Here is a 114268-nt window from a genome sequence, read left to right on the forward strand (position 1 = left end):
CCGGCGCCGCCGTACTCCTCCGGCACGTGCACGGCGTGCAGGTCGTTCGCCTGGAGCGCGTCCAGCGCCTCCTGCGGGAACCGGCCCTGCTCGTCGACCTCGGCCGCGTAGGGGGCGATCTTCGCCTCGGCGAGGGAGCGCACCGCCTCGCGCAGCATGTCGTGCTCCTCCGAGAGCCGGAAGAGATCGAAGTCCGAGGTGCCCGCCATCTGCTCGCCCCTTATGTCTGTCCCGCCGGACTCTGAATAACTACCGGCTAGTTAATTACCGTTAAGTAGATCCTAATTCTAGGGTTCCCCCCTGCCTACCCCGTACGTGACATGCGCGACACCGTTCCGAGCCTCCGAAACCGAGGACTACCATCGGTCACTGCACATACGACGGACTGAGGGGCAGCACGTGACTCTGCGCATCACCGTGATCGGCACCGGCTACCTCGGCGCGACGCACGCCGCCTGCATGGCGGAGCTCGGGCACGAGGTGCTCGGCCTCGACATCGACCCGGAGAAGATCGCCACCCTGGCGGCCGGCCGGGTGCCGATGTACGAGCCCGGGCTGGCCGAGCTGCTGGTGCGGCACGCCGCCGGGCACGAGGGCTCGACCGGGCGGCTGCGCTTCACCACCTCCTACCAGGAGGCCGCCGAGTTCGGCGACGTGCACTTCATCTGCACCAACACCCCGCAGAAGAAGGGTGAGTTCGCGGCCGACATGTCCTACGTGGACACCGCCCTGGACTCGCTCGCCCCGCACCTGACCCGGCCGACCCTGGTGGTCGGCAAGTCCACCGTGCCGGTGGGCAGCGCGAGCCGGCTGGCCGAGCGGCTGGCCACCCTGGCCCCGGCCGGGGCCGCCGCCGAGCTGGCCTGGAACCCGGAGTTCCTGCGCGAGGGCTACGCCGTCGGCGACACCCTGCACCCGGACCGGATCGTGGTCGGCGTGCGCGAGGGCCGGGCCGAGGAGCTGCTCCGCGAGGTGTACGCGACCCCGATCGAGGAGGGCGTGCCCTTCGTGGTCACCGACTACCCGACCTCCGAGCTGGTCAAGGCCGCCGCCAACTCCTTCCTCGCCACCAAGATCTCCTTCATCAACGCGATGGCCGAGGTCTGCGAGAACGCGGGCGCCGACGTGGTGCAGCTGAGCCAGGCGCTGGCCCACGACCCCCGGATCGGCGGCAAGTTCCTCCAGGCCGGCCTCGGCTTCGGCGGCGGCTGCCTGCCCAAGGACATCCGCGCCTTCATGGCCCGCGCGGGCGAGCTGGGCGCCGACCAGGCGCTCACCTTCCTGCGCGAGGTGGACTCGATCAACATGCGGCGCCGCTCCCGGATGGTGGAGCTGGCCCGCGAGCAGTGCGGCGGCGGCTTCCTGGGCCGCCGGGTGGCCGTGTTCGGCGCCGCCTTCAAGCCCAACTCGGACGACATCCGCGACTCCCCCGCGCTCAACGTCGCCGCCCAGATCCAGCTCCAGGGCGCCCAGGTCACCGTCTACGACCCCAAGGCGATGGACAACGCCCGCAAGATGTTCCCCTCGCTGGCCTACGCGGACTCGCCGTTCGAAGCCGCCGAGGGTGCGCACGTGGTGCTGCACCTGACCGAGTGGCAGGAGTTCCGCGAGCTCGACCCGGCCACTCTGGGCACCTTCGTCGCCGAGCGCCGGGTGCTGGACGGGCGCAACGTGCTGGACGCCGACCGCTGGCGCGCGGCCGGCTGGTCCTACCGCGCGATGGGCCGCCCGACGGTCGAGTAGGCCCAGGAATAGCCGTGCCGGGCGCGGCCGTTGACCCGGGCATGAGCTACGGAGACGAAGCGACCGTCCGGCGCATCCTCAAGGAGACCGGCGACACCTGGGCCGTGGTCGGCCTGTCCACCAACACCAAGCGTGCCGCGTACGGCGTGGCCCGGGTGCTGCAGAAGGCGGGCAAGCGGGTGGTGCCCGTGCACCCCGCCGCCGAGACGGTGCTCGGCGAGCAGGGGTACGCGAGCCTCGCGGACATCCCGTTCGAGGTCGACGTGGTCGACGTCTTCGTCAATTCCTCGCTGGCCGGCGAGGTCGCCGACCAGGCGGTGGCGAAGGGCGCCAAGGCGGTCTGGTTCCAGCTGGACGTGGTGGACGAGGCCGCCTACGCGCGCACCCGCGCGGCCGGCCTCGACATGGTCATGGACAAGTGCCCGGCCATCGAGCTGCCCCTGCTCTGACCACCTCTAGGGCTCACTTCGAGGCCACGGCCTCGGCGTCGCGCAGCACGCGCACCGCGTTGTGCCAGGTGAGCTTCGCCAGGTCGCCGGTCGACCACCTCCGCCGCAGCAGCTCGGCGATCAGGTTCGGGTAGCCGGCCACGTCGTCCAGGCCGTCCGGGACGAAGGCGGTGCCGTCGAAGTCGCCGCCGATGCCGAGGTGGTCGATGCCGGCCAGCTCGCGCATGTGGTCGAGGTGGTCGGCCACCGTCGAGACGGTGGCCCGCGGGCGCGGGCGGGTGGCCTCGAAGGCGCGGTGGCAGGCCATCGCCTCCGGCGTGGTGTCCAGGTGGTGGAAGCCGTGCGCCCGCATGTTCTCGTCCGCCGCCGCCGTCCACTCGACGGCGGCGGGCAGGATGAACTTCGGCACGAAGGTGGCCATCGCGACCCCGCCGTTGGCCGGCAGGGCGGCCAGCACGTCGTCCGGGATGTTGCGCGGGTGGTCGCAGACCCCGCGGGCCGAGGAGTGCGAGAAGATCACCGGCGCCGAGGTGACCCGCATCGCGTGCCGCATGGTGTCGGCCGAGACGTGCGAGAGGTCGACCAGCATGCCGAGCCGGTTCATCTCCCGGACGACCTCCTCGCCGAACTCGTTCAGCCCGCCGAGCACCCGCACGTCGGTGGCCGAGTCGGCCCAGGGCAGGTTGTCGTTGTGGGTGAGCGTCATGTACCGCACGCCCAGGCGGTACAGGGCCCGCAGCACGGCCAGCGAGGAGTCGATGCTGTGGCCGCCCTCGGCGCCCATCAGCGAGGCGATCCGGCCCTCGGCGCGGGCCGTCTCCAGGTCGTCGGCGCTCAGCGCCAGCCGCAGCTGGTCCGGATAGCGCTCGGTCAGCGCCCGGACGAAGTCGATCTGCTCCAGGGTCGCGGTGACGGCCTTGTCCCCGGCGTAGTCGCTGCGCACGAACACCGACCAGTACTGTCCGCCGACGCCGCCGGCCCGAAGCCGGGCCAGGTCGGTGTGCAGCCGGCCGCTCTGGTCGCCCGCGAGGTCGATCGCGGAGAAGTCGTAGCCCGCCTGGCAGCGCATCGCCCACGGGAGGTCGTTGTGGCCGTCCACCACCGGGGTGTCGCGGAGGAGGGCCCTGGCCTGGTCGAGCAGTTCAAGAGTCATGGCCCCCGTTCTACCGTCTGTGGTCGGTGGAACGGGGGCCATGGGTCACGGTCGTGCCGGGGCGCGGGTCAGCGGCCGGCGGCCTTGGCCCGCAGCTTCTTGCCCTTCTCGGTGGCCTGGCTGTTCAGCTCGGCCTGGAAGTCGACCATCTTCTCGGCCAGTTCGGCGTCGAAGGCGGCCAGCATCCGGACGGCCAGCAGGCCGGCGTTGCGCGCGCCCGCGATCGAGACGGTGGCCACCGGCACGCCGGCGGGCATCTGGACGATCGACATCAGGCTGTCCATGCCGTCCAGGTAGCGCAGCGGCACCGGCACGCCGATCACCGGCAGCGGCGTCACGGAGGCGAGCATGCCCGGCAGGTGGGCGGCGCCGCCCGCACCGGCGATGATCGCCTTGAGCCCGCGCGCGTGCGCCTGCTCGCCGTAGGCGACCATCTCGCGCGGCATCCGGTGCGCGGAGACCACGTCGACCTCGTACGGGATCTCGAACTCGTCCAGCGCCTGGGCCGCGGCCTCCATGACGGGCCAGTCGGAGTCCGAGCCCATCACGATGCCAATGAGCGGAGAAGTCATTCGGTGATCGTTCCTCGCAGGTAGGCGGCCGCGTGGCGGGCGCGCTCGCGGACGTCCTCGAGGTCGTCCCCGAAGACGTTGACGTGGCCGACCTTGCGGCCGGGCTTCACGTCCTTCCCGTACATGTGGATCTTCAGCCCGGGGTCGCGGGCCATGCAGTGCAGGAAGGCGTGGTACATGTCCGGGTAGTCGCCGCCGAGCACGTTGACCATCACGGTCCACTTGGCGCGCGGGCGCGGGTCGCCCAGCGGGAGGTCGAGGACCGCCCGGACGTGGTTCTCGAACTGCGAGGTGACGGCGCCGTCCTGCGTCCAGTGGCCGGAGTTGTGCGGGCGCATCGCGAGCTCGTTGACCAGGATGCGGCCGTCCTTGGTCTGGAACAGCTCGACGGCCAGGTGGCCGGTGATGTCGAGCTCGCCGGCGATCCGCAGGGCCAGGGCCTGGGCTTCGGCGGCGAGCGCCGGGTCGAGGTCGGGGGCCGGGGCGGTCACCTCGGCGCAGACGCCGTTCTCCTGGACGCTCTCCACCACCGGGTAGGCCACGGCCTGGCCGCTGGGCGAGCGGACCACGCCGGCGGCCAGCTCGCGCAGGAAGTCGACCTTCTCCTCGGCCAGCACGCCGACACCCGCGAGGAACGGCGCGGCGGCCTCCTCCTCGTTGTCGACCACCCAGACGCCCTTGCCGTCGTAGCCGCCCCGGACGGTCTTGAGGACGACGGGGTAGCCGTCCCCTTCCTGAGCGAAGGCGGTCACGTCGGCCGGGTCGGTGACCAGGCGGTGGCGCGGACAGGGGGCGCCGATCGAGTCCAGCTTGGCCCGCATGACGCCCTTGTCCTGGGCGTTCACCAGGGCGTCCGGGCCCGGGCGGACGGCGATGCCGTCGGCCTGCAGGGCGCGCAGGTGCTCGGTGGGGACGTGCTCGTGGTCGAAGGTGATCACGTCGCAGCCGGCCGCGAAGCGGCGCAGCGTGTCCAGGTCCCGGTAGTCACCGAGCACCACGTCCGAGACGACCTGGGCCGCCGAATCCTGCGGCGTGTCCGCGAGGAGACGGAACCTGACACCCAGCGGGATCGCCGCCTGGTGTGCCATGCGGGCCAGCTGCCCGCCGCCGATCATGCCGATCACTGGAAAATTTGCCTTGCCCGCGGAAGTCACGCGCCAAGGATATCCGGGCCGGTCACCGCCGTGCGCCGGTGCTCCGGCGGCGGGGCGGGGCGAGCCCCGGAGCGCTCGACGGGCCCCTGGGCGCCGGTGGTTGGTAGGGGACCGAGTAGCCTGGATGGCCGGAGTCCGTGACGCACTATCCGATCATGTGCAGGAGATCGCCCGCTTATGACCACGAGCGCCAGCCCCACCCCCTCGCTGTTCCAGCGGCTCCGGGGCCTCTCGGGCGAAGTGATCAAGTTCGGCATCGTCGGCCTGGTCGGCGTGGTCGTCAACGCCGGTGTGTTCTGGGTCTGCCTCCAGGGCACCGGCGCGATCAAGTCGCTCTCCGGCTTCATCGCCACCGCCGTCGCGATCGGCACCAACTACCTGGGCTACCGCTACTGGCTCTACCGCGACCGCGACGCGGCCTCCCGCAAGCGGGAGATCACCCTGTTCCTGATCTTCAGCGGCATAGGCATGCTGATCGAGAACGGCATCCTGGCCTTCTCGGTGCACGTGCTCGACTACACCTCCTCCGGCGCCCAGCTGGTCGCCAAGAACGTGGTCGGCCTCGCGGCGGGCACGATCTTCCGCTTCTTCTCCTACCGCACCTGGGTCTTCAAGGCGCTCCCCGAGCTGGCCGAGACCGACGAGGTGGCCCTGGCCAACGAGCCGGCCCTCGCCAAGCTCTAGCCCGCGGGAAGACCCTCAGGCCTCGTCCTCGCGGCTGCGCCCGAGGAAGAGCGCGAAGACCGCCGGCTTGAGCGAGAGCAGCTCCAGCCGGCCGCCGTCCGCCTCGACCAGGTCGCGGGCCACGGCCAGGCCGATGCCGGTGGAGTTGCGGCCGCTGACGGCCCGCTCGAAGACCCGGTTGCCCAGCTCCGGCGGCACGCCCGCGCCCTCGTCCTGCACCTCGGCGACCACCGAGTTGCCCAGCGGGCGCACCCGCAGCGTGATGGTGCCCGCGCCGTGCATGAGCGAGTTCTCGATCAGGGTGGCCAGCACCTGGGCCACCGTGCCGGGGGTGCCGAGCACGCTCGCCCCGCGCAGGCCCTCGATCCGCAGCCGGCGGCCGGTGTCGCGCAGCGAGGGGCTCCACTCCTCCACCTGCTGCTTGATCACGTCGTCCAGCTCGAACGGCACCACGGTGGGGCTGTGCTGGTCGCGCTGGTTGGTGAGCAGCCGCTGCACCACGTCGGTGAGCCGCTCGACCTGCTGGAGGGCGATGGTCGCCTCCTCCTTGACCGTCTCCGGCTCCTCGGCCAGCGCGGTGATCTCCTCCAGCCGCATGGAGAGCGCGGTGAGCGGGGTGCGCAGCTGGTGCGAGGCGTCGGCGGCCAGGCGCCGTTCGGCGGTGAGCATCCGGGCGATCCGCTCGGCGCTGGTGTCCAGCACCTCGGCGACCCGGTCGAGCTCGGGCACTCCGTAGCGGCGGTCGCGCGGGCGCGGGTCGCCCGAGCCGAGCCGTTCGGCCGTCTCGGCGAGGTCCATCAGCGGGCGGGCCAGCCGCTTGGCCTGCCAGACGGCGAGCGCCACGGCGGCCTGCACGGCCAGCAGGGCGACCACGCCGAGCAGCAGCAGCATGTTGCCGATCTCGTGGTCCACGTCGTTGCGGGACTGCACGACCGTCACCGTCTCGCCGCTGGCCCCCGACTCGGAGGCGGTCAGCGCCGGGCCGGTGACCGGTCGGCCGGCCGCGATCAGCGGCTGGCCGGGGATGTCCACGGTGACGAAGGACCCGTCGGTGACCTGCGCGGCGAACTTCTCCCCGGTCACCGGCTCGTTCGCCGCCAGCCGGCTCTCGACCAGGCCGAGCACCCGCACCGCGGCGGCGTCCACCCGGTCCTTGGCGCCGTTGACGATGCTCTGCTTCTCGATCAGTGCGAGCGGTACGCAGAACACCGCCACCACCACCAGGACGACGCCCAGCAGCGAGTTGATCATCCGGCGCTTCACCGGCGCTGCCCTTCAGCCGTACCGAGGTCGGTCAGTTCTTCTCGAAGCGGAAGCCGACCCCGCGGACGGTGGCGATGTAGCGCGGGTTGGCCGCGTCGTCGCCGAGCTTCTTGCGCAGCCAGGAGATGTGCATGTCGAGGGTCTTGGTCGAGGTCCACCAGGTGGTGTCCCAGACCTGCCGCATGATCTCCTCGCGGGTGACCACCCGGCCGGCGTCCCGGACCAGCACTCTCAGCAGCTCGAACTCCTTGGCGGAGAGGGTCAGCTCCTCCTCGCCGAGCCAGGCGCGGTGCGACTCGATGTCGATCTTCACGCCGTGCGCGCCGGTGGTGAGCTGGTCCACGTTGCCGCGCCGGAGCAGGGCCCGGACGCGGGCCAGCAGCTCGGCCAGCCGGAACGGCTTGGTCACGTAGTCGTCGGCGCCGGCGTCCAGGCCGACCACGGTGTCCACCTCGTCGGCGCGGGCGGTCAGCACCAGGACGGGGCAGCTCTTGCCGTCCGCGCGCAGGCGGCGGCAGACCTCCAGGCCGTCCATCTCGGGCAGGCCGAGGTCGAGGACGACCAGGTCGACCTCCTCGGTGAGGCCGGCGCCGAGCGCGGACGGGCCGTCCTCGCGGACGAGCACCTCGTACCCCTCGCGGCGCAGCGCGCGGGCCAGTGGTTCGGAGATCGCCGGGTCGTCCTCGGCCAGCAGCACACAGGTCATGGGGCTGATGGTAGTCCGCCCGACGCCGGCTGATCAGGCCCCCTGCCACGCGGGTTCCGCTCGTACGGAGCAACGGGGGCGCGTCCGGGGCGCTTTCCGGGGTAGCCGACTCGTACCGTCGGGCCCAGCGGGGCTCCGACGGCCCGGCTGGGCGAGGTGGGAGGCGCGGTGGCGAGCAGCGAGGCGGAGCTCCGGCGGGAGCGGGCGGCGGAGCCCGAGGGGCCGACCTTCTTCGGTCATCCGCGCGGGTTGGCGACCCTCTTCATGACCGAGTTGTGGGAGCGGTTCAGCTTCTACGGGATGCGGTCGCTGCTGGTGCTCTTCCTGGCGGTGCCTGTCTCCGAGGGCGGGATCGGGCTCGATCCGGTGACGGCCGCCTCGGTGTACAGCGTCTACAACTCGATGATCTACATGCTGGCCATCCCCGGCGGCTGGATCGCCGACCGGGTCTGGGGCGCCCGCCGGGCGGTGCTGGTCGGCGGGCTGGTCATCATGGGCGGCCACTTCGCGCTCGCGGTGCCGCTGAGCGCCGCCTTCTGGCTGGGTCTGGCGCTGATCTCGCTGGGCACCGGCCTGCTCAAGCCGAACGTCTCGGCCATCGTCGGCCAGCTCTACCACGAGGACGACCCCCGGCGGGACGGCGGCTTCACCGTCTTCTACATGGCGATCAACCTGGGCTCCTTCTTCGCCCCGCTGGTGATCGGCACCGTGGGCCAGAAGGTCAGCTGGCACCTGGGCTTCTCGCTGGCCGGCATCGGGATGGGCCTCGGCCTGCTCCAGTACGTGCTGGGGCGGCGCCACCTCGGGGCGGCGGGTCTGACGCCCGGGCGGCCGGCGCCCGAGGCGGAGCGGCGGCGGGTGCTGCGGCTCTCCGCGCTCTGGGGCGCGGCGGCGGTGGCCCTCTTCGCGCTGGACGCGGCGCTCGGCCGGTTCTCGGTGCACCAGGTGGTCAACGTCCTGGGCGTGGTCGGGGTGGCGCTGCCGGTCTGGTACTTCACCCGGCTGCGGCGGGACCGCGAGCTCGCCGAGGTGGAGCGCACCCGGCTGTCGGCCTTCATGTGGTTCTTCATCGCCTCGGCCGTGTTCTGGATGATCTACGACCAGTCCGGCTCGACCCTCTCGCAGTTCGCCAACACCAAGACCGACCGCACGGTGTTCGGCTTCAGCTTCCCCTCCAGCTGGTTCAACTCGGTCAACCCGCTCTTCATCATCCTGCTCGCCCCGCTCTTCGCCTGGGCCTGGCAGTGGCTGACCCTGCGGGGGCGCAACCCCTCCACCCCGGTCAAGTTCGCCACCGCCCTGCTGCTGATCGGCGCCTCCTTCGGTCTGATGGGCCTGGCCTCGCTGGCCGCCTCGGGCGGCACCCTGGTCTCGCCGTTCTGGCTGGTCGGCGTCTACTTCGTGCAGACGGTGGCCGAGCTCTGCCTCTCCCCGGTCGGCCTCTCGCTGACCACCAAGCTGGCCCCGGCCAAGTACGTGAGCCAGATGCTGGGCCTCTGGTTCCTGGCCACGGCCACCGGCGACGCGGTGGCGGGGTGGACCACGCAGCTGCAGAAGGCGGTCAGCGCCGACGCGTACTTCTACCTGCAGGGCGGGCTGGCCGCCCTCTGCGGGGTGGCCTTCTACCTGGCCGCGGGCCGGATCCGGCGGCTGATGGGGTCTGTGAACTAGTTCACAGACCGTAATCGTTACTTTTGGTGACCCGGAGGGCCAACTAGGCCGATCTACCGCAAGATTGCCCTGATTGACCTTGAGTTCGAAGGAAATACTGCGGCTCGACCATCGAACTAGACTCTCCCTGGCGGCGAATCTTTACCTGGACAAGAGGTGCATCTCGCTCTTTGTCCATCCTTGTCAGCTAATAGCGCCACGTACAGTGGCCTGGTCACCGCCCGCCGCCACCCCCCTAGGCGGGCGCAGCCAGGCAAGGAACCACTACTGATGGCAAGCACCCTGGACGTCGGCCTCACCAAGCCGGCCGCCCCTGCCGGGAAGACCTTCCTCGGTCACCCCCGTGGTCTTTCCACCCTCTTCATGACGGAGATGTGGGAGCGCTTCAGCTACTACGGCATGCGTGCCCTGCTGGTGCTCTACATGACGGCCGCGACCACCGACGGCGGTCTCGGGATGAAGATGGCGGTCGCCACCGCGATCTACAGCGTCTACACCGCCATGGTCTACCTGCTCGCCCTGCCCGGCGGCTGGATCGCCGACCGCTTCCTGGGCGCCCGCAAGACCGTCGCGCTCGGCGGCTTCATCATCATGGCCGGCCACTTCATGCTGGCCGTGCCCGCGAAGGCCTCGTTCTTCGCCGGGCTCGCGGTGATCGCCATCGGCTCGGGCCTGCTGAAGGCCAACATCTCGACGATGGTCGGCCACCTCTACGACGGGCCGAACGACCCGCGCCGGGACGGCGGCTTCACCATCTTCTACATGGGGATCAACCTCGGTGCCTTCGCCGCGCCGCTGGTGATCGGCACCATCGGCCAGAAGGTCAACTGGCACCTGGGCTTCGCGCTGGCCGGTCTCGGCATGGCGCTCGGCCTGCTCCAGTACCTGCTGGGCAGCCGCCACCTGAGCCAGACCAGCGAGGTCGTCACCTCGCCGATGCCGGCCGAGGAGAAGCGCACCGTCCTGCGCAAGTTCGCGCTCTGGCTGGGCCTGGCCGTGGTCCTCTACGCCGCCCTCGCGCTGACCGGCAACTTCAGCATCGGCTGGGCGATCTGGCCGCTGTCGCTCGCGGGCATCGCGGTGCCGGTGTTCGTCTTCGCCCGGATCAAGCGGGACAAGGACCTCGACGCCGAGGACCACTCCAAGCTGAGCGGGTACATCTGGTTCTTCGTGGCCGCCGCCGTGTTCTGGATGATCTACGACCAGTCCGGCTCCACGCTGAGCGTCTTCGCGGACAAGAACACCGCCGGCGCGCTGTTCGGCTTCGACTTCCCGTCGAGCTGGTTCCAGTCGCTCAACCCGCTCTACATCATGGCGCTGGCCCCGGTCTTCGCCTGGTTCTGGGTCGCGCTCTCCCGTCGGGGCAAGAACCCGAGCACCACGATGAAGTTCGCCATCGGCCTGCTGATGGTCGGCGGCTCCTTCCTCGTCATGATGCTCGCGATGGCCGCCGCCTCCGGCGGCACCAAGGTCACCCCGCTCTGGCTGGCCATGGTCTACCTGATCCAGACCGTCGGCGAGCTGACCCTCTCCCCCGTCGGCCTCTCCGTCACCACCAAGCTGGCCCCCGCCAAGTACGCCAGCCAGATGATGGGCGTCTGGTTCCTCGCCGTCACGGCCGGCGACTGCGTCGCGGCCCTCATCCAGCTGGTCCTCAAGGACCAGACCGGCTCCACCTGGTACTTCGCCATGCAGGGCGTCATGGCGATCATCGCCGGCATCGCCCTGGCGATGTACCGCAAGAAGGTCGTCAAGCTCATGGGCAACGTCCACTGATCTGACAAGTCGAAGGCCCGGCACGGATCCCGTGCCGGGCCTTTAGCATCGGGTCATGGACTACCAGCGCCTGCGTTCCGTTGCCGACGAGCTCATGGAGCAGTACGGCGACCTCGCCAGCAAAGTTGAGATTCGAGACGGCGAGATCACGATGATGATGTCGCCGTCGGCTCCACACGAACTCAACGCGATGCGGCTCCGTCGCCAGCTCGACCGACAACTCACCGGAGACCTGGTCGCTCACACCGGCGGCGATGTAGAGGACCCGGTGCTCGGCATACTGCGCCGGCCCGATCTGCTGGTCGTCTCCGAGGCTGACCTGGAGCAAGCGGAGGACTCCATCGACCCCCGCATCCTCCACCTGGTCGCCGAGATCGTCTCGCCGTCGAACCACACCAACGACTACCAGGAGAAGATGCAGGATTACCCCGCCATGGGTATCCCGCTCTACCTTCTCGTCGACCCCCGCAAGGGCACCGTGACCGTCTGCTCCGACCCGGCCGACGGGCCCGACGGCCCCCGGTACCGCGCCACCCATGACTACGCCTTCGGCGACGCCGTGCAGGTCGGCCCGTGGACCGTCGACTCCTCCGAGTTCAAGCTCTACGCGCCCCGCTGAGGGTCAGAGCTCCTGGACGCCTGCCCGCCACACGGCGGCCGTCAACGGCACACCCGGGCGGTAGGCGAGGTGGACGTGGGAGGGGGCGTCGAGGAGGAGGAGGTCGGCGCGGGCGCCGGGGGTGATGCGGCCGACGTCGGTGCGGCGGAGGGCCTGGGCGCCGCCGAGGGTGGCGGCGAGGAGGGCCTCGTCGGGGGTCATGCCCATCTCGCGGACGGCGACGGCGATGCAGAAGGCCATCGAGCTGGTGAAGCTGGAGCCGGGGTTGCAGTCGGTGGAGAGGGCGACGGTGGCACCCGCGTCGAGGAGGCGGCGCGCGTCCGGGTAGGGGGCGCGGGTGGAGAACTCCGCGCCGGGGAGCAGCGTCGCGACGGTGGACGAGGAAGCCAGCGCGGAGACGTCCTCGTCCGTCAGGTGGGTGCAGTGGTCGGCCGAGGCGGCGCCGAGTTCGACGGCGAGCTGCACGCCAGGGCCGTACGAGAGCTGGTTGGCGTGCACGCGGGGGGTGAGGCCTCGGGCGGCGCCGGCGGTGAGGATGGCCCGGGCCTGGTCGCCGTCGAAGGCGCCCTTCTCGCAGAAGACGTCCACCCAGCGGGCGTGCGGCGCGCAGACGTCCAGCATCTCGCCGGTGACCAGGTCCACGTACCCGGCCGGGTCCTCCGCGTACTCGGGCGCGACGACATGGGCGCCGAGGTAGGTGGTCTCGGGTGTGTGGGCGGCGGCGATCCGCAGGGCGCGGGCCTCGTCCTCGACGGTGAGCCCGTAGCCGGACTTGCACTCGATGGTGGTGGTGCCCTGGCGCAGCGCCTCGCGGATGAACCGGGTGAGCCCCGCCTCCAGCTGGGCGTCCGAAGCGGCCCGGGTGGCGGCCACCGTGGTGCGGATGCCGCCCGCGGTGTAGGCCTGGCCGGACATCCGGGCGTTGAACTCGGCGGTGCGGTCGCCCGCGAAGACCAGGTGGGCGTGCGAGTCGACGAAGCCGGGGAGCAGCGCGCGGCCGGCCGCGTCGAAGACGGTGTCGGCGGCGGGCGCGGCGGCGGCCGGGCCGACCCAGGAGACGGTGGAGCCCTCGACCACCACGGCGGCGTCCGTCAGCAGGCCGAGCGGGCCGCTGCCGAGCGCGGGGTCGTTGGTGACGAGGCTGCCGATGTCGGTGATGAGGAGGCTCACGCCGGAGACCTTTCCAGGGGAGAAAAGTGTGGTGCCCGAGAGGATCAGCCCCTCTCGGGCACCACATTCATGATCTTACGACTGCAGAGCGGCGATCGAGTCGCGCAGCGCCGCCGGCACGTCCGCCACCAGCTGGTGGACGCCGTCCTTGACGATGTGCCGCCCGCCCACGACCACGTGCCGCACGTCCGCCGCCGAGGCGGCGAAGACGGCCGTCTCGGCGCCGTACGAGGGCCGGGGCCCGGCCGTGCGGACGGAGTCGAGCGCGATCACGGTGAAGTCGGCGAAGGAGCCCGCCGCCACCCGCCCCGCCTCGGGCCAGCCGAGGGAGGCGTGGCCGTCCTCGGTGCCCGCGCACAGCAGGGCCGCGGCCGTCCAGTGACCCCGGGTGCGGGTGCGCAGCCGCTCGTCGAGTTCGAGCGCCCGGGCCTCCTCGAAGGGGTCGATCACGGCGTGGCTGTCGCTGCCGAGCGAGAGCGGGGAGCCCGCGCTCGCCAGCTGCCGGGCCGGGCCGATGCCGTCCGCCAGGTCCCGCTCGGTGGTCGGGCACATGCAGACGGTCGTCCGGGTGGACGAGAGCAGCTGGATGTCCTCGTCCGTGAGGTGGGTGGCGTGCACGGCCGAGGTGCGCGGCCCGAGCACCCCGTGGTCGGCCAGCAGCCGGGTGGGGGTGACGCCGTGCGCGGCCAGACAGGCCTCGTTCTCGGCGGTCTGCTCGGAGAGGTGGACGTGCAGCGGGGCCTCCCGCAGCGCCGAGAACTGCGCCACGGTGCCCAGCTGCTCGGCCGGGACGGCCCGCACCGAGTGCACGGCCGCGCCGATCCGGGCGTGCTCGGCGCCCTTGAGCTCGGCGGCCCGCGCCGCCCACCGCTCGGCGTCGCCGTCGCTGAACCGCAGCTGGGTCTCGTTCGGCGCGGCGCCGAAGCCGGACGAGAGGTAGCAGGTGTCGAGCAGGGTGATCCGGATGCCGGCCCGGGCCGCCGCCTCGATCAGCGCGTGGCCCATCGCGTTGGGGTCCTGGTAGGCGACGCCCCCGGGCGCGTGGTGCAGGTAGTGGAACTCGCCCACGCTGGTGATGCCCGCGAGGGCCATCTCCGCGTACACGGCGGTGGCCAGCGCCAGGTAGCTGTCCGGGTCGAGCGCGCCGGCGAAGCGGTACATGGTGTCCCGCCAGGTCCAGAAGGTGCCCGAACCGATCTGCACGTGTCCGCGCAGGGCGCGGTGGAAGGCGTGCGAGTGGGCGTTCGCCTGGCCCGGCAGCAGCAGCCCGGCCAGCCGGACGGCCCCGGCCGGGCAGGGCCCGCTGTCGGGGGTGACCCGCTCGATCCTGCCGTCCGAGCCGACCGCGATCAGCACGTCCCGCTCGACCACCGGGCCGCCCTCGTGCGGCAGCCAGGCGTGCTCGGCCCAGTACGTGGTCACCGGGGTCACCGTGGTCACCGTGGTCACCGGCATGCCAGGTCCTCCAGTACGTCGGCGAGCGCCTGCACGCCCTTCAGGCAGTCGGCGAGCTCGGCGTGCTCGGCCGGGGAGTGCGAGACCCCGCTGGGGTTGCGGACGAAGAGCATCGCGGTGGGCACGGCCGAGGCCAGGATGCCCGCGTCGTGCCCGGCGCCGGTGGGCAGCACCGGGACGCCGCCCAGGCGCGCGGCGAGCCGGTCGCGCAGCGGGCCGTCGAAGTCGACCACCGGGGTGTACGACTCGCGGGTCAGCTCGACCTTGACGCCGTCCCGCTCGCCGCGCTCCTCGGCCGCCTGCCGGATCTCCTCCACCACCCGGTGCAGGGTCTCCTCGTCGGCCGCGCGGGAGTCGAGCCAGCCGCGGATCAGCGAGGCGATCGCGTTGGTGCCGTTCGGCTCCACCGCCACCTTGCCGAAGGTGGCCAGCGCGCCCGCGAGCTTCGCCTTCTTCCGCGCGGCGAGCACGGTGTTGGCGTAGGTCAGCATCGGGTCGCGGCGGTCCTCGATCCAGGTGGTGCCCGCGTGGTTGGCCTCGCCGTGGAAGTCGAACCGCCAGCGGCCGTGCGGCCAGATCGCGCTGGCCACGCCGACCGGCTGCTCGGCGCTCAGGTACCGGCCCTGCTCGACGTGCAGCTCGACGAAGGCGCCGATCCGGCCGAGCCGCTCGGTGTCCGCGCCGAGGGCGGCCGGGTCGTACCCGGCCTGCTCCATCGCGTCGGGCAGCCGGACGCCCTCGGCGTCGCGCAGCTCGAACGCCGCCTGCGGCGAGAGCACCCCGGCGGTCAGCCGGGAGCCGATGCAGGCCACGCCGAACCGCGCGCCCTCCTCGTCACCGAAGTTGACGATCGCCAGCGGTTTGGTGAACTCCACGCCCCTGGCGCGGAGTTCGTCCAGCGCCGCGAAGGAGGAGACCACACCGAGCGGGCCGTCGAAGGCACCGCCGTCCGGCACCGAGTCCAGGTGCGAACCGGTGACCACGGCATCCCCGCCGGCCGGATCGCCCAGCCAGGCCCACTGGTTGCCGTTGCGGTCCAGCTCGTACGTCAGGTCCCGCTTGAGAGCCTGCTCGCGGAACCACGCCCGGGCCTCGGCGTCGGCCGAGTTCCAGGCGAAGCGGCGGTACCCGCCGGAGGAGGCGGAGCGGCCCACGGGGAGCAGCTCCGCCCACATCGTCTCGAAGGACGTCACAGCTCACCCATGGGGATGCGCACGCCACGCTCGGCGGCCACCTCGGAGGCGCGGTCGTAGCCCGCGTCCACGTGGCGGATGACGCCCATGCCGGGGTCGTTGGTGAGCACGCGGCGGATCTTCTCGCCCGCGAGCTTGGTGCCGTCGGCGACCGTGACCTGGCCGGCGTGGATCGAGCGGCCGATGCCGACGCCGCCGCCGTGGTGGATGGAGACCCAGGAGGCGCCGGAGGCGACGTTGACCATGGCGTTGATCAGTGGCCAGTCGGCGATCGCGTCCGAGCCGTCCAGCATGGCCTCGGTCTCGCGGTACGGGGAGGCGACCGAGCCGCAGTCCAGGTGGTCGCGGCCGATCACGATGGGCGCCGACAGCTCGCCGCTGGCGACCATGTCGTTGAAGCGCTCGCCGGCCTTGTCGCGCTCGCCGTAGCCGAGCCAGCAGATGCGGGCCGGGAGGCCCTGGAAGTGCACCTTCTCCTGGGCCATCTTGATCCAGCGGTGCAGCGACTCGTTCTCCGGGAAGAGGTCGAGCACGGCCTTGTCGGTCTTGTAGATGTCCTGCGCGTCGCCGGAGAGCGCGGCCCAGCGGAACGGGCCCTTGCCCTCGCAGAACAGCGGGCGGATGTACGCCGGGACGAAGCCGGGGAAGGCGAAGGCGCGGTCGTAGCCGGCCAGCTGGGCCTCGCCGCGGATCGAGTTGCCGTAGTCGAAGACCTCGGCGCCGCGGTCCATGAAGCCGACCATGGCCTCGACGTGCTTGGCCATCGACTCGCGCGAGCGCTGGGTGAACTCGGCCGGCTTCTCGGCGGCGTAGGTCGCCATGTCCTCGAAGGCGACGCCGATCGGCAGGTAGCTCAGCGGGTCGTGCGCGCTGGTCTGGTCGGTGACGATGTCGATCGGGGCGTCCATCGCGAGCAGCTGCGGGAAGAGCTCCGCGGCGTTGCCGAGCAGGCCGATGGAGAGCGGCTGCTTCTTGTCGCGGGCCTCGACGGCCAGCTGGAGCGCGTGGTCGAGGTTCTTGGCCTCGACGTCCAGGTAGCGGTGCTCGATGCGGCGCGAGATGCGCGAGGGGTCGCAGTCGATGCAGATCGCGACGCCGCCGTTCATGGTGACGGCGAGCGGCTGGGCGCCGCCCATGCCGCCGAGGCCGGCGGTGAGGGTGATGGTGCCCTCGAGGGTGTCGTTGAACTTCTTCGCGGCCACCGCGCCGAAGGTCTCGTAGGTGCCCTGGAGGATGCCCTGGGTGCCGATGTAGATCCAGGACCCGGCGGTCATCTGGCCGTACATGGTGAGCCCGAGGCTCTCCAGGCGGCGGAACTCCTCCCAGTTGGCCCAGTCGCCGACCAGGTTGGAGTTGGCGATCAGCACGCGCGGGGCCCACTCGTGCGTCTGCATCACGCCGACCGGGCGGCCGGACTGGACCAGCATGGTCTCGTCCTGCTTGAGGGTCTCCAGCGTGCGGACCATCGCGTCGAAGGAGCGCCAGTCACGCGCGGCCTTGCCGGTGCCGCCGTAGACGACCAGCTTCGACGGGTGCTCGGCCACCTCGGGGTCGAGGTTGTTCATGAGCATCCGCAGGGCGGCCTCCTGCTGCCACCCCTGCGCCGTCAGGTTCGTCCCGCGCGCCGCACGGACCTCGCGCGGACCGCTCGCCTGCTGCTGCACCATGATGCCGGCTCCTTGCACATAGATTCATTCAGTCCCGACCAGTCTGAATATATCCAAACACTTGGACGACGCCTAGAGGGCAAACCGGTCAGGACTGAATAGTTCCATGCAGAGCCGCCTCCCGCCCGCCCAACCACCAGGCCACCCCCATGGCACTTGCTAGAGCAAAGTGAGCATAGTAAGTTCCCTTTCGAAGCAAATAGAGCAATCACAGCAGAGGGGCCGTCATGCCGCAGGTGGAGATCGACGTGCAGACCGCTCGGACCCTGGAGTTCGCCGCCAGGATGGCCGGGGTGACGCCAGGGCAGGTGATCGCGCGCCTCGTCGAGCAAGCGAGCCTTCCGGGTGCGGGTGATCGCGAGGACATACCGGCCGGAGACAGCCGGGTGGCGGTCCATGCCGTCTACGAGGGCCACCGCACCAATGCGCTCTTCGATCCGGAGACGCACCGGGTGGAGATCGTCTCCGGCCCCCTGGCCGGCACCTCGTACAAGAGCCCCACCGGCGCCGCCCGTGCGATCGTCAGCCACCACAACCCGACGATCTCGCCGGCGAGGAACGGTTGGTCCTTCCTCGTTCTCAGCGACGGCAGTGGACGCACGCTCCAGAGCATCCGGCACTAGCGGAGAAAAGGCCGTGCCCCGGGCGGCATGCAGAAGCAGAGGCGGACCCGGGGCATACGCAGACCAGTCTACAAAAAGCGCGAGGCCGTACAACAGGTACGGCTTGAGGGGGGACGTACGTGAGCGTCATGTCGGCCTGGAAGCGGGAGGCGTTCTCTGATGCCCGCCTCGCCCCGTACCTGGCCGTTGGCGGTTCGGCAGAAGCTGCCTGGGCCCTCTACGTCTGGAACATCGAGGTGTCGGCCGCCTTCCTCGGCCCGCTCCACTGTCTGGAAACCGTGCTCCGTAACGCCCTCCACCGCGAGCTCCAGCGACACTTCGGCCTCGCTGAGTGGTGGGACAGCGCTCCGCTGAGCCCGAAGGACCAGGCGATGCTGGACGACGCCCGGCGGAAGCTGGGGCGGCGGGGGCAGCGCCCGGCCGGGGCGGACGCTGTGGTCGCGGAGCTCTCCTTCGGTTTCTGGGTCTCGCTCGTGAGCCGGGTCCACGACCGCCACCTCTGGGTTCCGGCTCTGCACCGGGCCTTCCCGCACTACCGCGGCCCCCGGCGCGGGCTTCACGACCAGCTCGACTCCCTTCGGCTGTTCCGGAACCGGATCATGCACCACGAACCGATCCACCACCGGTCCCTGGCCGACGACCACGCCAAGCTCTACCGGGTACTCGGCTTCCTGAACCCGGAGGCTGTCACCGCCATCCGGCCACTCGACCGAGTCCCCGAGGTCCTCCGGGTGCGGGCCGACACCATCGCCGGCCGCCGCCCCGCACGGTTCTGATCCGCTCAGGCCGCCGCGTCGCCGTCCCAGTCGATGCCGATCTCGGCGAGCCAGGCGCGGTCCTGGGCGTCGGGGGTGGGCGGGTCGAGGGGGCGGGGCGGGCGGGGGATCTCCTGGATCGGGCCGAGGCCGTACTTCTCGGCGGCCTCGCGGGCGGCGTCGTTGGGGATCAGGCCGACGTGCACGGCCGTCTCGTCGCCCGGGTCCAGGACGGTGAGTTCGGGGTTGGGCGGGCGCCGCAGGGCGATCCGGCGACCGCAGGTCGGACAGGACCATTCGTCGGCCCCGGAGGCGAGGCGGCCGGTGAGCTTCATCTCGTGGATCACGCGCATCGCGGACTCCCCCGTCCGGCCCCGGCACCGGGGCCCGAACAGGGGATTCCCGCCATGGGCGCCGTCAGAACCAGTGCGCGGCAGGTCAGTCCAAGCTGTGCTCAATCCAAGAACAGACCGCGGGCGGCAGCCGACTGCTCGTTCGCCTCCAGTCGGGCCTCGGCCCCGGGGATCTCGTCGCACATGGTCTGGAGCAGCACCCGGCCGAGCATCATCGGCGCGCAGGCGGTGTCGAAGACCAGCCCGGTGCCGACGGCCGCGGGCAGCAGCAGGTCGGAGAGCTTGGCCACCGGCGCGAAGGCGCTGTCGGCCACGGTGAGCACCGTCAGCCCGCAGTCGCGGGCGACCTGCATCGCGTCCATCAGCTCGCGGGGGTAGCGCGGCAGCGCGAAGCAGAGCAGTGCGGAGGCGCCGGCCGCGGCCGCCTGCTCCAACCGGTCGGCGAGCATGCTGCCGCCCTCGTCGAGCAGCCGGATGTCCGGGTGCACCTTGGCCGCGAAGTACGCGAAGCCCCGGGCCTGGGCCGAGGCGGCCCGCAGGCCGAGCACCGGCAGCGGCCGGGAGGCGGCGAGCAGCCGGGCCGCCCGGACGATCGGCTCCGGGTCGGCGAGCAGCTCGGCCAGGTGGCGCAGGTGGGCGATCTCGGCCAGCACGGCCTGCTGGTGCTCGTTGCGCACCACCTCGGCCGGGGTCTCGGCCGCGGCGGCGGGCTCCCCCACCCCCAGCTCGCGCAGCTGACGCCGGAGCGCCGGGTACCCGTCGAAGCCCAGCGCCACGGCGAACCGCGTCACGCTCGGCTGGCTCACCCCCGCCAGCTCGGCCACCTCCACCGAGGAGAGGAACGGTGCCTCGCCCGCGTGCCGGACGAGCGAGTGGGCGATCCGCCGCTGGGTCGGCGTCAGCCGGTGACCCTCGAAGAGCTGCAGCAGCCTGGCGGAAGGCCCGACCGTGCCGGTCTCGTCCGTGACGCTCATCGGTCTCTCCTCGTACGGTGGATCTGAGCAGCGTGCAGCAAGCCGGGCCGACGGGCAATGACATTCCGTAGGGTGAGAACTCCGGACTGCCCCTGATTTGTCCCTGAGAACCCCGCAGACCGGTGGACCGGCGACCCTCCGGGTCGGGAGCATGAGCCCATGGACACCCACGAACTTCGGGCTGAGCTCGACGCCGCCGTACAGACCCGCAAGGAGCTCGGCAAGGAGTACGAGGCGGAGGTCATCGACTCCTTCCTCACCAAGCTGGACGCCCAGCTCGATGTGAAGATCGACTCCCGCCTGGCCGCAGAAGAGCCCCGCCGCAAGGGCGGCAACTCACCGCAGCAGAAGCTCCAGGGCCTCTCCCTGATGATGGCCATCCCGCTCAGCGGCATCGCGGGCGGCACCGGCGGCCTCACCGGCCTGATCGTCTGCTGGGCCGGGATCGTGGGCGTGAACTTGGCGAGCGCACTGAAGCGGTGAACCAGTTGGGGGCGCGGGGAACTGCGCGCGCAACCGTCCACGTACGTAGTGGGCTGGTCGCGCAGTTCCCCGCGCCCCCGGTGGTGGTCCTCTACGCGAGCGGCCCGGTGACCGTCTCGACGGCCTTCACCAGCTCGCCGGAGGCGACCAGCGCAGCCGCCGCCTCCAGGTCCGGGGACAGGAAGCGGTCCCGGCCCGGGCCCTCGACGCCGGCCTTGCGCGCCGCCGCGACGGCCGCCGCGGTGGCCGGGGCGAGGGTCGAGGTGCCGTCCTGAGTGCGGATCTCCAGGGCCCGCGCCGAGGCGGTGAGCTCCACCGCGAGGATGCGGCCCAGGTTGTCGACGGCCTGGCGCAGCTTGCGGGCGGCGGACCACCCCATCGACACGTGGTCCTCCTGCATCGCGGAGGACGGGATCGAGTCGACCGAGGCCGGGACGGCGAGGCGCTTGTTCTCGCTGACCAGGGCGGCCTGGGTGTACTGGGCGATCATCAGGCCGGAGTCCACGCCCGGGTCGTCGGCCAGGAAGGCCGGCAGGCCGTGCGAGCGGGCCTTGTCGAGCAGGCGGTCGGTGCGGCGCTCGGAGATCGAGCCGAGGTCGGCGGCGGCGATCGCCAGGAAGTCGAGCACGTACGCGACCGGGGCGCCGTGGAAGTTGCCGTTCGACTCGACCCGGCCGTCCGGGAGGACGACGGGGTTGTCGACCGAGGCGGCCAGCTCGCGGGAGGCCACCAGCTGGGCGTGGGCCAGGGTGTCGCGGCCGGCGCCGGCCACCTGCGGGGCGCAGCGGATCGAGTAGGCGTCCTGGACGCGCGGCGCGTCGTCCTGGTGGTGGCCGGTCAGGCCGGAGCCGGCCAGCACGGCGAGCATGTTGGCGGCGGAGAGCGCCTGGCCCGGGTGCGGGCGGATGGGGCCGTGCAGCTCGGGGGCGAGCACCTTGTCGGTGCCGAGCAGGGCCTCCAGCGACATCGCGGCGGTGATGTCGGCGGTGGTGAAGAGGCGGGCGAGGTCCGAGAGGGCCATGACGAGCATGCCGAGCATGCCGTCGGTGCCGTTGATGAGGGCCAGGCCCTCCTTCTCGAGCAGCTCGACCGGCGTGATGCCGGCGGCGGCCAGCAGCTCGCCGGCGTCCTTCTCGACGCCGTCCGGGCCGAAGGCGGTGCCCTCGCCCATCAGGGCGAGCGCGCAGTGCGAGAGCGGCGCGAGGTCACCCGAGCAGCCGAGCGAGCCGAACTCGCGGACGGCGGGGGTGATGCCGGCGTTGAGCACGGCGGCCATGGTCTGGGCGACCAGCGGGCGCACGCCGGTGCGGCCGGAGGCGAGGGTCTTCATCCGCAGGAACATCAGGGCGCGGACGACCTCGCGCTCGACGACCGGGCCCATGCCGGCGGCGTGCGAGCGGACCAGCGAGCGCTGGAGCTGGGCGCGCAGCTCGGGGCTGATGTGCCGGACGGCGAGGGCGCCGAAGCCGGTGGAGACCCCGTAGACGGGGCGCGGCTCGGCGGCGAGCGCCTCGATCCGGGCTCGGGCCGCGGACATCTCGGCGATCGCGTCGGGGCCGATCTCGACCCGGGCGTTGCCCCGTGCGACGGCGAGCACGTCCTCGGCGGTCACATCGGCCTTGCCGACCAGGACGAGCGGCGCGTCGTGGGCCACAGCACTGTGCATATCCATATACAACATCTCACCAGGTGAATGAAGATATGACAACCGGCACCTGACAGAAATGTGACCGGTGGGACCAGCGTGGCCGCTGCGGCCCCCGCGCGCAGGACGGATTACGCGAGGCGGGGGGCCGTGCCGCAGGCTGGACCCCAGGCAGGACGGCGAAGGGGAGACCGATGGCGCGGGCGACGGCGCGGCGACGGGTGGTCAGGCTGAACGGACCGGGCGGCACCGCCCGGCCGGATTCGCTGGCCGCCGAGGAGCCGCTGGAGATCCGGCTCGGCGGCGAACCGCTGACCGTCACCATGCGCACCCCCGGCCACGACTTCGACCTGGTCGCGGGCTTCCTGGTCGGCGAGGGCCTGGTCGACCGGGCCGAGCGGCTGGCCGCGCTGCGCTACTGCGCCGGGACGGACGCCGAGGGGGCCAACACCTACAACGTGGTGGACGCGACCCTGCGCGGCGGCGCCGCGATCCCGCTGTCTGCTCACCGCAACCTGCTCACCACCAGCGCCTGCGGCCTCTGCGGCCGGGACACCGTGGACGCGGTGCGCACCCACGTCCGCTGGCCGGTGGCGGCCGACCCGCTCACCGTCTCTCCCGAGCTGCTGTACGCGCTGCCCGAGCGGCTGCGCGCCGCCCAGCGCACCTTCGACTCCACCGGCGGCCTGCACGCGGCCGGGCTGTTCGACGCCGAGGGCCGGCTGCTCTGCGCCCGGGAGGACGTGGGCCGGCACAACGCGGTGGACAAGGTGATCGGCTGGGCGCTGCGCGAGGGCCTGCTGCCGCTGGCCGGCCACCTGCTGCTGGTCAGCGGCCGGGCCTCGTTCGAGCTGACCCAGAAGGCCGCGCTGGCCGGGATCCCGCTGCTGGCGGCCGTCTCCGCCCCCTCCTCGCTGGCGGCCGACCTGGCCGAGGAGCTCGGCCTCACCCTGGTCGGCTTCCTGCGCGGCGAGAGCGCCAACGTCTACACCCGCGCGGACCGGGTCAGCCTCTCAGCCCCGGCGGGCGCGCAGTCGGCGCACCACGAGGAAGACGGCCAGGAGGACCAGCAGCACCAGTAGGACGAACAGCCCGACCACCCAGCCCACCACCCTGCCGACCACCCCGCCCACGCCGCCCCGGCTGTGGAAGGTGCTGGTGCGGTGGGTGGTGGTGCCGTGGCTGGTCCCGCTGCTGCCGCTGCTGCTGTGGCCGCTGCTGCTACTGCCGCCGCTGCTGTGGCCGTGGCTCCGCGACTTCTCGACGAAGGCGAGCTGCCGGGTGGGCGTGGCGGCGTGGGCCGCCGCCGTGCTCGCCGCCGTCACCCCGCCCACCGCGAGTGCCAGGGCCAGTGCCGTCCCCGCCAGGTGTCTTCGCACTACCGCTCCCGGATCCGTGTCGGGCGGCGGCCCTCAGGCGGGTGGGGGCGAGGCCGGTCCGGAGAGGGCCACGGCCACCAGCGCCCGCATGGCCGCCGCGATCTGACCGAAGGGTAGCGTGGCGTCGTCGGCGAAGAGCTCGACCAGCCAGCCCCCCGCCACGTTGGTCCCACCGGCCGCGACCATGGCCCGGTAGCCGCTGACCAGCATCATGGCCTCCTCGGCCGGGTCGTTGCCGCCGGCGCCGGCCCGCAGCGCGAAGCCGCCGCCGCGCACGGCCCGCCGGGTCTGCGGGTAGTGGCTGAGGTCGAAGACGGCGTCGGGGGCCTCGATCTGGGCCCGCTGGGTCTCGGCGCCGGAGCTGGTCGGGCCGCTGGTCATCCGGTAGACGGCGTGCTGGGCGGTGCGCATCAGCTGGGAGCCCGGCGGCACGTAGGAGACCCACCAGCCGACGGCGTCCAGCAGGCGCGAGGCGGCCTCGGCCACGGTGACCAGCCGGTCCAGGGTGTCGGCCGGGTGGGTGGCCCGCTCGCTGCGGCCCCGGTCCAGGGCGGCGAGCACCACGGCCAGCAGCTGGCCCGGGTCGGCGCTGTGCGCGGCGCCCCGGAAGCGGCGGCGGTCGCCGACCCCGGCCCGGCCGGGGCGGTGGCGGCTCTCGGTGTGGTGGTGCGGGTCGGCCGAGTCGGCGAGCAGCACGGTCGGGTCCGGGGCGAAGCCCGGGCCGTGGCCGCGCCCGGCCACCACGGGGTGGGCGGCCCGGGCCGCCTTGGCCCGGTACTGGGCGGCGTCGGCCAGCCGGAACAGCCGGTCGGGGGTGGTCACCGGGCCGATCGCGTCGCCGGTGGAGGCGACCCCGCAGGCCACCCCTTCGCCCTCGGCGATGTCGAGCGCCCGGGCGCAGAGCTCCTCGGCCACGGCCACCACCTCGTCCGCCTTCTGGCCCTCGGCCAGCAGGCAGAACTCGTCGCCGCCGAGCCGGGCGGCCAGCGCACCGGGCAGTTTGGCGGCGGCCAGCGAGAGCAGGTGGGCGAATCGTTCCAGCAGCCGGTCGCCGACCTCGTGGCCGAGCAGGTCGTTGACCCGCTTGAGGCCGTTGACGTCGCAGACCACCAGGCTGACCACGGTGTTGTCCTTGTTGTGCGCGGCCAGCGCGGCCTCCAGCCGGGCGTCCACCGCCCGGCGGTTGGCCAGGCCGGTGAGCGGGTCGGTGAAGGCCAGCCGGCGCAGGTCGGCCAGCCGCTCGGTCTGGGCCAGGCCGGCCGAGATCTGGGCGGCGAGCAGGGTCGCGTAGTCGGCCTCGGCCTCGGTGAAGACCGGAAGGCCGGCGGTGCGGGCCAGGTAGAGCTCGCCCCAGGCCTGGCCGTGCAGCACGATCGGGGCGACCAGGCAGCACTCCCGGCCCCGGCGGCGCAGCCCGGCCGCGCGCTGGCGGCAGAACGCCCCCGAGCCCGGGTGGGCGTGCTCGTCCGCGGTGTCCTCGGCGGTCTGCACCCAGGCCCGGGGCAGCCGCCGGGTGGTCCAGTGCTCCTCCAGGTAGGTGACGATCTCGGGGAAGTCGGCCACCGGGTACGACTCGTCGGCGGGCAGCTCCTCCTCGCCGGCCGCGAGCCGGCCGTGGTTGACCAGCACCCGCAGCCGGCCGGATTCGCGGTCCCAGACCGAGACGGCGGCCATGGTGGCGTCCAGGGCGGAGGTGGCCCGGACGGCGGCGGCCCGGACGGCCTCCAGCGGGGTCGAGGCGGCGGCCATGTCCTGGGCGAGCTCGACCACGGCCTGGAGCCGCAGGTCGGTCGTGGAGGGCACGTGCACGCAATCCGTCATGGTCGCTTCACCGCTCAAGGGTCGCCCTCTTCGTCCGTGGACCGTTCCTGACCCAAGGTTATGGCCGTTTCGGACCGGATTGCGGCCTATGTCACCTATCGGACCAGCGTCGGAGCCACCCGAGCGACGCCGGAGCCGCCGGGCCGGCGCCGGGGGCGGGGGCGGGGGCGGGGGCGGGGCTCAGGCGAGTTCGCCCGCCCGGGAGAGCAGCCAGGGCTCGACCAGGCCGAGGCCGCGGACCGGGCGGCGCCACATCGGCTGGAGGTGGAAGCGGTGCTCGGGGTTGAGCAGGGCCTCGGGGCCGGGCGCGGCGGTGCCGTTGGCCTCCAGCGCCTGGGCGAACTCGCCGTCGAGCAGCACGGCGTCCTTGGGCGCGATCGAGGTGAGCCGGCTGGCCAGGTTGACGGTGGTGCCGAAGACGTCGCCCATCCGGGAGGTCACGGTGCCGAAGGCCATGCCGACCCGCAGCGCGGGGATGGTGTCCTCCTTGGCGAGCCGCTCGACCAGGCTGAGCGCGATCTCGGCGGCGGTGGCCGGGTCCTCCGAGACGAAGAGGATCTCGTCGCCCAGGGTCTTGACCACCCGGCCGCCGTAGCCGGCGATCAGGTCGGAGCAGGTGTTCTCGAAGCTCTCCACCAGCTCGCCGAGCTCCTCCTCCTCCAGCCGGCGGGAGAGCCGGGTGAAGCCGACCAGGTCGGCGAAGCCGACGGCCAGGCGGCCGCTGGTGATCTCGGTGTCCTCGGCGGCCTGCACCACCCGGCCGGTGACGGCGGCCAGCTGGCGGCGCCAGACGTAGACCAGGAACTGCTCCAGCTCCGGCAGCAGCAGCTCGACCAGCGGGTAGGCGACCTCGGCCCTGGTCAGGCCGGGCTCCACGGACTGGGTGAGGTTGTCGAGGAAGGTGTCCATCTGCCAGCCGGCCAGGCGGGCCGTGGTCTGGCCGGTGGAGCGGGCGACCTGGATGGCCATCGACTCGCTCAGCAGGCCGGACTCGACCAGCCCGGCCAGCCGGCGCAGCGCGATCACGTCCCCGTCGGTCAGCGCGCGGGACTGCCCGATGTCCGGGAAGCCCATCGCCCGCCAGAATCTGGTGGCCAGCTCCATCGGCACCCCGGCGGCGCGGGCCGCCTGGTACGGCGTGTACCGGCGGGGTGCGTCGAGGATCAGCCGCTCCAGATCCAGGGCGACCGTCCCGTCCTGACCGTCGTCCTGGCTGCCGTCGTTGCCGCCTTCGTCTGCCACCGGCCCATCCCCGTGCGGTTGCCGCACTCGCCTCATGTCCTGCCTGTCCCGGGCGCCCGACCACCGCAGGGGTAGTGGCGCGCCTCACACCGCTGCCAGGTGGAATGTTCGCACGGAATCGCGTAATCCGGGGCATCCGGCCGGAACACCCGCAGGTAATCGGTCAGGCCACGCGGCCGGGCCCCGGTGGTCGCCCGGCGCTCAGCCCGCCTCGGGCCGGACGTGTACGACGTCTCCCGCCGCCACCGGGTGGCGATTGCCGTCGGGGGTGCGCACCACCAGCCGGCCGTCGGGGTCGACGGCCACCGCCTCGCCGACCAGCTCCTGGTCACCGGGAAGCAGCACCCGCACCTGGCGGCCGAGGGTGGTGCAGCGGGCCGCGTACGCGGGCAGCAGGCCGCTGGCCTGCGGGTCGCCGGCGGCGGCCACCCACTCGCGGTAGAGCTCGGCGAAGGAGCGGAGCAGCTCGCGCAGCAGGGTGTCCCGGTCGGTCACGGCGGCCCCGGCCAGGGCCAGCGAGGTGGCGGTGGGGACGGGGAGCTCGGTCTCCCGCAGCGTGACGTTGACGCCCAGGCCCGCGATCACCGCGCCGCCGCTCAGCTCGGTCAGGATGCCGCCGAGCTTGCGCTCGCCGACCTGCAGGTCGTTGGGCCACTTCAGCCCGACCTCCAGCTCCGAGACCCGCCCCAGCGCCGAGGCGGCCGACACGCCCACCAGAATCGGCAGCCAGCCGTACCGCTCCATCGGCACGGCCTCGGGCCTGAGCAGCATCGAGAAGAAGAGGCCGGATCGCGCGGGTGCCTGCCACTGCCGCTCCAGCCGGCCGCGGCCGGCGTTCTGCACCTCGGCGACCAGCACGGCGCCCTCGGCGGCGCCCTCCTTGGCCCGGGCGGCCAGGTCGCTGTTGGTGGAGCCGGTCTCGGTGACCACCTCGACGGAGGTCCAGAGCGCGCCCGGCACCACCAGGTCGCGGGAGAGCCGGGTGGCGTCCAGCGGCGGGCGGTCGAGGTCGGTCCAGGGGGAGGGGCCGTCGTGGCCGAAGCCACGCAGCCCGCTGCGGCGGGGGGAGTTCGGCTCGGTCACCGGGCCAGCGTACCGACGGGTCGTCAGTGCGACCCGGTATGTGCACCCGAACGGTCAGAGGCCGCCCTATAGTGCCGCAGAAACGATGGTTAACACACTGTGTCGCTGGCCATAACCGCTTCCGCCCCGCGCTGGCTACGCTACTCAACGGTAGTTCGTAGCGCCGCCCTGCCCGGAGGTCGTGGGGATGTCAGGACGCGGCCCATGATCAGGGAGAGCCACCGGAATGACCGAGGCGTCGTACGACCCGCACACCACTGCCGGAAAGCTGGCCGACCTGCGGCGCAGGATCGACGAGGCGGTGCACTCCGGCTCGGCCGCCGCGGTCGAGAAGCAGCACGCCAAGGGCAAGCTGACCGCCCGTGAGCGGGTGGTCGAGCTGCTGGACGAGGACTCCTTCGTCGAGTTCGACGAGTTCGCCCGGCACCGCTCCACCAACTTCGGCCAGGCCGCCAACCGCCCGTACGGCGACGGCGTGGTCACCGGCTACGGCACGATCGACGGCCGTCAGGTCGCCGTCTTCGCCCAGGACTTCACCGTCTTCGGCGGCTCCCTCGGCGAGGTCTTCGGCGAGAAGATCGTCAAGGTGATGGACTTCGCCCTGAAGACCGGCTGCCCGGTCATCGGCATCAACGACTCCGGCGGCGCCCGGATCCAGGAGGGCGTGGTCTCGCTCGGCCTGTACGGCGAGATCTTCCGCCGCAACGTGCACGCCTCGGGCGTCATCCCGCAGATCTCGCTGATCATGGGCCCCTGCGCCGGCGGCGCGGTCTACTCCCCCGCGATCACCGACTTCGTGGTGATGGCCGACCAGACCTCACACATGTTCATCACCGGCCCGGACGTGATCAAGACCGTCACCGGCGAGGACGTGGGCATGGAGGAGCTCGGCGGCGCCCGCGCGCACAACACCAAGTCGGGCAACGCGCACTACCTGGCCTCGGACGAGAAGGAGGCCATCGAGTACGTCAAGAGCCTGCTCTCGTACCTGCCCTCCAACAACCTCACCGACCCGCCGTCCTACCCCGAGCAGGCCGACCTCGCGATCACCGACGAGGACCTCGAGCTCGACGCCATCGTGCCGGACTCGGCGAACCAGCCGTACGACATGCACAAGGTGATCGAGCACGTCCTCGACGACGGCGAGTTCCTGGAGACCCAGCCGCTCTTCGCCGGCAACATCATCACCGGCTTCGGCCGGGTCGAGGGCCACCCGGTCGGCATCGTCGGCAACCAGCCGATGGACCTGGCCGGCTGCCTGGACATCAACGCCTCCGAGAAGGCCGCGCGGTTCGTCCGCACCTGCGACAGCTTCAACATCCCGGTCATCACCTTCGTGGACGTCCCCGGCTTCCTGCCCGGCGTCGGCCAGGAGCACGAGGGCATCATCCGGCGCGGCGCCAAGCTCATCTACGCCTACGCCGAGGCCACCGTGCCGCTGATCACCGTCATCACCCGCAAGGCCTTCGGCGGCGCCTACGACGTCATGGGCTCCAAGCACCTGGGTGCCGACCTCAACCTGGCCTGGCCCACCGCGCAGATCGCCGTGATGGGCGCCCAGGGCGCCGCCAACATCGTCTACCGCCGCGAGCTGACCGAGGCCGCGAAGGCCGGCGAGGACGTGGACGCGCGCCGCGCCGAGCTGGTCGCGGAGTACGAGGACACCCTGCTCAACCCGTACCTGGCCGCCGAGCGGGGCTACGTGGACGCCGTCATCGCGCCGAGCGAGACCCGCCAGCACATCGTGAAGGGGCTGCGGGCGCTGCGGGGCAAGCGCGAGGTGCTGCCGCCGAAGAAGCACGGCAACATTCCCCTGTAAGCCCGTCGCGCCCCCGGAAAGGGAGTACCACCGCATGGCACCCATCCAAGTGCTGCACGGGCAGCCGACCCCCGAGGAGCTGGCCACCGTCCTGGCGGTGGTCTCAGCCCGGGCCGCCGCAGCTGAGGCCGCTGCCGCGGCCTCTCGAAGCGACGGCCCGGCAAACCCCTGGGACGACCAGGCCCGGCGCCTGCGCCTCACCCCGATGGCGGGCCCCAACGCCTGGCGCACCGCCGGCTGGGCCGCCTGGCGCTGATTTTTTAGGGGCTCGGGGAACTGCGAGGGCATGCCCGGATGCGGTGCACTCCTTAACGAGTACACGCCCCAAGGGATGCCCTCGCAGTTCCCCGAGCCCCTGATGTGGTTACCCTGCTGCCTATGGCTTCTCGCATTCTCGTCCTCGCCTCCCAGTCCCCCGCCCGCCTCGGGCTGCTCCGGCAGGCGGGGCTGGACCCGCAGGTGCGGGTGAGCGGGGTGGACGAGGACGCGCTGTCGGCCGCGACGCCCGGTGAGCTGGCGCTGGTGCTGGCCGAGGCCAAGGCGAATGTGGTGGCCGGGCAGCTCACCGGGGGTGAGCTGGTGATCGGGTGCGACTCGGTGCTGGAGCTCGACGGGCAGGCCCTCGGCAAGCCCGCCGACGCCGCCGAGGCCACCGCCCGGTGGCTGGCGATGCGGGGCCGCGAAGGCGTGCTCCGCACCGGCCACTGCGTGATCGACACCGCCACCGGCCGCCAGGCCTCGGCCACCGCCTCCACCACCGTGCGCTTCGGCACCCCCGACGAGGCCGAGATCGCCGCCTACGTCGCCTCCGGCGAGCCGCTGCACGTCGCGGGTGCCTTCACCCTGGACGGCCGCTCGGCCCCCTTCGTCGACGGCATCGACGGCGACCCCGGCAACGTCATCGGCCTCTCCCTCCCGCTGCTGCGCGGCCTGCTGGCCGAGCTCGACCTGCGGATCACCGACCTCTGGGCCTAGGAGACAGGCGCGTACTTCGCCAGGAAGGCCAGTACGTCCGGCAGCGCGCCGTCCCGGAGCAGCAGGGCACCGTGGTTCGCGCCCGAGTAGAGCTTGACCTGCTTGGCCGGGCTGACGGCCTGCCTGTGCAGCGAGCCGGCGTTGTCCGCGAAGGGCTGGTCGTACTCCTCGGCGGCGAAGAACTCGGCCGCCTTGGAGGCCGTCACCGCCTTGACCCCGTCGAAGTCGCCGAACTGCTCGGGCCCGCTGAGCGAGACCACGGCCGGCACCGGCAGCACGCCGGGCCGGGAGCCGGCCACCAGGGAGGCGGTGCCGCCCTTGGAGGCGCCGACCAGGGCCACCGTGGTGACGCCCTTGCCCTTGAGGTACTCCTCGGCGGAGTGGATGTCCTCCGGCACCTCCCCCTGCGAGGTGAACGGCAGCACCGCGTACCCGGCCTTGGTGAAGGCCGCCAGGTACGGGTACCAGTCGCAGAGCGAGCCGCCGTTCTGGTGCGAGAACACCACTGCCGTGGTGGCGTGGCCCGCGTCCGAGTCCCGAAAGTACGCGTCCCTTTCCACGCCGCTGCTCGGCAGCCCGAAGGACCCCTTGTCCGCCTCGGTCTGCGACAGGCAGCCGTAGGTGGCCGCCGTCCGGCTCGGGCTCGGCGCCGCCTTGGCGGCCCCGCCGCTGCCGCACCCCGCCAGCAGGCCGACTGCCAGCGCCGCACCCAGTACCGGTCTGATCGTTCTCCGCATGTGGATCACTCCCCCGTCGTCATGAGTGGTCCATACCACCATGATCAGAGGCGCCGGGAACAGGGTGTCGCTGTGGATCCGGACAGATCCACGACCGGACATCTGTTGCCCGAAGCCACCTCTGGCACCGGTGTGCACCGATAGGCTGGCGCCCGCTGCCTGGGACCGAGGAGGAGCGGGGATGGCCGACGACTGTGGCGCAGGCCACGGCCCTCGACGAGGCGCGCAAGCCCGCCTTCGGCCGCCGTCTGCCGCCGCGCGTAGCGTTGCCACCAGGGAAGCGTCTCGCTCCGTGCCCAGGCGATCACGTATTCGTGTCACGCTCCGTGTGGGCAAGCTCACCACCTGGGGCTACTCGCCGGTAAGACCCCGTAATCCCTAGACTTCACGAGGTTCAAGAAGGGAGCCACAGTGCGCAAGGTGCTCATCGCCAACCGCGGAGAAATCGCCGTCCGCGTCGCCCGGGCCTGCTCGGATGCCGGTATCGCCAGCGTCGCCGTCTACGCCGAGCCGGACCGGGATGCGCTGCACGTCCGCGCGGCCGACGAGGCGTACGCGCTCGGCGGCGACACCCCCGGCACCAGCTACCTGGACATCGCCAAGGTGCTCAAGGCAGCCGCCGACTCGGGTGCGGACGCCGTCCACCCCGGCTACGGCTTCCTCTCCGAGAACGCCGACTTCGCCCAGGCCGTGCTCGACGCCGGTCTGACCTGGATCGGCCCGCCGCCGCAGGCCATCCGCGACCTCGGTGACAAGGTCACCGCCCGGCACGTCGCCCAGCGCGCCGGCGCCCCGCTGGTCGCCGGCACCGCCGAGCCGGTCCAGGGCTCGGACGAGGTCGTCGCCTTCGCCCAGGAGCACGGCCTGCCGGTCGCCATCAAGGCGGCCTTCGGCGGTGGCGGTCGCGGCCTGAAGGTCGCCCGCACCCTTGAGGAGATCCCCGAGCTGTACGAGTCGGCGGTCCGCGAGGCCGTCGCCGCCTTCGGCCGGGGCGAGTGCTTCGTCGAGCAGTACCTGGACAACCCGCGCCACGTCGAGACCCAGTGCCTGGCCGACCAGCACGGCAACGTCGTGATCGTCTCCACCCGTGACTGCTCGCTGCAGCGCCGCCACCAGAAGCTGGTCGAGGAGGCGCCCGCGCCGTTCCTCACCGACGAGCAGAACGCGGAGCTGTACCGCGCCTCCAAGGCGATCCTGCGCGAGGCGGGCTACGTCGGCGCCGGCACCTGCGAGTTCCTGGTCTCCCAGGACGGGCTGATCTCCTTCCTGGAGGTCAACACCCGCCTGCAGGTCGAGCACCCGGTCTCCGAGGAGGTCACCGGGATCGACCTGGTCCGCGAGATGTTCCGGATCGCCGACGGCGAGGAGCTCGGCTACGACGACCCGGAGGTGCGGGGTCACTCGATCGAGTTCCGCATCAACGGCGAGGACCCGGGCCGCAACTTCCTGCCCGCCCCCGGCACCGTCACCCTCTTCAGCCCGCCCTCGGGCCCCGGGGTGCGCCTGGACGCGGGCGTCGAGTCCGGCTCGGTCATCGGCCCGGCCTGGGACTCGCTGCTGGCCAAGCTGATCGTCACCGGCTCCTCGCGCAAGCAGGCGCTGCAGCGCGCGGCCCGTGCGCTCTCGGAGTTCAAGGTGGAGGGCATGGCCACCGCCATCCCGTTCCACCAGGCGGTCGTCACCGACCCGGCGTTCGCGCCCGAGGTGCACGGCGGCGAGGGCCCGTTCACGGTCTACACCCGCTGGATCGAGACCGACTTCGACAACACCATCCCCGCCTTCACCGGCGCGGGTGGCGACGCGGACGAGGCCGACCAGCGCGAGACCGTGGTGGTCGAGGTCGGCGGCAAGCGGATCGAGGTCTCGCTGCCCTCCTCGCTCGGCGTCGGTTCGGCCGCGCCGGCCGCCGCGGGCGCCGGGGCCAAGGCCAAGCGCCGGGTGGGCGCCAAGAAGGCCGGTTCGGCCGTCTCCGGTGACACCCTCGCCTCGCCGATGCAGGGCACCATCGTCAAGGTCGCGGTCGAGGAGGGCCAGGTCGTCGCCGAGGGCGACCTGATCGTCGTCCTGGAGGCCATGAAGATGGAGCAGCCCCTCAACGCCCACAAGGCCGGCACCATCGTCGGCCTCAAGGCCGAGGTCGGCGGCAGCGTGAGCAGCGGCGCCGCCCTCTGCGAGATCAAGGACTGACGTCCCCTTAGTTGCACTACCAGGGGCGCGGGGAACTGCGCGGGCCCGGAAGCCGACGACCCGTCACCTTCCGCCTCGCGCAGTTCCTCGCGCCCCTTGGTGTTGCAACTGGATCAGAGCAGGACGAATTCGGACGGCTTCTTCCGAAGTCGCGCGCGCAGTTAGTTCAATGGGCCCCGCGCCCCTGGATAGTGCAACTGACCCGCGCCGGAAAGAACTACCGGACTCGTTCGGGGACGATCCCCGGGCGGCGCTGGCCGGGCAAGGGGGGGCCGGGACGGCGCGCCGCGGTCGGGGGCTGGGGGTGGTGGACCGGGGGTTCGGCGGCGAGGCCGAGGGGGGCGACGGCGATCTGGACGCCGCAGTCGGCGAGGAGGTCGAGCTCGCGGGCGGTCGGGTCCTCCCCGGCCGCGTGCTCGTCGGTCACCAACCGGGTGATGCCCTCCGTCGGGACGGTCGGGAACATGGAGTCCGCGCCGAGCTTGGTGTGGTCGGCGAGGACGATGACCTCGGCGGCCGACTGCACCAGTGCCCGGTCCACGCTCGCGGAGAGCATGTTGGCGGTGGAGAGGCCGCGCTCGGCGGTCAGCCCGCTGCCGGAGATGAACGCCTTGGTGACCCGCAGCCCGTGCAGCGACTGCTCGGCCCCGCTGCCCACCAGGGCGTAGTTGGAGCCGCGCAGGGTGCCCCCGGTCATCACCACCTCGACCCGGTTCGCGTGGGCCAGCGCCTGCGCGACCAGCAGCGAGTTGGTGACCACCGTCAGCCCGGGGATCCGGGCCAGCCGGCGGGCCAGCTCCTGGGTGGTGGTGCCGGCGCCGACCACGACGGCGTCGCCCTCCTCGACCAGACCGGCGGCGAGATCGGCGATCGCGCTCTTCTCGGCGGCGGCGAGGTGGGTCTTCTGCGGGTACCCGGGCTCCCGGCTGAAGCCGCCGGGCAGCACCGCACCGCCGTGACGGCGGTCGAGCAGCCCTTCGGCCTCCAGCGCCCGGACGTCTCGGCGTACGGTGACTTCGGAGGTCTGGACGACGCGGGCCAGCTCTCGGAGCGACACGGCTCCGTTGGCACGCACCATCTCGAGGATCAACTGGCGACGTTCTGCTGCAAACACAGAACCGACGGTAACTGAATGACCGTCTGCTTTCAGGCGTTTGCAGCTGGTAACGGGAAATGCTCACCTCGGACCAGCGTGCGACCGTACAATACGCGCCGTCAGCAAGCCGGGGAGCGCTGCGCCGCCCGGGTGATCACCCCGGAAAGGCGGAGGGGCGGCCACCGGAGGTGGCCGCCCCAACTCGCTTCCGCAGCTCAGGAATCCGCGTCCTCGCGCTTGCGGATGTGCAGCTGCCGGGCCGCCTCCGCGGTGGAGCCGGAGACGGACGGGTAGACGGTGAAAGCGCTGGCCACCTGTTCGACCGTCAAGTTGTTGTCCACCGCGAGCGAGATCGAATGGATGAGTTCGCTCGCGCGGGGGGCGACCACCACGCCGCCGACCACGATGCCGGTGCCGGGGCGGCAGAACAGCTTCACGAAGCCGTCGCGGATGCCCTGCATCTTGGCCCGCGGGTTGCCGCGCAGCGGGAGCTTGACCTCGACGGCGTCCATCTTGCCGCAGGAGATGTCGGCCGCGGTGTACCCGACGGTGGCGATCTCCGGGTCGGTGAAGACGTTGGAGGAGACAGTCTTGAGGTTGAGCGGCTGCACCGCGTCGCCGAGCGCGTGGTACATCGCGATCCGGCCCTGCATGGCGGCCACCGAGGCGAGCATGAAGACGCCGGTGCAGTCGCCCGCGGCGTAGACGCCGGGGGCGGAGGTGCGGGAGACCCGGTCGACCTGGATCTGGCCCCAGTCGTTGAGCTTGATCCCGGCCTCCTCCAGGCCCATCTCGGCGGTGTTCGGGATCGAGCCGACGGCCATCAGGCAGTGCGTGCCGGTGATCACCTGGCCGTCGCCCAGGGTGACCTCGACCCGGTCGCCGACCCGCTTGGCGCCCTCGGCCCGGGTGCGGCTCATGACGTTCATGCCGCGGCGGCGGAAGACCTCTTCGAGCACCTCGGCGGCGTCCGGGTCCTCGCCGGGGAGCACCCGGTCGCGGGAGGAGACCAGGGTGACCTTCGAGCCGAGCGCCTGGTAGGCGCCGGCGAACTCGGCGCCGGTGACACCGGAGCCGACCACGATCAGCTCGGCGGGCAGCTCGTCCAGGTCGTAGACCTGGGTCCAGGTGAGGATCCGCTCGCCGTCCGGCTGGGCGTCGGGCAGCTCGCGCGGGTGGGCGCCGGTGGCGATCAGCACGGCGTCGGCGCGCAGCGACTCGGTGCTGCCGTCGGCGGCCTCGACGAGCACCTCGCGGGAGCCGTCCACCGCCTGGCCGCCGGTGCCGAGCCGGCCCTTGCCGCGCAGGATGGTGATCCCGGCCCGGGTGACGGCCTGGGTGATGTCGTGGGACTGCGCGATCGCCAGGCGCTTGACGCGTCGGTTGACCTTGCCCAGGTCGACGCCTATCACCTTGGTGTCGCGCTCGCCCGAGCCGACGATGATGCCGAGCTCGTCGTAGGAGCTGTCGAAGGTGGTCATCACCTCCGCGGTCGCGATCAGCGTCTTGGACGGCACGCAGTCCGTCAGCACCGCCGATCCGCCCAGACCGTCGCGGTCGACAACGGTCACCTCCGCCCCGAGCTGGGCGGCGACCAGCGCCGCCTCGTATCCGCCGGGGCCGCCACCGATGATCACGATCCGAGTCACGTGCACCATTGTCCCGTACGCCGGGAGCGCCGCCACGCCGGGGGCGGGGGTCGGCGCGCGCGACCTGACTCAACATGACGGTGAACATGCCGAATCGCCCCGAATGTGACGCTGGACACTTCCGGCGGCCACCGGCGCCCGACTCTCCCGTAGGCTGACGCCCATGCCCCTCTACGCCGCGTACGCCACGAATCTCGACGCCCGGCAGATGAGCCGACGCGCCCCCCACTCGCCCCTGCGCGGGACGGGCTGGCTGGACGGCTGGCGGCTCACCTTCGGGGGTGAGCACCTCGGCTGGGAGGGTTCGCTCGCTACCGTGGTCGAGGACGAGAAGGACCAGGTCTTCGTCTCGCTCTACGACGTGGCGCCGATGGACGAGGACGGCCTCGACCGTTGGGAGGGCGTGCAGCTCGGCATCTACCGCAAGATCAAGCTGCGTGCGCACACCCTGGACGGGGACATCCCGGTCTGGACCTATGTGCTCAACGACTACGAGGGCGGCCTGCCCGCCGCGCGCTACCTCGGGCTGATCGCGGACGCGGCGGAGAGCGCGGGCGCCCCGCACGACTACGTGCTGGACCTGCGCCGCCGGCCCTGCTGATCGCGGCTCGCGCCAGGTGGAGACCTACGAAATCAGGGGCTCAGAACCGGCCCGACCCTGTGGTTTTGGGTCATCCGGGTAACGATCTCGCGTAGTTCGGGCGGTTTGTTCTACGCGCGTAGGCGATTGCCGTCTATCCTCGGATTCGTGAACGCAACTCCTCAGTCGGTCGTCTCCACCGACCCCTACGCCGCCGCCCAGGCCGCCGCCGCCCGCCTGCGCGAGCTGACCGGCGCCGAGCGCCACGACGTCGCCCTGGTGATGGGCTCCGGCTGGGTGCCGGCCGCCGACGCGCTCGGTGAGACCATCGCCGAGTTCCCCGTGACCGAGCTGCCCGGCTTCCCGGCCCCGGCCGTCGCGGGCCACTCGGGCAAGATCCGGTCCGTCCGGATCGGCGACAAGCGCGCGCTGATCTTCCTCGGCCGCAACCACTACTACGAGGGCCACGGCGTCGCGACCGTGGTCCACGGGGTCCGCACCGCCGCCGCCTCGGGCTGCGAGACCATCGTGCTGACCAACGGCTGCGGCGGTCTGCGCCAGGGCTGGAAGCCCGGCCAGCCGGTGCTGATCAGCGACCACATCAACCTGACGGCGGACTCCCCGATCGTCGGCGCGAACTTCGTGGACCTCACCGATCTGTACTCGCCGCGGCTGCGGCAGCTCTGCCGCGAGGTGGACCCGACGCTGGACGAGGCCGTCTACGTGCAGTTCCGCGGCCCGCACTACGAGACCCCGGCCGAGGTCAACATGGCCCGGGTGATCGGCGGCGAGCTGGTCGGCATGTCGACCACGCTGGAGGCCATCGCGGCGCGCGAGGCCGGGGCCGAGGTGCTCGGGATCTCGCTGGTCACCAACCTGGCCGCCGGCATGACCGGGGAGCCGCTCAACCACGCCGAGGTGCTGGAGGCCGGCAAGGCCAGCGCCGAGCGGATGGGCGCGTTGCTCGCCAAGGTGCTCGAGCGGATTTGACGTACGCAGCCGGCCAGCCCCCAGGGGCGCGGGACCCTGCTTGACCAACGGCGCGCGCGACCAGGCCTCTACGGAGGTGCACGGTTGCGCGCGCCGTTCCCCGTGCCCCTGTTGTGGTTGCTGTGAGCTGTTCGTAGCCCCGGGCGTCCCCGCCCCACGTTCTCTAGATGCTGGAGTGACCATGGCTTCCACCACTGACCTTCTCGCGCGGGCGCGGGCCTGGCTGGCCGAGGACCCGGACCCGCAGACGCGGGCGGAGCTGACCGATCTGCTGGCCGCCGCCGAGGGGCCGGAGGCGGATGCGGAGGACCGGATCGCCTGGTCGCGCCTGGCGGAGCGGTTCGCCGGGCGGCTGCAGTTCGGGACGGCTGGGCTGCGGGGTGAGCTGGGGGCCGGGCCGATGCGGATGAACCGGGCCGTGGTGATCCGGGCCGCGGCCGGGCTGGCGGCGTACCTGAAGCGGGAACAGCTGGGCGACCTGGTGGTGGTCGGGTACGACGCCCGGCACAAGTCGTACGACTTCGCCCGGGACACCGCCGCCGTGATGGTGGGGGCCGGGCTGCGGGCGGTGCTGCTGCCGCGTCCGCTGCCGACGCCGGTGCTGGCCTTCGCGATCCGGCACCTGGGCGCGGCGGCCGGGGTGACGGTGACGGCCAGTCACAACCCGCCGCAGGACAACGGGTACAAGGTCTACCTGGGCGACGGCTCGCAGATCGTGCCGCCGGCGGACGCCGGGATCGCCGCCGAGATCGACGCGATCGGCTCGCTGGCCGAGGTGCCGCTGGCCGCAGAAGGCTGGGAGGTGCTGGGCGAGGAGGTGGTCCACGCGTACCTGGACCGGGCCGTGACCGTGGTCGACCCGGCCGGGGCGCGCGAGCTGGACGTGGTCTACACGCCGATGCACGGCGTGGGCCGGGACGTGCTGGTCGCGGCCTTCAAGCAGGCCGGCTTCCCGGCGCCGACCGTGGTGGCCGAGCAGGCCGAGCCGGACCCGGACTTCCCGACCGTGGCCTTCCCGAACCCGGAGGAGCCGGGCGCGATGGACCTCGCGTTCGCCACCGCCGCCTCGGTGGGCCCGGACATCGTGATCGCCAACGACCCGGACGCCGACCGCTGCGCGGTGGCCGTGCCGGACGCCGCCGTGGCCGGCGGCTGGCGGATGCTGCGCGGGGACGACGTGGGCGCGCTGCTCGGCTCGGCGCTGGTCGCCAAGCGGGCCGGCGGCACCTTCGCCACCACGATCGTCTCCTCCACCCTGCTGGGGCGGATCGCGGCGGCGGCGGGGCTCGGCTACGCCGAGACGCTGACCGGGTTCAAGTGGATCGCCCGCGCGGAGGGGCTGCGCTACGGGTACGAGGAGGCGCTGGGCTACTGCGTCGACCCCGAGGGCGTGCAGGACAAGGACGGCATCACCGCCGCCCTGCTGGTGGCCGAGCTCGCGGCCACCCTCAAGCGCACCGGCCGCACCCTGACCGACCTGCTGGACGACCTCGCGCTGGAGCACGGCCTGCACGCGACCGACCAGCTCTCGGTGCGGGTCGAGGACCTGACGGTCATCTCCGACGCGATGCAGCGCCTGCGCGAGCAGCCGCCGACCGCGCTGGCCGGCCTGCGGGTCACCCGGGCCGACGACCTGACGGCCGGCACGCCCGAGCTGCCGCCCACCGACGGCCTGCGGTACTACCTGGACGGGGAGGCCGTCCGCTCGGCCCGGATCGTGGTCCGCCCCTCCGGCACCGAGCCCAAGCTCAAGTGCTACCTGGAGGTCGTGCTGCCGGTGCCCACCGCCGCCGACCTGGCCGGCGCCCGGGAGGCCGCCGCCGCCCTGCTGGCCCGGATCAAGACCGACCTCGCGGCGGCGGCCGGGATCTGATCCCCGCTCACCGCTTCGACCGAGCCCCGGGCCTGACGGCCCGGGGCTCGTCCGTTGTCAGGGGCCACTCACGTCTTGACGGGAAATCATGACGAGTTCCGGCGCGTAGGGAAGGATCAGGCCTTGCTTCGCACCTGCCCCCGAAACGCACCGCAGACCCGAGGAGACCCCCGTGGCCGTCGCGCCCCTCACCGAGATCGACCTGTTCGCAGGCTCCGACCAGCCCACCCGGCACGAGCAGTACCGGGCCCTGCGCGATCTGGGCCCCGTCGTCCGGCTGAGCGAACCGGACGTCTACGCGGTCACCCGCTACGAGGAGGTGAAGGCCGCGCTCGCCGACCACGACACCTTCCGCTCGGGCGAGGGCGTGGGCTTCAACCCCCAGTTGAACCAGATGATGCAGGGCATAGCCCTGGTCAGCGACGGGGCCGAGCACGAGCAGATGCGCTCGATCGTCGGCGCCCCGCTCCAGCCCGGCCCGCTGCGCGCCCGCAGCGAGGAGATCGCCGAGCAGGCCCGGGGCCTGGTCGCCGCGCTCGTCGCCAAGGGGGAGATCGACGGCGTCACGGAGATGGCGCAGGCGATGCCGATGCTGGTCATGCCCGACCTCCTGGGCCTGCCCGAGCGCAACCGCGAGAACCTGTACGACTGGGCCAAGGGCGGCACCGACCTGATGGGCCCGGTCACCGAGCGCTCGGAGCAGGGCGCCCGGATGATCGGCAACATGGTGCAGTTCACCCACGAGCTCGCGGCGAACCGCGAGTTCGAGCCCGGCACCCCCGGCGCGGCCGTGCTGGCGGCCGCCGACGACGGCCTCCTGCCCAAGGAGAAGTGCCCGCTGGTCTTCTTCGAGTTCCTGGGCTCCTCGCTGGAGACCACCGCGACCCTGATCGGCCACCTCCTCGTCACCTTCGCCCAGCACCCCGACCAGTGGGCCGCGCTGCGTGCCGAGCCGGGCCTGGTCGCGTCCGCGGTCAACGAGCTGCTCCGGTACCAGAGCCCGCTCCGGGGCATGACCCGGGTCGCGGCGCGCGACACCGAGCTGGGCGGCGTGACGATCCCTCAGGGGGCCCGGGTCTGGCTCCTGTTCGCCTCGGCCAACCGCGACGAGCGCAAGTGGGAGCGCCCGGAGGAGTTCGACTTCCGCCGCAACCCGCTGGACCACCTCTCCTTCGGCCACGGCACGCACAGCTGCGCCGGCCAGGGCGTCGCCCGGCTGGAGCTGCACGCCCTGGTCCACGCGCTGCTGGACGCCGTCGAGCGGATCGAGTTCACCGGTGATCCGGTGATCGCGGAGAACACCATGATGAACACCTACGACGAGATCCCCGTCCGGCTGGTGGCCCGGTAGCCGACCGCCAGCCCCCGGCGGCAGTTGAGCGGCCGTCAGCCCTCGTCAACGCCGATCCGACCTGCCTATGCTGGGCCGTCAAGATCCTGGGGCGCCTGGTGGAGGAGAGTCGTGAGCACATGCGTGATAGGCGCCGGCCTGTCGGGGTTGGCGGCCGCACACGCCCTCCGCCGGCGCGGGGTCGACTTCGTCTGCCTGGAGCAGGCCCCGGACGTGGGCGGGATCTGGCGGCTGCCGGGCGCCGGTGAGCGCGGCCCCGCCTACCGGTCGCTGCACCTGAACAGCGCCAAGCAGCTGACCGGGTTCGCGGACCATCCGATGGCCGAGGACCTGCCGCTCTACCCCCGGCACGGCGATGTCGCCGCCTACCTGCGCTCCTTCGCCGAGTGGGCCGGGCTGCTGCCCCACCTCGAACTGCGCACCGGCGTGCTCGCCGTCCGGCCGGAGCCGGACGGCGGGTGGCTGGTGACCAGCCGCACGGACTCGGGGGCGGAGCGGGTGCGCCGCTTCGACCAGGTGATCGTCGCCTCCGGACACCACTCCGAGCCCGCCCTGCCCGGCCCGCTGCCGGGGGCGGCGGGCTTCACCGGGCGGATCCTGCACTCGATGGACTTCCTGGAGGGCAGGGAGTTCGCCGGGCAGCGCGTGGTGGTGGTCGGCCTCGGGGCCTCGGCGGTGGACATCGCCGCCGACCTCTCCCGGCACGCCGCCCGCACCCTGCTCTCCGTCCGCCGGGGGCTGCACATCGTGCCCAAGCAGCTCCACGGCATCTCGGTGGACCTCATCGCCGAGGCGCCCTGGTTCACCGCCAAGCCGCTGGAGGAGCAGCGCCGCTGGGTGGAGGAGGCCCTGCTGGTCGCGCGCGGACGGATGTCGGACTACGGCCTGCCCGAGCCGGACCACGCGATCTTCTCCTCGGCCGTGACCATCTCGGACGAGATCCTCAGCCTGATCCGCCACGGCGCCGTGCTCCCCCGGCCCGCGATCACCGGCCTGGAGGGCGACCGGGTGCGGTTCGCGGACGGCTCCGCCGCCGAGGCGGACGCGATCGTCTACTGCACCGGCTTCCGGATGGCCTTCCCCTTCCTGCCCGCCGGGCTCCCGGCCGAGCCGGAGCGGCCGGTGGAGCTGTACCGGCGGATCGTCGCGCCCGACCGGCCCGGGCTCTACTTCCTCGGCCTGATCCGCCCGGTCGGCTCGATCACCCGCCTGGTGGAGGCACAGGCCGACTGGGTGGCCCGGCTGCTGACCGGCGAGGCCGGGCTGCCCGCCCCGGACGTCATGCGCAAGGAGATCGACGAGCACCTCGGCGGCATCACCCGGCGCTACGGGCTGAGCACCGGCACCTCGGTGCAGGTCGACGTCGGTTCGTACCTGCGCGAGCTGCAGGAGGCGTGACCGCCGGGCGGCGTGACCGTCCCCCGGCGGTCACGCCCCCTGCCCTCCCGGCCTGCCTCAGCGGCCGGCGGCGCCGACCGGCAGGGCCGGCGGCCGCACCCGGTACGCCTCCGAGGAGAGGTACGCCATCAGCCGGGGCGGGCGGCCCTGCTGGCGGGCCAGCGCCAGGTAGGCGATCAGGCCCAGGCCGTCGTCCAGGCGCCGGGAGGTGACGGCGGCCAGCGCATCGGACAGCGCGGCCCGGTCGATGCCGTACCGGTGCAGCAGGGCCTCCGCCCGCTCCAGCGCCTCGCCGTCGTGCCGCGCGTGGTCGCGCACCGGCACGTAGAGGGTGAAGCCGCTGGGCCCGCCGCCAGCCGGGCCGGTGAAGGCGTGGCAGGCCTGGACGGGACGGCGGTCGGGCAGCCCGTACCCGCCCTCCTCGGCTCCGGTGGCCGTCCGGAAGAAGGCCTCCACCTCCGCGGCGCCGGGCCCGCCCGGCATCCGGCTCAGGCCCGCCGTCCCGGCTGCCGTCAGGTCGCGGTGAGCGGTGTACACCTTCACCCGGGGCTCGTCCCAGTCTCCGAGGTCCAGGGCGAAGTAGAGCAGCCCGTCCGCCGTCGGCAGCGCGTCGAACGCCCGCTGGTGGCCGAGCCGCCGCATCGCCTCGCGGACCGTGGCCCGGGCCCGCTCGGGCCCGGAGGCGGCCGGGTTCAGGTACACCTTGACCTTGGGGATGCCGCCGGGGCGCAGCTCCAGCGCACACCACAGCGCCAGCGGGCCCTGGGGGGAGGCCGGGAAGAAGAGGTCTTCCAGCAGGTCGAGCCGCTCGGTGCCGAAGCCCCAGCGGCGCGCCAGCTCGCGGACGGTGCGCAGGCCCTCGCGCCCGCTGCGCGCCAGGTCGCCGGCCCCGCAGCCGGGTTCGACGAGCACCCGCAGGGTCGGCTGGGCGCCCGGTTCGAAGGAGAGGGAGTACTCCACCGGGGTGTGGTCGTCGGAGAGGGCGGAGCCGTCGGGGGAGGGCAGGTGCAGCGGTCGCTCCGCGACGGGGCCGAGCGCCTGGGAGACCACCCGCACGTAGCCGATGGCGTCGGCCGGGCCCAGGCCCACGACCTCGCACAGGCGCAGCAGTTGACGGGCCGTGTGGTCGCCGAGGGTCTCGGCGGGGGCTGCGGGGATCCGATGGGCTTCGGGGATCCGGGGGGCTTCGGGCACTCTGCGCCCGAGCGCGATCACCGGACCACCCGCCCGGCGCCGGGGGCAAAATGAAGATACCCGCCCGAAGGGGCGGGTATCGGGGGGTGGCAGCCGGTCGGGCGTTGGGAGTGAACGGCGTCCATGGACGGGGGAACCATGACACCCTCCTGTTCTGGATCAACGACGGGGGACGTTTCGGGCACCTGAATACCCAGCCGTTGAACCGTCATGCCACAACCGGAATACCTAAGTTGTTGTGTACATCACTTCGTGAGCCAGTTGAGGAACTGGCTCCACCGCCCCGGCTTACGACTCGCCTGACCAGCGGCCTGGTCGGCGGCCGAGACCTGCGGCTCCGGGGCCTGCTGCGGAGCGGCCCCGACCGGCGTGAAGCGGGAGGGCAGCGCGACCAGACCGCGGTTGAACGGCCCCGGACGCCAAGTCAGGCTCTCCTGCGGCACCGCGAGTTGGATGTCCGGCAGCTCGTTGAGCAGGTTCTCGATCGCCGTCACCGTGATCTGCCGGGCCGGGTCCTTGGACGGGCAGGCGTGCGGGCCCGCGCTCCAGGCCAGGTGGGCCCGGCTGCCGGCCTGGTGCTCCCCGGCGAGCGCCGGGCTGCCGTTGGCGGCGGCGAAGCTGACCAGCACCAGGTCGCCCGCCCGCAGCTGCTGCCCGGCGAACTCCAGGTCGGTGGCCGGGTAGTGCGGCGCCAGGTTTGACAGCGGCGGGTTCTCCCACAGCGTGTCGTTGACGGCCTCGTCGATCAGCCCGCCGGTGTGGGCGTAGGCGTCGTCGGTGAACAGCCGGTGCAGGGTGTTGCCGATCAGGTTGCCCAGCGGCTCCGCGCCCGCGGCCAGCAGGAGGGCGATCTGGTGGACCATCTCCTCGTCGGTCAGCCGGGCGTGATGCTGCATCAGCCAGGAGGTGACGTCGTCCCCCGGCCGGCTGCGCTTGAGCGCGACCAGCTCGCCCACCGCGCCGAAGAACACCCCGGCCGCCATCTCGGCGTTGACCCCGTCGAACATCCCGGAGATGCCGAACAGCACCCGGTCGCCGATGTCGGCGGGGCAGCCGAAGAGCTCGTTGAAGACGAACAGCGGCAGCTGCCTGGCGTAGTTGCCGAGCAGATCGGCCGAGCCGCGGTAGCCGAACTGGGAGATCAGGTAGCTGGAGATCTGCTCGGTCGTGCGGGTGAGGCGCCGCGAGTCGACCCGGGCCATGCTGTCCGTGACGGCCTGGCGCAGCCGCAGGTGCTCGGCCCCGTCACTGAACATGCAGTTGGACCGGTACGCGAGCAGCGGCACCACCGGGCTGTCCGGCGCGACGTGCCCCTCGTTGAAGGCCCGCCAGCGGCGCGAGTCCTTGCGGAACGAGGCGGAGTCCTGCAGCAGTTGCAGGGCGGCCGCGTAGTCGGTGACGAGGGTGGCCTCCACGCCGGGCGCGAGCTCGACGGGGGCGGTCGGCCCGAAGCCGCGCAGGTACGCGTAGTAGGTCTGCGGGTCGGCCGCGAACTCCGGCCCGTACAGCGGCACCCGGGCACCGCTGTCGTGGGCCGGGCACCCGGGCGGCGGCACCGGGACGGTGGGGCGTGCGTTCATGTCTGGGTGTGGCTCCTAGCTGGCTACCGGTCGGCTACTGGCTGGCTACGCGCTGGCGCGGTCCAGCAGGTAGCGGACCAGGGTGGTCAGGGCGGCGGCCGAGGACTTCTCGTCCCGGGCGTCGCAGGTGACGACGGGCGTGTCGTCGAGGAGGTCGAGGGCCTCCCGCAGGGCGGACTCGGTGCGGTCGGGGTTGCCGTCGAAGCGGTTGACCGCGATCGCGTAGTCCAGGCCGTACTGCTCGATCAGGTCGATCACCGGGAAGGAGTCGGCCAGCCGCTCGGGGTCGACCAGGATCAGCGCGCCGAGGGCGCCCCGGGCCATGTCCTCCCACATCTGGACGAACCGCAGCTGGCCGGGGGTGCCGAACATGTAGAGCACCACCCGCTCGCTGATGGTCAGCCGGCCGAAGTCCATCGCGACCGTGGTGGTGGTCTTGCCCTGGACGCCCTTGAGGTCGTCCACGGCCTCCGCCGCCCTGGTCATCGTCTCCTCGGTGGACAGCGGCTCGATCTCCGAGATCGAGCCGATGAACGTGGTCTTGCCCACCGCGAAGTGGCCGACCACGAGGATCTTGACCGCGGTCTGGGTCGCCCCGCCCTGGACGTAGTCCGTCGCGACCAGGCCCGGCCCCGCGGTGGAGCCCGGGCCTGCGGTGGAGCTGTCAGCCGAACTTGCGCTGGAGACCATTGAGCACCTCCTGGAGGATCTGCCGGTCGGCCAGGCGGGCGCGGGGCACCGGCGGCCGGGTGATGAGGTGGCCCGCCTCGGTGAGGCCGGCCAGGACGATCCGCACCACGCCGAGCGGCAGCCCGGAGTGACCGGCCAGCTCCGCCACCGTCAGGTAGCCGGCGGCACAGAGGTCGAGCAGGCGCTGCTCCTCGGGCGACAGCCGCCCGGGCCGCCTGCCCTGGTCGGGGGGCGCGGCCGTGACCAGCGTGATCAGCGAGAGCTGCCCGTCCTCGGGCAGGCCCCGCCCCTTGGTGATGACGTACGCGCGGACTAACCCGGTGGCTTCGAGCTCGAAGTCATCGGGCGAGGTCATCGGCGGGCCCCGAGGCCCTCACGCGGCGGGGCTGCCAGCACCTTGCCCAGCTGGCCGACCAGCTGCTGCATCCGGAAGGTGATGTCCTGCATGTCGACGTCCGGGGAGGCCGAGACGCCCAGGTAGGCACCCTCGCCGGCCGAGATCAGGAACACCCAGCCGCCGTCGAACTCGACCAGGGTCTGCTGCCAGCGCTGGCCCGGGCTGTCACAGAAGAACCCAAGCGAGCGGCTCAGCGACTGCACCCCGCTCATCGCCGCCGCGACCCGGTCCGCGTTGTCCTTGCCGATCTCCTTCGTCCGGGCCATCAACAGGCCGTCGGCGGAGATCAGCACCGCGTGCAGGGCGCCGGGGATCTCCAGCGCGCTGTCGAGCATCCAAGCCAGATCGTCGTTCACGAGAAGTCATGCCCTTCACTGCTGCGCGCACCACGGGTGCTGATGGCCTGGTCCGGGTGGGCCTGCCACTGGTCCGCGTGGGTCGGCTGCTGGTCCGTGTGGTTCGGCCACTGGTCCGGGTGGGCCGACTGCTGCTCCGGGTGGGCAGGCTGCTGGTCGGGGTGGCTCGGCCACGGTTCGGCGTGGGCCGGCTGCTGGTCGGGGTGGGCCTGCCACTGCCCGGTGTGCTCCGGCTGCGGCGGCGCCGGCGGGGTGACCCGGCCCGAGCGGGTGCCCCGCTGGAAGGCGCCCATGATGGCCGCCGTCTGCTCGCCGGAGCGGGTCGTGGCCACCGGGGCCGGAGCCGGCTCCGGCTCGGCCTGCGGCAGGGCCGCCACCCGCTGCTTGCGCCGCCGCATCGGCAGGCCGTCGGCGGTGGAGCCGTAGGAGCCGTAGCTGTGCTCGGCGGCTGCCGCCGGGGCCGGCTGGGCCGCATGGGCCGTCCGAACCGCCGGGGCCGCCTCGGCTGACTGAGGTGCCCGAGCTGCCTGAGCTGCGGCGATCGCCGGCACGCGGGCCGGGAGCGCGGCGGGGGCCGACGGCAGCGCGACCGGGTGGTCGCCGGTCGGGTACCCGGTGACCGGGACCTCGGCCCCGACCGGGCTTCCGGCCGCGACGGGCGCCTCGGCCCGGCGCGGGGCCGACGCCTCGGCCCGGGCCTGGGCCTGGCTCTGGCTCTGCGCGGCCCGGCCGGGGGTCGCGGCGGGCTTCTCCGGCATGCCGGTGAGCAGCTCGTGCGGCAGCAGCAGCACGGCCCGCACTCCGCCGTACGGCGAGGAGGAGTCCACCGCGACCTCGAAGCCGAACCGCTCGCAGAGCACGCCGATGACCGCGAGGCCGAACTGCGGCGGGTTGCCGAGCCCGGCCACGCCGGTGACCCGCTCGCTGGTGAGCAGCTTCTCGGCGCGGGCCCGCTCCTCGTCGTTCATGCCGACGCCCGCGTCGTCCACCACGATCACGACGCCCTTGGGCACCGTCCGGATGTTGATCTCGACCACGGTGTCCGGACTGGAGTAGCTGGTGGCGTTGTCCAGCAGCTCGGCCAGGGCCAGCGCGACCGGCTCCACCGCCCGGCTGGAGATGCCGAAGTCCACCTGGGAGAGGATCTCCACCCGCCGGAACTGCCGGATCCGGCCCTGCGCGCTGCGCACCACGTCGTAGACGCTGGCCGGGTCGCGGTGGCGCCCCAGCCAACCGCCGCAGAGCACGGCCACGGACTGCGCCCGGCGCCCGAACTGCGAGTTGGTGTGGTCGACCTCCAGCAGGTCCTGGAGCATCGCCGACTCGCCGTACTTGCCCTGGAGCCGGGAGAGGATCAGCTGCTGCTCGGCCGCCAGGCCCTGCAGCGTCCGCATCGCGGACTTCAGCACGGTCTTGGTCGCCTCGTCGGCCTGCTCCTGGGCGGCCGCGACGGACTGCGCGTAGGAGTGCTCCAGTTCGGAGTAGTGCTCCTTGAGTCCGTCGATCTCCTGACGGAGCGCCAGGGCGGCTCTGCGTTGGCGGACGACGATGGCGGCCCCCGCGACGAGCACGAGGACAAGAGCCCAGAGCACCGGGTCCGCTATGTATTTCGTCATAAGACTCTCTTCAGGCGACTGACGGCCGACTGCTGAATCCCCGCCAGTGCAGGGTGAACCCGCCGCTCCGCAAGCGCGGTGATCGTATCATCGCGCGAACATGCCATCGCGGGCCGCCCACCCTTGAGGATGCGTCTCTTCCCCTTGTCACCAGGCAAGTTGACCTCCTTGCCCGAACTGTCTGTCCGTCACTTCCCGATCGGGTCATCGGGAGCGCGACCGGCGCGCAAGGGGCGCGCACTGGGAATCCCCTGAGGAGTTCCGGTGAGCCACCCGCCAAGGGCCCTCCGTCCGCGTACCGTGGTCGCGGCAGCGGAGCGGACTCTCGACGGTTGGGGGCACGGTGGCGGCGGAGACGGGTCCCGCGGGGCACGAGGCGGAGCCTCCGACACAGGAAGCCGAGCCTGCGATGCACGAGGCGGTGCGCGAGACGTACGGCCCGACCGACCTGAGCAGCCTGCCGATGTTCGCGGGCGGATTCATCAACTTCGGCCACTGGCAGGCCGTCGACCTGACCGGCCCGATCGGCGAGGCGGAGCGGATCCGCAGCCAGCAGGACCTCTACCGGCGGGTGCTGGACGCCGCCGGGCTCGCGGCGGCGCCGGATGCCGGCGGGCCGGACGCCGCCGCCCGGGAGGGCGCCGCACCGCCGAAGGACGCCCGAGTGCTCGAAGTGGGCTGCGGGCTCGGGATGGGCTGCGCGCTGGCCCTGCGCGAGTACGGCCCCGCCTCGGTGACCGGACTCGACGTCCACCCCGCCCAACTCGCCCGAGCCCGGGCCGCCCACGCCGGGCTGCTCACCGAACAGCCCGAGCGGCTGCGCTTCGCCCAGGGGGCGGCCGAGCAGATCCCCTTCCCTGACGGCGAGTTCGACATCCTGCTCAGCGTGGAGGCGGCCCAGCACTTCCCCGACCTGACCGCCTTCGCCGCCGAGGCCGCCCGCGTGCTCCGCCCCGGCGGCCGGGTGGCCGTCGCCGGCTTCTTCACCGCCGACGACTCCCCCGAGCGCCCCGCCCAACTCGCCTCCCTGCTCCACACCTTCGAGACCGGCCTCGACCTGGCCCGCCCGGTCACCGCCCTCACCGAGGCCCTCACCACAGCCGGCTGCACCGAGGTACGCACCGAATCCCTCGGCCCCCACGTCTGGCCCGGCTGGGACACCTGGCTCAGCCGCTGGTGGGCCCCCGACACCTGGCCCCGCAACTTCCTGAACGCCTACCGCCGCGGCATCCTCGACTACTACCTGGTCACGGCCACCCGCCCCTGAATGCACCGAGGCGCCCCGCCGGCTCCGGGCCGGGTGGGGCGCCTCCGAGGGGCCGGCTCGTGTCAGCCGGTGGCGATCAGGGTGACGAAGGCGATCAGGCCGGCCAGGGTGGGGGCGATGATCCACCAGCACCAGGTGATCGAGATGTCGCCGGCGGCGGTGGGGCGGGCGGCGTTGCGCTCGGCGGTCTCGGTGAGGGTGTCGACCACCTGGTCGGACCAGGCACGGGTCGGGTCCTCACCGCCGGAGAAGAGCGAGCGGCTCTTGCCGGCGCCCTCCCGCAGGTGCGGGTCGCCCATCTCCTTCGAGCGGCCGGTGGCGGCGCGCAGCTGGTTGCGGTTGGCCTTCTTGCGCTGGCGGAGCGAGACCGGGACGGCCCAGACCTGGAAGGTGCGGCCACCGGCGAAGAGCTCGACCGAGTAGCCGGACTTCAGGCCCTCGACGGCGGCCCAGGGGGCCTTGATCGTACGCAGCGGGTTGCGCACCAGCAGCCGGTCGTCGTTGGCGAGCACGGCCGGCCGCAGGGTGTACGCGACCACCAGCGGCACGAAGACCGGCAGGACGGAGAGCGCGACCCACGGCGTGCGGCCGGTGCCGTAGAACACGGCGTCGCCGATCAGCCAGAGGGCGACCAGCAGGATGAGCACGCCGGAGATCACGCCGGGCACGGAGCGGTAGACGCGGTCGGCGTACGTCGGCGCGGAGTCGGCGCCGCCCTGGTGGGGCTTGCCGTCGGAATCGGTCATGGCGTCGATTCTGCCCCATCGGCCCGCTGAGCTGCCGGGTCGTGATGGGGTCGTGTTCACTCCGTACCTCGCCCGTGCCGCTCGGCGGGGTGCCGGACCCGGTGCCGCAGGTACACCACCCCGCTCCCCAGCACCCGGCTCTCGACCAGCTCGAGGTCGACCCGCCGCTCGGCCTGCGCGAAGAACGGCGTACCGCCCCCGACCAGCACCGGATGGACCCGCACCCGGTACTCGTCGATCAGCCCGGCTCCGGCCACCGCAGCCGCGAGCTCCGCGCCGCCGATCGCGATCTCGCCCTCCCCCGGCTCGGCCCGCAGCCGCGCGATCTCCTCGGCCGGGCTGCCGTCGGCCAGTCGGGCGTTGCCCCGGACGGCCGAGAGGGTGCGGGAGAAGACCACCTTCGGCAGCTCCCGCCAGAGCTCGGCCCACTCGCGGGTGGAGAACCCGAGGCCGGGGTCCTGTTCGGCGTCCTCCCAGTAGAGCATCGTCTCGTACAGCCGCCGCCCCAGCAGGTGCACGCCGACGCCCCGGATCTCCTCCGTGGCGAGGGCGAAGATCTCCTCGTCGGGGACCGTCCAGTCGAAGCGGCCGTCCGGCCCGATCACGTAGCCGTCCAGCGAAACGCCCATGGAATAGGTGACACGTCGCACGGGGAACCTCCCGAAGAGCTCCGTAACAGACCGACGGCAATGACCGACGTCGGCCACGCCCACCGGCAACGGCCGACGGTTCGACCGTACGACGGCGAGTTCGGAGGGGGTGCCCCCTAGCGCGAGGCTACGCGCGTAGATATGCTGGGCTGGTGACCATGTCCACTGTTGCAGCCAATGCCCTCGGCGCTGCGGGCGGCGGCCTTCAGGACGTTGCGGCGTCCGAGGCCTCGCTCCGCCGCTTCCTGCACGGCCTGCCCGGCGTCGACGCCGTCGGCCTGGAAGCCCGCGCCGCCACCCTCGGCACTCGTTCGATCAAGACCACGGCGAAGGCCTATGCCATCGACCTGGCGATCTCGATGATCGACCTGACCACGCTGGAAGGCGCGGACACGGTCGGCAAGGTGCGCGCCCTGTGCACCAAGGGGAAGAACCCCGACCCGACCGACCAGACCACCCCCCGGGTGGCGGCCATCTGTGTCTACCCCGACATGGTGGCCACCGCCAAGGCCGCCCTCGCGGGCACCGAGATCCAGGTCGCCTCCGTCGCCACCGCCTTCCCGGCCGGCCGGGCCGCGCTGCCGGTCAAGCTGGCCGACACCGCCGACGCGGTGGCCGCGGGTGCCGACGAGATCGACATGGTGATCGACCGGGGTGCCTTCCTCTCCGGCAAGTACCTGTCCGTCTTCGAGGAGATCACCGCCGTCAAGGAGGCCTGCAAGCGCCCCGACGGCAGCTCGGCCCACCTCAAGGTGATCTTCGAGACCGGTGAGCTCCAGACCTACGACAACGTGCGCCGCGCCTCCTGGCTGGCCATGCTCGCGGGCGCCGACTTCATCAAGACCTCCACCGGCAAGGTCGCCGTCAACGCGACCCCGCCCGTCACCCTGCTGATGTTGGAGGCCGTCCGCGACTTCAAGCAGCAGACCGGCGTCCAGATCGGCGTGAAGCCGGCCGGTGGCATCAAGACCACCAAGGACGCCATGAAGTACCTGGTCATGGTGAACGAGACTCTCGGCGACGACTGGCTCTCCCCGCACTGGTTCCGCTTCGGCGCCTCCAGCCTGCTGAACGACCTGCTGATGCAGCGCCAGAAGCTGGCCACCGGCCGGTACTCCGGCCCCGACTACGTGACGGTGGACTGACCCCATGGCCAAGAACGCCAAGAACGGCAAGCAGACCGAGGAAGCCGCCGCCCCCAAGGGCGGGCTCTTCAGCTACGCCCCGGCCCCCGAGTCCCCCGCCGCCGCGGGTGACATCGCCACCTCGTACGGCCACTTCATCGGCGGCGAGTTCGTCGACTCCTCCGGCAGCGAGGCCCTGAAGACGGTCAACCCGGCCACCGAGCAGGTGCTCGCCGAGTTCGCCCAGGGCACCGATGAGGACGTCGACCGCGCCGTCGCCGCCGCCCGGAAGGCCTTCGTCGACTGGTCCGCGCTGCCCGGCAGCGAGCGCGCCAAGTACCTGTTCCGGATCGCCCGGATCATCCAGGAGCGCTCCCGCGAGCTGGCCGTGCTGGAGTCGATCGACAACGGCAAGCCGATCCGCGAGACCCGCGACGTCGACCTCCCGCTGGTCGCCGCGCACTTCTTCTACTACGCGGGCTGGGCCGACAAGCTCGACTACGCCGGGTTCGGCGCGGCTCCCAAGCCGCTCGGCGTGGCCGGTCAGGTCATCCCGTGGAACTTCCCGCTGCTGATGCTCGCCTGGAAGATCGCCCCGGCGCTGGCCACCGGCAACACCGTGGTGCTCAAGCCGGCCGAGACCACCCCGCTCACCGCGCTGCGCTTCGCCGAGATCTGCCGCCAGGCCGGTCTGCCCAAGGGCGTCGTCAACATCGTCACCGGTGACGGCCGCACCGGCGCCGCGCTCACCGCGCACCCGGACGTCAACAAGGTCGCCTTCACCGGTTCGACCCCGGTCGGCCGGGCGATCGCCAAGCAGCTGGCCGGCACCAGCAAGAAGCTCTCGCTGGAGCTGGGCGGCAAGGCCGCCAACATCGTCTTCGACGACGCGCCGATCGACCAGGCCGTCGAGGGCATCGTCAACGGCATCTTCTTCAACCAGGGCCACGTCTGCTGCGCCGGCTCGCGCCTGCTGGTCCAGGAGTCGATCCAGGACGAGCTGCTCGACTCGCTGCGCCGCCGGATGGCCACCCTGCGGGTCGGCGACCCGCTGGACAAGAACACCGACATCGGCGCGATCAACTCCGCCGCCCAGCTGGCCCGGATCACCTCGCTGGCCGAGGCCGGCGAGGCCGAGGGCGCCGAGCGCTGGTCGCCGTCCTGCGACCTCCCGTCCGCCGGCTACTGGTTCCGCCCGACGCTGTTCACCGGCGTCAGCCAGGCGCACCGGATCGCCCGCGAGGAGATCTTCGGCCCGGTGCTCTCGGTGCTGACCTTCCGCACGCCCACCGAGGCGGTCGAGAAGGCCAACAACACCCCGTACGGGCTCTCGGCCGGCATCTGGACCGAGAAGGGCTCGCGCATCCTCTGGATGGCGAACCAGCTCAAGGCCGGCGTGGTCTGGGCCAACACCTTCAACAAGTTCGACCCGACCTCGCCGTTCGGCGGCTTCAAGGAGTCGGGCTACGGCCGCGAGGGTGGCCGGCACGGTCTGGAGGCCTACCTCGATGTCTGATGTCGCATCGCGTCTTGATGTCCTCAAGACCTACAAGCTGTACGTCGGCGGGAAGTTCCCGCGCTCCGAGAGCGGGCGGGTGTACGAGGTGACCGACAGCAAGGGCGCCTTCGTCGCCAACGCCCCGCTGGGGACCCGCAAGGACACCCGGGACGCCGTGCTCGCCGCCCGCGCGGCGGTCAAGGGCTGGTCGGGCACCACCGCGTACAACCGCGGCCAGGTGCTCTACCGCGTCGCGGAGATGCTGCAGGGCCGCCGCGAGCAGTTCGCCGCCGAGGTGGCCGCCGCCGAGGGCATCGGCGGCAAGAAGGCCGCCGCGCTGGTGGAGGCCGCGATCGACCGCTGGGTCTGGTACGCGGGCTGGACGGACAAGGTCGCCCAGATCGCGGGCGGGGCCAACCCCGTCGCCGGTCCGTACTTCAACCTCTCCACTCCGGAGCCCTCCGGCGTGATCGGCGTGGTCGCCCCGCAGAACGGGTACGGGCACTCGCTGCTCGGCCTGGTCTCGGTGATCGCCCCGGTGATCGCCACCGGCAACACCGTGGTGGTCGCGGCCGCCGCCGGCGCCCCGCTGCCCGCGCTCTCCTTCGGCGAGGTGCTGGCCACCTCCGACCTGCCGGGCGGCGTGGTCAACATCATCTCGGGCCGCACGGCGGACATCGCCCCGACGCTGGCGTCCCACCAGGACGTCAACGGGCTGGACCTCTCGGGTGCGATCGACTCCGACGGCCCCGGCGCGGCTGCCACGCTGGAGGCCGCCGCCGCGGATACCCTGAAGCGAGTCGTCCGGCCGGTGGCCGACCCGGCCGGCTTGGACTGGACCAATGCGCCCGGAACGGACCGGCTACTCTCCTTCCTGGAGATCAAGACGGTCTGGCACCCGATGGGGATCTGACCCCGCAGGACCGGGCTGACACAACTCCACAGACTGGCCGTCCCCAGTGCCCCTATCCCCCCAGGGGCCCGGACGTGCCGAAGACGGACCCGCACCCACCCCCCCTGGTGCGGGTCCGTCGCCTTTCCTCCTCCTGGCCCCCTCCTGGCCCCCCTCTCCTGGGGGAGGCGGTTCCAGTCGTTCGGCGGGCGCGCCCGACCGCTCCCACCTGCGGTAATGGCAGGGGATGGATTCGTCTGGCCGGAGGGCGGCAGGGGCTGTGTGGGAGATCGCCGGAGACGTGCTGGAGTTCGCGGCGGACGCCGGGCTGCGGTCGGTGCGGGTCCGCCGGATCGAGCGGCGGCTGGCCGCCGGGCAGCCGGTGCGGATCCCGTGCGGGCTGCGCCGGGCCGGGGTGCAGCCGGAGACCTTCGTGGACGGGGGCCTGCGGGTGGTGGGGGCCGGTGCGGAATGCGGCAGCGCGGCCTTCGTCACCCGGAGCGGGGGTGCCCGGGAGCTCGCCCGGGGTGGGATCTTCGGCACACCCGACACCAGCCAGGCCGAGTACCCGACGATCCCGTACGCGGCGCCGGGCGGCGGGGCGGTCGTCGTCTTCCAGGTGCACCACCGGTACCTGCCGCTGCTCGAACGGGCACTGGTGGCCTGACCGCCGGGCACCGGTGGCCCGGCCGATCCCATTCGAGTGACATGTCCGCGTTAAAGATCTAGCTACCGGGCGGTTTCGGCTTCCGGCGGGGATACGTCAGACTGGTGTCTCGTGAGTGACTCCCCGCTGAACCCTGCCCCGTCGAGCCATGCCCGCGTCGTGCTGCTCTCCGGGCCCTCCGGCTCCGGGAAGTCCTCGCTGGCCGCGCGGACCGGGCTGCCGGTGCTCCAGCTCGACGACTTCTACAAGGACGGCGACGACCCGACCCTGCCGCAGTTCGAGGACGGCAGCGGCACCGACTGGGACTCGCCGCTCTCCTGGCACCGCGAGCAGGCGCTCGACGCGATCCGCTCGGTGATCGGCAACGGGCGGGCCGACGTGCCCGTCTACTCCATCCCCGACAACGGCCGGGTCGGCACCCGCACCTTCGAGCTGTCCGAAGCCCCCGGCTTCATCGCCGAGGGCATCTTCGCAGCCGAGCTGGTCGAGCAGTGCCGCGCCGAAGGACTGCTGGGCGACGCGATCTGCCTCCGCAACCGCCCCCTCACCACCGCCTGGCGCCGCTTCCGCCGCGACGTCCGCGAGGGCCGCAAGTCCGTCCCCTACCTCCTGCGCCGCGGCTGGCGCCTGATGCGGGCCGAGGCCGGCATCGTGGGCCGCCAGGTCGACCTCGGCGCAGTCGCCTGCGGCGGAGCGGAGGCCGAACGGCGCGTCCGCGCCGTGGCCGCGCTCCGACCAGAGTCGATCGAAGCGATGGCTGTCGCACCCAGCTAGCCCACCAGGGGCTCGGGGAACTGCGAGGGCACGCCCGGATGTGGCGCACTCCTTAACGAGTACGCGCCCCAGAGGATGCCCTCGCAGTTCCCCGAGCCCCTGATGGCTGGGGTTGTCTCGCAAGGTTCCCCGAGCCCCTGGGTAGTGCAACGCGAGGGGCCCGGTGCCTCTCCCCGGCACCGGGCCCTTCGCTTTACGGCGGTGGCTTCCCCCGTCCGACCGCCCCCTCCCCCGAGCGGGTGGTCGTCCGTCCACGGCCGTCACCCGTCCCCCGACGGGTTGTCCTTGGTGATGCGGTGGTTCAGGCGACCAGCTCGCCGAAGGCGAAGACGGTGTCGCCGGTGCGGTTGAGCTGCTCGTCGTCGCGCAGGCGACGGAGGGCCCGCCAGATGCTGCTCTTGACGGTGCCGACGCTGATGCCGAGCACGTCGGCGATCTCCGGGTCGGTGCGGCCCTCGTAGTAGCGCAGGACGAGCATGGTGCGCTGGTTCTCGGGCAGCTTGGCGAGCGCCTGCCACAGCACGGCCCGCAGCTCGGTGCCGCCCATCGCGTCGGTGTCGCCGACGGTCTCCGGGAGCTCCTCGGTGGGGTACTCGTTGAGCTTGCGCCGCCGCCAGGCGGAAATGTGCAGGTTGGTCATGGTGCGGCGGAGGTACCCGCCGACCGCGGCCTTGTCGGTGATCCGGCCCCAGGCGCGGTAGGTGGAGAAGAGCGCGCTCTGCAGCAGGTCCTCGGCCTCGAAGCGGTCACCGGTGAGGTGGTACGCGGTGGCGTACAGCGAGGCGCGGCGCTCCTGGACGTACGCGGTGAACTCGCGCATGTGCTCGGCGGAGGGGTCGACCGGCTGGGCCGGCACCGGGGCGAGGCTCAGCACGGCCGCCCCCGCGGCCTCGCGGCCCGCCGGGCTCCCCGCCCGGACGACCGTGTGCTGCTCCCCGACCCGGGCCACGCCTCGGCGGGCTCCGGTGCTGTGTGCGCACCCCCGTACGACCACGGCACCGGAAGACTCGTCCCGGCGGTACTCGAAGTGGGTGTGGGCGGAGGAACGCGTGGTGCGGATGCCCCCGGTGTTGCGGGACTTGAGCGTGGCGTTCATCGTGCACCCCCATGATCGGTACGAGCGGTTCGAAGTTCCGCCGCCGTTGCCCGGCCCGTTGACCTGGGCCGTTCTCCGGCGACAAGGAAAATCCTGCCCGCCCGCCGTCTCGGCGCTGTCCGCCGACTGTCACAGGGCTGTCACAGCGTCCGGGACTTTCGTCCGCACCACCGTCACACCGGCGTGGACGCGGAGAGCGGACGGATCGGTTCCCGTCCCACCCTGGTGGGTGAACAGCCGCGCCCGGTGAGCCAGAATGACCCCGTGCCTTTCCTCCTTCTGATCGAGGACGACGACGCCATCCGGACCGGCCTCGAACTCGCCCTCACGCGCCAGGGCCACCGTGTGGCCGCCGCAGCCTCCGGCGAGGACGGCCTCAAGCTCTTCAAGGAGCAGCGGCCGGACCTCATCGTGCTGGACGTGATGCTGCCCGGAATCGACGGCTTCGAGGTCTGCCGCCGGATCCGCCGCACCGACCAGCTGCCGATCATCCTGCTCACCGCCCGCTCGGACGACATCGACGTGGTGGTCGGCCTGGAGTCCGGGGCCGACGACTACGTGGTCAAGCCGGTGCAGCCGCGGGTGCTCGACGCCCGGATCCGGGCCGTGCTGCGGCGCGGCGAGCGGGAGAGCTCCGACTCCTCGGTCTACGGCAACGTGGTGATCGACCGCTCCGCGATGACGGTCACCAAGGGCGGCGAGGACCTCCAGCTCACCCCGACCGAGCTGCGCCTGCTGCTCGAACTCAGCCGCCGGCCCGGCCAGGCCCTCTCCCGGCAGCAGCTGCTCCGGCTGGTCTGGGAGCACGACTACCTGGGCGACTCCCGCCTGGTGGACGCCTGTGTCCAGCGCCTGCGCGCCAAGGTCGAGGACGTGCCCTCGGCGCCCACGCTGATCCGTACCGTGCGCGGAGTCGGCTACCGCCTCGACCCGCCGGCCTGACCGCCGGCCCTCCCCCACTACGGCATGTTCCCCGTCCGGACGTTTCCCGACGGACGTTTCCCAACCGGACGTTTCCCGACCGGACGTTTCCCGACTGGACGATGGTGATGGCACGTTGACCAACCCGCAGACCCTCCGCCCCTCGCGTTCGGTGCGCTGGCGGCACCTGCGCTCGCTGCGGGTACGGATGATCGCGGTCTTCGCCGTCGTCGCCCTGGCCACCGCCGTCGCCGCCTCCGGCATCGCCTACTGGCTGAACCGGGACGCGGTGCTCCGGCGGGCCCAGAACAGCGCGTTGAACGACTTCCGGGTCTCGCTCACCCGGAGCGTCTCGGACGTGCCGCTGCACGCCGCCTGCCCCGACCTGGTCTCGCTGGCCGGGGCGGTGGCCACCTCGGGGCTCAACTACCAGGTGGTGGTCACGGACGAGGCCCAGCCGGGCTGCACGGCCTCCTCCGATCCGGAGCGGTTCACCCTGGCCCAGGTGCCGGAGGCGCTGCGCACCGCCGTCACCAAGCCCCGCGAGGTGGACTCGCACAACGCCTTCGCCTACCACCTCTACTGGCAGCGGGTGAACCTGGACGGGCACCCGTACGTGGTCGGCGGCACCAAGGTGGTGCCGAGCGGGCCGACGGCGTACATGTTCAAGTCGCTGGACACCGAACGGGCCGATCTCAACACCCTGGGCTGGTCGTTGGCCACCGCCACCCTGCTCGCGCTGATCGGTTCGGCCCTGCTCGCGCAGGCCGCCTCGACCACCGTGCTGCGGCCCGTCCGCAAGCTCGGCGAGGCCGCCGCCAAGCTCGGCAAGGGCCAGCTGGACACCCGGCTCGAAGCCGAGGGCGCCGACGAACTCGCCGATCTGGCACGGACGTTCAACCAGGCGGCGGAGTCGCTCGGGGCCCAGGTGCAGGAGCTCAGCGCCCGCGAGGCGCAGAGCCGGCGGTTCGTCGCCGACATGTCGCACGAGCTGCGCACCCCGCTCACCGCGATGACGGCCGTGACCGACATCCTGGAGGACGAGGCCGAGTCGCTGGACCCGATGATCGCCCCGGCCGTGCTGCTGGTGGTCAGCGAGACCAGGCGGCTCTCGGACCTGGTCGAGAACCTGATGGAGGTGACCCGCTTCGACGCCGGCACCGCCAAGCTGGTCGCCGACGAGGTGGACATCGCCGACCTGATCATGTCCTGCATCGACGGCCGGGCCTGGTACGACGCGGTCGAACTCGACGCCCCGCGCGGGGTGTTGGCCGTGGTCGACCCGCGCCGGCTGGACGTGGTGTTCGCCAACCTGATCGGCAACGCGCTCAAGCACGGCGGGTCGCCGGTACGGGTGAAGGTGCGGCAGGACGGCGAGACCGTGGTGGTGGAGGTCTCCGACAGCGGCCCGGGCATCCCCGAGGAGGTGCTGCCGCACGTCTTCGACCGCTTCTACAAGGCCGACAAGGGCCGGGCCCGGTCCGAGGGCAGCGGCCTCGGTCTCTCCATCGCGATGGCCAACGCCCAGATCCACGGCGGCACCATCACCGCCGCCAACGGGGAGACCGGCGCGGTGTTCACGCTCACAATCCCCGTCACCCAGCCCGCCCCCACCGGCTCCGCCGACAGCACCACCGGGCAGGAGAACGTCTGATGCGCCCCCGTACCATCCGCACCGCCCTGGGGCTCGTGCTCGCCGCAGCCGCCCTGACCGGCTGCGGCATCCGCCCGACCGCCGTCCCGGTCGACGCCGGCGCCCCGGCCAGCCGCACCGCCTGCCCCAGCCCCCTGCACGTCCCCGAGGCCGTGGTCACCCGCACCCCGGCCCCGGCCCGGCCCTCCCCCGCCCCGCCGGTCAAGCCGGTGCACCCGAGCCCGTCCGTCACCCACGCCCCGGACAGCCCCTTCACCGCCGGGCCCACCCCATCCCCCTCGCACTGCCCGTAGCGCGCACCGCGCCCCGCCCCGCCCGCCACTCCACGCCCCGGCCGGCCCCCGCCCGTCACCCACACGCCCGGCCAGCCCCGCCACCGCCGAGCCCACCCCGCGTCCCCCTCGCGCTGCCCGTAACACTCACCAGCCCCACCCGTCACTCCACGCCCCGGACATCCCCTTCATCGCCGGCCTCGCTCCCTCGCACGTCACCCCCTACACCCTTCGGGTGAGGAGCGGAACCATCCGACGGCGGGGGTGCGTCCCCCCTCTCGTGCAGGGAGACAGCCGGAGCGACCGCGCCACCACCGAGGACCACACCGCCGCACCGGCGGCCCACCCCCGGCTGCGCGGGCTCGGCGCGGTGCTGCTGGTGGCGCACCTCGCCCTCCTCGCCTGGCTCAGCCTGCGGCCGGTCGCCGTCGGCTGGACCTACCCGGCCAACCTCACCCCGTTCGCCAGCGTCGGCCAGGCGCTGCGCCTCGGCGGCCTGGCCGGTCTGCAGCAGCTGGCCGCCGGCCTGCTGCCGCTCACTCCGCTCGGCCTGCTGCTGCCCCTGGTCGGCGGCCGGCTGCGCACCCCCTGGCTGCCCTCCTTCCTCCGCACCGTCGGCGGCGCGGCCCTGGTCGCCACCGCCCTGGAGATCCTGGAGGGCCAGACCCCGGGCCACGTCCTGAACGTGGACGACATCATGCTCGGCACCATCGGCGTCGCCCTCTGCCACGCCGCCCTCGTCCCACTGGCCCGCGCCCTCCTGCTCCGTCACACCACCCGTGCCCCCCGACTCCCCCGGGCCACCACCCCCGCGCCGATCCCGATCCCGGCCCCACGCCCCACCCACCGCCCGGCGGCCACCGTCCGCACCTCGCTGCTCCCGACCCCGGCCGACCAGCCCACGCGCTGACCGTCTGACCCGGCGCCGGCACCCCGCCGGCCCCCGTCCACCGACCGGTCACCGCCCGCCGATCCCCGCCTGCCGATCCTCGTACGCCGGCCCGGCCCGGCCCGGCCACCGCGGCACCCAGCCACCTACGCACCGACTCGCCAACACACCACCGCACCGCCGCACCGCCGCACCGGTCCACCGAAAATCCCCAGCGGCTCCAGCCCCCGGCTGGCAGCATCAGGCCCATGGCCGCCGACACGCTCCTCGCCCAGGCCCACACGCTGTGGGAGACCCTCGCCCGCGTCCCCGTCTCCTTCGCCGCCACCGCCGCCACCGCCGGCGGGGTGGCGGTGGTGACCGACCCGGATTCCGGCTGGTGCCCGCCCGGTTGGGCCGGGGTGATCCGGCTGGGCGACACCGCGCTGGTCGCGGCCCCGGACGAGGCCGCCGCCGCCCTGCTGCGCGAGACCCTGGCCGCCACGACCGCCGCGTCCGCCACCGCGACCCTTACCGCCCCGACCGCTGCCCCGCACCGGCGGCCCGCCCGCGTCCTCGGCCCGGCCGCCCTCGCCTACCTGGCCGCCGAGGACTTCCGTCCGGCCGCCATACCCGCCGGGCTGGCCCTCGTCGAACTGCCCACCGAGAGTCCTGAACTCCGCGTCCTGGAGCTGGAGTCAGGGCAAGAGGACGCCAACGAGGCGGGCCTCTGGGAGTCCACCTCCCCGGTCTTCGCGGTCCGCGCCGAGGGCCAGGTGGTCGCCGCCGCCGGCTACCGCCGCTGGCCCGGCGACGCCGCCCACATCGGCATCCTCACCGCCCCCGCCTGGCGCAACCGCGGCCTGGCCCGGGCCACCGGCTCCGCCGCCTCCGCCCACGCCCTCACGGCCGGCCTGCTCCCCCAGTGGCGCGCCCGCGTCCCCGCCTCCCGCCGGGTCGCCACCTCCCTCGGCTACCGCGAGCTGGGCGAACAGCTCAGCCTGCTGCCGGCCTCCCCGGGCCTCCCGCAACAGGGGCCCTGAAGGCCCAGCCCGCCGATCCGCGTGCCCGCCCCTCCGCCTCCGGGATGGCCCCTCTCAGGGACCGCCCCTGAGAGACCCCTGAGGGCGGGGTACGCCTCGCCCAGGAGCAGGTCAGGGGCGGGATCGGCGTCTGGGCTGACGTTTCGGGGCCAAGCGGGAAGCAGGATGGAGTCATGCCCGCCGGAGACGCCGGACCGGGCCGAGACTCCCTCAGGAGAGCAGCATGAGCGCCCTTGTCCGCCCCCGTCACAACCGCGTGATCGCCGGTGTCTGCGCCGGGATCGCGGCCCGCTTCGGACTCTCGCCCTGGACGGTCCGGATCATCGCGCTGGCTTCCTGCCTGCTGCCCGGCCCGCAGTTCCTGATCTACCTGGCGCTCTGGCTGCTGCTGCCGCAGGCACCGTGACACCGGCCCCAGCCGGGGTCACACCAGCCCCGGTCGGGGCAAACCAGCCCCGGTCAGGGTCACACCGGCCTCGGTCGGGGCGTGGAACAGCCGAAGGCCGGCCCGGAGCGATCCGGGCCGGCCTTCGGCCGCTTGCGGGGGTGGTCAGCCCCCGAGACCGGGCAGGCCGGGGACGGGAAGCGCGCCGGTCAAGGTGGAGACGCCGGGGGCGTGGCTGAGGCCGTCGGCGCCCGGGATCGGCAGCGCGCGGTTGGCGGCGGCCGGGCCGACGGGGGCGTCCATCCCGGGGGCCTCCATGGTGGGGGCGTCCATCGCGGGCGCCGCCTGGGCCGGGGCCGCCTGCGGGGCCTGGGCGGGGGCGGCGGCCGGAGCCGCGGCGGGAGCCTGGCCGGCGGCCGGGGCGGCCTCCGCGAGCGGGGCCGGAGCGGCCTCGGCGGAGGGGGCCGGGTGCAGGGCGTTGGCCACACCGGGGTTGAGGTCGCCCACGGCCTGGGTGACGGGCGCCGTCGCCGGGAGGCTGGAGGCGGTGTGCGTGGCGGCACCGGTGATCGCGTCCGTGTGCGAGAGCGCACCGGTGGGGAGCCCGAGCCCGCCGGGGGCGACCGGCGCGGCAGCGGCGGACCCGGCCGCCACGGCCGCCATGGCGACGCCCAGTGCAGCAGTACCGGCAGCCTTCAGAGTGGCCTTGTTCATGTTGGTCCTCGAGTCCTCGTCGGTGGCCGATCGGTGGCCGACGCACGGACGCGCCGGAGCAGAGCCCGTCGCTACACCGTGTCAGCATTGACTGGCACACCGTAGTGACAAGCCACCGCGCGGATCAAAGGGGACTCACCCCCGGGGGGTAGTTGTCGGATCGTCACACTTGACTCACCGCTCCCGCCCCGGGGGCCTCCGCCGCTGGTCAGGCGCTGAACAGCCACTCCGCCTTGAGCTCGGCGTACCCCGGCTTGATCACGTCGTTGATCATCGCCAGCCGCTCGTCGAAGGGCAGGAAGGCCGACTTCATCGCATTGACGGTGAACCACTCCATGTCACCGAGCGTGTAGCCGAAGGCGTCCACCAGGTGGCCGAACTCCTGGCTCATGCTGGTGCCGCTCATCAGCCGGTTGTCGGTGTTGACGGTGACTCGGAACTTCAGCCGGCTGAGCAGCCCGATCGGGTGCTCGGCGTACGAACTCGCCGCCGCCGTCTGGAGGTTGGAGGTCGGGCACATCTCCAGCGGGACGCGCTTGTCGCGCACGTACGCGGCGAGGCGGCCGAGCTCCACGCTGCCGTCCTCGTTGACGGTGATGTCGTCGATGATCCGGACGCCGTGGCCGAGGCGGTCGGCGCCGCAGCACTGCAGCGCCTCCCAGATCGAGGGCAGCCCGAACGCCTCGCCGGCGTGGATGGTGAAGTGGTTGTTCTCGCCCTTGAGGTAGTCGAAGGCGCCCTGGTGGCGGGTCGGCGGGTGGCCCGCCTCGGCACCGGCGATGTCGAACCCGACCACGCCCGCGTCGCGGTAGCGGTTGGCCAGCTCGGCGATCTCCTGCGAGCGGGCGGCGTGCCGCATCGCGGTCAGCAGGGTGCCGACCCGGATCCGGTGACCCTTGGCCCGGGCGTTCGCCTCACCGAGGCGGAAGCCCTCGTTGACGGCCTCGACCACCTGGTCGAGGCTCAGGCCGGCCTCCAGGTGCTGCTCCGGCGCGTACCGCACCTCGGCGTAGACCACGCCGTCGGCGGCCAGGTCCTCGGCGCAGTCGGCGGCCACCTTCACCAGGGCGTCGCGGGTCTGCATCACGGCGCAGGTGTGCGCGAAGGTCTCCAGGTACCGCACCAGCGAACCGGAGTCCGCCGCCTCGCGGAACCAGATCCCGAGCTCCTTGGGATCCGTGGTCGGAAGCCCCTCGTACCCGCAGGCCGCAGCCAGCTCGACGATGGTCTCGGGGCGCAGCCCGCCGTCCAGGTGGTCGTGCAGCAGCACCTTCGGCGCACGGGCGATCTGGTCGGGCGTGGGAATGCGGGGGCCTGTGGTGCCCGCAGTGGCAGTCTGCTTCTCCATTGCCGGAGCATAGCCCTACGCGCGTAGATTTACTACGCGGATCCCCCCGCCTTCGTCAGAACACCCCCCACCCGGCCCAACGCCCGAGGTCAGGAGCAGCCGGCGGACGAGAGCCCGGGATCCCGTGGCCGGCGTGGACCGGGAGTGCCGTCACCGGCCTGGCCAGGGGTCGGCGCCGCGTGGCCGCCTGGCTAGTCGTGGTCGATCAGGCGGCCGCGGCGGGCCAGGACGAAATCGCGGAAGGCGGCGGCCGGTGGGGTGAGGGGGCGGGCGGTGACCCAGGTGAGGGCGATGGTGCGGCGAGTGCGGGGGGCGGTGACTTCGAGGTCGACGACGCCGGGGCGGGGGGCGAGGGCGGGCGGGAGGAGGGCCACCCCGAGGCCGGCGGCGACCAGGCCGCGGAGGGTCTCGGCCTCCTCGCCCTCGAAGGCGATCCGCGGGGTGAAGCCGGCCTCGGCGCAGAACTGGTCGGTGATGGCCCGCAGGCCGTACCCGCGCTCCACCGCGACGAACGGCTCCTCCGCCACCTCGGCGAGCCGGATCCGGCGGCGGCCGGCCAACCGGTGGTCGACTGGTACGTTCAAGTAGAGCCTTTGTTCGTCGAGTTGACGTGTCGTCAGGTCAGGGTCGTCCGGGAGCGGGGAGACCAGGCAGAGGTCGAGCTCGCCCGCGCGCAGACGCTCCAGCATCGCCCCCACGTAGTCCTGGACGAGCTGGAACCGCACCTTGGGATGCCCCGCCGCGCGGAAGCCGCGCAGCAGCGCCGGCACCGCGTCCGTCCCCAGGGTGTGGAGGAAGCCGAAGGCCACCCGGCCGGCCGCCGGATCGGCCTCGGCTCGGGCGACCTCGGCGCCGCGCTCCAGCTCGGCCAGCGCCCGCTCGGCGCTGCCGAGCAGCAGCCGGCCGGCCCTGGTCAGCCGGACGGTACGGCCCTCGCGGGCGAGCAGCCGGACGCCGAGCTCGGCTTCGAGCCGGGCCACCGCGCGGGAGAGGGTGGGCTGCGGCATGCCGAGCAGCTGGGCCGCCTGCGTCACGTGCTCCAACCGCCCCACCGCCGCGAACTGGGCCACCAGCGGGGCGAGTAGGCCCGCCGCACCGGCGGGGCCGAGCTCCGCAGCGGGCGCGGACAGGACGGGCGGGGGCGGCGAGCTGCTCTCATGCGTCATGGTATTGATTATGAGAGATCCATGTATTGGACGCATGAAGCGGCACGGTCCTACGGTCGATCCATGCCGCCTGCCAGAGCCACGACCACGGACCCAGCCACCACGGACCCAGCCACCACCGCGACCCCGAGCGCCGTCGAGAACGACGAGAAGGACCTGCGGCACCGACCGGGCAGCCGGGGCTTCCGGCGGGCCAACCTCGCGCTGTTCGCCGCCGGGGTGGCCACCTTCGTGCTGCTGTACTCCACCCAGGGGCTGCTGCCGGTGCTCTCCGGGAGTCTGGATCTGACGCCGGGGCAGGCGAGTTGGACGGCCTCGGCGGCCACCCTCGGGCTGGCACTGGGGCTGCTGCCGGCCAGTGCGCTCTCCGACCGGTACGGGCGGACGGCCGTCATGACGGCCTCGATGCTGGCCGCCTCCGCGCTGGCGCTGGCCCTGCCGTTCGCCGGCGGGCTCGGGCCGCTGGTGGTGCTGCGGATGCTCCAGGGCGCGGCGCTGGCCGGGCTGCCGGCCACCGCGATGGCCTACCTGGCCGAGGAGATCCACCCGAGTGCGCTGGCCTCGGCGATGGGGCTGTACGTCGCGGGCAACAGCATCGGCGGCATGGGCGGCCGGCTGGTCTCCGGCTGGGTCGCGGCGGCCTGGGGCTGGCGCTGGGGGCTGGCCGCCTCGGCCGCGCTCGCGCTGCTCGCCGCCCTGGCCTTCCGGCTGCTGATCCCGGCCGCCCGGCACTTCACCCGGGCCCCGGTGGACGCCCGGGCGCTGGGCCGCACCGTCGCCGCCCACCTGCGCAACCCGCTGCTGCTGCGGCTGTACGCGCTCGGCGCGCTCTTCATGGCGGTGTTCGGCGCCGTCTACAACACCATCGGCTACCGGCTGATCGCGGCACCCTTCCACCTGCCCGAGTCGGTGGCGGCCTCCATCTTCGTGGTCTACCTGGTCGGCACCGCCTCCTCCGCGAGCGCCGGGCGGCTCACCGCGCGGCTCGGCCGCCGGGGCACGCTGTACGTGGCGATCGGCGTCACCGCGGCCGGGCTGCTGGTCTCGCTGGCGGGTTCACTGACCGCCGCCCTGCTCGGCCTGGTGCTGATCACGGCCGGCTTCTTCGCCGGGCACGCGACCGCCTCGGCCGCCGTCGGCCGCACCGCGACCCACGGCCGCGCCCAGGCCAGCGCGCTCTACCTGATCGCCTACTACCTGGGCAACAGCCTCGGTGGCACCCTGGGCGCCGACGCGTACCACGCCACCGGCTGGCCCGGCTCGGCCGGCGTGGGCCTGGCCGCGATGCTGCTGGCGACCGCCGTCACCCTGTACGCGACCCGGCAGGCCGTCCGGGCCCGCCGCACCGGCCTGGGGCGAGTGGCTCCGAACCCTGGGACACTTGCGTGAGTGACAGAGTGTGGCTGGCGGCGGGCAGGGCGAAGCACCGGGGCCGACCTGCCGCCTGAGCGGTGGGTCGCCGTGGTGGCCGAGGGGTTCGGTTGCTACATTGCGCAACTGTGCAACCCCAGGGGTGCCTCGGCGCGTCTGGTGAGGGGAGCGCTTCGGCGCCCACTGCTGGACACCCCGCGCCGGTCCGCCGGCCCGAGCCTCGAAGGTACGAGTATGACCGAGCCCAGGAGCAGGTCCAACGGGGCCTCCACCGCGACGGCCGAGGCCCGGACGCCCGGAGCGGCAGCCGGGCGGGCCAGCCGCCGGAAGAAGCCCACCCGCAAGAAACGGGTGCTGCGGATCGCGGCCCTCACGGCCTCGGGCCTGGTGCTGGTCACCGCGGGCACCGGCGCCTGGCTCTACAACCACTTGAGCGGCAACCTGACCAGCGTCTCGCTCAAGTCCGGCGGCCAGAACGTGGGCGGCACCGAGAAGCCGGACGCCTTCGGCCGCACCCCGATCAACATCCTGCTGATAGGCACCGACGCGCGCAGCAACGCCGAGGACTGCCAGCTCGGCGGGGCCTGCAACGGCGGCACGGTGGGCACCACGGGGTACGGCAACGCCGATGTGGAGATGGTGGTGCACATCGCCGCCGACCGCTCCAACGCGACGGTGCTCAGCATCCCCCGCGACACCATGGTCAACGTGCCGGCCTGCTCCGACGAGAAGACCAAGACCAAGACCGCCGGCTACTTCGGCATGGTCAACAGCGCGCTGAACTACGGGCCGGCCTGCCAGGTCGCGACCATCCACAAGCTCACCGGCATCCCGATCGACCACTTCTCGATGATCGACTTCTCCGGCGTGGTCAAGATGTCCGACGCGGTGGGCGGCGTGCAGGTCTGCGTCAACGCCGACGTGTACGACACGTACTCGCACCTCAAGCTGAAGGCCGGCCAGCACACCCTCAAGGGCGAGGCCGCCCTGATGTTCGTCCGCTCCCGGCACGGCTTCGGCGACGGCGGCGACCTGAGCCGCACCTACGCCCAGCACCTCTACCTGGGCGCGCTGATGCGCAGCATGAAGAGCGCGGGCACCCTCACCAACCCGGTGGCCATGTACTCGCTGGGCGACGCCGCGACCAAGGCGCTGACCGTGGACGACGACCTCGGCAGCGTGGCCAAGCTGGCCGGGCTGGCCACGGACCTGGACAAGGTGCCGACCAGCCGGATCTCCCTGATGACCATGCAGACGGCCGCGGACCCGAGCAACAAGGACCGCCTGGTGCCCGCCGCCAGCTCGGGCCAGCTGTTCGCGGCCCTTGCCAACGACCAGTCGCTGACCGGCGGCGCGCCCGCCCCGGCCGCCTCCGACGCACCGGCCGCCCCCTCCGGCGCAGCCGCCCCGCAGCCGGCGCCGAGCGCGCCGCCCGTCCGGCAGGCCGCACCGAAGACCCCCGTCCGGGTCGAGAACGACGGCGGGGTCACCGGCCGGGCCGGCACCGTGACGCAGGGGCTCACCGCCCAGGGCTACACCGCAAGCGTGGTCAGCGCCAAGCCGCCGACCACCGAGCACACCAGCACGCTGACCTACGGCCCCGGCCTCAAGGCCGAGGCCGAGCAGACCGCAGCCACGCTCGGCCTGCCCGCCTCCCACCTGCGCGAGGGCAGCGGCAGCCGCCTGACCCTGGTGATCGGCACCGACTGGGGCGGCGAGACCACCTTCACCGGGGCCGCGGGCGGCGCCACCGGCGGCGGGGCGAGCACCCCCACGGCCGTGGACACCAAGCAGGCGCTCGCCGACACCCACGTCGAGACCGCCGACCAGGGCAACGGCTGCGCCCAGGTGAGCACCTACAAGACGGTGGAGCTCAACGGGGTGTCGATGACGCCCAGCCAGGCGTACGAGAAGGCCACCGACGTCCCGGACTCCGCCCCCTGACCAGGCGCAGCACCAGGGCGTACCCGGCCAGCACTGGCAGCAGGCCCAGGTAGAACACCGGCGGCGGGGCGGCGAAGCCGAGCGCCGCGCCCGCCGGGCTCAGCGGCAGCAGCAGGCCGACGGCGCAGAGCCCGAGGTTGGCCGGCCGCACCGACCGGGGTGCGGCCGGGCCCGCCGGGAGCCCGGCCCGTTCGGCCTCCTCGGGGAGCGGCCGGGCCGCTGCCTCAGCCGGTACGGACACGGCCGTCGCCCACGCCCTCTTCCGGCCGGCCCAGGATCAGCCGGACGACGGCGACCAGCACCGGGTCGTCGACGAAGTACACCTGCCGCCGCCCCTCGCGGCGGGCCCGCACCACCCCGCCCAGCTTCAGCTTCGCCAGGTGCTGACTGACCATCGGCAGACTCGCCCCCACCCGCTCGGCCAGCCCGGTCACGTCGCTCTCCCCCTGCGACAGCGCCCAGACGATGTGCAGCCGGGCCGGAGCAGCCAGCAACCCGAGGGCAGCCGTCGCCTCGGCCAGCGCCCCCGGCGAGGGATCCCCGGCCGAACTGCGGTGCACCTGTGCCTCCTGCGGATGAAAATAGCTGTGGGCCCCCCAGCCTACGGACCCGAAACCCCTGCCTGAACCGCCCACCGGGCCCACAGCTGTCACTGGGCTCCGGCCATGACCACAGATCCGGCCGCATACGCCCGACTGCTCGCCATCACGGATCGACTGCCGCCCGCCCCCGGGCTCGGAACGCCCGAGATCGCCGACGGCCTGATCACTCTGGCACTGGCACCGGACGAGGACCACGAGCAGACCGTCCGGCTGCTCGCGCACTGTCTGAACGACCAACTGCCGAACACCCACCCGGGTCACGCCGCCCGCACCGGCGCCTGCCTGGAGAGCGCCGGCCTCGGCCGCCTGCGCCGCCCCGACCTCGTGGTCTTCGCAACGGCGACGCTCCCGGTCGAGGAGCCCACCGTGCTGCCCCACGAGGTACTGAGTCACAACTGCCGGACGGCGCGACGCTGGTAGTCGCGGATACGGCGGAGGGCGGCGGTGAAGTCGGCCTCCAAGGCGGGGGTGCCGTCGCTGCGCAGGCCGGGGAGGTAGCGGGGGCGGCGGTGGCCCTCGATGTGGACCACGGCCACCTGGTAGGTGGAGGCCTTGGCGGTGCGTTCCTGGGCCTCGACCATGCCGGTGCGGGCCCAGGGGACGAAGCTGCGGCGGAAGAGGCTGCGCAGGTGGAGGCCCTCGGGGGTGAGGCGGGTGGTGCCGTACATGATGGTGATGCCGTAGAGCACGGCGGGCAGCCAGATCACTGCGGCCAGCACGCCCGCCTGCCAGGCGAGCAGCGCCGGGCCGCCGCAGACCACGGCAGTGGCGAGGGCGAGCGGGATCATCGTGCGGCGCCGCGTGCGCGCCGACAGCGCAATGCGTACCTCTTGCGGCCTGGGTGTCTCGTCCACCCCGCGATGTTAGGGGCGGGATCGAGCCACCGACAGGGCCCGCGTTACGGTCTTCCGGACATGATCGGACGGGGGGAGCGAAACATGCGGTGGACGAGACAGCCGGCGGCCGTCTGGTGGCGGCTGCTGCTGGTGCAGGCGGTGTTCGGCGGGGTCGCCATGGTGGTCGGCTGGGGGCAGCTGCCACTGGCCGTGCTGACAGGCGGCCCGGCCGTGGGGGCGGCGGGGGTGGTGCTCCTGCTGGCGACCCTGCTGCTGACCGCCTGGTGCTGGCACGCGAAGCTCAACGTGTTGGCGGGGGCGCGGGGGTTCGGGGCGGTGCTGCGGGCCGATCCGGGGCGGCTCGGGCCGCTCTGGTGCTGGCTGCTGGTGCTGGACGTGGAGAACCTGCTCCGGCTGCTGCTCGCGGTCGATGTCCACACCTACGCCGAGCTGGTCTTCTCCCCCGGGATGACGCTCTTCAGGCTGGCCGGGATCGTGCTCCTGGTGGTCTCCGCGCTGCTGCCGATGACCACCGTGCTGGAAGGCCGTGGCCCGACCCGGGCCTGGCGCCTGGCCTGCGGCAACTGGCGCACCGCCCTGCAGCTGGTGGCCCTGGTCGTCTCCCAGCAGGTGGCGCTCTTCGTGCAGGGCCGGCTGGCGATCCAGGCCCTCCGCCCGAATTCGCAGGCCGCCTCCGGGGTCTTCGTCTTCGAGGCCGAGTCGTACCTGCTCGGCACGCTGTCCTCGGTGCTGTACGCGGTACTGCTGTACTCCGTGTACCGGTCGGCGCGTCCGGCCCGTGCGGTGCTCGGGCCGGACGCGGTCTGACCGGGGGTCAGGCGATGCGGTCGAGCACCAGCGGGGTCGGGGTGAAGGCGGTGCCCTCGGGGGCGACGGTGTAGGCGCCGGAGAGGGCCTCGATCGCGTAGTCGTAGCGCTCGGGGGTGTCGGTGTGCAGGGTCAGCAGGGGCTGGCCCGCGACGACGGTGTCGCCGGGCTTGGCGTGCAGCTCGACGCCGGCGCCGGCCTGCACCGGGTCCTCCTTGCGGGCGCGGCCGGCGCCCAGGCGCCAGGCGCAGACGCCGACGCCGTAGGCGTCCAGCGAGGTGAGCACGCCGGAGGCGGGGGCGGTGATCACGTGCTGCTCGCGGGCGACCGGCAGCGGGGCGTCCACGTCGCCGCCCTGGGCGGAGATCATCCGGCGCCAGTGGTCCATCGCGGAGCCGTCGCGCAGCGCGTCGGCCGGGTCCTTGCCGTGCACCCCGGCGGCGGTGAGCATCTCGCGGGCCAGTGCGAGGGTCAGCTCGACCACGTCGGCGGGGCCGCCACCGGCCAGCACCTCGACCGACTCGCGGACCTCCAGGGCGTTACCGGCCGTCAGGCCCAGCGGGGTCGACATGTCGGTGAGCAGGGCGACGGTGTTGACCCCGGCGGCCTTGCCCAGGCCGACCATGGTGCGGGCCAGCTCCTGGGCGTCGCCGAGGTTCTTCATGAAGGCGCCGGAGCCGACCTTCACGTCGAGGACGAGCGCGCCGGTGCCCTCGGCGATCTTCTTGGACATGATCGAGGAGGCGATCAGCGGGATCGCCTCCACCGTGCCGGTGACGTCGCGCAGGGCGTAGAGCTTCTTGTCGGCGGGGGCCAAGCCGTCGCCCGCCGCGCAGATCACGGCGCCGGTGCCGTGCAGCACCGACATCATCTCCTCGTTGGAGAGCAGCGCCCGCCAGCCGGGGATGGACTCCAGCTTGTCCAGGGTGCCGCCGGTGTGGCCGAGGCCCCGGCCGGAGAGCTGCGGCACGGCGGCGCCGCAGGCGGCGACCAGCGGGGCGAGCGGCAGGGTGATCTTGTCGCCGACGCCGCCGGTGGAGTGCTTGTCGGAGGTCGGCACGCCGAGCGCGGAGAAGTCCATCCGGACGCCGGAGCGGATCATCGCCTCGGTCCAGCGGCTGATCTCCCGCAGGTTCATGCCGTTCAGCAGGATGGCCATGGCCAGGGCGGACATCTGCTCGTCCGCGACCTCGCCCCGGGTGTAGGCGTCGATCACCCAGTCGATCTGAGCGTCGGTCAGCTCGCCCCGGTCGCGCTTGGTGCGGATGACGGAGATGGCGTCCATGTCGTGCTCCAGAGGGGTGAAATGCGAAGAGTGCCGCGAGATGTACTGATCTCACGACACTCTACGCGCGTAACAGAGTTGAAGACTAGAGCCACTCGGGCAACTACAGGCGCTCCGGCCCGAACGCGTCGGGCAGCACCTCGGCCATCCGCTTCACCCCCGAGGCCAGCTCGACCAGCAGCTCGGGCCCGCCGTGCTCGTACAGCAGCTGGCGGCAGCGCCCACAGGGCATCAGCAGCTCCCCGGCCCCGTCCACGCAGGTGAACGCGACCAGCCGGCCGCCGCCGGACATCTGCAGCGCCGAGACCAGCCCGCACTCGGCGCAGAGCCCGAGCCCGTACGAGGCGTTCTCCACGTTGCAGCCGGTGACGACCCTGCCGTCCTCGACCAGGGCGGCGGCGCCGACCGGGAACTTGCTGTAGGGGGCGTACGCGTGCTTCATCGCACCGCGCGCCGCCACCCGCAGCGCCTCCCAGTCGACCACCGGGGCCGTGGTCACTTGCCCTGCCCCTTGCGGTAGATCTGCCCGTCGGCCTTCGGCATCCGCAGCCGCTGCGAGGCCAGCGCGAGCACCACGAGGGTGATCACGTACGGGGTGGCCACGATCAGCGGGCGCTGCACCGAGTCGGTGAGGGCGTACCAGGCGGCCAGGCCGCCGGCCACCACGATCGAGATCGCGGCGCCGGTGTACTTGCGGCGGTAGAGCTGCCACAGGGCCAGCAGGGCCATCGCGATCGCGATGGTGATCAGCAGCACGTGCACCGAGTCGGCGTCGCGCAGCTGGAGGCTGTCGGTGAAGCCGAACAGGCCCGCGCCGGCGGCCAGGCCGCCCGGCAGCCAGTTGCCGAAGATCATCGCGGCGAGGCCGATGAAGCCCCGGCCCTGGGTCTGGCCGTCCTTGTAGAAGTGCGCGGCGACCAGCGAGAGGTACGAACCCGCGAGGCCCGCGAAGGCGCCCGAGGCGATGACCGCGAGGTACTTGTACTTGTAGACGTTGACGCCCAGCGACTCGGCGGCCGTCGGGTTCTCGCCGCAGGAGCGCAGGCGCAGGCCGAAGACGGTGCGCCAGAGCACGAAGTACGAGCCGATGATCAGCACGGCGGCCAGCACGGTGACCACCGAGAGGTTGGTGACCATGCCGCCGATGATGCCGGCCACGTCCGAGATCAGGAACCAGTGGTGGCCCTCGATGGTGTCCAGCCAGGAGGAGAGGCCGGGGATGGTGATCTGCGGCAGCGGGTCGGCCGGCGGGGACTGGTTGGCGCCCGCGCCGAAGGCCACGTAGTCCTTGTAGTAGATCTTGTTGACGTACGCGCAGATGCCGGGGATCAGCAGGTTGATGCCGACACCGGAGACGATGTGGTCGACGCCGAAGGTGACCGTGACCAGCGCGTGCAGCAGGCCGCCCAGCGCCCCGCCGAGGGCGCCGGCCACCAGGCCGAACCAGGGGTTGACCAGGTAGCCGCCCCAGGCGCCGCAGAAGGTGCCGGCCACCATCATGCCTTCGAGGCCGATGTTGACCACGCCGGCCCGCTCGGACCAGAGACCGCCGAGACCGGCGAGCGCGATCGGCACGGCCGAGCCGAGGGCGGCGGCGATCTGGCCGGAGGAGGTCAGACCGTGGTTGCCGGTCACTATCCCGACGGCGGAGAAGAGCAGCAGGGCTGCGGCCACCAGGAGGAGCACGACGGGGAGCGAGAGCTTGCCCCGGCGCTTGCCCGGCTCCTTGCCGAGCGGGTTGAGCAGCTTCTTCCGGTACTCGACGGTGAAGTTGGCGCTCACGCCGAGACCTCCTTCTTGGCGGCCGAGGCGGCCTGCGCGGCGAGTTCGGCGCCGACCTTCTGCTGCTGGCGCTTGAGCGCGTAGCGGCGCACCAGCTCGTAGGCGACGACGACGCAGATGACGATGGTGCCTTCCATGACCTGGACGATCTCCTGCGGGAAGTCGCCCTTCAGCGGCAGCTGGATGCCGGAGGTGTCGAGGAAGGCGAAGAGCAGCGCCGAGAAGGCGACGCCGAGCGGGGTGTTGCGGCCGAGCAGCGCCACCGAGATGCCGATGAAGCCCAGGCCCGGCTGGATGTTCTGGCCGAAGTAGTAGGAGCTCTGGGTGAGCTCCGGGAGGCCGATCAGACCGGCGATGGCGCCGGAGACGGCCATGCTGGTCAGCACCATGCGCTTGACGTTGACGCCGGAGGCCGTGGCGGCCGTCTCGGAGCGGCCGGTGGCGCGCAGGTCGAAGCCGAAGCGGGTGCGGGTCAGCACGAACTGGAAGGCGATGCCGACCAGGGCTGCGACGACGATGAAGCCCCAGAGGGTGCCGCCGGCGGTGTCGAAGGCGAAGAAGTGGCTGGACTGCGAGATCGGCGCCGTCTGCACGCTGTTGCTGGTGGTGCTGACCTTCGGGGCGAAGATGCCCGGCACGAGCAGCAGACCGACCACGGCGGTGGAGATGGCGTTCAGCATGATGGTCGAGATGACCTCGCTGACGCCCCGGTAGACCTTGAGCAGACCGGCCACCGAGGCCCAGATCGCACCGGTGATCATGGCGACGATCAGCAGCAGCGGGATCTGCAGGAAGGACGGCAGGTCGACCTGGCTGCCGACGTACGCGGCGAACAGCACGCCGAGCTTGTACTGGCCGTCGACCCCGATGTTGAAGAGGTTCATCCGGAAGCCGAAGGCGGCGGCGGTACCGGCCAGGAAGTAGACGGTGGCCCGGTTCAGGGTGGCCACCTGGCCGTCCGAGGCGGTGCCGTAGTTCCACATGATCTGGAACGCCTGGAACGGGTCGCGGCCCGAGGTGGCGAGCAGCACCGAGCAGATGACCACCGAGAGCAGGATGGCCAGCACCGGGGCGGCCAGCGCGAAGGTGATCCGCTCGAGGTCGAACCGCTGGGAGAGCGGCCGCTTCGCGGGGTTGCTAGGACTGGTCATGGGTTACTCCCCCGCCTGCTGGTCGTCGGCGGCATCGCCGGCATCGACGGCGTCCTCGGTGCCGTCCAGCCGGATCTCGGTGGCCTCGGCCAGGGCCTCCGTGTCGGACTCGATGTGGCCCTTGGCCGCACCGGTCATCGCGGTGCCCAGGTCCTCGGCGGTGACGGTGGCCGGGTCGGCGTCGGCGACCAGGCGGCCGCGGTAGATGACCCGGATGGTGTCGGAGAGGCCGATCAGCTCGTCGAGGTCGGCCGAGATCAGCAGGACGGCCAGGCCCTCGCGCTGGGCGGAGCGGATCTGCTCCCAGATCTGCGCCTGCGCGCCGACGTCCACGCCACGGGTGGGGTGGGCGGCGATCAGGAGCTTGGGGTGGTGGCTCATCTCGCGGCCGATGATCAGCTTCTGCTGGTTGCCGCCGGAGAGCGACGCGGCCGTCACCTCGATGCCGGGGGTGCGGACGTCGTACTCCTCGACGATCCGCAGGGTGTCCTTGCGGGCGCCGGCCGGGTCGAGCAGGAAGCCCTTGGAGTTCGGGTCCTCGGTCACGTGGCCGAGGATGCGGTTCTCCCAGAGCGGGGCCTCGAGCAGCAGGCCGTGCTTGTGGCGGTCCTCGGGGATGTAGCCGATGCCGGCCTCGCGGCGGGCCCGGGTGAGCGTGCCGGAGAGGTCGGCGCCGTCGAGCACCACGGTGCCGGCGTCCAGCGCCAGCATGCCCATGATGGCCTCGACCAGTTCGGCCTGGCCGTTGCCCTCGACGCCGGCGATGCCGAGGATCTCGCCCTTGTGGATGGTGAGCGAGATGTCGTCGAGCACGACGCGCTCGATGCCCTCGATGTCGGCCTTGGCGATCCGCAGGCCCTCGACCTTGAGCATCTCGGTCTCGGTGACGGTCGACTCGCGGCTCTCCGGGGAGGGCAGCTCGGCGCCGACCATCATCTCGGCCAGCTGGCGGGCCGTCACGGTGGCCGGGTCGGCGTCGCCGACGGTGGTGCCCCTGCGGATGACGCTGATCGCGTCCGCGACGGAGAGCACCTCGTGCAGCTTGTGCGAGATGAAGATGACGGTGACGCCCTCGGCCTTGAGCTCGCGCAGGTTGCCGAAGAGCGCGTCCACCTCGTGCGGGACGAGGACGGCGGTGGGCTCGTCCAGGATCAGGATCCGGGCGCCGCGGTAGAGCACCTTGAGGATCTCGACCCGCTGGCGCTCGGCCACGCCGAGGTCCTCGACCAGGGCGTCCGGGCGCACGCCCAGGCCGTACTGGTCGGAGATCTCCTTGATCCGGGCCTTGGCCTTGGCTCCTATCCCGTGCAGCTTCTCGCCGCCCAGGACCACGTTCTCCCAGACCGTCAGGTTGTCGGCCAGCATGAAGTGCTGGTGCACCATGCCGATGCCGCGCGCGATGGCGTCGCCGGGAGTGTTGAACTCGACCAGCTCGCCGTCGATCGCGATGGTGCCCTCGTCCGGCTTCTGCATGCCGTAGAGGATCTTCATCAGCGTCGACTTGCCCGCGCCGTTCTCGCCCATCAGGGCGTGCACGGTGCCGCGGTTCACGGTGATGTCGATGTCGTGGTTGGCCACGACGCCGGGGAAGCGCTTGGTGATGCCGCGCAGTTCGACGGCCGGTGCCGCCGTCCCCGCGCTGGGGGTGCCGCCCGTGCGCGGGGCGGGATCGGAAGCGGTGATGGCGATCTCCTGGTGGTCTGGAGGCGCGTCGTTGCGGGCCAGGATGCGAAGGGGAAGACCGTGGGGTGAAGCGGGCGGGAAAGGGTGGAGCCCGGAGGGTGCGCCTCGCGCGCACCTCGCCGGGCCCCGCCCTTTCGGTTGCTGCTTACTGCTTACTGCTGACCGCTGCTGCGGGTCGGATCACGGAGCGGTCGGGACCTTGGTGGCACCCGAGGTGATCTTGTCGGCGGCGGCCTTCAGCTGGGTCTGGATGTCGTTGATGTGGTCGCCCGTGGTGGACAGCGACACACCGTCGGCCTTGAGGTCGAAGTTGACGACGCCGGTGAGCGGGGTGCCGCTCTTGGCCGCGTTGATGTACTTGTAGACCGCGGTGTCGACGTTCTTCACCATCGAGGTGAGGATCGAGCCGGCGTACTTCTTCAGGGCCGGCTGCGAGGCCTGGTCGGAGTCGACGCCGATCGCCCACGCCTTGAAGGCGGAGTTGTTGGCGACGGCCTCGATGGCGCCGGAGCCGGAGGAGCCGGCGGCGGAGTAGATGACGTCCGCGCCCTTGTCCAGCTGGCCCTGCGCGGCCTCCTTGCCCTTGCCCGGGTCGTTGAAGCCGCTGAAGTCCGGCGGGGTGGTGAGGTAGGTGGTCTCGACCGCGATGCTCGGGTCGACCGACTTCACACCGGCCTTGTAACCGGCCTCGAACTTCTTGATCAGCTCGGACTGCACGCCACCAATGAAGCCGACGTGCTTCTTCTGGGTCTTCAGGGCGGCGGCGACACCGGCCAGGTACGAGCCCTCCTGCTCCGAGAAGGTCAGCGAGGTGACGTTGCTCGGCTGGGTGGTGGAGGCGGAGTCGATGATCGCGAACTTGACGTTCGGGTTGTCCTTGGCGACCTTCTCGACGGCGGTCTGGTAGACGAAGCCGACCGCGATGACCGGGTTGTAGCCGGCCTGGACGAGGGAGCTCAGGCGGCTCTCCTTGTCGGCCTCGGCCTCACCGGTCTTGGCCTCGGCCTCGTTGACCTGGACGCCCTCGCCCTTGGCCTTGTCCAGACCACGGGCGGCGGAGTCGTTGAACGACTGGTCGCCACGGCCGCCGATGTCGTACGCCATGCCGACCTTGAGGCTGGACGAGCCGGCCCCGGCCGAGGCGGAGGACGAGGAGGTGCTGTCGGTGCTCTTTGCGCCGCAAGCGGCGAGCGAGGCAATGCCCAGGGAACCCGAGAGCACGACCGCGGCGAGCTTCAGTGAACGGCGCAAGGGAGTATCTCCTTCTCACACACCCGTATGGCGTGGTCGAGCGCCACCGTAACGCGCGTAGAACACGGTTGGGTTACGGCCTGCGGGGGCATTCGGGTTGTTATCAAAATGTGGTGCTACTCCCGGACGAATCCGGACAGAACACCACACTCGAACGCCCCGGATGTCACTACCGAGTGGTAGTGAGTGAACACCCTACGCGGCGATCCCTTCAAGAGGTGTCAGACGCGCCCGTGCTCCAGCGCCAGGGAGCAGAACAGCTCCACGCCGATCCCGATGGCCCGCTCGTCCACGTCGAAGCGGCCCTGGTGCAGGTCGCGGACGGTGGTGTCGTGCGGGGCGCGGACGCCCAGCCGGGCCAGCGCGCCCGGCGCCTTCTCCAGGTACCAGGAGAAGTCCTCGCCGCCGAGGCTCTGCTCGGTCGTCTCCACCACCGGGCCGTCGCCGCTCGCGAAGCGGGCGGTCATCGCCGCCTCCAGCTGCTCGACCGTGACCCGCTCGTTGACCACCGGCGGCACCCCGCGGTGGTAGTCCAGGGTCCACTTGGCCCGGTGCGTCTCGGCGATCCGGGCGATCAGCTCGTGCAGCGCCTCGGGGGCCTCGCGCCAGCCGTCGAGCTCGAGGCAGCGAACCGTTCCTGCCAGCTCGGCGTGCTGGGGGATGACGTTGGAGGCCGAGCCGGAGGCGATCCGGCCCCAGACCAGGCTGACGCCCCAGCGCGGGTCCATCCGGCGGGCCAGCGCGGGCGGCAGGTCGGCCGCCATCCGGGCGATCGCGGTGACCAGGTCGGTGGTCAGGTGCGGGCGGGCGGTGTGGCCGCCGGGGCCGTCCAGGCTGAGCACCAGCTGGTCGCAGGCCGAGGTGATCGCCCCGGTCTTGAGGCCGATCCGGCCCACCGCCACCTTCGGGTCGCAGTGCACGGCGTAGATCCGGCCGACCCCCTCCATCCCGCCGGCCGCGATGACGTCCAGCGCGCCGCCGGGCATCACCTCCTCGGCCGGCTGGAAGACCAGCCGCACCCCCTGCCGCAGCTCGCCGGCCTCGGCGGCCTGGGCCAGCACCAGCGCGGTGCCCAGCACCACGGTGGTGTGCACGTCGTGCCCGCAGGCGTGCGCGCGGCCGGGCACGGTGGAGCGGTAGGGCGCCTCGGTCTTGGCGTCGTCGATCGGCAGCGCGTCGATGTCGGCCCGGAAGGCGAGCAGCGGAGCGCCCGCGCGGTGGCCCGGGGGGAGGATGTCCACCGTCATGCCGGTGCCGCCCGGCAGGATTTTCGGTGTGAGTCCGGCGGCCAGCATGCGCTCGCGGAGTAGCCGGGTGGTGCGGAACTCCTGGCGCCCGAGCTCGGGGTGCCGGTGCAGATCGCGCCGGAAGGCGATCAGCTCGGCCTCGTACCCGCGGACGCGGGCCCGCAGGTCGGAGCGAGTGGCGCTGCGGGTGCCTGGTCGAGCGGCCTGCTCGGCGCGCTGATGCGGGTTCACCTCAACCATCGTAGGGCGGTACGCGGCTTTTGGCTGGACTTCCGGAAGACTGCTGCCAGATTTCGCGCTTACCGGCCCGGCAGCTGGGTATGACTTCACGTTTCGGCCCGCCTTCCCGATGATCACCGCCCTGTGCAACGACGCAGGTGCGCCCGGGGACACGGAGCCAATCCAGCTACGCGCGTCCGGGTCACGGGGGCGCGCGGCTCGGTCATGCACTGGCAAAGCTTTGCGCTGTGCTCTTGAGCTTCGCGCTCTTGTCCGAATAGACAACTCCCAGTCAACTTCCCGGTCCAGGTGGGCTCTCCGCCCGGATCCGGTCCGTCCTGCCCTCACGAAGGCGCGCAGACGGAACCCATCGAACGAGAAGTGGGGAACCCACGTGCCAGCAGCACGCAGCCGGCTCTCCCGGATAGCCGTCGCGGCTCCCGCCGCCACCGCTCTGATCCTGGGAACTCTCGCGGTCGCCAGCCCCTCCCTCGCCGCCACCCCGGTCGGCGAGCAGACCGCCAAGCAGCTCCCGGGCAGCCACCCCGCGTGGGCCACCGCGAACGTCGACGCCGGTGCTGTCTCCGACGCCACGCCCGCCACCGCCCGCATCTACCTCGCCGGCCAGGACCAGGCCGGTCTCACCGCCCTGGCGAAGGCCGTCTCGGACGTCAACTCGCCGTCCTACGGCAAGTACCTCTCCGCCGAGGAGACCAAGGCCCGCTTCGGTGCCACCAAGGCCCAGGTCAAGTCCGTCACCGACTGGGTGACCGGCGCCGGCCTCAAGGTCACCTCGACCACCGCGCACTACATCGAGGTCTCCGGCGACACCGCCGCCCTCGCCAAGGCCTTCGGCACCTCCTTCCACGCGTACCGCACCGCCCAGGGCACCCAGAGCGCCCCGGTCAAGGACGCCGTGGTGCCCGCCTCCGTGGCGAGCTCGGTGCTGGCCGTCGGTGGCCTGGCCACCGCGCTCCACAAGAACGTCTCCTTCGCCACCTCGCAGAAGACCGCCGAGGCGAAGGCCGCCCCGCAGTCCAAGGGCCCGTCGCTGCCGACCACCCCGACCTGCTCGGAGAACGGCTACGGCACCAAGCCCGCCAACGGCGCGCCGGCCGGTTACGAGAAGAACGAGCCCTTCGCTCCCTGCTCGTACATCCCCTCGCAGCTGCGCAAGGCGTACAGCGTCGACACCGCCAAGGTGACCGGCAAGGGCGCCCGCGTCGCGATCATCGACGCCTACGGCCTCTCCACCATGGAGCAGGACGCCAACCACTACTCGACGCTGCACGGTGACAAGCCGTTCGCCGCCGGGCAGTACAACGAGGTCGTCACCCCGGACAAGTGGGTCCACCAGGCCGACTGCGGCGGCCCGGAGGGCTGGGCCGGCGAGGAGGCGCTCGACGTCGAGATGGTGCACGCCTTCGCGCCCGACGCGCACGTCACCTACGTCGGTGCCAACTCCTGCTACGACGACGACCTGAACGCCGCCATGGCGAACGTGGTCGACAACCACCTCGCCGACATCGTCTCCAACTCCTGGGGCGAGATCATGCACGGCAAGAGCGGGGACATCGACCCGGCGGTCGTCGCGGCCGACAACCAGGTCTTCCAGCTCGGCGCCGTCGAGGGCATCGGCTTCACCTTCTCCGCGGGCGACTGCGGCGACAGCTCCCCGGCGGCTGCGGCCACCGGTGTGAACTGCCAGGCCGACACCAACTCGGCGCAGGCCAACTGGCCGGACTCCTCGCCGTGGGTCACCGCCGTCGGCGGCACCACCCTGGAGCTGGGCAACAAGGCCGGCCAGTACGGGCACGAGGTCTCCATGGGTGACCAGCGCTCGGTGCTCTCGGCCGACCAGAAGTCGTGGAGCCCCTTCCCGGGCTTCTTCTACTTCGGTGGTGGCGGCGGCGTCTCCAAGGACTTCGAGCAGCCCTGGTACCAGAAGGGCGTCGTGCCGGACAGCATCTCGATGACCGCGGCCGACGGCACCAAGGCCACCACCCCGCGCCGGGCCACCCCGGACATCGCGATGAGCGGTGACCTGGTCGCCGCCACCCTGGTCGGCTTCACCGCCAACGGCACCTACAGCGAGGGCGGCTACGGCGGCACCTCCGTCTCCGCCCCGGAGACGGCCGGTCTGCTGGCCGACGCGATCGAGGCCCGTGGCGGCCGTCCGATCGGCTTCGCCAACCCGGCGCTGTACGACCGGGCCGGCACCAAGGCGTACCACGACGTCAACGACTCCGCCGTGCACAACAAGTTCGGCAACGTCGTCGACCTGGGCACCATCGGTGGCGTCCTGAAGGTCCGCCTCTACAAGGTCGCGGCCGACTACGGCCTGTCGGCCGGCAAGGGCTACGACACCGCGACCGGCGTGGGCTCGCCCGACGGCCGCTACTTCTTCAAGTCGTTCACCTACAAGCACTGAACCGCTTGGCCGGATTGAACGAGCGTTGACGGCGGAGGCCCGGGTCATTGACCCGGGCCTCCGTCGTTCGCCAGGATCGCCCGCATGGTGCTGCTCGCGAGTGACGTGGACCGCTTCGAGGCCGCCCGGCCGCGGCTGGAGGCCATCGCCTACCGGCTGCTCGGCTCGGTGAGCGAGGCCGAGGACGCCGTGCAGGAGACCTTCCTGCGCTGGCAGGCGGCCGAGGTCGGGCGGATCGAGGTGCCCGAGGCCTGGCTGACCAAGGTGCTCACCAACTACTGCCTCAACCAGCTGAGTTCGGCCCGGGCCCGGCGTGAGACCTACGTCGGCCGGTGGCTGCCCGAGCCGCTGCTCGCCGGCGACCCGATGCTCGGCCCGGCCGAGACCGCCGAGCAGCGCGAGTCGGTCTCCTATGCCGTCCTGGTGCTGCTGGAGCGGCTGTCGCCGGGCGAGCGGGCGGTGTACGTGCTGCGGGAGGCGTTCGCCCACACCCACCGGGAGATCGCCGAGATCCTCGACCTCACCGAGGCCGCCGCCCAGCAGCTCTACCACCGGGCGAAGAAGCACGTGGCGGACGGCCGGACCCGCACCGAGATCGACGAGGCCGCCGCCCGGCGGGTCGTCGAGGAGTTCCTGACCGCAGCCACCACCGGACGCACCGAGCCCCTGCTCCGGCTGCTCACCGCCGACGCCGTCTCGGTCGGCGACGGCGGCGGCAAGGTCCCCGCCCGGGCGAAGGCCTTCGAGGGCGCGCTCGCGGTGGCCACCTTCCTGCGCGGCCTGTTCAAGCCGAGCACGGCCAAGCGGAACATCCTCGGCGGCGTGGCCGAGTTCTACGCCACCACCGCCAACGGCGACCCGGCCGTGGTGGCGGTGGTGGACGGCCGGGTCGTCGGCATCACCTGCCTGGAGGTCACCCCGGCGGGCATCGTGGCGATCCGCAACCAGGTCAACCCCGACAAGCTCCTGCGCGCCACCGAGCGGTGGGCCGCCGAGGAGCACCCGGAGGGCCCGCTGCGCGCCCTGTGACACGGGTCACAGCAGACTCCTGTCAGGAAACGCGGGGCCGCCCGGTTCAAGGTGCGAACCCACGCCGGACACCGGCGGCCCCAGCAGACAGGAGCACGGACATGCAGCACCGAATCGTCGTCCTCGGAGCCGGCTACACCGGTGCGATCGCGGCCGGCCGGCTGGCCAGGCGGCTGCACCGCGCGGACGTCACCATCACCCTGGTCAACGCCGAGCCCGACTTCGTCGAGCGCGTCCGGCTGCACCAGCTCGCGGTCGGCCAGGAGCTCAAGGCCCGGCCGTTCGCCGAGATGTTCGCCGGCACCGGCGTGGCGCTGAAGCTCGCCCGGGTCACCGCGGTGGACGTGGACCGCAAGACCGTGGCGCTCACCACCGCGGCCGGCCAGGAGCAGCTGGCCTACGACACCCTGGTGCACGCCCTCGGCAGCGGCCCGCAGGACGGGGGCGTCGCCGGCGTCGCCGAGCACGCGTACGAGGTGGCCGGCCGCCCTGGGGCGCTGCGGCTGCGCGAGCGCCTGGCGGCCCTGGGCGCGGGCGGGCGGGTGGTCGTGGTCGGCGGCGGCCTGACCGGCCTGGAGGCCGTCACCGAGATCGCCGAGGCCCGCCCGGACCTGGCGGTCGCCCTGGCCGTCCGCGGCACCCTCGGCGACTGGCTCTCGGCGAAGGGCCGCACCCACCTGCGGAAGGTGCTGGACGGGCTCGGCGTCGCGGTGCACGAGCAGGCGGCGGTCACCGCCGTGGCGGCGGAGGGCGTGACCACGGCCGACGGCCGGGCGCTGCCCGCCGAGGTCACCGTCTGGACCACCGGCTTCGCCGCCGACCCGATCGCCGGGGCCACCGCGCTGGAACTCACCGGCCAGGGCCGGATCGTGGTGGACGCCACCATGCGCTCGGTCTCCCACCCGGACGTGTACGCGGTGGGCGACGCCGCGCAGGCCCTCGGCCCGGAGGGCCGGCCGCTGCGGATGTCCTGCGCCTCCGGCGTCCCGATGGCCTGGCAGGCCGCCGACGCGATCGCCGCCCGGCTGGCCGGGGTCAAGGTGCCCCGGGTGCCGATCCGCTACTTCAACCAGTGCGTCTCGCTCGGCCGCCGGGACGGGCTGATCCAGTTCGTCACCGCCGACGACCGGGCGGTGGACCGCGCGCTGACCGGCCGGTCGGCCGCCCGCTACAAGGAGCTGGTCTGCAAGGGTGCCGCCTGGGGCGTGGCCAACCCGACCATGGGCCTGCCCACCCGGCGCCGCCGGGTCCGGCAGCCGGAGGGCGCGGGCCGCCCGCAGGTGGCGGCCGCGGCCTGACCGGCCACCGCGGGGCCGCTCCCCCGGGGTTGAGATGATCGGTCCGACCGAAGTCGAACACCCCAGGGAGTGGCAATGACCGAGCAGAAGGTGGCTGTGATCACCGGCGCCAGCAGCGGGATCGGGGCGGCGACCGCCCGCCGGCTGGCCGCCGACGGCTTCGAGGTGGTGCTCACCGCGCGCCGCACCGAGCGGATCGAGGCGCTGGCCAAGGAGCTGGGCGGCCGGGCGTTCACACTGGACGTGACCGACCGGTCGGCCGTGGACGCCTTCGCCGCCGAGGTCGGCCGGGTGGACGTGCTGGTCAACAACGCGGGCGGCGCGGTCGGCGCCGAGACGGTCGAGGCGGGCGACCCGGCCGACTGGCGGCTGATGTACGAGACCAACGTGCTCGGCACCCTGCACGTCACCCAGGCGCTGCTGCCGGCCCTGCGGGCCACCGGGGACGGCACCGTGCTGATCATGTCCTCCACCGCCGCGCTGGCCGCCTACGAGGGCGGCGGCGGGTACGTGGCCGCCAAGGCCGCCGTGCACACCGTGGCCGGCACGCTCCGGCTGGAGCTGTGCGGGGAGCCGATCCGGGTGATCGAGATCGCCCCGGGCATGGTCAAGACCGACGGCTTCGCGGTGACCCGCTTCCGCGGCGACGAGGCCAAGGCCGCCGCCGTCTACGCGGGCGTGGCCGAGCCGCTCACCGCCGAGGACATCGCCGACACCGTCTCCTGGGCCGTCACCCGGCCCCCGCACGTGAACATCGACCTGCTGGTGGTCCGCCCGCGGGCGCAGGCGGCCAACCACAAGGTGCACCGGGTGCTCTGACGGCCCATCAGGTACGTGGCCCTCGGGGAGGGGGCTGACCGGAAGGTGTCAACGTCACAACTTGATACCTCGATCGGGTGAATTCGGCGCGCTCCCTCCCCAACTGATTACCCCTCAACTACCGTGGTGCCGCTGCCCGGCCGGGAGGCGCCCGACACCCCCTGAGCGCCCGCCCGGAGCGCCCGTTCCGGCACGTCGCGCCACCGCACCGCCTCCAGCCGGTGCCCCATGCTTGTGGGTGCACCCGTACCCTTCCCGCCCTCACGAGGAGGACCCGCTGGCCAGCGACATCCCGTCACAGCGCCCGCTGCTGACGCCGTCCCTGCTCGGGCTTCACCGTTTCAACGAGGCCGACCCCGGCGCCGCCGAGGAGGCCCTGCTGGCCTGCTGCGGCAGCCACCGGTGGGCACTGCGACTCGCCGCCCACCGCCCCTACCCCGACATAGAGTCCCTGCTCGCCGCCGCGAGCGAGGCCTCCTACGACCTCCGCCCGGCCGATCTCGCCGAGGCCCTGGCCGACGAGAGCTGGATGCCCCAGCCCCTGCTCGGCATGCGGGCCCCCGGCAGCCAGGCCGCCCACACCGCCCTGCGGGCCGCGCACGCCGCGTACGAGGCCCGGTTCGGCCACGTCTTCGTGGTCTGCCTGGACGGCATCGCGGCGGAGGAGATGCTGGACGCGGTGCTCGCGGCCCTGCGCACCCGGCTGGCCAACGACCCGGACGAGGAGCGGCTGGTCGCGGCCGACGAACTCCGCCGGATCGCGCTCACCCGCCTGGAGCACCTGGTCGCCACGCACTGCTCGGCCTGACCTACCGGGCCGCCCGGAGCTTCGCCAGCTGGGCCCGCACCACGTGCGGGTCCGGCTCCGGAGCCGGGTCCTTGCCCACCCCCACCGTGCTGAACACCGCCAGCGAGGTCCCCGTCCGGGCCAGCAGCGCCCGCTGGGCGAGCAGCGTGCCGCCGGATTCATTCGTCAGGATGAAAGCCGTGACGGCGTCCGCTCCCTCCACCGTGGGCGTGTCGAGCCGGGTGAGGCGGTGCCGGCTGCGGACGCCCTTGCGGGCCGCCGAGACCCCCTTGCCGGTGCCCGTCACCGAGGTGAAGGCGGTGCACTGGCCGAGCACCTGCTCCAGCCTCCCCTGCAGCTGCGCCGCCCGCCCCGGCGCGAAGGCCAGCAGCCCCGCGTAGACCCCGCCCTTGGTGTCGGCCCCCTTGGTCACGCTCAGGTCGGTCTCGGCCGCCGGGCCGGCCGCCGGGTTGGCCGGGGCCACCGCGTCCAGCACCGGCTGGCAGGCGGGCACGTCGGCCGTCTCCCGGTCCGCCCCCTCCCCCGGGTTGGCCGGGCCCGGGGTCATCACCGTGACGGCGTAACCGGCCCCGAGCTCCGCATCGGTCACCGCCGCCTGCCGCAGCTGGGCCGAGGTCAGCTCCCGGGGAGCCGCCGCCCGGTCGGCAGACGTCCCGACGGTGGTGCAGCCGACGGCGAGCACCAGGACGGACAGGGCGGGGAGTAAGCGATGCAGTGGCACGGTGGTCCTCGAAGGGTGTCGGCGGCAGGCAGGCCGTCACCGTAACGCAGCCACTCGGACACGCCGAGTGACAAAAGTCGGTTTGGTTCCCGAAACTGTTAGCCCGAGCGTGCCTGATCGATCACACCTGACACCCCCGGAGGCGTTCGGCCGCACGGCGTCGATAGGATGCTCGCGGCCGGTGGACCGTACCCGGCCGGGCTGACCGACACCGAAGCCGGCCGAGCCCCCAATCCGCTTCCGGAGGGTTTTCCGTGCCGGCTGGAACGCTGTACCGCGGCCGGGAAGGCATGTGGAGTTGGGTGGCTCACCGAGTCACCGGCGTCCTCATCTTCTTCTTCCTGTTCGCCCATGTCCTGGACACCGCACTGGTGCGAGTGTCGCCCGAGGCTTATGACTCGGTCATCCAGACCTACAAGACGCCGCTGGTGAACCTGATGGAGTACGGCCTCACCGCCGCCATCCTGTTCCACGCGCTGAACGGCCTGCGGGTCGTGGCGGTCGACTTCTGGTCCAAGGGCCCGAAGTACCAGAAGCAGATGCTCTGGACCGTCGTCGGCGTCTGGGTCGTCCTGCTGGCGGGTGCCTTCTACCCGATCCTCCAGCACACCCTGACTACCTGGTTCGGGAAGTGACGGACATGTCGACGGACTACAAGTACTCCGAGCCCCTCGCCGTCCCCTCCGCCCAGGCCCACACCGGCCAGGGCCTGGGCACGGGCAACCCCGCCGACGCCTTCGTGGTGGAGCCGCCCCGCGCGCGCTCCAAGAAGACGCCGCGCCGCACCCGCACCAACTTCGAGATGCTGGCGTGGCTCTTCATGCGCCTCTCGGGTGTCGTGCTGGTCTTCCTGATCCTCGGCCACCTGCTGATCATGCTGGTGCTCGACGGCGGCGTCTCCAAGATCGGCTTCGCCTTCGTGGCCGGCCGCTGGGCCTCGCCGTTCTGGCAGGGCTGGGACCTCCTGATGCTCTGGCTCGCCATGCTGCACGGCGCCAACGGCATGCGGACGGTCATCAACGACTACGCCGAGAAGGACTCGACCCGTCTCTGGCTGAAGACCCTGATGGGTGCCGCGACCGTCTTCACGGTCCTGCTGGGCACCCTGGTGATCTTCACCTTCGACCCGAACATCTAATCGGCGTAGAACCCAGAGGCGACTGACACTCATGCAGATTCACAAGTACGACACCGTCATCGTCGGCGCCGGCGGCGCGGGTATGCGCGCGGCCATCGAGTCGACGAAGCGCACCCGCACCGCGGTGCTGACCAAGCTCTACCCCACCCGGTCCCACACCGGCGCGGCCCAGGGCGGCATGTGCGCCGCCCTCGCCAACGTCGAGGAGGACAACTGGGAGTGGCACACCTTCGACACGGTCAAGGGTGGTGACTACCTGGTCGACCAGGACGCCGCCGAGATCATGTGCAAGGAGGCCATCGACGCCGTCCTCGACCTGGAGAAGATGGGCCTCCCCTTCTCCCGCACCGAGCAGGGCCGGATCGACCAGCGCCGCTTCGGCGGTCACTCCCGCAACCACGGTGAGGCGCCCGTGCGCCGCTCCTGCTACGCGGCGGACCGCACCGGCCACATGATCCTCCAGACGCTGTTCCAGAACTGCGTCAAGGAGGGCGTGGAGTTCTTCAACGAGTTCTACGTCCTCGACCTGCTGATCAACGAGGGCAAGACCGCGGGCGTCGTCGCCTACGAGCTGGCCACCGGCGAGATCCACGTCTTCCAGGCCAAGTCGGTCGTCTTCGCGTCCGGCGGCACCGGCAAGTTCTACAAGGTCTCCTCCAACGCCCACACCCTCACCGGTGACGGCCAGGCCCTGGTCTACCGCCGCGGCCTGCCGCTGGAGGACATGGAGTTCTTCCAGTTCCACCCGACGGGCATCTGGCGCATGGGCATCCTCCTCACCGAGGGTGCGCGCGGCGAGGGCGGCATCCTGCGCAACAAGGACGGCGAGCGCTTCATGGAGCGCTACGCCCCCGTCATGAAGGACCTCGCGTCCCGTGACGTCTGCTCGCGCGCCATCTACACCGAGATCCGCGAAGGCCGCGGCTGCGGCCCGGACGGCGACCACGTGTACCTGGACCTCACTCACCTGCCCCCGGAGCAGCTGGACGCGAAGCTCCCGGACATCACCGAGTTCGCGCGCACCTACCTCGGCATCGAGCCCTACACGGACCCGATCCCGATCCAGCCCACCGCGCACTACGCCATGGGCGGCATCCCGACCAACGTCGAGGGTGAGGTCCTGCGCAACAACACGGACGTCGTCCCGGGCCTGTACGCGGCCGGCGAGGTCGCCTGCGTCTCCGTGCACGGCGCCAACCGCCTGGGCACCAACTCGCTGCTCGACATCAACGTGTTCGGCCGTCGCGCGGGCATCGCCGCCGCCGACTACGCCAACGTGAACGAGTACGTCGAGCTCCCGGAGAACCCGGCCGAGAAGGTGCAGGCGCTGGTCGACGGCCTGCGCGAGTCCACCGGCACCGAGTCCGTGGCGCAGATCCGCAAGGAGCTGCAGGAGACCATGGACACCAACGCCATGGTCTACCGCACCGGCGACACCCTGAAGGCCGCCGTCGCCGACATCGCGGCGCTGCGCGAGCGCTACAAGAACGTGTCGATCCAGGACAAGGGCTCCCGCTACAACACGGACCTCCTGGAGGCCGTGGAGCTGGGCAACCTGCTCGACCTGGCCGAGGTCCTGGCCGTCTCCGCGCTGGCCCGCGAGGAGTCCCGCGGCGGTCACTACCGCGAGGACTTCCCCAACCGCGACGACGCGAAGTTCATGCTGCACACCATGGCGTACCAGGAGGTGGCGGCCGACGGCACCACCTCCATCCGCCTCGACTACAAGCCGGTCGTCACGACCCGGTACCAGCCGATGGAGCGTAAGTACTGATGAGCACTCCGACCGTGGAGAAGCACTCGGCCGCTCTGGACGCGGCCGAGGCCGGGGCCACCCAGCTGATCACCGTCACCTTCCGGATCCGCCGGTTCAACCCGGAGGAGCACCCGGACCCGGTGTGGGTCGACTACCAGCTGGAGATGGACCCGAAGGAGCGCGTCCTGGACGCGCTCAACAAGATCAAGTGGGAGCAGGACGGCACCCTCACCTACCGCCGTTCCTGCGCGCACGGGATCTGCGGCTCGGACGCGATGCGGATCAACGGCCGCAACCGGCTGGCCTGCAAGACCCTGATCAAGGACGTCAACCCGGAGAAGCCGATCACGATCGAGGCCATCAAGGGCCTCACGGTCCTCAAGGACCTGATCGTGGACATGGACCCGTTCTTCCAGGCGTACAAGGACGTCATGCCGTTCCTCATCACCAAGGGGAACGAGCCGACGCGCGAGCGTCTGCAGACGGCCGAGGACCGCGAGCGCTTCGACGACACCACCAAGTGCATCCTGTGCGCCGCGTGCACCTCGTCCTGCCCGGTCTTCTGGAACGACGGCCAGTACTTCGGCCCGGCCGCGATCGTCAACGCGCACCGCTTCATCTTCGACTCGCGCGACGAGGGTGCCGAGCAGCGCCTGGAGATCCTCAACGACCGCGAGGGCGTGTGGCGCTGCCGCACCACCTTCAACTGCTCCGAGGCCTGCCCCCGTGGCATCGAGGTCACCAAGGCGATCCAGGAAGTGAAGCGGGCCCTGGTGACCCGTCGCTTCTGATCACCAGCACCTGCTGAGGGCCCGCCCGGTTTTCCGGGCGGGCCCTCGGCCTTTCTCGGGGCGGTTACTTCAGCAGCCCCAGGTCCTTCGGCGCGGCGACCCCGTCGAAGGTCAGCAGGTGCCGGGCCGCCGTGACGGCGTACAGGTCCGGCTTGCCGTCCCCGTTGCCGTCACCCGAGCTGCCCAGCACCGGGTACTCGGCGGCCGGGAAGCTGCCGAGCACGGTGCCGCCGGCCGGGTCGGCGAGGACCGAGAAGTCGTAGCTGCCGTCGGCGCCCTGCGACACGGTGTAGCCGCGGAGGGTGCCGGTGGCCTTCTCCCTGGACCAGAGCAGCACCGAGCCGTCGGCCTGCTTGCCCGGGGCGATCAGGTCGTAGCCGGACCAGGTGCCGGTGGTGCTGAGCCTGCGGACCGTGCCGATGAACGGCATCGAGTTCAGGTACCAGAGGTCGCCGTCCTCCACCGTGAGCAGCACCGCGCCCCACGGCCGGGTGAGCGCACCGAGCGAGACGATCTGCTCGGCGTGGGACCAGTCGGCGGCGAAGCCGGCCGGCACCGGGTTGTACGGGTTGTCGGCCGGGCGGTTCACCAGGGACGCACCCTGCCCGAAGCCACCGAAGTCGCTGTTCCCGTACAGGTAGAGCGCCGACCCGCCCGGCTCGTGCGCCAGCAGGTCGTCCATCGGCAGGTGCGCGCCGGTCGACCCGCGGTGGGCGAGCCGGGCGCCCGTCCAGCCGGCGCCGACCGGGCCGCGCGCCGCGGCCACGGTGGAGCTCGGCGCGGTGGAACCGGCCGCCGCGCTGATGATCTGGAGATTGCCGGCGGCGTCCGGCAGCAGGATGTCCGGCACGCCGTCGCCGTCCACGTCACCGGGGGTGTTCGGCGGGTTGGGGTTCGAGGGGGCGTAGAAGGAGTAGTCCACCGGGGAGGACACGTTGCCGGCCTCGTCCATCGTCTGCACCCGCAGGGTGCTGCCGCCCCAGCCGGTCGGGCGGAGCCTGGCGGTGGCCTTGCCGTCGGCGCCGGCCGGGACGGTGTCCGGGCTCTGGCAGGTCCAGCCCACGTCCAGGGTGCCGGTGAAGGTGTAGTGGTAGCAGGCGATGCCCGAGGCCCGGCCGGTGGCCGGGGCGGGGTCGGTGGCGGCGAAGGTGAAGTCGCCGTACTGGCCCGCGTACTTGACCGGAGTGCCGGTGGCGGGGAAGTCGGTGGAGCCGACCACCGGGGTGTTCGGGGCCGAGGTGTCGACCCGGAAGGCGCACCACGGGGTCGGCCTGCCCGTGGCGTGGGCGGTCAGGGCCTGGGCCTGCCAGGCGTAGGTGCGGCCGTCGAGGAGACCGGCCGGCTTGGTGGTGGCGGTGCCGTCGGCCACCGGGGCGGTGGTCTTGACGGCCTGGCCGGTGTGCTCGTCGCGGACTGAGAAGCGCGCGGTGGCCGCGGCGCCGTCCGGTGACTGCACGGCGACGCCGAGTGTCAGGTCGGCCGTACCGACCCAGCCCGGGGTCTCACCGGGCGTGCATCCCTGGGTCCGCACCCCAGTCGAGGCGAAGCCCGGCACCGGGGCCGCCATCGGGCCGGAGACCACCGGCCCGGGTGCCACCGCCCCTGCGGCGGGCGCGACCAGCACCCCGGCCGCCAGTGCGACGACGACGGCCGAGACCGACAGAACAGCGGAACGTGCCACGAATGCTCCCACCCCTGAGGACTGACGTTGCGTCCGTGCCTTCTGCACGGAGTGGCGATCCTGACAGGGCCGCCGAGGTGCGGCAAAGCATTTTCGGCCCGGCACCCCGGGGTCGGAGCGGGTGTCGGGACGCCCATACTGGGACGGACCGTTCGCTCCCCTTCGAAGGACCGTGCCATGAAGCTCACCCGCCCTGTCTCCTGGTTCCTCACGGCGTTCGGGGCGTGGTCCTGGATGGTCTGGATCACCTTCGCGAAGAACCTCTGGAAGGACTCCGGGCACCAGGCGTTCGTGAACGGGGACCACGCGCAGCCGACGGCGTTCTTCTGGATCCACCTGGCGCTCACCATCGTCTCGTTCCTGCTCGGGACGGCGATCGGCGTGCTGGGCATCCGGGGGTTGCGGGCCGCCGGGCAGGCGGCCGAGCAGTAGGCCGGGCGGGTCAATCCCCGGCACCCGTGCGGGGGACGGGTGCGGTCGTCGCGGTAGGACGATAGGACGGAGCGGGTACGTTCGATCGGTGCTGATGGCCGGTCGATTCGTTGTGCGCTGCGGGATGGTGGTCGCGGCGGCCCTGCTGTGTGGTGCGGCTGCTCCGGCGGACGGCCCGCCACCCGCCGTGGTGGGCGGGCAGCGCCTGGGGCAGGCCGGGGTGCAGGTCGCTCCGCTGAGCGGGGCGCCCGCGCTGCCCGGCGGGCTGACCGGGCAGTCCTGGCTGGTGGCCGACGCCGGGACGGGCGAGGTGCTCGCCGCGTACAACGCGCACCTGCGGCTGCCGCCGGCCAGCACCCTGAAGATGCTCTTCGCCGACACCGTGCTGCCGAAGTTCGACAAGGCCGCCGTGCACCACGTGACGCCCGCCGAGCTGTTCGGCCTGGGCCAGGGCAGCAGTCTGGTCGGCATCAAGGAGGACCTGGACTACCGGGTGGAGGACCTCTGGCGCGGGGTCTTCCTCTCCTCCGGCAACGACGCCGTGCACGTGCTGGCCCACATGAACGGCGGCGTCGAACAGACCGTCAGCCAGATGCAGGCCCGGGCCGAGGCCCTGCAGGCCCACGACACCCACGTGGTCTCCCCCGACGGCTACGACACCGACGGCCAGGTCTCCTCCGCCTACGACCTCACCCTGTTCGCCCGGGCCGGCCTGAAGAACGCCGACTTCCGGGCCTACTGCGGCACCCGCGACGCCCAGTTCCCCGGCGCGGTGGACAAGAACACCGGCCAGCGCGGCAGCTTCGGCATCGCCAACACCGACCGCCTGCTCGGCAACTACCCCGGCCTGATCGGGGTCAAGAACGGCTACACCACCAACGCCGGCTCCACCTTCACCGGCGCCGCCGTCCGGGGCGACCGGACCCTGCTGGTCACCGTGATGCACCCCGCCTCGTACATGAAGGTGTACGAGGAGACCGCCGCCCTGCTGGACTGGGGCTTCGCCGCCGCCGGCCACACCCAGCCGGTGGGGGTGCTGGCGGAGGACACCCTGGTGGTACCCGCCTCCCCGAAGCCGGTGGCGAAGGCCAGTGCGGCGCCGGCCGCCGCCGTGCAGCCGGTGGCGGCTAAGGCGGCCGTCACCGGCCAGCGCGGCGCGGTCGGCTGGTGGGCTGCCGCCGTGGCCGCCGTCGCAGTGGCGGCGGCCGGCCTCCGGATCAGGGCCCGCCGGCTCCGCCGCCGCCGCGCCGCTTGGACCTTGGAGCCGGAGGGAACTGACGTTCCGGGCGGCGCTACGGCAATCGGAAGGAACCGATAGGGGCTCGGGGAACTGCGAGGGCATCCCTTGGGGCGTGTACTCGTTAAGGAGTGCGCCACATCCGGGGATGCCCTCGCAGTTCCCCGAGCCCCTAAACGCCGCCCTTCAGGGTCCGCCTGAGTGCGCGGAACGCGATCGGGGGGAGGAGGTCGTGGGCCAGGCGGCGGGCGGTGGGGTGGGAGACGGGGCGGCGGGTGGGGGCGGGGGCGTCCCAGGCGAGGCGGTGGACGGTGGAGCCGGCGATGAGGTCCTCGCTGGTGCGGAAGCCCTCGGACTGCCAGTCGCGGGAGAGCAGGACCTCCTTGGCGGCCTCGGCGTCGCCCCAGGTGCCGTAGAACTTCTCGGGGGTGAGGCAGACCGGCCGCAGGCCGAGGTCGGCGACGGCCTCCCAGACGGCGGCGGCCACGCCGGGGGTGTGCGGGGAGCGGTAGTCGTCGAGGACGACCAGGCCGTCGGGGGCCAGGGCCTCGCGGGCCACCCGGATGTCGCCGGCCACGTGCTCGTAGAGGTGCGAGGCGTCGATGTGGACGAACCGGCAGCTGCCGGCCGGGATCCGGCCGTCGGCCAGCGCGGAGGTGGGGGCCTGGACGATCTCCGGGAGGCGGGGGTGGAAGGTCAGGTAGTTGGTCTCGAAGGCCGCCCGGGTGAGGGTCTTGCGGTAGGACATGGCCATCTCGGCGGAGTTCGACTCGTCGGGGGCCTCGGAGTCGAACAGGTCGCAGACGGTGAAGGTCTCGCCCTCCTGGAGGTACTGCCCGAGCAGGATCGCGCTGCGGCCGAGGTAGGTGCCGAGTTCGAGGAGGTCGCCGCTCACGCCGGCCGCGCTCTGCCGGGAGAGGAACCAGCTGAAGAGGTCCTGGTCGACCTTCCAGAACCAGCCGGGGACGTCGTCGGGGGTGCGCGGCACAGCGGGGGTGGCAGTCGTCACGGGGGTCTCCCAGGGGACGCGCCCACGGGGGTAAGGGCGCAAGTGCGCGTGATCCTAGTCACGTGTCCCACGAACTGACAGAGGTCAATCCGCTTTTCGCAGGATCTGCTCAGCTCGGGTGATCTCCCGTTGCCGGGCCGCGGCCGGATCGGCCAGCGCCGTCCAGGAGACGCAGTACATGAGCAGCCGGCTGACGAAGTTGATCCAGAGCAGCAGGGCGATCGGGGTGCCGAAGGCGCCGTAGATGTTCTTGGTGGCCACCGAGCCGAGGTAGGAGGCGAGCAGGATCTTGAGCACCTCGAACCCGACCGCCCCGATCAGCGCGGCGCCCAGCACGTCCCGCCGGTGCTGGTCGGTGATCCGGGGGAAGGGGGCCAGCAGGTAGGCGAAGAGGACGGTGTCGGCGATCACCGCGATCAGGTAGCTCGCCGCCCCGAGCAGGTAGCGGCCGGCCGTGCCGTCGAGGCCGATCGCGTCGGCGAGGTGCCGGGCCAGCTGGGTGGCGACGGCGGAGGCGCCGAGCGAGACGGCGGTGACCAGGCCGAGGCCGAGCAGCACCACGCAGTCCCAGGCCTTGCGCAGGACGATGTTGCCGTCCTCCTCCGGGAGGAGCCAGACGTCCCGGATCGCTCCCCTTATGGTGTCCACCCAGCCGAGGCCGGAGATCACCAGGAGCAGGCCGCTGATCAGCCCGACGGTGCCGGCGTTGGCGATCAGGCCGGGGAGGTTGAGCGAGTCCGAGAGGCCGGGGAGCTGTTCGGAGATCTTGTCCTGGAGCCGGTGCACCTGGGAGCCGTTGAGCGTGGCCACCGCGACGGCGAGGGCCACGGTGAGCAGCGGGAAGAGCGCCAGGAAGCCGAAGAAGGTGACCGCCCCGGCCAGGCGGTTGCCCTTGGTCTCGGTGAAGTGGGCGTAGGTGCGGTACGCCCGGGTGCGCAGCAGCCAGGTGACCAGGGGGCCGATCACCGGCAGCTTGGCCAGCTTCTCCACGGGCGCTCCCAACTCCTGGGCGAGGACGGCGACGGACAGGCTCATGTATACCGACGCCTTGCCCGTTCAGTCCTGACGACTCGCCCGGTGCTCACCCCCGGCGGCCCGCCCGGCGCTCGGCCTGGCGGCCGACCTGCCGCAGGGCGTCGCTGAGCAGCGGCGGCAGCAGGTCGGCGGCGACCTGCCGGGCGACGGCGCCGGGGCGGCGGGCCGCTGCGGCGGCGGCCCGGCGGGCGGCCAGCTCGGTGGCGGCCCGCTCGGCGGCGGCCAGCCGGTGCTGCTGGGCGAGCCGGTCGTGGTGCCGGGAGACCGGGAAGGCGGGGGTGGGCCGGCCGTCCAGCCGGAGCACCCGGTGGCCGGCCACGGTGTCGGTGCTGGTGCCGCAGCCGGGGGCGCCGCCGGAGGTGGCGAGCAGCTCGCGCTGGTACGGCTCCGGATCGCCCCAGGTGGCGTAGAACTTGCACTCGCTCAGGCAGATCGGGCGCAGCCCGTGGTTGAGCACGGCCTCCCAGGTGGCGGCGGCCACCCCGGGGGTGTGGGCGGAGCGGTAGTCGTCCATGACGAGCACGCCCTGCGGCTGGAGCACGGCCCGGGCCGTCCGGATGTCGCCGGCCACGTGCTCGTACAGGTACGAGGCGTCCACGTGCACGAAGCGGCAGCTGCCGGCCGGGATCCGGCCGTCGGCCAGGGACGAGGTGGGGCCCTGGACGATCTGCGGGAGGTGGTCGTGGAAGGCCAGGTAGTTGGCCTCGAAGGCGGCCCGGCTGAGCGTCTCGCGGTAGAACCGCGCCATCTCGGCGGCGTTCTCCTCGTCGGGCGCCTCGGACTCGAAGAGGTCGCAGACCGTGAGGGTCTCGCCCTCGGCGAGGTGACGGCCCATCACGATGGCGCTGCGGCCGAGGTAGGCGCCCAGCTCCAGCAGGTCGCCCCGGGTGCCGGTGCGGCTCTGCCGGTCGAGCACCCACTCGAAGAGGTGCCGGTCCAGCTCCCAGAACCAGCCCGGCACGTCGGTCAGGACGGCGGGTTCGACGGTGGTCATGCGGTGCTCCTCCAAGGGGGTCACGGGACCACTCCGTTCGGCGGCTTGCCGCCGCAGAAGGCGGTCCAGCTCGCGTACGCGACGTTGCCGCACCAGAGGCTGGTGTCCACGCTGTCCTTGGGCCGCCAGTCGTAGTGCGGGGGCGTGCAGGTGTGCTTGGGGGCGTAGACCGGGCAGCTGCCGTCGGCCTTCGCCAGGGTGTGCGCCCGGTAGGCGTCCAGGCCCATGGTGTGCGAATCCGGGTCGAGCACCGGCATGTAGCGGTTGGCCGACCAGGAGGCGCCCATCGCGCCGAACACGGCCAGCCCGCAGAGCGAGCCGGCGGCCAGCCGGCGGCCGAGCGAGCCGGAGGGGCGCAGCTTGCGGCTGGCCGTCAGACGGCGCCAGCTGCGGGCCGCCCCGCCGGAGACGATCATCGCGGCGAGCACGGTGAGGGCGATGAAGCAGTAGAGGATCAGCCAGGTGGTGCGCGGGTAGAGCATCACCGCCTGGTCGCGCTGCATGTGGCCGGCGAACCAGAACCGCAGCACCCAGGAGCCGCCGAGGCAGCCGAGCACGGCCACCACGGCCGGGCGGCGCAGGCCGAGCGCGAGGGCCAGGGCGAAGCCGGCCACGACGAGCAGCGTGAAGGTGGTCTGCCCGGCCAGCTCGCCCGGCGGCGGCCAGGCCCAGGAGGGCGGCCAGCCGGAGCGGTCGGAGCGCCAGCCCATCACGTAGGCCGGGTCGATGTAGGTGTCGAAGTAGGCGTACCGGTCGACGGTGTTCGCGCCGTTCGCCAGGAACTTGAGCAGCAGCGGGGCGCCGACGGCGGCGAAGCACAGGCCGGCCGCGCCGAGCAGGGCGGCGGCCCGGCCCAGGGCGGCCCGGCCCTTGCGCCAGGGGGTGAGGGCGAGCACGGCGACGGCGGTGCCGGGGGCGGACCAGACGAACCAGCCCGAGTAGGTGAGGAACAGCAGCCCGAGCAGCGCGCCGAGCCCGGCCCCGCGCAGCAGGGCCGAGCGCAGCCGCAGGCCCGGGGTGCGGGTCAGCTCGGTGAGCAGCCGGCCGAGCACCGGAACGAGGCAGAGCATCACCAGGTGGCTGTACGGGCGGATCGGGTCGAGGAAGAGCAGCGCGGCGGGCAGCGCGACGGCCAGCGCCCAGGCGGGGCGCAGCAGGAGCCGCCAGGCGAGGTAGGCGCAGGGGCCGACCACGGCGCTGAGCAGCAGCTGCATGTCCTTGAGCGCGAAGCCGACGTGGCCGTGCCGGACGTGCTTGGCCCACTCGGCGAGCAGCCAGATGAAGCCCGGCGGGTAGATGCCGGGCAGGCCCTCGCCGCGCAGGTAGGAGGCTGCGTAGCCCTCCAGGGTGCCCGGGTCGCCGTCCTGGCCGCCGAGGCCCCAGGGGGTGCCGTGCAGGGCGACGGCGATGCCGCCGGCGACGATGCCGGTGCCCAGGCCCGCGACGGCGGCGCAGCCCAGCCGCAGCAGCAGCCGGTACCGCTGGGGGCCGGCCCGGTGGGCGGCGTAGAGCACCACGGCGAACAGCGGCACGGCGAGCAGCGCGGCCCGGAACTGGAGCTTGGCCAGGCCGCTGACCTGGCCGATCCGGATCATCGGGTTCACGTGGATGTTGCGGGCCCAGAGCATGAAGCCGATGCCGACGGCCAGGCCCACGGCCGCCTCGGCGGCGCCGGCCAGCAACCGGTGGCCGCGTGCGGGGCGGGGCGGGCCGGCGGGTGCGGGGGGTGGGTCGGCGGGGAGGACCCCGGGTGCCTCGGGCAGCTCGGGTGCCTCGATGGCCACGTCGGGCATGGGCGTTCGCTTCCGTCATCGGGTGGGAGACCGGCCGGGAGGCGGACAAGGGGGACGGGCCCTCCGGCATGCCGGTAACGAAGCCGGGGCCCGGCCGGTCACGCTGGCCGTCAACCCGGCGCGCCGACCGCCACCCGAAGGGGTCTCGTTCAGCGGGCCGTTCGGCGAGCCGATCAGTGGGCCGTTCAGCGGCCGGTGATGATCGGGCGGCCCTCGGGGTCGTAGCTGACCAGGGAGATCGCCAGCCGCTCGGGGTGGTCGCGCAGCGCGAGGGTGTCGGCCACCGTGGCCGGGTCGCTCAGGTAGACGTGCAGCGGCACCGGCGAGGCGTCGGCGTACTCGACGATCTCGTGCGGCCAGCGGCGCCAGCGGCCCCAGATCCAGGCCTGCCAGGAGCGGCCGTTGTCGCGGTTGAGCACCCCCGTCCAGAGGCTGCCCTCCAGGAAGCGCGGGTCCTCCTTGGCGTGCGGGTCGGTCAGCACCACGGCCGCGTACCGGTCCGGCACCGGGCGGCTGGCGGCGATCGCGGTGACCAGCTCGGCGCTGGCGGGGGCGGCCTGCCGGCCCGAGCGGTAGTGGGCGCCGTAACTGCCCTGCCAGCCGCCCGTGGTGGCCCAGTCCGGCTGCGCGTTGTACAGCAGGACGGTGGCCGCGGCGGCGGTGGCCAGCAGCGCCCGTGGCGCGTCGAGCCGGGGGCGGCCGAGCAGCGGGCCGAGGGCGGCGGCGGCCGCCAGCACGGCGAGCACCACCACCGGGTGGAGCAGCTTCTCGTAGTAGTAGGAGGTCTTGCCGACGGTGCTCAGCTGGTACGCCATCAGGGCCGTCGCCACCGCGGCCACCGCCGCGAGGGCGGCCAGCGCGGCCCGGCGGTCGGCGTTGCGCCGGGCCGGGCGGGTGAGCAGGCCGAGCACCGCGAACACGGCCAGCGGCACCAGCAGGTGGCGGGAGACGGCCACCACGCCGCCGGGCATCACCAGCACGGTGGCGGAGTTGGCCTGCTGCCAGTTGGCCACCACCGGCAGGGCCGCCCCGGCGGCGGTGAGCAGGGCCGCTGCGGCCAGCACCGCGGGGCGGGGCAGCCGACGGCGCCGGGCGAGCAGCCAGACCAGCAGCAGCGGCCCGGCGGCGGCCAGCAGCAGGTAGTAGGCGAAGGAGATGCCGATGGTCAACGCGCCCAGCAGCAGGGCCTGTTCGGCCGGGCGGGCGAGCGGGCGGAGCACCAGCGCGGCGAGCAGGGTGAGCAGGGTGAGGCCGAAGAGTTCGCTCTCGAAGCCGGTCAGCGCGATCGGGGTGGCCTCCACCGCCACCAGGTAGACCACCACCAGGCCGGCCACCGGCAGCGTGCCCCAGCGGCCGAGCAGCGGCCCGGCCACCCGGCGGGCGGCCCAGGCCACCGAGCCGACGAAGGCGGTGAGCACCCCGGCGACCAGGAGGACGAAGTGGTCCAGGGTGGTGGTGGCGGCGGCCGGCGGGTGCCCGTTGAAGGCGTACTCGGTGAGCACCGCCAGGGTCAGGTGGCTGCCCTGCGGGTAGCTCTGGAAGCCGTTCTGGAGGGCGACGGCGGCCTCGGCCCGGTGGAAGACCAGGTAGCCCTGGAGCCGGAGCACGCTGTCGTATAGCGCGAAGTGCCGGGCCAGGTCCTCGCCGTGGTAGACCCGGGCGAACCGGCCGGTGGCGTCGGTGGCCAGCAGCGGCTGGAGGTAGAAGAAGGCCGCGGCGGCGATCGGGAGCAGCAGCTGCGCGTCCCGCCACCGGGGCCGGGGCAGCCGGAGCCGACGGCCGGCCAGCAGGGCGGCGGCCGGCAGGAGGGCGGTGGCCTCGCCGAGCGCCACGGGCTGCAGGCCCCAGGGCCAGACCGAGGCGAGCACCCCGAGCAGGCAGACCCAGCCGGCCAGCAGGCCGGCCGCGAGCACCAGGCGGTCGATCAGGCCCAGCGGGGAGCGGAACAGCCCGGCGGTGACGGCCACCAGCAGGGCGAGGGCCAGCAGGTCGACGTGCAGCAGGTGGCAGAGCGGCGGGGCCGCGAGCAGGCCGAGGGCCGTCGCGAGACGGAGGTACACACAACGACAACGAGGGAGCGCCGAGGTGGGTCACTCCCCTGGACGGTGGCCCTAACCCCTGAGCGCGACGTGGGCGGCCTTGGCCGCCACCTGGCGGGTGCGGGCCAGCGCACGGACGCCCTGGTAGGTGAGGTAGCGGCCCTGGCTGAGGAGTTCGGTGCGCAGGCCGCTGACGCCGGGGACGGGGCGGTAGCCCTCGGGGCGCAGCCGGGCGCAGTGCTCGGCGGCCCGGCGGAAGTACTCGCGGCGGTCGCCCGGGGGGATCCGGCCGGGCTTGCTGACCACGGTGTTGAGGTGGTGCACCATCCGGCCGTAGACCACCCGGCGCCAGCGGTCGAGCTCGGGGTGGCGGTCGAGGAAGTCGAAGACCAGGTCGTACTGGGCGAACACGTCGAAGTGCTTGCGGCTGGCCGTCGCGAGTATGTTGCCGCCCTCCTCGCGCTGGCGGTAGTGCACGCCGACCAGGTCGAGCACCGTCATCCGGGTCGCGGAGAGCAGCGCCGGGAAGGTCCACGGGGTGTCCTCGTAGTACCCGGCGGGGAAGCGCAGGCCCTGGGCGGCGATGTAGTCGCGGCGGTACGCCTTGTTCCAGACCACCATCAGCAGGTCGAGCAGGTCGGGCCGCTGGTCGAGGGTGAACACGTCCGGGCCGGAACGGGCGAAGATCGGCGCGGAGTTGCTGCGCACCACCCGGCCGTCGGCGTAGGTGCGGGCGTAGTCGTAGACCAGGATCTCGGGGTCGGCGCAGGCGGTGAGCCGGGCCTCGATCGCGGCGAGCAGGCCCGGGGTGAAGGTGTCGTCGCTGTCCAGGAAGATCACGTAGTCGCCGGTGGCCACGTCGAGCCCGGCGTTGCGGGCCCGGCCGAGGCCGACGTTGGCCGGCAGGTGGATCACCCGCACCCGCTCGTCGCGCTCGGCGGCCCGGTCGAGGATCGCGCCGCAGCCGTCCGGTGAGTGGTCGTCAACCGCGATCAGCTCGAAGTCCGGGCATGACTGGGTGAGCACCGAGTCGAGGCACTCGGCCAGGTAGTCCTGCACCTGGTAGACCGGGACGATCACGCTGAAGCGGGGCATTTGCGACTCATTCTAGGGGGACGCTCAGTCGCCTTAGATCACGGGAGGCGGGTCGCGCGGCGGCTGGGGACGCCGGGCGGGCCAGGCGCAGACTAGCCGCACCGGGGCCGCAGACGCACCCCCGCCCCCGGAAGCGGGCATGCCAGGGGGCCCTCCGTACCCGGTCAACGAGCCGAACGGCCGCCGGTCACCAGCGTCGTACCATCGGGTGACCTCGGCAGCGGGCGACCCCTCGGCGGCCCTACGCTCCCTGAGCAGCTACACACGATCTCCACCAGCAGCCCGACGAAACCCGCAGTCTGGAGAGGCCCTGCCATGCCCGAAGCTTCCGAAGCACACCCCGCCAACACTCCCACCGGCGGCACTCCCACCGGCGGTGCCACTGCCGACGCCTCCTACACCGAACGCCTGGTGACCCTGGAGCAGTCCGGCATCAAGCGGCTGCTGCCGACCCAGGCCCCCTACCGCTGGAACCTCAAGCGGCTCCAGCTCGGCCGGGTGCTGGACGTGGGCTGCGGGGTCGGCCGGAACCTGCAGAACTGCGACCCGGGCAGCGTCGGGGTGGACCACAACGAGACCTCGGTGGCCACCGCCCGCTCGCGCGGCCTGATCGCCTACACCGCCGACGAGTTCGAGAACGACCCGGAGCTGAGCCGCCCCGGCGCGTTCGACTCGATGCTGGTCGCGCACGTGCTGGAGCACCTCGACCTGGACACCTGCGAGCAGCTGCTCAAGAGCTACCTGCCGAGCATCCGCTCCGGCGGCAAGGTCGTGCTGATCACCCCGCAGGCGGCGGGCTACAAGTCGGACCCGACGCACGTGCGCTTCGTCGACTTCGAGGGCCTGCGCACCTACGCGGAGCGGGCCGGTCTCCGAGTGGACCGCAGTTATTCGTTCCCCCTTCCCGAGGCCGCGGGGAAGGTGTTCAAGTACAACGAGTACGTCTTGGTCGGCATCGTTCCCTGACCTCGCGGGTCCGAGGTCCGGCCGGGGTCGGCGGGTACTATCGCGGTGCAACTGTGCCCGGTTCGTCCCACCGACCCGGTCAGAGACCGGCCGTACTTCCCCCGATGAAAGGCCCGCGCACCCGATGGCCCCCCGCCTCTCCGTCGTCGTCCCGATCTACAACGTCGAGCGTTACCTCGAGGAGTGCCTGGACTCCATCGCCGCCCAGACCTTCGACGACCTCGAATGCGTCATGGTCGACGACGGCTCCAAGGACGGCAGTGCGGCCATCGCCGAGGCCTACGCCGCGAAGGACTCCCGGTTCCGCCTGGTCAGCAAGAAGAACGCCGGCCTCGGCGCGGCCCGCAACACCGGCTACGAGCACGTCGACCCGGCCAGTGAGTTCATCGCCTTCGTCGACAGTGACGACACCCTGCCGCCCAGCGCCTACGAGCTGATGATCGGCACGCTGGACGAGACCGGCTCGGACTTCTGCACCGGCAACGTGCTGCGCTTCCGGGCCGTCGGGTACTACCCCTCGGGCGGCCACCGCAAGCCGTTCAAGGAGACGCGGCTCAAGACCCACGTCACCGAGATCCCGGCCCTGATCACCGACCGGACGGCCTGGAACAAGGTCTACCGCCGCTCCTTCTTCGACGGCGCCGGCATCCTGTACCCCGAGGGCATCCTCTACGAGGACGCCCCGGTCAGCGTGCCGCACCACTTCCTCGCCAAGAGCGTGGACGTGCTCTCCGAGCCGATCTACCACTGGCGCGAGCGCGAGGTCGGCGAGATGTCGATCACGCAGATGAAGACCAACCCGAAGACCGTGATCGACCGGGTCAAGTCGATGGAGCTGGTCCGGGCCTGGCTGCAGGCCCAGGAGGACCCGAAGTACAAGAAGCACCTGGAGTTCTACGACGAGAACAACCTCGTCGAGGAGATCCCGATGTTCTTCTGGCCGATCATTGAGGACGACCCGGCCTACAACAGCGCCTACCAGGAGTCGGTCAGCCGGCTGCTGCGCGCGATCGGCCCGGAGCAGATCCGCAAGCTGCGCGCCCCGCTGCGCCTCAAGTACCACCTGACGCTGGCGAACCGGATGGACGAGTTCGTCGAGCAGATGCGCTTCGAGAAGGACAGCAACGGCGCGGCCCCCGCCCGCGGCCTGCTCCGCCCGTACGCCGACTACCCGTTCCTGCGCGGCGGCCGCAAGAGCGTGCCGGCTGACGTGCTGCGCCTGGACAACGCGCTGGTGATGCGCAGCCGGCTCTACGACTCGGCCTGGGTGGACGGCAGGCTCCAGCTCACCGGCCACGCCTTCCCCGAGCACCTGGGCGCCGAGCACCGGCACGACATGGTCAAGGTGCTGGTGCTGCGCGAGGCCAAGGGCCGCCGGGTGCTGGCCGTGCCGACCAAGGCGATGTACAGCCCCGAGGCCACCGCCAGCTCCCCGCACGACCTGTACAGCTGCGACTGGGCCGGCTTCAGCGTGGCCATCGACCCGAAGCGCTTCAAGCACCGCGGGCAGTGGAAGGACGGCTCCTGGCGGGTGCTCATCGCGGGCATCGGCAAGGGCGGCGTCTACAAGGGCCGGATCTCCGGCGGCTGGAGCGACACCGCCGAGAGCCTGCCGGTGCACTGGGTCGAGGAGGACGTCCGGATCGTCCCCTCGATCAGGGACAGCCACGTCTACCTGCGGGTCGAGCGGATCCGCGTCCGGGCGCTCCAGGTGACCGCCGACGACGGCTGGGTCACCGTCTCCGGGGCGGCCGCCTCCGGCGCCGACCTGGCCGGGGCCCGGCTGCGGCTCAAGCACGTCGAGTCCGACCGCGACCTGACCTTCCCGCTGGAGCTGGGCACCCCGGCCGGCCGGGCCGTGCCGTTCACCGCGACCTTCCCGGTCAGCGAGCTGACCGCCGTCCGCGAGGCCTGGGACGCCCTCGACCCGGCCGCCGAGGAGCGCCTGCGCGACCGCTGGGACACCGAGCTGCTGCTGGCCAACGGCGTCACCGCCCCCGTGGTGATAGACGACCGCCGGGCGCCGGCCCAGCTCGACCTGCCCTTCCCGGGCCACGAGCGCGCGCTCTTCTCCAAGCCCTCCCCCAGCGGGTACCTGCAGTTCGTCGACCAGGTGCTCCAGCCGGTGGTCGAGGAGGTCGGCGCCGCCAAGGACGGCGACGGCTTCCTGCTCAGCGGCAGCTTCCCGCTGCCCGGCACCCACCACTACGAGCTGGTGATCCGGCACAACTGGCGCGAGGAGGAGCACCGGTACCCGGTCGAGATCACCGACGGCCGGTTCCGCGCCGCGCTGCCCGCCGTGCCCACCGCCTCCTTCGCCGGCCGGGTGCCGCTGCACAAGGGCACCTGGGAGGTCACCTTCCGCCCGGTCGGCGCCGAGCCCGGCTCGCTCTGGCCGCCCGCCCTGCTCTCCTCCTCCTGCCACCGGAGCCTGCCGGTGGAGGTCGAGGCCCGCGGCAAGCGGATCGCGCTGGAGCGCCGCACCTTCGACAGCCTCTCCCTCGAGGCGCACTCGATGCTGCTGCCCGAGGAGCGCAGCGGCTACCGCCAGCGCAAGCTGCGCTCCGAGTACCCGGGCCTCCAGCAGCGCCCGCTGACCGACAGCGTGCTCTACGTCGCCGCGCTCGGCACCCAGTACGCGGGCTCGCCGCGCGCCGTGCACCAGGAGCTGGTGCAGCGCGGCCTGCCGCTGCGCCACCTGTGGACCACCGACGACGCCCAGGCCGACCTGCCGGAGAGCGCCGAGACGATCCGCCAGTGGAGCCCCGAGTGGTTCGAGGCGCTGGCCACCGCCAAGTACGTGGTCACCAGCACCCACCTGCCCGACTTCTTCACCCGGCGCCCCGGCCAGGTCGTGCTGCAGACCTGGCACGGCACCCCGCTCAAGCGGATCGGGCACGACTTCGAGAAGGTCTGGTTCATCGACGGCGACTACCTCAAGCACCTGGACCGCGAGGTGCCGCACTGGAGCCTGCTGGTCTCCGGCAACACCTTCTCCACCCCGGTGCTGCGCCGCGCCCTCGGCTTCAAGGGCGAGATCGTCGAGGCCGGGTACCCGCGCAACGACGTGCTCTTCGCCTCCGACCGGGAGAAGACGGCCGAGCAGGTCCGCGAGCGGCTCGGGCTGCCCGAGGGCAAGAAGGTGGTGCTCTACGCCCCCACCTTCCGCGAGGACCGCAAGCGCCCGCACGGCGGCTACCAGCTCGACCTGCGGCTCGACCTGGCCGCCGCCCGGGAGGCCCTGGGCGAGGACCAGGTGCTGCTGGTCCGGGCGCACGAGGTGATGTGCGGTCAGATCCCCGGCGCCGGCAACGGCTACGTCTGGGACGTCTCCACCTACCCGGACATGGCCGACCTGCTGCTGGTCGCCGACGTCCTGGTGACCGACTACTCCTCGGCGATGTTCGACTACGCCAACACCGGCCGCCCGATGCTCTTCTTCACCTACGACCTGGAGCACTACCGGGACGACCTGCGCGGCTTCACCTTCGATTTCGAGGCCCAGGCCCCCGGCCCGCTCCTCGACACCTCGGAGGCCCTGGTCGCCGCCCTGGCCCAGGTCGAGCGCAGCACGGCGCCGTACGCCGACGCCTACGCGGCGTTCCGCCAGGCGTACTGCGACCTGGACGACGGCCACGCCGCAGCACGCGTGGTCGATGCATTGCTCTCCGCAAAGAGCTAGTTGCACAAAGCAGGGGCGCGGGGAACTGCGCGGGCATCCCTCGGGGCGTGTACTCGTTAAAGAGTGCACCGAACCCGGCGATGCCCTCGCGGTTCCCCGAGCCCCTGAATAGTGCAACGGTTGACCGTAGGTAGCCCCTCGGTGTGAGATGACACCCGCAGTTCGCACGGATGCCGATCGCCGTTCCCCCGCGGCCCTCCCCCGTCGGCACAGCCGGGCTGCCACGTCGCCACGGAGGTCTCTGCCCCGATGCCTGCTTCAGCCACCGCCGACGCGGTCACCACCTCCCGCGTGCCGGAGCAGGCCGCCCAGCAGGCCGAGGCGGCCCAGCCGCCGACCTTCGCCGCCCGCACCGTCCGCTGGACGGACCGCGGCCTGGAGATCACCGGCTTCGCGCACTTCGGCGACCGCGACACCACCTGGCTGAGCAGCGGCTTCACCGCCGTCACGGCGACCCCGCTGGGCGAGGGCGACCGCAAGGCGGTCAAGCTCCGCACCCGCCACCAGCAGCGCGCCGAGGCCACCGAGGCCAGCGGCCAGAGCGCCTTCGACCACGACTGGGGCGCTTTCACCGCCGTGCTCGACCCGGCGCGGCTCAAGCTGGACGGGCGCTGGAGGGACGGCGACTGGGCGCTGGAGGCCACCGTGCGCTCCGGCCGGCTCCAGGAGCGCGGCGGCCTCACCCAGTACTGGTGCGGCTCCGGCGAGTACCCGCTGACGCACTGGCTGGACGCCACCACCCGGGCCGTGCCGTACTACCAGGACGGCACCCTGCACCTGCGGATCGAGCGGGTGCACGCCAGATTGACGGCCGTCACCCCGTTGAGCGAGGGCCTGGAGCTCTCGCTGCGGGCCGACGGCCTCCCCGAGGGCACCGCGCTGCGGCTGCGCCACCGGCAGTCCACCACCGAGCTGAGCTTCCCGCTGCGCCCGGGCACCCGGGAGAGCACCGCCCGGGTGCCGTTCGCCCCCTTCCTGATCTCCGGGGACGGCCCGCACGAGATGGAGCACTGGGACGCCGAGCTGCTCCGCCCGGACGGCTCCACCCTGCGCCCGGTGCTCGACGAACGGGACGGCCCGCTCACCGCCCAGCACCGGCTGGCCTCCCCCGACCAGGTGCTCTACCTCAAGCAGCTCGCCGACGGCCACCCGCAGTTCTGCGTCCAGCCGGGCACCGCCTACCTGGACTCGATCACGGTGGAGGACACCCCCGAAGGCGCCTCCTTCCGCCTGCGCGGCACCGCCCCGCTGCCCGGCGAGGGCCCGCTGGAGCTGGTGCTGCGGCACGACAACGGCACCGGCGAGGTGCGCCACCGGGTCGAGCGCGGCGAGCGCCTGGACGTGCTGCTGCCCGCCACCGCCACCACCTCGGACGGCACCACCCGGCCGCTGGCCAAGGGCGTCTGGGAGTTCCGGCTGCGCCCCGAGGGCCGCCCGGAGGCCGAGCAGCCGCTGGTGGTCGCCCCGCAGGCGCTGGCCGCGCTGCCCGCCGCGGTGGAGGCCGGCCGGCCCACCACCGGCACCAAGCGGGTGCTGCTGGAGCGCCGCTGGCACGACACCCTGATCCTCGACTCCACCCCGGTGCTCAGCCCCGCCGAGCGCAACGCCTACGCCCAGGAGCGCCTGCGCACCACGGCCTACCCGGCGGCCCGGAGGAAGCCGCTGCGCGAGGCCGTGCTCTACGACGTGTTCAGCGGCCGCGGCTACGCCGACTCGCCGCGCGCGATCCACGCCGAGCTGGTCCGCCGGGGCACCCCGCTGGAGCACCTCTGGGTGGTCGACGACGCCCAGGCCGAGGTGCCCGAGGGCGTCCGCCCGGTGCGCTCCTTCTCCCCCGAGTGGTACGAGGCGCTGGCCACCAGCCGCTACCTGGTCGGCAACACGCACTTCCCCGAGTTCATCGAGCGCCGCGAGGGCCAGGTGATCGTGCAGACCTGGCACGGCTCGCTGCTCAAGCGGATCGCCCACGACGTGGAGAGCCGCTGGCTGGCCGACGCCGGCTACCTCGAAGCGCTCGACCGCGAATCCCCGCAGTGGAGCGTGCTGCTCTCCCCCAGCGCCTTCGCCACCCCGATCCTGCGCCGGGCCTTCCGGTACCGGGGCGAGATCCTGGAGTCCGGCTACCCGCGCTGCGACGTGCTGGCCCGGGGCGAGGGCGCCGAGGCCGTCCGGGCCAAGCTCGGCATCCCGGCGGCGAAGACGATCGTGCTGTACGCGCCGACCTGGCGCGAGGACCAGCAGCGCGACAACGGCGACGGCTACCAGTTGGGCCTGCGCCTGGACGTGGCCGCCGCCCGGGCCGAGCTCGGCGACGGCCACGTGCTGCTGGTGCGCTCGCACTCGCACGTCCGCGAGCCGCTGGCCGGGGCCGGGGACGGCTTCCTGTACGACGTGAGCGACTACCCGGACGTGCAGGAGCTGCTGCTCGCCGCGGACGTGCTGGTGACGGACTACTCCTCGATCATGTTCGACTTCGCCGTCACCGGCCGCCCGATCCTCTTCTTCACCTACGACCTCGACCACTACCGGGACGACCTGCGCGGCTTCTACTTCGACCTGGAGGCCGAGGCCCCCGGGCCGCTGCTGCGCACCCCCGCCGAGCTGGTCGCGGCCCTGCGCGACCTCCCGGCCGTCACCGAGCAGCACGCCGAGGCCTACCGCGCCTTCCGGGCCACCCACTGCGCCCTGGACGACGGCGGCGCCTCGGCCCGGGTGGTCGACCGGATGCTGGCGGGTTAGCCGCTCAACCGGCGATCCGGACGGCCGCGCCGCTCACCCGCACCCGCGGGTCGCCGGCCCGCAGCTCCACCCGGAGCCGGCCCGGGCGGCCGAGGTCGACGCCCTGGTGCAGGGTCAGCACGGCGGGCGGGGTGGCCAGGCCGAGCTCGCGCAGGTAGGCGCCGAAGGCGGCGGCCGCCGCGCCGGTGGCCGGGTCCTCGACCACGCCGCCGACCGGGAACGGGTTGCGGACGTGGAAGGTGTCGGCGCTCTCCCGCCAGACCAGCTGGAGGGTCACCAGGTCGAGCCCGGTCATGAACCGGGCCAGCCGGTCGAAGTCGTACGCCAGGTCGGCCAGCCGCTCGCGGGTGGCGGCGGCCAGCACCAGGTGCCGGGCCCCGGCGTAGGCGATCCGGGGCGGCAGCGCCGCGTCCAGCTCCTCGGCGGCCCAGCCGAGCGCGGCCAGCGCCTCGGCGAGCTCCGCCGCGCCGATCTCCTCCACCTTCGGCTCCACGCTGGTCAGCGTGGCCTCCAGCGCACCGCCCGGGCCGGGGGCCACCTCCACCGGCACCTCGCCCGCCTTGGTGCGGAACAGCAGCCGGCCCGCGCCGATCCGGTCGGCCAGGGCCACCGCCGCCGCCACCGTCGCGTGCCCGCAGAACGGCACCTCGGTGAGCGGGCTGAAGTAGCGCACCGCGTACTCCCGCTCCGGCCCGGCCGGGGTGAGGAAGGCCGTCTCGGAGTAGCCCAGCTCGGCGGCGATCGCGAGCTGCGTCGCGTCGTCGAGCCCGCCGGCCGCCGGCACCACCCCGGCCGGGTTGCCCCCGGCCGGGTCGGTGGAGAAGGCCACGTAGCGCAGGATCTCGGGGGCGGTGGAGTCAAGGTGAGAAGTCGTCATGTCCGACCCGAACACCTGACCCCACCGGCCGATTCCCGATGTGCCGTCAGAAGATCGACTCAGCCCTTCATCAGCGCCAGCAGCGCGTTCTGCTTGTGCCAGGGGTACTCGCAGACCAGTGTCGTCTGGTTGAAGTCGTTCTGGTTGACGTCGATCGTCTTCGGGAAGTCCCGGCAGAGCCCGCCGTTGGCGTACTTCGGGCACTGGCCGTCCGGCTTGCGGATCTGGTGCGAGTTCCAGGCCAGCGAGCCGGCCAGCTGGTCGGCCGGGGGCGTGGGCAGGTACTGGTTGGTGAAGAAGGAGCCGATCGTGCCGCCGGCCAGCACCATCGCGAGCAGCACGCCGGCCGCGGTGAACCGCTGCGGGGCGCCGAGCGCCTCGGCCACCTCGGGCGAGCTGCGCCGCCAGGCGGCCACCGCCTTGGCCACGCGTTCGGCGGCCAGCACGCAGGCGAGCACGGTGAGCGCGGTCAGCGTCACCTGGATCTGCAGGATGGTGCGGGGGAAGAGCTGCACCTCCTGGTTGGCCTCCATGTGCCCGGCGATCCAGTAGCGGATGAACCAGGCGCTCGCGAAGCAGGCCAGCGGGGCCAGCACCACGGCCTTGCGCAGGCCGAGCGCCACGGCCACCCCGAGGCCGACCAGCACCACCACGGTGTAGATCGGCAGGCCGGAGAAGTCGCCCAGGCCCGGCCACTCGCCGGGCTCGTCCCAGGAGCGGTTGGTGAGCGGGGTGGAGCCCAGGTAGCCCGGGTCGGTCATGGTCAGGCCCGAGCACCAGAGGTCCTTGGTGGCGGTGGCCCCGAGCAGCACCTTGAGGTAGACCCCGGCCACCAGCAGGAAGCCGCCGAGCGCCCCGCCGAGCAGCGCCAGGCCGCGCAGCGGCCCGCGCCGGTACGGGAAGAGCAGCAGCACCGAGACGATCACCCCGGGCGCCGACCAGAGGTGCCAGCCGGAGTAGATCAGGAACAGCCCGCCGAACATCAGCCCCAGCCCGGCCCCGCGCAGCGCCGCCCCCCAGCCGGAGAAGGCGGGCGAGGCGCGCAGCCAGAGCAGCAGCTTGGCCACCAGCGGCACCAGCACCACCAGGACGAACGGGCTGTACGGCTTGTGCGGCAGGGTCTGCTGGAGCGCGGGCAGCAGGCCGACGGCCAGCGCGGGCAGCGGCCGCAGGCAGAGCCGCCAGGCCAGGTAGGCGGCCGGGCCGGTGAGGGCCACGAAGCCGATGAAGAGCCACTTGAGCGCGAAAGCGGGCTGGCCGTCGAGCAGCCCGGCCTTGGCGGTGTAGCCGAGGGCGTAGGGGATGGCCGGCGGGTAGAAGGTGTCGATCTTGCCGGTGTGCACCACCTCGGCCGCCCAGGCGAGCAGCCGGTTGTTGTCCCCGTACTCGGCGTTCAGCGGCCAGGGCGTGCCGCGCAGGGCGAAGACCTGCCCGGCGCCCAGGAAGCCGGTGGCCAGCCCGGCCACCGCCGCGCAGGAGAGCCGCAGGGTGAGCCGGCGCAGCCGCTCGGTGCCGCGCATGGTCGTCCAGACCACGGCGCAGAGGATCACCAGGGCCAGCGCGGCCAGCCGGAACTGCAGGGTGGCCAGCCCGCTGATCTGGCCGGTACGCCCGACCGGGTCGTTGTCGACCGTCAGACCCCAGTAGGTGAAGCCGAGCGCGGCCAGCACGGCCACCAGGATCTCGGCCACCGCCGGGCTCCACCGCCGCGTCCAGGACGGGCGGCGCACCACCCGGTGGCGGCTGCCGGCGGCGGGGTTGAGGGCCGACACGTCCTCGGGGATCGACGGGTCGGCCGGTATGACGGCGGGCACGGCGGTACTCCTAGCGGGGCTGGTCCACAGGCAGAAACGTTCCGGCAGCAGCGGAGGGCTGTGCGGGCCGATGCTAGCCGAGACCCCACCGCCCAGCCGTCCGGGCCGCTCATCCGGCCGCTGTAGGGTGGGGGCGCCCAGCCCCTGCTGTGGCTCTCCCCGCTGCTCCGCCGTGACCACGTGCTGCGACCCGAGGCTGCCATGACCGCACTGCTCGACCACCCGACCGTCCAGCGCTCGGGCCTGGCCAGGCACGCCCGGCGGGTGCCCGGCCGGTGGCGGCTGCCGCTCGCGGTCTTCCTCGGGGTCGAGCTGGTGCTGCTGCTCTGGTGGGCGGCCTTCTACCCGGGCCTGACCAGCTACGACTCCGCCGCGTACGTGGCCCAGGTGACCACGGGGTACTGGAGCTCCGAGCACTCGGTGCTCTACAACGTGCTGGTCTGGCTGGCCCTGCACGTGCCCGGCAAGCTCGCCGTGCTGACCCTGGCCCAGACCCTGGTCGCCTCCGCCACCCTCGCCTACACCTGCGTCGCGATGCGGGCGCTCGGCGCCCGGGCCCGCTGGCTGCTGCCGATCGCCCTGCTGGTGGCGGCCGCCCCGCCCGCCGGGGCCTTCGTGGTCTACGTCTGGAAGGACGTGCCCTTCACCCTCTGCACCGTGCTCACCTTCGCCGCCTCGGCCCGGCTGATCGCCGGCAAGGCCGGGCGGTACGACTGGTGGGTGTTCGCGCTGTCGATGACGGGCATGGGGCTGTTCCGCAACAACGGGCTCGGGGTCGCGCTGATCGCCGGGCTCGCCCTGGTGCTGGTGGTCCGCGGCCGCCGTCTGGCACTCGCGGCGATCACGCTCTTCGCGGTCGGCTTCTCGCTGGTCTGCCAGCTCGCGATCTACCCCGCCCTGGGCATCAAGCAGCCGGCCGTCAGCTCGGTCTACTCGCTCAACTACCACGACGTCGCGGTCGCCTACGCGAAGCAGCCGGACCTCTTCACCGACGCCGACAAGGCCGTGCTGGCCCAGGTCACCCCGCTGGCCGACTGGACCCGCGGCGGCAGCAACTGCTACGTCTCCGACCAGCTGGTGCTCGCCTGGAACTTCGACCGCAACGCGGCAGAGCGGGTCAACACCCAGCTGATGGACATGTGGAGCCGGGTGCTCAAGGAGCGGCCGGACCTGATCATGCAGGCCCGGATCTGCCGCGGCCACATCGCCTGGGCCCCCTTCCCCGGCCCGGCCGACAAGAGCGCCTTCACCTGGATCGGCTCCCCCGCCAGCACCCCCGCCGACCTCTTCGGGGTGGCCGCCCCGGGCACCCCGATGGCCGCCAACCCGAACCGCTTCGCCCTCTACAGCCACCCGGTCTCGTACAAGCTCCGCACGGCCGCCCAGTTCTGGTACAGCCTGGCCAAGACCCCGCAGCTCGACTGGCTGCTCTTCCGGGGCGCCACCTGGTGCTACGTCGGCTACGCCGCGCTGTTCCTGTACGCGAAGCGGCGGCAGATGCGGGCGGTGTGGGTGTTGGGCGGGGTGCTGCTCGGGTTCCAGCTCACCGTGCTGGCCGCCAATCCGGCGCCGCTGTACCGGTACATGGTGGGGCCGTTCTTCGTCGCGCCGTTCCTGCTGGCGCTGATCCCTGCCAGTTCTTCAGGGGCTCGGGGAACGGCGGGGGCAGGCGAAGGGGCGGGCACTCCTTAACGAGTACACGCCCCAGGGGATGCCCTCGCGGTTCCCCGAGCCCCTGATGGTCACCCCCCGAAGGGATAGGTGCGGCAGGGCCGCCAGACTTCGTCGGGGCCGAAGCGGGAGAGGCTGAAGCCGGGGACGGCGAAGGCGGCGTGGAAGGCGCGGGTCTCGCAGTGGGCGCGGTCGAGGGCCTCCTCGGGGAGGGCGTGGGCGACCGTGACGTGCGGGTGGTAGGGGAAGGCGAGCTCGCGGGCCAGCGGGCCGCTGCGGACGGCGGCCTCCAGCTCGCGGCACTCCTGGGCGCCCTCTTCGACCCGGACGAAGACCACCGGGGAGATCGGGCGGAAGGTGCCGCTGCCCTGGAGCAGCATCCGGAAGGCCCGGTGGCGGGCCGCCACCGCGGTGAGGTGGGCCTCGATCTCGGGCAGCCGGGCGGCGGCCACCTCGGTGGGCGGCAGCAGGGTGACGTGGGTGGGTATGGACCTGGCCAGCGGGTCGCCGAAGCCGGCCCGGGCGTCCTGGATGGCGCTGCCGAAGGGCTCCGGGACGGATATGGACACACCGATGGTGACGGCCTCGCCGAGGAGGCCGTCACCTGGGGCGTTCACCGCTGTCATCGCGTGGTCAGCGCTTCGGCGGGAGGAAGCCGATGCGGTCGTAGACCGTGGCGAGGGTCTCGGCGGCCACCGAACGGGCCTTGTCGGCGCCGAGCCCGAGGACGCGGTCCAGCTCGGCCGGGTCGTCCAGGTAGGCCTTGGTGCGCTCCTGGAACGGGCCGACCCACTCGGAGAAGAGCTCGGCCAGCTCGGTCTTGAGCGCGCCGTACATCTTGCCCTCGAAGTGCTCGACCAGCTGGTCGACGCTCTGCCCGCTGAGCGCGGAGTGGATCCGCAGCAGGTTGGAGACGCCGGCCTTCTCCTGCTCGTCGTAGGAGACCACCGTGCCAGTGTCGGTGACGGCGCTCTTGAACTTCTTGGCGCTGACCTTGGGGTCGTCGAG

Annotated in this window: 102 protein-coding genes and 2 pseudogenes (2 of these 104 running past the window's edge); 50 read left to right on the forward strand and 54 right to left on the reverse strand. The window is 72.5% G+C overall.

The genetic code is table 11. The features are described from left to right. Positions 1–209 carry the start of an acyl-CoA dehydrogenase family protein gene (locus CFP65_RS14005; protein WP_104816410.1) on the reverse strand. 949 nt of this gene lie to the left of the window's left edge, so only the first 209 of its 1158 coding nucleotides appear in the window; its start codon is at positions 207–209; its stop codon lies beyond the left edge, outside the window. Between the two features lie 190 nt (positions 210–399). Between CFP65_RS14005 and CFP65_RS14010 the strand changes: the two genes are divergently transcribed. Next, a complete protein-coding gene (locus tag CFP65_RS14010) occupies positions 400–1743 on the forward strand; it encodes a UDP-glucose/GDP-mannose dehydrogenase family protein (RefSeq protein ID WP_104816411.1) in 1344 nt (447 codons plus the stop codon). A 41-nt stretch (positions 1744–1784) separates the two neighbouring features. Continuing rightward, entirely contained in the window at positions 1785–2192 is a 408-nt protein-coding gene (locus CFP65_RS14015) for a CoA-binding protein (RefSeq protein ID WP_104816412.1), read from the forward strand. A gap of 13 nt (positions 2193–2205) precedes the next feature. On the opposite strand, the gene CFP65_RS14020 is transcribed toward CFP65_RS14015, so the two are convergent. From CFP65_RS14020 to CFP65_RS14030, 3 genes are all read right to left on the reverse strand, one after another. Beyond that, positions 2206–3345 carry a dipeptidase gene (locus CFP65_RS14020; protein WP_104816413.1) on the reverse strand — a complete coding sequence of 380 codons (1140 nt, stop codon included), beginning with the start codon at positions 3343–3345 and terminating at the stop codon, positions 2206–2208. A gap of 68 nt (positions 3346–3413) precedes the next feature. Continuing rightward, positions 3414–3917, reverse strand: coding sequence for a 5-(carboxyamino)imidazole ribonucleotide mutase (gene purE / locus CFP65_RS14025; protein ID WP_104816414.1), 504 nt, complete (start codon positions 3915–3917; stop codon positions 3414–3416). Then, positions 3914–5032 (reverse strand): 5-(carboxyamino)imidazole ribonucleotide synthase, encoded by a 1119-nt coding sequence (locus CFP65_RS14030; protein ID WP_254552387.1) that lies wholly within the window; start codon positions 5030–5032, stop codon positions 3914–3916. The genes purE and CFP65_RS14030 overlap by 4 nt, the downstream gene beginning before the upstream one ends. Before the next feature lie 216 nt (positions 5033–5248). Between CFP65_RS14030 and CFP65_RS14035 the strand changes: the two genes are divergently transcribed. Next, the gene (locus CFP65_RS14035) at positions 5249–5755 is read left to right on the forward strand and encodes a GtrA family protein (protein ID WP_254552388.1); all 507 of its coding nucleotides are present in this window, start codon (positions 5249–5251) and stop codon (positions 5753–5755) included. Positions 5756–5770: 15 nt separating this feature from the next. Here the strand turns inward: CFP65_RS14035 and CFP65_RS14040 are convergent, their stop codons facing one another. Beyond that, positions 5771–7018, reverse strand: a complete 1248-nt coding sequence (locus tag CFP65_RS14040; protein ID WP_104816416.1) for an ATP-binding protein — start codon at positions 7016–7018, stop codon at positions 5771–5773. A gap of 31 nt (positions 7019–7049) precedes the next feature. Continuing rightward, entirely contained in the window at positions 7050–7724 is a 675-nt protein-coding gene (locus CFP65_RS14045) for a response regulator transcription factor (RefSeq protein ID WP_104816417.1), read from the reverse strand. A 168-nt stretch (positions 7725–7892) separates the two neighbouring features. Between CFP65_RS14045 and CFP65_RS14050 the strand changes: the two genes are divergently transcribed. From CFP65_RS14050 to CFP65_RS14060, 3 genes are all read left to right on the forward strand, one after another. Then, complete coding sequence (locus tag CFP65_RS14050; protein ID WP_104816418.1) at positions 7893–9395, forward strand: peptide MFS transporter; 1503 nt, start codon at positions 7893–7895, stop codon at positions 9393–9395. 270 nt (positions 9396–9665) lie between these two features. Then, positions 9666–11171 carry a peptide MFS transporter gene (locus CFP65_RS14055; RefSeq protein WP_104816419.1) on the forward strand — a complete coding sequence of 502 codons (1506 nt, stop codon included), beginning with the start codon at positions 9666–9668 and terminating at the stop codon, positions 11169–11171. Positions 11172–11226: 55 nt separating this feature from the next. Beyond that, positions 11227–11790 (forward strand): Uma2 family endonuclease, encoded by a 564-nt coding sequence (locus tag CFP65_RS14060; protein WP_104816420.1) that lies wholly within the window; start codon positions 11227–11229, stop codon positions 11788–11790. 3 nt (positions 11791–11793) lie between these two features. On the opposite strand, the gene hutI is transcribed toward CFP65_RS14060, so the two are convergent. The 4 genes from hutI to hutU form a co-directional block, all read right to left on the reverse strand. Further along, complete coding sequence (hutI, locus tag CFP65_RS14065) at positions 11794–12960, reverse strand: imidazolonepropionase (RefSeq protein WP_104816421.1); 1167 nt, start codon at positions 12958–12960, stop codon at positions 11794–11796. Between the two features lie 75 nt (positions 12961–13035). Further along, on the reverse strand, positions 13036–14415 hold the full coding sequence (locus tag CFP65_RS14070) for a formimidoylglutamate deiminase (RefSeq protein WP_104816422.1): 1380 nt from the start codon (positions 14413–14415) through the stop codon (positions 13036–13038). Then, positions 14406–15590, reverse strand: a complete 1185-nt coding sequence (locus CFP65_RS14075; protein WP_104820867.1) for an allantoate amidohydrolase — start codon at positions 15588–15590, stop codon at positions 14406–14408. Before CFP65_RS14075 ends, CFP65_RS14070 begins: the two co-directional genes overlap by 10 nt. A gap of 14 nt (positions 15591–15604) precedes the next feature. Continuing rightward, positions 15605–17275, reverse strand: coding sequence for a urocanate hydratase (gene hutU, locus CFP65_RS14080; protein ID WP_104816423.1), 1671 nt, complete (start codon positions 17273–17275; stop codon positions 15605–15607). 227 nt (positions 17276–17502) lie between these two features. On the opposite strand from hutU, the gene CFP65_RS14085 reads away from it, so the two are divergent. Together CFP65_RS14085 and CFP65_RS14090 are read left to right on the forward strand one after the other, a co-directional pair. After that, positions 17503–17898 (forward strand): hypothetical protein, encoded by a 396-nt coding sequence (locus CFP65_RS14085; protein ID WP_217368162.1) that lies wholly within the window; start codon positions 17503–17505, stop codon positions 17896–17898. Positions 17899–18026: 128 nt separating this feature from the next. Further along, positions 18027–18674 carry a hypothetical protein gene (locus CFP65_RS14090; RefSeq protein ID WP_104816424.1) on the forward strand — a complete coding sequence of 216 codons (648 nt, stop codon included), beginning with the start codon at positions 18027–18029 and terminating at the stop codon, positions 18672–18674. Between the two features lie 5 nt (positions 18675–18679). Here the strand turns inward: CFP65_RS14090 and CFP65_RS14095 are convergent, their stop codons facing one another. Further along, positions 18680–19006 (reverse strand): hypothetical protein, encoded by a 327-nt coding sequence (locus tag CFP65_RS14095; protein WP_104816425.1) that lies wholly within the window; start codon positions 19004–19006, stop codon positions 18680–18682. Between the two features lie 101 nt (positions 19007–19107). Further along, a complete protein-coding gene (locus CFP65_RS14100; RefSeq protein ID WP_104816426.1) occupies positions 19108–19980 on the reverse strand; it encodes a MurR/RpiR family transcriptional regulator in 873 nt (290 codons plus the stop codon). A gap of 159 nt (positions 19981–20139) precedes the next feature. Between CFP65_RS14100 and CFP65_RS14105 the strand changes: the two genes are divergently transcribed. Further along, a complete protein-coding gene (locus tag CFP65_RS14105) occupies positions 20140–20463 on the forward strand; it encodes a hypothetical protein (protein WP_104816427.1) in 324 nt (107 codons plus the stop codon). A 91-nt stretch (positions 20464–20554) separates the two neighbouring features. On the opposite strand, the gene hutH is transcribed toward CFP65_RS14105, so the two are convergent. Further along, positions 20555–22129, reverse strand: a complete 1575-nt coding sequence (hutH, locus tag CFP65_RS14110; protein ID WP_104816428.1) for a histidine ammonia-lyase — start codon at positions 22127–22129, stop codon at positions 20555–20557. 173 nt (positions 22130–22302) lie between these two features. On the opposite strand from hutH, the gene fdhD reads away from it, so the two are divergent. After that, positions 22303–23190, forward strand: coding sequence for a formate dehydrogenase accessory sulfurtransferase FdhD (gene fdhD / locus CFP65_RS14115; protein ID WP_104816429.1), 888 nt, complete (start codon positions 22303–22305; stop codon positions 23188–23190). Here the strand turns inward: fdhD and CFP65_RS38910 are convergent. The 4 genes and pseudogenes from CFP65_RS38910 to CFP65_RS14135 form a co-directional block, all read right to left on the reverse strand. Continuing rightward, positions 23122–23487, reverse strand: coding sequence for a hypothetical protein (locus tag CFP65_RS38910; RefSeq protein WP_158702168.1), 366 nt, complete (start codon positions 23485–23487; stop codon positions 23122–23124). The genes fdhD and CFP65_RS38910 overlap by 69 nt on opposite strands. Positions 23488–24108: 621 nt before the next feature. Next, positions 24109–25308 (reverse strand): annotated as a pseudogene (locus CFP65_RS40895) (diguanylate cyclase domain-containing protein); the annotation flags it as partial. A gap of 180 nt (positions 25309–25488) precedes the next feature. Further along, a complete protein-coding gene (locus tag CFP65_RS14130; RefSeq protein ID WP_104816432.1) occupies positions 25489–26586 on the reverse strand; it encodes an adenylate/guanylate cyclase domain-containing protein in 1098 nt (365 codons plus the stop codon). Between the two features lie 165 nt (positions 26587–26751). Then, positions 26752–27633: a biotin--[acetyl-CoA-carboxylase] ligase gene (locus CFP65_RS14135; protein WP_104816433.1), complete on the reverse strand. Its 882-nt coding sequence runs from the start codon at positions 27631–27633 to the stop codon at positions 26752–26754. A 226-nt stretch (positions 27634–27859) separates the two neighbouring features. On the opposite strand from CFP65_RS14135, the gene CFP65_RS14140 reads away from it, so the two are divergent. The 3 genes from CFP65_RS14140 to CFP65_RS14150 all read left to right on the forward strand — a co-directional run bounded on the left by CFP65_RS14140 (position 27860) and on the right by CFP65_RS14150 (position 30427). Continuing rightward, complete coding sequence (locus CFP65_RS14140; protein ID WP_104816434.1) at positions 27860–29452, forward strand: acyl-CoA carboxylase subunit beta; 1593 nt, start codon at positions 27860–27862, stop codon at positions 29450–29452. Between the two features lie 34 nt (positions 29453–29486). Beyond that, the gene (locus CFP65_RS14145; RefSeq protein WP_104816435.1) at positions 29487–29708 is read left to right on the forward strand and encodes an acyl-CoA carboxylase epsilon subunit; all 222 of its coding nucleotides are present in this window, start codon (positions 29487–29489) and stop codon (positions 29706–29708) included. A gap of 122 nt (positions 29709–29830) precedes the next feature. Next, positions 29831–30427 (forward strand): nucleoside triphosphate pyrophosphatase, encoded by a 597-nt coding sequence (locus CFP65_RS14150; protein WP_104816436.1) that lies wholly within the window; start codon positions 29831–29833, stop codon positions 30425–30427. Here CFP65_RS14150 and CFP65_RS14155 read toward each other — a convergent pair. Further along, on the reverse strand, positions 30424–31164 hold the full coding sequence (locus CFP65_RS14155) for a hypothetical protein (protein WP_104816437.1): 741 nt from the start codon (positions 31162–31164) through the stop codon (positions 30424–30426). The two genes, CFP65_RS14150 and CFP65_RS14155, sit on opposite strands and share 4 nt — an antisense overlap. Before the next feature lie 411 nt (positions 31165–31575). Between CFP65_RS14155 and CFP65_RS14160 the strand changes: the two genes are divergently transcribed. Further along, positions 31576–33351 (forward strand): biotin carboxylase N-terminal domain-containing protein, encoded by a 1776-nt coding sequence (locus CFP65_RS14160; RefSeq protein ID WP_104816438.1) that lies wholly within the window; start codon positions 31576–31578, stop codon positions 33349–33351. A 217-nt stretch (positions 33352–33568) separates the two neighbouring features. Here CFP65_RS14160 and CFP65_RS14165 read toward each other — a convergent pair whose 3' ends face one another. Both CFP65_RS14165 and CFP65_RS14170 read right to left on the reverse strand, forming a co-directional pair. Continuing rightward, positions 33569–34465: a DeoR/GlpR family DNA-binding transcription regulator gene (locus CFP65_RS14165; protein ID WP_254552390.1), complete on the reverse strand. Its 897-nt coding sequence runs from the start codon at positions 34463–34465 to the stop codon at positions 33569–33571. Positions 34466–34662: 197 nt separating this feature from the next. After that, positions 34663–36105, reverse strand: coding sequence for an NAD(P)H-quinone dehydrogenase (locus CFP65_RS14170; protein ID WP_104816439.1), 1443 nt, complete (start codon positions 36103–36105; stop codon positions 34663–34665). 154 nt (positions 36106–36259) lie between these two features. Here CFP65_RS14170 and CFP65_RS14175 point away from each other — a divergent pair, with 154 nt between their 5' ends. From CFP65_RS14175 to CFP65_RS14195, 5 genes are all read left to right on the forward strand, one after another. Further along, positions 36260–36697, forward strand: coding sequence for a gamma-glutamylcyclotransferase (locus CFP65_RS14175; RefSeq protein ID WP_104816440.1), 438 nt, complete (start codon positions 36260–36262; stop codon positions 36695–36697). 147 nt (positions 36698–36844) lie between these two features. Then, positions 36845–37666, forward strand: coding sequence for a purine-nucleoside phosphorylase (locus CFP65_RS14180; protein ID WP_104816441.1), 822 nt, complete (start codon positions 36845–36847; stop codon positions 37664–37666). A 181-nt stretch (positions 37667–37847) separates the two neighbouring features. Continuing rightward, entirely contained in the window at positions 37848–39539 is a 1692-nt protein-coding gene (locus tag CFP65_RS14185) for a phospho-sugar mutase (protein WP_104816442.1), read from the forward strand. A 172-nt stretch (positions 39540–39711) separates the two neighbouring features. Beyond that, the gene (locus CFP65_RS14190) at positions 39712–40890 is read left to right on the forward strand and encodes a cytochrome P450 (protein ID WP_104816443.1); all 1179 of its coding nucleotides are present in this window, start codon (positions 39712–39714) and stop codon (positions 40888–40890) included. A gap of 111 nt (positions 40891–41001) precedes the next feature. After that, positions 41002–42288, forward strand: a complete 1287-nt coding sequence (locus CFP65_RS14195) for an NAD(P)/FAD-dependent oxidoreductase (RefSeq protein WP_104816444.1) — start codon at positions 41002–41004, stop codon at positions 42286–42288. A 57-nt stretch (positions 42289–42345) separates the two neighbouring features. On the opposite strand, the gene CFP65_RS42115 is transcribed toward CFP65_RS14195, so the two are convergent. From CFP65_RS42115 to CFP65_RS42500, 6 genes and pseudogenes are all read right to left on the reverse strand, one after another. Continuing rightward, on the reverse strand, positions 42346–43503 hold the full coding sequence (locus CFP65_RS42115; RefSeq protein WP_305778253.1) for a tryptophan dimethylallyltransferase family protein: 1158 nt from the start codon (positions 43501–43503) through the stop codon (positions 42346–42348). A gap of 224 nt (positions 43504–43727) precedes the next feature. Continuing rightward, positions 43728–45062: a cytochrome P450 gene (locus tag CFP65_RS14205; RefSeq protein WP_104816445.1), complete on the reverse strand. Its 1335-nt coding sequence runs from the start codon at positions 45060–45062 to the stop codon at positions 43728–43730. Positions 45063–45107: 45 nt separating this feature from the next. Continuing rightward, positions 45108–45752 carry an ATP/GTP-binding protein gene (locus CFP65_RS14210; protein ID WP_168219598.1) on the reverse strand — a complete coding sequence of 215 codons (645 nt, stop codon included), beginning with the start codon at positions 45750–45752 and terminating at the stop codon, positions 45108–45110. Further along, the gene (locus CFP65_RS14215; protein WP_104816446.1) at positions 45727–46107 is read right to left on the reverse strand and encodes a DUF742 domain-containing protein; all 381 of its coding nucleotides are present in this window, start codon (positions 46105–46107) and stop codon (positions 45727–45729) included. Before CFP65_RS14215 ends, CFP65_RS14210 begins: the two co-directional genes overlap by 26 nt. Further along, on the reverse strand, positions 46104–46505 hold the full coding sequence (locus CFP65_RS14220; RefSeq protein ID WP_104816447.1) for a roadblock/LC7 domain-containing protein: 402 nt from the start codon (positions 46503–46505) through the stop codon (positions 46104–46106). Before CFP65_RS14220 ends, CFP65_RS14215 begins: the two co-directional genes overlap by 4 nt. Before the next feature lie 260 nt (positions 46506–46765). Further along, a pseudogene (locus CFP65_RS42500) lies at positions 46766–48121 on the reverse strand (ATP-binding protein); the annotation flags it as partial. 409 nt (positions 48122–48530) lie between these two features. On the opposite strand from CFP65_RS42500, the gene CFP65_RS14230 reads away from it, so the two are divergent. Then, on the forward strand, positions 48531–49388 hold the full coding sequence (locus CFP65_RS14230) for a class I SAM-dependent methyltransferase (RefSeq protein ID WP_104816448.1): 858 nt from the start codon (positions 48531–48533) through the stop codon (positions 49386–49388). 62 nt (positions 49389–49450) lie between these two features. Here the strand turns inward: CFP65_RS14230 and CFP65_RS14235 are convergent, their stop codons facing one another. Continuing rightward, entirely contained in the window at positions 49451–50134 is a 684-nt protein-coding gene (locus CFP65_RS14235; RefSeq protein WP_104816449.1) for a PH domain-containing protein, read from the reverse strand. A gap of 56 nt (positions 50135–50190) precedes the next feature. Further along, positions 50191–50784 (reverse strand): dihydrofolate reductase family protein, encoded by a 594-nt coding sequence (locus CFP65_RS14240; RefSeq protein ID WP_104816450.1) that lies wholly within the window; start codon positions 50782–50784, stop codon positions 50191–50193. A 158-nt stretch (positions 50785–50942) separates the two neighbouring features. On the opposite strand from CFP65_RS14240, the gene deoC reads away from it, so the two are divergent. From deoC to CFP65_RS14265, 5 genes are all read left to right on the forward strand, one after another. Next, positions 50943–51929, forward strand: coding sequence for a deoxyribose-phosphate aldolase (deoC, locus tag CFP65_RS14245; protein WP_104816451.1), 987 nt, complete (start codon positions 50943–50945; stop codon positions 51927–51929). A 4-nt stretch (positions 51930–51933) separates the two neighbouring features. Then, positions 51934–53424 (forward strand): aldehyde dehydrogenase family protein, encoded by a 1491-nt coding sequence (locus tag CFP65_RS14250; RefSeq protein WP_104816452.1) that lies wholly within the window; start codon positions 51934–51936, stop codon positions 53422–53424. Next, positions 53417–54319: an aldehyde dehydrogenase family protein gene (locus tag CFP65_RS14255; protein ID WP_104816453.1), complete on the forward strand. Its 903-nt coding sequence runs from the start codon at positions 53417–53419 to the stop codon at positions 54317–54319. The genes CFP65_RS14250 and CFP65_RS14255 overlap by 8 nt, the downstream gene beginning before the upstream one ends. Positions 54320–54578: 259 nt before the next feature. Then, a complete protein-coding gene (locus CFP65_RS14260) occupies positions 54579–54965 on the forward strand; it encodes a hypothetical protein (protein ID WP_104816454.1) in 387 nt (128 codons plus the stop codon). Positions 54966–55076: 111 nt separating this feature from the next. Continuing rightward, a complete protein-coding gene (locus CFP65_RS14265) occupies positions 55077–55739 on the forward strand; it encodes an ATP-binding protein (RefSeq protein ID WP_174805530.1) in 663 nt (220 codons plus the stop codon). 301 nt (positions 55740–56040) lie between these two features. Here the strand turns inward: CFP65_RS14265 and CFP65_RS14270 are convergent, their stop codons facing one another. Further along, on the reverse strand, positions 56041–56835 hold the full coding sequence (locus CFP65_RS14270; RefSeq protein ID WP_104816455.1) for a SigE family RNA polymerase sigma factor: 795 nt from the start codon (positions 56833–56835) through the stop codon (positions 56041–56043). A gap of 264 nt (positions 56836–57099) precedes the next feature. Between CFP65_RS14270 and CFP65_RS14275 the strand changes: the two genes are divergently transcribed. The 6 genes from CFP65_RS14275 to CFP65_RS14300 all read left to right on the forward strand — a co-directional run bounded on the left by CFP65_RS14275 (position 57100) and on the right by CFP65_RS14300 (position 61999). Continuing rightward, entirely contained in the window at positions 57100–57777 is a 678-nt protein-coding gene (locus tag CFP65_RS14275; RefSeq protein WP_174805531.1) for a response regulator transcription factor, read from the forward strand. 187 nt (positions 57778–57964) lie between these two features. Next, positions 57965–59410 (forward strand): HAMP domain-containing sensor histidine kinase, encoded by a 1446-nt coding sequence (locus tag CFP65_RS14280; RefSeq protein ID WP_104820873.1) that lies wholly within the window; start codon positions 57965–57967, stop codon positions 59408–59410. After that, entirely contained in the window at positions 59410–59703 is a 294-nt protein-coding gene (locus tag CFP65_RS14285; RefSeq protein WP_104816456.1) for a hypothetical protein, read from the forward strand. The genes CFP65_RS14280 and CFP65_RS14285 overlap by 1 nt, the downstream gene beginning before the upstream one ends. A 259-nt stretch (positions 59704–59962) precedes the next feature. Continuing rightward, a complete protein-coding gene (locus CFP65_RS14290) occupies positions 59963–60592 on the forward strand; it encodes a VanZ family protein (protein ID WP_104816457.1) in 630 nt (209 codons plus the stop codon). Between the two features lie 227 nt (positions 60593–60819). Further along, positions 60820–61593, forward strand: coding sequence for a GNAT family N-acetyltransferase (locus CFP65_RS14295; protein WP_104816458.1), 774 nt, complete (start codon positions 60820–60822; stop codon positions 61591–61593). A 223-nt stretch (positions 61594–61816) separates the two neighbouring features. Then, complete coding sequence (locus CFP65_RS14300) at positions 61817–61999, forward strand: PspC domain-containing protein (RefSeq protein ID WP_104816459.1); 183 nt, start codon at positions 61817–61819, stop codon at positions 61997–61999. A 144-nt stretch (positions 62000–62143) separates the two neighbouring features. Here the strand turns inward: CFP65_RS14300 and CFP65_RS14305 are convergent, their stop codons facing one another. The 3 genes from CFP65_RS14305 to CFP65_RS14315 all read right to left on the reverse strand — a co-directional run bounded on the left by CFP65_RS14305 (position 62144) and on the right by CFP65_RS14315 (position 65206). Then, a complete protein-coding gene (locus CFP65_RS14305) occupies positions 62144–62692 on the reverse strand; it encodes a hypothetical protein (RefSeq protein WP_104816460.1) in 549 nt (182 codons plus the stop codon). 208 nt (positions 62693–62900) lie between these two features. Beyond that, positions 62901–64040, reverse strand: a complete 1140-nt coding sequence (locus tag CFP65_RS14310; RefSeq protein WP_104816461.1) for an adenosine deaminase — start codon at positions 64038–64040, stop codon at positions 62901–62903. A gap of 191 nt (positions 64041–64231) precedes the next feature. Then, positions 64232–65206, reverse strand: a complete 975-nt coding sequence (locus CFP65_RS14315) for a LysR family transcriptional regulator (protein WP_104816462.1) — start codon at positions 65204–65206, stop codon at positions 64232–64234. Positions 65207–65269: 63 nt separating this feature from the next. Between CFP65_RS14315 and CFP65_RS14320 the strand changes: the two genes are divergently transcribed. After that, positions 65270–66595, forward strand: coding sequence for an MFS transporter (locus tag CFP65_RS14320; RefSeq protein ID WP_104816463.1), 1326 nt, complete (start codon positions 65270–65272; stop codon positions 66593–66595). 216 nt (positions 66596–66811) lie between these two features. Further along, positions 66812–68521 carry an LCP family protein gene (locus CFP65_RS14325; protein ID WP_174805532.1) on the forward strand — a complete coding sequence of 570 codons (1710 nt, stop codon included), beginning with the start codon at positions 66812–66814 and terminating at the stop codon, positions 68519–68521. On the opposite strand, the gene CFP65_RS38915 is transcribed toward CFP65_RS14325, so the two are convergent. Both CFP65_RS38915 and CFP65_RS14330 read right to left on the reverse strand, forming a co-directional pair. Further along, on the reverse strand, positions 68451–68762 hold the full coding sequence (locus CFP65_RS38915; RefSeq protein ID WP_158702169.1) for a hypothetical protein: 312 nt from the start codon (positions 68760–68762) through the stop codon (positions 68451–68453). The two genes, CFP65_RS14325 and CFP65_RS38915, sit on opposite strands and share 71 nt — an antisense overlap. Next, positions 68746–69081 carry a metalloregulator ArsR/SmtB family transcription factor gene (locus tag CFP65_RS14330; protein WP_104816464.1) on the reverse strand — a complete coding sequence of 112 codons (336 nt, stop codon included), beginning with the start codon at positions 69079–69081 and terminating at the stop codon, positions 68746–68748. Before CFP65_RS14330 ends, CFP65_RS38915 begins: the two co-directional genes overlap by 17 nt. A gap of 105 nt (positions 69082–69186) precedes the next feature. On the opposite strand from CFP65_RS14330, the gene CFP65_RS14335 reads away from it, so the two are divergent. After that, positions 69187–69543, forward strand: coding sequence for a hypothetical protein (locus tag CFP65_RS14335; RefSeq protein ID WP_104816465.1), 357 nt, complete (start codon positions 69187–69189; stop codon positions 69541–69543). On the opposite strand, the gene CFP65_RS14340 is transcribed toward CFP65_RS14335, so the two are convergent. Beyond that, positions 69513–69911 carry a PH domain-containing protein gene (locus CFP65_RS14340; protein WP_104816466.1) on the reverse strand — a complete coding sequence of 133 codons (399 nt, stop codon included), beginning with the start codon at positions 69909–69911 and terminating at the stop codon, positions 69513–69515. The genes CFP65_RS14335 and CFP65_RS14340 overlap by 31 nt on opposite strands. A gap of 150 nt (positions 69912–70061) precedes the next feature. Between CFP65_RS14340 and CFP65_RS14345 the strand changes: the two genes are divergently transcribed. Further along, entirely contained in the window at positions 70062–70787 is a 726-nt protein-coding gene (locus CFP65_RS14345) for a hypothetical protein (protein ID WP_104816467.1), read from the forward strand. A gap of 7 nt (positions 70788–70794) precedes the next feature. Here CFP65_RS14345 and CFP65_RS14350 read toward each other — a convergent pair whose 3' ends face one another. The 7 genes from CFP65_RS14350 to CFP65_RS14380 all read right to left on the reverse strand — a co-directional run bounded on the left by CFP65_RS14350 (position 70795) and on the right by CFP65_RS14380 (position 79417). Continuing rightward, positions 70795–72072, reverse strand: a complete 1278-nt coding sequence (locus CFP65_RS14350; RefSeq protein ID WP_104816468.1) for a thymidine phosphorylase — start codon at positions 72070–72072, stop codon at positions 70795–70797. Positions 72073–72175: 103 nt separating this feature from the next. Further along, positions 72176–72571, reverse strand: coding sequence for a cytidine deaminase (locus CFP65_RS14355; RefSeq protein ID WP_104816469.1), 396 nt, complete (start codon positions 72569–72571; stop codon positions 72176–72178). After that, a complete protein-coding gene (locus tag CFP65_RS14360) occupies positions 72568–73818 on the reverse strand; it encodes an ABC transporter permease (RefSeq protein ID WP_104820875.1) in 1251 nt (416 codons plus the stop codon). The genes CFP65_RS14355 and CFP65_RS14360 overlap by 4 nt, the downstream gene beginning before the upstream one ends. A 32-nt stretch (positions 73819–73850) precedes the next feature. Further along, positions 73851–75005, reverse strand: a complete 1155-nt coding sequence (locus tag CFP65_RS14365) for an ABC transporter permease (RefSeq protein WP_104816470.1) — start codon at positions 75003–75005, stop codon at positions 73851–73853. A gap of 3 nt (positions 75006–75008) precedes the next feature. Then, positions 75009–76529 (reverse strand): ATP-binding cassette domain-containing protein, encoded by a 1521-nt coding sequence (locus CFP65_RS14370; protein WP_254552947.1) that lies wholly within the window; start codon positions 76527–76529, stop codon positions 75009–75011. Positions 76530–76868: 339 nt separating this feature from the next. After that, the gene (locus CFP65_RS14375; protein WP_104816471.1) at positions 76869–77939 is read right to left on the reverse strand and encodes a BMP family protein; all 1071 of its coding nucleotides are present in this window, start codon (positions 77937–77939) and stop codon (positions 76869–76871) included. Positions 77940–78160: 221 nt separating this feature from the next. Continuing rightward, positions 78161–79417 carry an amidohydrolase gene (locus CFP65_RS14380; RefSeq protein WP_371682414.1) on the reverse strand — a complete coding sequence of 419 codons (1257 nt, stop codon included), beginning with the start codon at positions 79415–79417 and terminating at the stop codon, positions 78161–78163. Between the two features lie 382 nt (positions 79418–79799). Here CFP65_RS14380 and CFP65_RS14385 point away from each other — a divergent pair, with 382 nt between their 5' ends. The 5 genes from CFP65_RS14385 (at position 79800) to CFP65_RS14405 (ending at position 85790) form a co-directional block, all read left to right on the forward strand. After that, a complete protein-coding gene (locus CFP65_RS14385; protein WP_254552391.1) occupies positions 79800–81836 on the forward strand; it encodes a protease pro-enzyme activation domain-containing protein in 2037 nt (678 codons plus the stop codon). Positions 81837–81920: 84 nt separating this feature from the next. Then, positions 81921–82865 (forward strand): RNA polymerase sigma factor SigJ, encoded by a 945-nt coding sequence (gene sigJ, locus CFP65_RS14390; RefSeq protein ID WP_104816474.1) that lies wholly within the window; start codon positions 81921–81923, stop codon positions 82863–82865. Between the two features lie 101 nt (positions 82866–82966). Continuing rightward, positions 82967–84163, forward strand: coding sequence for an NAD(P)/FAD-dependent oxidoreductase (locus tag CFP65_RS14395; RefSeq protein ID WP_104816475.1), 1197 nt, complete (start codon positions 82967–82969; stop codon positions 84161–84163). 75 nt (positions 84164–84238) lie between these two features. Next, positions 84239–84982, forward strand: a complete 744-nt coding sequence (locus CFP65_RS14400; protein ID WP_104816476.1) for an SDR family oxidoreductase — start codon at positions 84239–84241, stop codon at positions 84980–84982. 232 nt (positions 84983–85214) lie between these two features. Further along, positions 85215–85790: a 2-oxo-4-hydroxy-4-carboxy-5-ureidoimidazoline decarboxylase gene (locus CFP65_RS14405; protein WP_371682415.1), complete on the forward strand. Its 576-nt coding sequence runs from the start codon at positions 85215–85217 to the stop codon at positions 85788–85790. Position 85791: 1 nt separating this feature from the next. Here the strand turns inward: CFP65_RS14405 and CFP65_RS14410 are convergent, their stop codons facing one another. Beyond that, positions 85792–86511 (reverse strand): hypothetical protein, encoded by a 720-nt coding sequence (locus CFP65_RS14410; RefSeq protein ID WP_104816477.1) that lies wholly within the window; start codon positions 86509–86511, stop codon positions 85792–85794. A 254-nt stretch (positions 86512–86765) separates the two neighbouring features. Between CFP65_RS14410 and sdhC the strand changes: the two genes are divergently transcribed. Genes sdhC through CFP65_RS14430 form a run of 4 tightly spaced genes read left to right on the forward strand, consistent with a single transcriptional unit; the run spans position 86766 to position 90196 of the window. Next, a complete protein-coding gene (sdhC, locus tag CFP65_RS14415) occupies positions 86766–87146 on the forward strand; it encodes a succinate dehydrogenase, cytochrome b556 subunit (RefSeq protein ID WP_104816478.1) in 381 nt (126 codons plus the stop codon). A gap of 5 nt (positions 87147–87151) precedes the next feature. Then, complete coding sequence (locus CFP65_RS14420) at positions 87152–87649, forward strand: succinate dehydrogenase hydrophobic membrane anchor subunit (protein ID WP_104816479.1); 498 nt, start codon at positions 87152–87154, stop codon at positions 87647–87649. 31 nt (positions 87650–87680) lie between these two features. Next, positions 87681–89423, forward strand: a complete 1743-nt coding sequence (gene sdhA, locus CFP65_RS14425; RefSeq protein ID WP_104816480.1) for a succinate dehydrogenase flavoprotein subunit — start codon at positions 87681–87683, stop codon at positions 89421–89423. Then, positions 89423–90196, forward strand: coding sequence for a succinate dehydrogenase iron-sulfur subunit (locus CFP65_RS14430; RefSeq protein ID WP_104816481.1), 774 nt, complete (start codon positions 89423–89425; stop codon positions 90194–90196). Before sdhA ends, CFP65_RS14430 begins: the two co-directional genes overlap by 1 nt. Positions 90197–90260: 64 nt before the next feature. Here the strand turns inward: CFP65_RS14430 and CFP65_RS14435 are convergent, their stop codons facing one another. Further along, on the reverse strand, positions 90261–91877 hold the full coding sequence (locus tag CFP65_RS14435) for a hypothetical protein (RefSeq protein WP_104816482.1): 1617 nt from the start codon (positions 91875–91877) through the stop codon (positions 90261–90263). Positions 91878–92054: 177 nt separating this feature from the next. Between CFP65_RS14435 and CFP65_RS14440 the strand changes: the two genes are divergently transcribed. Further along, the gene (locus CFP65_RS14440; RefSeq protein ID WP_104816483.1) at positions 92055–92309 is read left to right on the forward strand and encodes an SCO4848 family membrane protein; all 255 of its coding nucleotides are present in this window, start codon (positions 92055–92057) and stop codon (positions 92307–92309) included. A gap of 94 nt (positions 92310–92403) precedes the next feature. Continuing rightward, positions 92404–93627 carry a D-alanyl-D-alanine carboxypeptidase family protein gene (locus tag CFP65_RS14445; RefSeq protein WP_104820877.1) on the forward strand — a complete coding sequence of 408 codons (1224 nt, stop codon included), beginning with the start codon at positions 92404–92406 and terminating at the stop codon, positions 93625–93627. 91 nt (positions 93628–93718) lie between these two features. On the opposite strand, the gene CFP65_RS14450 is transcribed toward CFP65_RS14445, so the two are convergent. The 6 genes from CFP65_RS14450 to CFP65_RS14475 form a co-directional block, all read right to left on the reverse strand. Further along, the gene (locus CFP65_RS14450) at positions 93719–94555 is read right to left on the reverse strand and encodes a class I SAM-dependent methyltransferase (RefSeq protein WP_104816484.1); all 837 of its coding nucleotides are present in this window, start codon (positions 94553–94555) and stop codon (positions 93719–93721) included. Positions 94556–94639: 84 nt separating this feature from the next. Then, positions 94640–95590, reverse strand: a complete 951-nt coding sequence (locus CFP65_RS14455) for a YihY/virulence factor BrkB family protein (protein WP_254552392.1) — start codon at positions 95588–95590, stop codon at positions 94640–94642. A 46-nt stretch (positions 95591–95636) separates the two neighbouring features. Continuing rightward, on the reverse strand, positions 95637–96584 hold the full coding sequence (locus CFP65_RS14460) for a class I SAM-dependent methyltransferase (protein WP_104820879.1): 948 nt from the start codon (positions 96582–96584) through the stop codon (positions 95637–95639). A gap of 20 nt (positions 96585–96604) precedes the next feature. Further along, positions 96605–98377, reverse strand: a complete 1773-nt coding sequence (locus CFP65_RS14465) for a hypothetical protein (RefSeq protein WP_104816485.1) — start codon at positions 98375–98377, stop codon at positions 96605–96607. A gap of 185 nt (positions 98378–98562) precedes the next feature. Beyond that, positions 98563–100437 carry a hypothetical protein gene (locus CFP65_RS14470; protein ID WP_104816486.1) on the reverse strand — a complete coding sequence of 625 codons (1875 nt, stop codon included), beginning with the start codon at positions 100435–100437 and terminating at the stop codon, positions 98563–98565. A gap of 51 nt (positions 100438–100488) precedes the next feature. Then, positions 100489–101511: a glycosyltransferase family 2 protein gene (locus tag CFP65_RS14475; protein ID WP_104816487.1), complete on the reverse strand. Its 1023-nt coding sequence runs from the start codon at positions 101509–101511 to the stop codon at positions 100489–100491. A 315-nt stretch (positions 101512–101826) separates the two neighbouring features. Between CFP65_RS14475 and CFP65_RS14480 the strand changes: the two genes are divergently transcribed. The 3 genes from CFP65_RS14480 (at position 101827) to CFP65_RS14490 (ending at position 108898) form a co-directional block, all read left to right on the forward strand. Then, the gene (locus tag CFP65_RS14480) at positions 101827–102477 is read left to right on the forward strand and encodes a bifunctional 2-polyprenyl-6-hydroxyphenol methylase/3-demethylubiquinol 3-O-methyltransferase UbiG (RefSeq protein WP_104816488.1); all 651 of its coding nucleotides are present in this window, start codon (positions 101827–101829) and stop codon (positions 102475–102477) included. Between the two features lie 124 nt (positions 102478–102601). Next, positions 102602–106159 carry a bifunctional glycosyltransferase family 2 protein/CDP-glycerol:glycerophosphate glycerophosphotransferase gene (locus CFP65_RS14485; protein WP_104816489.1) on the forward strand — a complete coding sequence of 1186 codons (3558 nt, stop codon included), beginning with the start codon at positions 102602–102604 and terminating at the stop codon, positions 106157–106159. Between the two features lie 249 nt (positions 106160–106408). Beyond that, positions 106409–108898: a CDP-glycerol glycerophosphotransferase family protein gene (locus CFP65_RS14490; RefSeq protein ID WP_104816490.1), complete on the forward strand. Its 2490-nt coding sequence runs from the start codon at positions 106409–106411 to the stop codon at positions 108896–108898. 4 nt (positions 108899–108902) lie between these two features. Here the strand turns inward: CFP65_RS14490 and CFP65_RS14495 are convergent, their stop codons facing one another. After that, entirely contained in the window at positions 108903–109775 is an 873-nt protein-coding gene (locus tag CFP65_RS14495) for a PhzF family phenazine biosynthesis protein (RefSeq protein ID WP_104816491.1), read from the reverse strand. A gap of 59 nt (positions 109776–109834) precedes the next feature. After that, positions 109835–111589 (reverse strand): hypothetical protein, encoded by a 1755-nt coding sequence (locus CFP65_RS14500; protein ID WP_104816492.1) that lies wholly within the window; start codon positions 111587–111589, stop codon positions 109835–109837. 201 nt (positions 111590–111790) lie between these two features. Here CFP65_RS14500 and CFP65_RS39730 point away from each other — a divergent pair, with 201 nt between their 5' ends. Further along, complete coding sequence (locus CFP65_RS39730) at positions 111791–113281, forward strand: hypothetical protein (protein WP_168219599.1); 1491 nt, start codon at positions 111791–111793, stop codon at positions 113279–113281. A gap of 50 nt (positions 113282–113331) precedes the next feature. Here CFP65_RS39730 and CFP65_RS14505 read toward each other — a convergent pair whose 3' ends face one another. Continuing rightward, positions 113332–113886 carry a 2'-5' RNA ligase family protein gene (locus CFP65_RS14505; protein WP_168219600.1) on the reverse strand — a complete coding sequence of 185 codons (555 nt, stop codon included), beginning with the start codon at positions 113884–113886 and terminating at the stop codon, positions 113332–113334. A 7-nt stretch (positions 113887–113893) separates the two neighbouring features. Next, positions 113894–114268, reverse strand: partial view of a tryptophan--tRNA ligase gene (gene trpS, locus CFP65_RS14510; protein WP_104816493.1) — the 3' end only. 663 nt of this gene lie beyond the right edge of the window; 375 of the gene's 1038 nt are visible here — the last part of the coding sequence; the start codon falls outside the window, past its right edge — the gene reads right to left on this strand; its stop codon occupies positions 113894–113896.

This window comes from Kitasatospora sp. MMS16-BH015 (assembly GCF_002943525.1).
Lineage (GTDB): Bacteria > Actinomycetota > Actinomycetes > Streptomycetales > Streptomycetaceae > Kitasatospora.

Excerpts from the sequence above, each read along its gene's own strand:
- CFP65_RS14140 (WP_104816434.1), top strand. The coding sequence starts at position 27,860 with ATGACCGAGGCGTCGTACGACCCGCACACCACTGCCGGAAAGCTGGCC.
- CFP65_RS14090 (WP_104816424.1), top strand. The coding sequence starts at position 18,027 with ATGTCGGCCTGGAAGCGGGAGGCGTTCTCTGATGCCCGCCTCGCCCCG.
- CFP65_RS14255 (WP_104816453.1), top strand. The coding sequence starts at position 53,417 with ATGTCTGATGTCGCATCGCGTCTTGATGTCCTCAAGACCTACAAGCTG.
- CFP65_RS14060 (WP_104816420.1), top strand. The coding sequence starts at position 11,227 with ATGGACTACCAGCGCCTGCGTTCCGTTGCCGACGAGCTCATGGAGCAG.
- CFP65_RS14185 (WP_104816442.1), top strand. The coding sequence starts at position 37,848 with ATGGCTTCCACCACTGACCTTCTCGCGCGGGCGCGGGCCTGGCTGGCC.
- CFP65_RS14230 (WP_104816448.1), top strand. The coding sequence starts at position 48,531 with ATGCACGAGGCGGTGCGCGAGACGTACGGCCCGACCGACCTGAGCAGC.
- CFP65_RS14395 (WP_104816475.1), top strand. The coding sequence starts at position 82,967 with ATGCAGCACCGAATCGTCGTCCTCGGAGCCGGCTACACCGGTGCGATC.
- purE (WP_104816414.1), bottom strand. The coding sequence starts at position 3,917 with ATGACTTCTCCGCTCATTGGCATCGTGATGGGCTCGGACTCCGACTGG.
- CFP65_RS14170 (WP_104816439.1), bottom strand. The coding sequence starts at position 36,105 with ATGGTGCACGTGACTCGGATCGTGATCATCGGTGGCGGCCCCGGCGGA.
- CFP65_RS14345 (WP_104816467.1), top strand. The coding sequence starts at position 70,062 with ATGCGGTGGACGAGACAGCCGGCGGCCGTCTGGTGGCGGCTGCTGCTG.
- CFP65_RS14445 (WP_104820877.1), top strand. The coding sequence starts at position 92,404 with ATGGCCGGTCGATTCGTTGTGCGCTGCGGGATGGTGGTCGCGGCGGCC.
- sdhA (WP_104816480.1), top strand. The coding sequence starts at position 87,681 with ATGCAGATTCACAAGTACGACACCGTCATCGTCGGCGCCGGCGGCGCG.
- CFP65_RS14475 (WP_104816487.1), bottom strand. The coding sequence starts at position 101,511 with ATGCCCCGCTTCAGCGTGATCGTCCCGGTCTACCAGGTGCAGGACTAC.
- CFP65_RS14235 (WP_104816449.1), bottom strand. The coding sequence starts at position 50,134 with ATGACCGATTCCGACGGCAAGCCCCACCAGGGCGGCGCCGACTCCGCG.
- CFP65_RS14015 (WP_104816412.1), top strand. The coding sequence starts at position 1,785 with ATGAGCTACGGAGACGAAGCGACCGTCCGGCGCATCCTCAAGGAGACC.
- CFP65_RS14105 (WP_104816427.1), top strand. The coding sequence starts at position 20,140 with ATGGACACCCACGAACTTCGGGCTGAGCTCGACGCCGCCGTACAGACC.
- CFP65_RS14085 (WP_217368162.1), top strand. The coding sequence starts at position 17,503 with ATGCCGCAGGTGGAGATCGACGTGCAGACCGCTCGGACCCTGGAGTTC.
- CFP65_RS14365 (WP_104816470.1), bottom strand. The coding sequence starts at position 75,005 with ATGACCAGTCCTAGCAACCCCGCGAAGCGGCCGCTCTCCCAGCGGTTC.
- CFP65_RS14155 (WP_104816437.1), bottom strand. The coding sequence starts at position 31,164 with ATGCGGAGAACGATCAGACCGGTACTGGGTGCGGCGCTGGCAGTCGGC.
- CFP65_RS14145 (WP_104816435.1), top strand. The coding sequence starts at position 29,487 with ATGGCACCCATCCAAGTGCTGCACGGGCAGCCGACCCCCGAGGAGCTG.
- CFP65_RS14480 (WP_104816488.1), top strand. The coding sequence starts at position 101,827 with ATGCCCGAAGCTTCCGAAGCACACCCCGCCAACACTCCCACCGGCGGC.
- CFP65_RS14400 (WP_104816476.1), top strand. The coding sequence starts at position 84,239 with ATGACCGAGCAGAAGGTGGCTGTGATCACCGGCGCCAGCAGCGGGATC.
- CFP65_RS14295 (WP_104816458.1), top strand. The coding sequence starts at position 60,820 with ATGGCCGCCGACACGCTCCTCGCCCAGGCCCACACGCTGTGGGAGACC.
- CFP65_RS14100 (WP_104816426.1), bottom strand. The coding sequence starts at position 19,980 with ATGAGCGTCACGGACGAGACCGGCACGGTCGGGCCTTCCGCCAGGCTG.
- hutU (WP_104816423.1), bottom strand. The coding sequence starts at position 17,275 with ATGGTGCAGCAGCAGGCGAGCGGTCCGCGCGAGGTCCGTGCGGCGCGC.
- CFP65_RS14495 (WP_104816491.1), bottom strand. The coding sequence starts at position 109,775 with ATGACGACTTCTCACCTTGACTCCACCGCCCCCGAGATCCTGCGCTAC.
- CFP65_RS14250 (WP_104816452.1), top strand. The coding sequence starts at position 51,934 with ATGGCCAAGAACGCCAAGAACGGCAAGCAGACCGAGGAAGCCGCCGCC.
- CFP65_RS14095 (WP_104816425.1), bottom strand. The coding sequence starts at position 19,006 with ATGCGCGTGATCCACGAGATGAAGCTCACCGGCCGCCTCGCCTCCGGG.
- CFP65_RS14465 (WP_104816485.1), bottom strand. The coding sequence starts at position 98,377 with ATGCCCGACGTGGCCATCGAGGCACCCGAGCTGCCCGAGGCACCCGGG.
- CFP65_RS14175 (WP_104816440.1), top strand. The coding sequence starts at position 36,260 with ATGCCCCTCTACGCCGCGTACGCCACGAATCTCGACGCCCGGCAGATG.
- CFP65_RS14045 (WP_104816417.1), bottom strand. The coding sequence starts at position 7,724 with ATGACCTGTGTGCTGCTGGCCGAGGACGACCCGGCGATCTCCGAACCA.
- CFP65_RS14130 (WP_104816432.1), bottom strand. The coding sequence starts at position 26,586 with ATGAGGCGAGTGCGGCAACCGCACGGGGATGGGCCGGTGGCAGACGAA.
- CFP65_RS14440 (WP_104816483.1), top strand. The coding sequence starts at position 92,055 with ATGAAGCTCACCCGCCCTGTCTCCTGGTTCCTCACGGCGTTCGGGGCG.
- CFP65_RS14370 (WP_254552947.1), bottom strand. The coding sequence starts at position 76,529 with ATGGGCGAGAACGGCGCGGGCAAGTCGACGCTGATGAAGATCCTCTAC.
- deoC (WP_104816451.1), top strand. The coding sequence starts at position 50,943 with ATGTCCACTGTTGCAGCCAATGCCCTCGGCGCTGCGGGCGGCGGCCTT.
- CFP65_RS14460 (WP_104820879.1), bottom strand. The coding sequence starts at position 96,584 with ATGACCACCGTCGAACCCGCCGTCCTGACCGACGTGCCGGGCTGGTTC.
- CFP65_RS14430 (WP_104816481.1), top strand. The coding sequence starts at position 89,423 with ATGAGCACTCCGACCGTGGAGAAGCACTCGGCCGCTCTGGACGCGGCC.
- CFP65_RS14150 (WP_104816436.1), top strand. The coding sequence starts at position 29,831 with ATGGCTTCTCGCATTCTCGTCCTCGCCTCCCAGTCCCCCGCCCGCCTC.
- CFP65_RS14335 (WP_104816465.1), top strand. The coding sequence starts at position 69,187 with ATGACCACAGATCCGGCCGCATACGCCCGACTGCTCGCCATCACGGAT.
- CFP65_RS14215 (WP_104816446.1), bottom strand. The coding sequence starts at position 46,107 with ATGACCTCGCCCGATGACTTCGAGCTCGAAGCCACCGGGTTAGTCCGC.
- CFP65_RS14270 (WP_104816455.1), bottom strand. The coding sequence starts at position 56,835 with ATGAACGCCACGCTCAAGTCCCGCAACACCGGGGGCATCCGCACCACG.
- CFP65_RS14285 (WP_104816456.1), top strand. The coding sequence starts at position 59,410 with ATGCGCCCCCGTACCATCCGCACCGCCCTGGGGCTCGTGCTCGCCGCA.
- CFP65_RS14075 (WP_104820867.1), bottom strand. The coding sequence starts at position 15,590 with ATGTGGGCGGAGCTGCTCCCCGTGGGCCGCTCCGCCTCCTCCGGCGGG.
- CFP65_RS14280 (WP_104820873.1), top strand. The coding sequence starts at position 57,965 with ATGATCGCGGTCTTCGCCGTCGTCGCCCTGGCCACCGCCGTCGCCGCC.
- CFP65_RS14505 (WP_168219600.1), bottom strand. The coding sequence starts at position 113,886 with ATGACAGCGGTGAACGCCCCAGGTGACGGCCTCCTCGGCGAGGCCGTC.
- CFP65_RS14320 (WP_104816463.1), top strand. The coding sequence starts at position 65,270 with ATGCCGCCTGCCAGAGCCACGACCACGGACCCAGCCACCACGGACCCA.
- CFP65_RS14315 (WP_104816462.1), bottom strand. The coding sequence starts at position 65,206 with ATGACGCATGAGAGCAGCTCGCCGCCCCCGCCCGTCCTGTCCGCGCCC.
- CFP65_RS14420 (WP_104816479.1), top strand. The coding sequence starts at position 87,152 with ATGTCGACGGACTACAAGTACTCCGAGCCCCTCGCCGTCCCCTCCGCC.
- hutH (WP_104816428.1), bottom strand. The coding sequence starts at position 22,129 with ATGCACAGTGCTGTGGCCCACGACGCGCCGCTCGTCCTGGTCGGCAAG.
- fdhD (WP_104816429.1), top strand. The coding sequence starts at position 22,303 with ATGGCGCGGGCGACGGCGCGGCGACGGGTGGTCAGGCTGAACGGACCG.
- CFP65_RS14350 (WP_104816468.1), bottom strand. The coding sequence starts at position 72,072 with ATGGACGCCATCTCCGTCATCCGCACCAAGCGCGACCGGGGCGAGCTG.
- CFP65_RS14485 (WP_104816489.1), top strand. The coding sequence starts at position 102,602 with ATGGCCCCCCGCCTCTCCGTCGTCGTCCCGATCTACAACGTCGAGCGT.
- CFP65_RS14455 (WP_254552392.1), bottom strand. The coding sequence starts at position 95,590 with ATGAGCCTGTCCGTCGCCGTCCTCGCCCAGGAGTTGGGAGCGCCCGTG.
- CFP65_RS14035 (WP_254552388.1), top strand. The coding sequence starts at position 5,249 with ATGACCACGAGCGCCAGCCCCACCCCCTCGCTGTTCCAGCGGCTCCGG.
- CFP65_RS14305 (WP_104816460.1), bottom strand. The coding sequence starts at position 62,692 with ATGAACAAGGCCACTCTGAAGGCTGCCGGTACTGCTGCACTGGGCGTC.
- CFP65_RS14020 (WP_104816413.1), bottom strand. The coding sequence starts at position 3,345 with ATGACTCTTGAACTGCTCGACCAGGCCAGGGCCCTCCTCCGCGACACC.
- sigJ (WP_104816474.1), top strand. The coding sequence starts at position 81,921 with ATGGTGCTGCTCGCGAGTGACGTGGACCGCTTCGAGGCCGCCCGGCCG.
- CFP65_RS14310 (WP_104816461.1), bottom strand. The coding sequence starts at position 64,040 with ATGGAGAAGCAGACTGCCACTGCGGGCACCACAGGCCCCCGCATTCCC.
- CFP65_RS14490 (WP_104816490.1), top strand. The coding sequence starts at position 106,409 with ATGCCTGCTTCAGCCACCGCCGACGCGGTCACCACCTCCCGCGTGCCG.
- CFP65_RS39730 (WP_168219599.1), top strand. The coding sequence starts at position 111,791 with ATGACCGCACTGCTCGACCACCCGACCGTCCAGCGCTCGGGCCTGGCC.
- CFP65_RS14055 (WP_104816419.1), top strand. The coding sequence starts at position 9,666 with ATGGCAAGCACCCTGGACGTCGGCCTCACCAAGCCGGCCGCCCCTGCC.
- CFP65_RS14030 (WP_254552387.1), bottom strand. The coding sequence starts at position 5,032 with ATGATCGGCGGCGGGCAGCTGGCCCGCATGGCACACCAGGCGGCGATC.
- CFP65_RS14205 (WP_104816445.1), bottom strand. The coding sequence starts at position 45,062 with ATGAACGCACGCCCCACCGTCCCGGTGCCGCCGCCCGGGTGCCCGGCC.
- CFP65_RS14070 (WP_104816422.1), bottom strand. The coding sequence starts at position 14,415 with ATGCCGGTGACCACGGTGACCACGGTGACCCCGGTGACCACGTACTGG.
- CFP65_RS14340 (WP_104816466.1), bottom strand. The coding sequence starts at position 69,911 with ATGATCCCGCTCGCCCTCGCCACTGCCGTGGTCTGCGGCGGCCCGGCG.
- CFP65_RS14325 (WP_174805532.1), top strand. The coding sequence starts at position 66,812 with ATGACCGAGCCCAGGAGCAGGTCCAACGGGGCCTCCACCGCGACGGCC.
- CFP65_RS14300 (WP_104816459.1), top strand. The coding sequence starts at position 61,817 with ATGAGCGCCCTTGTCCGCCCCCGTCACAACCGCGTGATCGCCGGTGTC.
- CFP65_RS14210 (WP_168219598.1), bottom strand. The coding sequence starts at position 45,752 with ATGGTCTCCAGCGCAAGTTCGGCTGACAGCTCCACCGCAGGCCCGGGC.